The organism is Bacteroides neonati (assembly GCF_000499785.1).
Taxonomy (GTDB): Bacteria; Bacteroidota; Bacteroidia; order Bacteroidales; family Bacteroidaceae; genus Bacteroides; species Bacteroides neonati.
The window spans coordinates 64,717-180,059 of sequence record NZ_HG726021.1 but is presented as its reverse complement, the minus strand read 5'-3'; the positions used below and the strand labels follow the sequence as shown (position 1 = coordinate 180,059).

At 41.5% G+C, this 115,343-nt stretch carries 121 protein-coding genes and 2 tRNA genes; 51 read left to right on the top strand and 72 right to left on the bottom strand.

Annotated elements, in window-relative coordinates; all coding sequences use genetic code 11:
• Positions 1-181: 181 nt before the first annotated feature.
• Positions 182-1,243, top strand: coding sequence for a LacI family DNA-binding transcriptional regulator (locus TY03_RS09965; RefSeq protein ID WP_042369703.1), 1,062 nt, complete (start codon positions 182-184; stop codon positions 1,241-1,243).
• 281 nt (positions 1,244-1,524) lie between these two features.
• Here TY03_RS09965 and TY03_RS09960 read toward each other — a convergent pair whose 3' ends face one another.
• The 5 genes from TY03_RS09960 to TY03_RS09935 form a co-directional block, all read right to left on the bottom strand.
• Positions 1,525-2,688 (bottom strand): DUF4221 family protein, encoded by a 1,164-nt coding sequence (locus tag TY03_RS09960; protein WP_148335637.1) that lies wholly within the window; start codon positions 2,686-2,688, stop codon positions 1,525-1,527.
• Positions 2,689-3,211: 523 nt separating this feature from the next.
• Positions 3,212-3,490 (bottom strand): hypothetical protein, encoded by a 279-nt coding sequence (locus TY03_RS09945; RefSeq protein WP_042369693.1) that lies wholly within the window; start codon positions 3,488-3,490, stop codon positions 3,212-3,214.
• A 271-nt stretch (positions 3,491-3,761) separates the two neighbouring features.
• Positions 3,762-3,908, bottom strand: coding sequence for a hypothetical protein (locus TY03_RS22630; RefSeq protein ID WP_187373987.1), 147 nt, complete (start codon positions 3,906-3,908; stop codon positions 3,762-3,764).
• An 80-nt stretch (positions 3,909-3,988) separates the two neighbouring features.
• Positions 3,989-4,510, bottom strand: a complete 522-nt coding sequence (locus tag TY03_RS09940) for an FHA domain-containing protein (protein ID WP_042369691.1) — start codon at positions 4,508-4,510, stop codon at positions 3,989-3,991.
• Between the two features lie 6 nt (positions 4,511-4,516).
• Entirely contained in the window at positions 4,517-5,560 is a 1,044-nt protein-coding gene (locus TY03_RS09935; RefSeq protein WP_042369689.1) for an HU domain-containing protein, read from the bottom strand.
• 550 nt (positions 5,561-6,110) lie between these two features.
• On the opposite strand from TY03_RS09935, the gene rfbC reads away from it, so the two are divergent.
• From rfbC to TY03_RS09920, 3 genes are read left to right on the top strand one after another with little or no spacing between them, the layout of a single operon-like run.
• Positions 6,111-6,659 (top strand): dTDP-4-dehydrorhamnose 3,5-epimerase, encoded by a 549-nt coding sequence (gene rfbC / locus TY03_RS09930; protein ID WP_042369687.1) that lies wholly within the window; start codon positions 6,111-6,113, stop codon positions 6,657-6,659.
• Positions 6,660-6,681: 22 nt separating this feature from the next.
• Positions 6,682-7,995, top strand: coding sequence for a UDP-glucose dehydrogenase family protein (locus TY03_RS09925; protein ID WP_042369684.1), 1,314 nt, complete (start codon positions 6,682-6,684; stop codon positions 7,993-7,995).
• A gap of 36 nt (positions 7,996-8,031) precedes the next feature.
• Positions 8,032-8,826 (top strand): DUF4738 domain-containing protein, encoded by a 795-nt coding sequence (locus tag TY03_RS09920; RefSeq protein WP_042369682.1) that lies wholly within the window; start codon positions 8,032-8,034, stop codon positions 8,824-8,826.
• Between the two features lie 98 nt (positions 8,827-8,924).
• Here TY03_RS09920 and TY03_RS09915 read toward each other — a convergent pair whose 3' ends face one another.
• Positions 8,925-10,154 (bottom strand): DEAD/DEAH box helicase, encoded by a 1,230-nt coding sequence (locus tag TY03_RS09915; RefSeq protein WP_042369680.1) that lies wholly within the window; start codon positions 10,152-10,154, stop codon positions 8,925-8,927.
• A gap of 90 nt (positions 10,155-10,244) precedes the next feature.
• Positions 10,245-11,468, bottom strand: a complete 1,224-nt coding sequence (gene serB, locus TY03_RS09910; protein ID WP_042369678.1) for a phosphoserine phosphatase SerB — start codon at positions 11,466-11,468, stop codon at positions 10,245-10,247.
• 455 nt (positions 11,469-11,923) lie between these two features.
• On the opposite strand from serB, the gene TY03_RS09905 reads away from it, so the two are divergent.
• Positions 11,924-12,433: a thioredoxin family protein gene (locus TY03_RS09905; protein ID WP_042369676.1), complete on the top strand. Its 510-nt coding sequence runs from the start codon at positions 11,924-11,926 to the stop codon at positions 12,431-12,433.
• A gap of 159 nt (positions 12,434-12,592) precedes the next feature.
• On the opposite strand, the gene TY03_RS09900 is transcribed toward TY03_RS09905, so the two are convergent.
• The 3 genes from TY03_RS09900 to lon are packed head-to-tail and all read right to left on the bottom strand — an operon-like array spanning position 12,593 to position 17,292.
• The gene (locus tag TY03_RS09900; protein WP_042369674.1) at positions 12,593-13,690 is read right to left on the bottom strand and encodes an LptF/LptG family permease; all 1,098 of its coding nucleotides are present in this window, start codon (positions 13,688-13,690) and stop codon (positions 12,593-12,595) included.
• Positions 13,691-13,693: 3 nt separating this feature from the next.
• Entirely contained in the window at positions 13,694-14,824 is a 1,131-nt protein-coding gene (tgt, locus tag TY03_RS09895; RefSeq protein ID WP_042369672.1) for a tRNA guanosine(34) transglycosylase Tgt, read from the bottom strand.
• The gene (gene lon, locus TY03_RS09890; protein ID WP_187373991.1) at positions 14,821-17,292 is read right to left on the bottom strand and encodes an endopeptidase La; all 2,472 of its coding nucleotides are present in this window, start codon (positions 17,290-17,292) and stop codon (positions 14,821-14,823) included. The genes tgt and lon overlap by 4 nt, the downstream gene beginning before the upstream one ends.
• 186 nt (positions 17,293-17,478) lie before the next feature.
• Here lon and TY03_RS09885 point away from each other — a divergent pair, with 186 nt between their 5' ends.
• On the top strand, positions 17,479-18,183 hold the full coding sequence (locus TY03_RS09885; protein ID WP_042369669.1) for a tRNA1(Val) (adenine(37)-N6)-methyltransferase: 705 nt from the start codon (positions 17,479-17,481) through the stop codon (positions 18,181-18,183).
• Between the two features lie 609 nt (positions 18,184-18,792).
• On the opposite strand, the gene TY03_RS09875 is transcribed toward TY03_RS09885, so the two are convergent.
• Together TY03_RS09875 and TY03_RS21435 are read right to left on the bottom strand one after the other, a co-directional pair.
• Positions 18,793-19,602: a hypothetical protein gene (locus TY03_RS09875; protein ID WP_042369666.1), complete on the bottom strand. Its 810-nt coding sequence runs from the start codon at positions 19,600-19,602 to the stop codon at positions 18,793-18,795.
• A gap of 52 nt (positions 19,603-19,654) precedes the next feature.
• On the bottom strand, positions 19,655-20,005 hold the full coding sequence (locus TY03_RS21435) for a hypothetical protein (protein ID WP_052332458.1): 351 nt from the start codon (positions 20,003-20,005) through the stop codon (positions 19,655-19,657).
• A gap of 187 nt (positions 20,006-20,192) precedes the next feature.
• Between TY03_RS21435 and TY03_RS09865 the strand changes: the two genes are divergently transcribed.
• Both TY03_RS09865 and TY03_RS22370 read left to right on the top strand, forming a co-directional pair.
• A complete protein-coding gene (locus TY03_RS09865; protein WP_154663593.1) occupies positions 20,193-20,366 on the top strand; it encodes a hypothetical protein in 174 nt (57 codons plus the stop codon).
• 30 nt (positions 20,367-20,396) lie between these two features.
• Positions 20,397-20,939, top strand: coding sequence for a hypothetical protein (locus TY03_RS22370; protein ID WP_148335636.1), 543 nt, complete (start codon positions 20,397-20,399; stop codon positions 20,937-20,939).
• On the opposite strand, the gene TY03_RS09860 is transcribed toward TY03_RS22370, so the two are convergent.
• Positions 20,884-21,084, bottom strand: a complete 201-nt coding sequence (locus TY03_RS09860) for a hypothetical protein (RefSeq protein ID WP_042369661.1) — start codon at positions 21,082-21,084, stop codon at positions 20,884-20,886. The two genes, TY03_RS22370 and TY03_RS09860, sit on opposite strands and share 56 nt — an antisense overlap.
• A 105-nt stretch (positions 21,085-21,189) precedes the next feature.
• Between TY03_RS09860 and TY03_RS09855 the strand changes: the two genes are divergently transcribed.
• The 12 genes from TY03_RS09855 (at position 21,190) to TY03_RS09795 (ending at position 30,125) form a co-directional block, all read left to right on the top strand.
• On the top strand, positions 21,190-21,435 hold the full coding sequence (locus TY03_RS09855; RefSeq protein WP_042369659.1) for a hypothetical protein: 246 nt from the start codon (positions 21,190-21,192) through the stop codon (positions 21,433-21,435).
• A gap of 117 nt (positions 21,436-21,552) precedes the next feature.
• Positions 21,553-21,858: a hypothetical protein gene (locus TY03_RS09850; RefSeq protein ID WP_042369657.1), complete on the top strand. Its 306-nt coding sequence runs from the start codon at positions 21,553-21,555 to the stop codon at positions 21,856-21,858.
• On the top strand, positions 21,855-22,079 hold the full coding sequence (locus tag TY03_RS09845; protein WP_042369656.1) for a hypothetical protein: 225 nt from the start codon (positions 21,855-21,857) through the stop codon (positions 22,077-22,079). Before TY03_RS09850 ends, TY03_RS09845 begins: the two co-directional genes overlap by 4 nt.
• A 35-nt stretch (positions 22,080-22,114) precedes the next feature.
• On the top strand, positions 22,115-23,044 hold the full coding sequence (locus tag TY03_RS09840) for a recombinase RecT (protein ID WP_042369654.1): 930 nt from the start codon (positions 22,115-22,117) through the stop codon (positions 23,042-23,044).
• Positions 23,045-23,067: 23 nt separating this feature from the next.
• Positions 23,068-24,273 (top strand): hypothetical protein, encoded by a 1,206-nt coding sequence (locus TY03_RS09835; protein ID WP_042369653.1) that lies wholly within the window; start codon positions 23,068-23,070, stop codon positions 24,271-24,273.
• Positions 24,274-24,279: 6 nt separating this feature from the next.
• Complete coding sequence (locus tag TY03_RS09830; protein WP_042369652.1) at positions 24,280-24,939, top strand: PD-(D/E)XK nuclease-like domain-containing protein; 660 nt, start codon at positions 24,280-24,282, stop codon at positions 24,937-24,939.
• Between the two features lie 26 nt (positions 24,940-24,965).
• Positions 24,966-25,382: a hypothetical protein gene (locus TY03_RS09825; protein WP_042369650.1), complete on the top strand. Its 417-nt coding sequence runs from the start codon at positions 24,966-24,968 to the stop codon at positions 25,380-25,382.
• Positions 25,383-25,385: 3 nt separating this feature from the next.
• Positions 25,386-25,988, top strand: a complete 603-nt coding sequence (locus TY03_RS09820; RefSeq protein ID WP_042369648.1) for a hypothetical protein — start codon at positions 25,386-25,388, stop codon at positions 25,986-25,988.
• Positions 25,989-26,068: 80 nt separating this feature from the next.
• Complete coding sequence (locus TY03_RS09815; protein WP_042369647.1) at positions 26,069-27,733, top strand: DEAD/DEAH box helicase; 1,665 nt, start codon at positions 26,069-26,071, stop codon at positions 27,731-27,733.
• Between the two features lie 51 nt (positions 27,734-27,784).
• Complete coding sequence (locus TY03_RS09810) at positions 27,785-28,225, top strand: crAss001_48 related protein (RefSeq protein WP_042369645.1); 441 nt, start codon at positions 27,785-27,787, stop codon at positions 28,223-28,225.
• Between the two features lie 379 nt (positions 28,226-28,604).
• Positions 28,605-29,396: a hypothetical protein gene (locus tag TY03_RS09800; protein ID WP_042369642.1), complete on the top strand. Its 792-nt coding sequence runs from the start codon at positions 28,605-28,607 to the stop codon at positions 29,394-29,396.
• Positions 29,397-29,540: 144 nt separating this feature from the next.
• Complete coding sequence (locus TY03_RS09795) at positions 29,541-30,125, top strand: nucleoside triphosphate pyrophosphohydrolase family protein (protein ID WP_042369641.1); 585 nt, start codon at positions 29,541-29,543, stop codon at positions 30,123-30,125.
• 118 nt (positions 30,126-30,243) lie between these two features.
• On the opposite strand, the gene TY03_RS09790 is transcribed toward TY03_RS09795, so the two are convergent.
• Positions 30,244-30,654 carry a hypothetical protein gene (locus TY03_RS09790; protein ID WP_042369640.1) on the bottom strand — a complete coding sequence of 137 codons (411 nt, stop codon included), beginning with the start codon at positions 30,652-30,654 and terminating at the stop codon, positions 30,244-30,246.
• A gap of 119 nt (positions 30,655-30,773) precedes the next feature.
• On the opposite strand from TY03_RS09790, the gene TY03_RS09785 reads away from it, so the two are divergent.
• The 5 genes from TY03_RS09785 (at position 30,774) to TY03_RS09765 (ending at position 34,050) form a co-directional block, all read left to right on the top strand.
• Entirely contained in the window at positions 30,774-31,187 is a 414-nt protein-coding gene (locus TY03_RS09785; protein ID WP_042369639.1) for an ASCH domain-containing protein, read from the top strand.
• On the top strand, positions 31,184-31,495 hold the full coding sequence (locus TY03_RS09780; protein WP_042369638.1) for a hypothetical protein: 312 nt from the start codon (positions 31,184-31,186) through the stop codon (positions 31,493-31,495). The genes TY03_RS09785 and TY03_RS09780 overlap by 4 nt, the downstream gene beginning before the upstream one ends.
• Before the next feature lie 292 nt (positions 31,496-31,787).
• Positions 31,788-32,261 (top strand): VRR-NUC domain-containing protein, encoded by a 474-nt coding sequence (locus TY03_RS09775; protein WP_052332457.1) that lies wholly within the window; start codon positions 31,788-31,790, stop codon positions 32,259-32,261.
• Positions 32,262-32,345: 84 nt separating this feature from the next.
• Positions 32,346-32,786 (top strand): LexA family protein, encoded by a 441-nt coding sequence (locus tag TY03_RS09770; RefSeq protein WP_042369637.1) that lies wholly within the window; start codon positions 32,346-32,348, stop codon positions 32,784-32,786.
• A gap of 1 nt (position 32,787) precedes the next feature.
• Positions 32,788-34,050 (top strand): Y-family DNA polymerase, encoded by a 1,263-nt coding sequence (locus TY03_RS09765; RefSeq protein WP_042369636.1) that lies wholly within the window; start codon positions 32,788-32,790, stop codon positions 34,048-34,050.
• A 167-nt stretch (positions 34,051-34,217) separates the two neighbouring features.
• Here TY03_RS09765 and TY03_RS23225 read toward each other — a convergent pair whose 3' ends face one another.
• From TY03_RS23225 to TY03_RS09510, 52 genes are all read right to left on the bottom strand, one after another.
• Positions 34,218-34,598, bottom strand: coding sequence for a type II toxin-antitoxin system RnlB family antitoxin (locus TY03_RS23225; RefSeq protein ID WP_042369634.1), 381 nt, complete (start codon positions 34,596-34,598; stop codon positions 34,218-34,220).
• 1 nt (position 34,599) lies between these two features.
• A complete protein-coding gene (locus tag TY03_RS09755) occupies positions 34,600-35,634 on the bottom strand; it encodes a type II toxin-antitoxin system RnlA family toxin (protein ID WP_042369632.1) in 1,035 nt (344 codons plus the stop codon).
• A 212-nt stretch (positions 35,635-35,846) separates the two neighbouring features.
• Positions 35,847-36,242 carry a hypothetical protein gene (locus TY03_RS09750; protein WP_042369631.1) on the bottom strand — a complete coding sequence of 132 codons (396 nt, stop codon included), beginning with the start codon at positions 36,240-36,242 and terminating at the stop codon, positions 35,847-35,849.
• 123 nt (positions 36,243-36,365) lie between these two features.
• The gene (locus TY03_RS09745) at positions 36,366-36,581 is read right to left on the bottom strand and encodes a DUF2589 domain-containing protein (protein WP_042369629.1); all 216 of its coding nucleotides are present in this window, start codon (positions 36,579-36,581) and stop codon (positions 36,366-36,368) included.
• A 176-nt stretch (positions 36,582-36,757) separates the two neighbouring features.
• The gene (locus TY03_RS09740) at positions 36,758-37,366 is read right to left on the bottom strand and encodes a GIY-YIG nuclease family protein (RefSeq protein ID WP_042369627.1); all 609 of its coding nucleotides are present in this window, start codon (positions 37,364-37,366) and stop codon (positions 36,758-36,760) included.
• Between the two features lie 239 nt (positions 37,367-37,605).
• Complete coding sequence (locus tag TY03_RS09735; protein WP_042369624.1) at positions 37,606-37,785, bottom strand: hypothetical protein; 180 nt, start codon at positions 37,783-37,785, stop codon at positions 37,606-37,608.
• A 142-nt stretch (positions 37,786-37,927) separates the two neighbouring features.
• The gene (locus TY03_RS09730; RefSeq protein ID WP_074434160.1) at positions 37,928-38,965 is read right to left on the bottom strand and encodes a bacteriophage abortive infection AbiH family protein; all 1,038 of its coding nucleotides are present in this window, start codon (positions 38,963-38,965) and stop codon (positions 37,928-37,930) included.
• Between the two features lie 203 nt (positions 38,966-39,168).
• Positions 39,169-40,260: a putative phage abortive infection protein gene (locus TY03_RS09725; RefSeq protein WP_042369621.1), complete on the bottom strand. Its 1,092-nt coding sequence runs from the start codon at positions 40,258-40,260 to the stop codon at positions 39,169-39,171.
• 11 nt (positions 40,261-40,271) lie between these two features.
• A complete protein-coding gene (locus tag TY03_RS09720) occupies positions 40,272-40,586 on the bottom strand; it encodes a hypothetical protein (protein WP_042369619.1) in 315 nt (104 codons plus the stop codon).
• A gap of 204 nt (positions 40,587-40,790) precedes the next feature.
• Positions 40,791-41,444, bottom strand: coding sequence for a hypothetical protein (locus tag TY03_RS09715; protein ID WP_042369617.1), 654 nt, complete (start codon positions 41,442-41,444; stop codon positions 40,791-40,793).
• Positions 41,445-41,600: 156 nt separating this feature from the next.
• Positions 41,601-42,233, bottom strand: coding sequence for a hypothetical protein (locus tag TY03_RS09710; protein WP_187373985.1), 633 nt, complete (start codon positions 42,231-42,233; stop codon positions 41,601-41,603).
• Positions 42,234-42,350: 117 nt separating this feature from the next.
• The gene (locus TY03_RS09705; RefSeq protein ID WP_042369612.1) at positions 42,351-42,623 is read right to left on the bottom strand and encodes a hypothetical protein; all 273 of its coding nucleotides are present in this window, start codon (positions 42,621-42,623) and stop codon (positions 42,351-42,353) included.
• 53 nt (positions 42,624-42,676) lie between these two features.
• A complete protein-coding gene (locus tag TY03_RS09700; protein WP_042369610.1) occupies positions 42,677-43,738 on the bottom strand; it encodes a helix-turn-helix domain-containing protein in 1,062 nt (353 codons plus the stop codon).
• A 51-nt stretch (positions 43,739-43,789) separates the two neighbouring features.
• Positions 43,790-44,407, bottom strand: a complete 618-nt coding sequence (locus TY03_RS09695) for a hypothetical protein (protein WP_052332456.1) — start codon at positions 44,405-44,407, stop codon at positions 43,790-43,792.
• Positions 44,408-44,723: 316 nt separating this feature from the next.
• On the bottom strand, positions 44,724-45,119 hold the full coding sequence (locus TY03_RS09690) for a hypothetical protein (protein WP_042369609.1): 396 nt from the start codon (positions 45,117-45,119) through the stop codon (positions 44,724-44,726).
• Entirely contained in the window at positions 45,116-45,610 is a 495-nt protein-coding gene (locus TY03_RS09685) for an N-acetylmuramoyl-L-alanine amidase (RefSeq protein ID WP_042369607.1), read from the bottom strand. The genes TY03_RS09690 and TY03_RS09685 overlap by 4 nt, the downstream gene beginning before the upstream one ends.
• Complete coding sequence (locus TY03_RS09680) at positions 45,607-46,065, bottom strand: phage holin family protein (protein WP_042369605.1); 459 nt, start codon at positions 46,063-46,065, stop codon at positions 45,607-45,609. Before TY03_RS09680 ends, TY03_RS09685 begins: the two co-directional genes overlap by 4 nt.
• A 196-nt stretch (positions 46,066-46,261) precedes the next feature.
• Positions 46,262-46,567: a hypothetical protein gene (locus TY03_RS09675; RefSeq protein ID WP_042369604.1), complete on the bottom strand. Its 306-nt coding sequence runs from the start codon at positions 46,565-46,567 to the stop codon at positions 46,262-46,264.
• Positions 46,564-46,902: a hypothetical protein gene (locus tag TY03_RS09670; protein ID WP_074434159.1), complete on the bottom strand. Its 339-nt coding sequence runs from the start codon at positions 46,900-46,902 to the stop codon at positions 46,564-46,566. The genes TY03_RS09675 and TY03_RS09670 overlap by 4 nt, the downstream gene beginning before the upstream one ends.
• A 17-nt stretch (positions 46,903-46,919) precedes the next feature.
• The gene (locus TY03_RS09665) at positions 46,920-50,783 is read right to left on the bottom strand and encodes a collagen-like protein (protein ID WP_042369603.1); all 3,864 of its coding nucleotides are present in this window, start codon (positions 50,781-50,783) and stop codon (positions 46,920-46,922) included.
• 38 nt (positions 50,784-50,821) lie between these two features.
• Positions 50,822-52,801 carry a hypothetical protein gene (locus tag TY03_RS09660; RefSeq protein ID WP_148335634.1) on the bottom strand — a complete coding sequence of 660 codons (1,980 nt, stop codon included), beginning with the start codon at positions 52,799-52,801 and terminating at the stop codon, positions 50,822-50,824.
• A complete protein-coding gene (locus TY03_RS09655; RefSeq protein ID WP_042369602.1) occupies positions 52,791-53,366 on the bottom strand; it encodes a hypothetical protein in 576 nt (191 codons plus the stop codon). The genes TY03_RS09660 and TY03_RS09655 overlap by 11 nt, the downstream gene beginning before the upstream one ends.
• On the bottom strand, positions 53,363-57,232 hold the full coding sequence (locus TY03_RS09650) for a phage tail tape measure protein (RefSeq protein WP_042369601.1): 3,870 nt from the start codon (positions 57,230-57,232) through the stop codon (positions 53,363-53,365). Before TY03_RS09650 ends, TY03_RS09655 begins: the two co-directional genes overlap by 4 nt.
• 43 nt (positions 57,233-57,275) lie before the next feature.
• Positions 57,276-58,055: a hypothetical protein gene (locus tag TY03_RS09645; protein WP_042369600.1), complete on the bottom strand. Its 780-nt coding sequence runs from the start codon at positions 58,053-58,055 to the stop codon at positions 57,276-57,278.
• Positions 58,052-58,819, bottom strand: a complete 768-nt coding sequence (locus TY03_RS09640) for a hypothetical protein (protein WP_042369599.1) — start codon at positions 58,817-58,819, stop codon at positions 58,052-58,054. The genes TY03_RS09645 and TY03_RS09640 overlap by 4 nt, the downstream gene beginning before the upstream one ends.
• Before the next feature lie 15 nt (positions 58,820-58,834).
• On the bottom strand, positions 58,835-59,362 hold the full coding sequence (locus TY03_RS09635) for a hypothetical protein (protein ID WP_052332454.1): 528 nt from the start codon (positions 59,360-59,362) through the stop codon (positions 58,835-58,837).
• 55 nt (positions 59,363-59,417) lie between these two features.
• On the bottom strand, positions 59,418-59,576 hold the full coding sequence (locus TY03_RS09630) for a hypothetical protein (protein WP_154663592.1): 159 nt from the start codon (positions 59,574-59,576) through the stop codon (positions 59,418-59,420).
• Positions 59,577-59,617: 41 nt separating this feature from the next.
• Positions 59,618-60,460 (bottom strand): hypothetical protein, encoded by an 843-nt coding sequence (locus TY03_RS09625; protein WP_042369595.1) that lies wholly within the window; start codon positions 60,458-60,460, stop codon positions 59,618-59,620.
• A complete protein-coding gene (locus TY03_RS09620; protein ID WP_042369593.1) occupies positions 60,435-60,971 on the bottom strand; it encodes a hypothetical protein in 537 nt (178 codons plus the stop codon). Before TY03_RS09620 ends, TY03_RS09625 begins: the two co-directional genes overlap by 26 nt.
• Positions 60,968-61,597: a hypothetical protein gene (locus TY03_RS09615; RefSeq protein WP_042369591.1), complete on the bottom strand. Its 630-nt coding sequence runs from the start codon at positions 61,595-61,597 to the stop codon at positions 60,968-60,970. Before TY03_RS09615 ends, TY03_RS09620 begins: the two co-directional genes overlap by 4 nt.
• A complete protein-coding gene (locus tag TY03_RS09610; protein WP_148335633.1) occupies positions 61,597-61,929 on the bottom strand; it encodes a hypothetical protein in 333 nt (110 codons plus the stop codon). The genes TY03_RS09615 and TY03_RS09610 overlap by 1 nt, the downstream gene beginning before the upstream one ends.
• A 67-nt stretch (positions 61,930-61,996) precedes the next feature.
• Complete coding sequence (locus TY03_RS09605; RefSeq protein WP_042369588.1) at positions 61,997-63,685, bottom strand: phage major capsid family protein; 1,689 nt, start codon at positions 63,683-63,685, stop codon at positions 61,997-61,999.
• Between the two features lie 24 nt (positions 63,686-63,709).
• Positions 63,710-64,759, bottom strand: a complete 1,050-nt coding sequence (locus TY03_RS09600; protein WP_042369586.1) for a hypothetical protein — start codon at positions 64,757-64,759, stop codon at positions 63,710-63,712.
• Positions 64,713-66,134 carry a phage portal protein gene (locus tag TY03_RS09595; protein WP_052332453.1) on the bottom strand — a complete coding sequence of 474 codons (1,422 nt, stop codon included), beginning with the start codon at positions 66,132-66,134 and terminating at the stop codon, positions 64,713-64,715. Before TY03_RS09595 ends, TY03_RS09600 begins: the two co-directional genes overlap by 47 nt.
• Before the next feature lie 175 nt (positions 66,135-66,309).
• Positions 66,310-68,229: a phage terminase large subunit gene (terL, locus tag TY03_RS09590; protein WP_042369584.1), complete on the bottom strand. Its 1,920-nt coding sequence runs from the start codon at positions 68,227-68,229 to the stop codon at positions 66,310-66,312.
• Complete coding sequence (locus TY03_RS09585; RefSeq protein ID WP_052332452.1) at positions 68,216-68,728, bottom strand: phBC6A51 family helix-turn-helix protein; 513 nt, start codon at positions 68,726-68,728, stop codon at positions 68,216-68,218. The genes terL and TY03_RS09585 overlap by 14 nt, the downstream gene beginning before the upstream one ends.
• Positions 68,729-68,735: 7 nt before the next feature.
• Entirely contained in the window at positions 68,736-68,942 is a 207-nt protein-coding gene (locus TY03_RS09580) for a hypothetical protein (protein WP_148335632.1), read from the bottom strand.
• 72 nt (positions 68,943-69,014) lie between these two features.
• Entirely contained in the window at positions 69,015-70,406 is a 1,392-nt protein-coding gene (locus tag TY03_RS09575) for a ParB N-terminal domain-containing protein (RefSeq protein WP_042369579.1), read from the bottom strand.
• 14 nt (positions 70,407-70,420) lie between these two features.
• Entirely contained in the window at positions 70,421-70,987 is a 567-nt protein-coding gene (locus TY03_RS09570; protein ID WP_042369577.1) for a hypothetical protein, read from the bottom strand.
• Complete coding sequence (locus TY03_RS09565) at positions 70,974-71,723, bottom strand: hypothetical protein (RefSeq protein WP_230201959.1); 750 nt, start codon at positions 71,721-71,723, stop codon at positions 70,974-70,976. Before TY03_RS09565 ends, TY03_RS09570 begins: the two co-directional genes overlap by 14 nt.
• Complete coding sequence (locus TY03_RS09560; protein ID WP_230201958.1) at positions 71,680-72,486, bottom strand: helix-turn-helix domain-containing protein; 807 nt, start codon at positions 72,484-72,486, stop codon at positions 71,680-71,682. Before TY03_RS09560 ends, TY03_RS09565 begins: the two co-directional genes overlap by 44 nt.
• Positions 72,487-72,562: 76 nt before the next feature.
• Positions 72,563-73,498: a DNA-methyltransferase gene (locus TY03_RS21430; protein ID WP_052332451.1), complete on the bottom strand. Its 936-nt coding sequence runs from the start codon at positions 73,496-73,498 to the stop codon at positions 72,563-72,565.
• The gene (locus tag TY03_RS22365; protein WP_148335631.1) at positions 73,495-73,725 is read right to left on the bottom strand and encodes a hypothetical protein; all 231 of its coding nucleotides are present in this window, start codon (positions 73,723-73,725) and stop codon (positions 73,495-73,497) included. The genes TY03_RS21430 and TY03_RS22365 overlap by 4 nt, the downstream gene beginning before the upstream one ends.
• A gap of 19 nt (positions 73,726-73,744) precedes the next feature.
• Positions 73,745-73,972: a hypothetical protein gene (locus TY03_RS09550; RefSeq protein ID WP_042369574.1), complete on the bottom strand. Its 228-nt coding sequence runs from the start codon at positions 73,970-73,972 to the stop codon at positions 73,745-73,747.
• A gap of 101 nt (positions 73,973-74,073) precedes the next feature.
• Complete coding sequence (locus TY03_RS09545) at positions 74,074-75,369, bottom strand: PcfJ domain-containing protein (RefSeq protein ID WP_042369571.1); 1,296 nt, start codon at positions 75,367-75,369, stop codon at positions 74,074-74,076.
• A 2-nt stretch (positions 75,370-75,371) separates the two neighbouring features.
• Positions 75,372-75,782 carry a PcfK-like family protein gene (locus TY03_RS09540; RefSeq protein ID WP_042369569.1) on the bottom strand — a complete coding sequence of 137 codons (411 nt, stop codon included), beginning with the start codon at positions 75,780-75,782 and terminating at the stop codon, positions 75,372-75,374.
• Between the two features lie 133 nt (positions 75,783-75,915).
• Positions 75,916-77,052: a DNA polymerase III subunit beta gene (gene dnaN / locus TY03_RS09535; protein WP_042369567.1), complete on the bottom strand. Its 1,137-nt coding sequence runs from the start codon at positions 77,050-77,052 to the stop codon at positions 75,916-75,918.
• 166 nt (positions 77,053-77,218) lie between these two features.
• Positions 77,219-78,502: a tyrosine-type recombinase/integrase gene (locus TY03_RS09530; RefSeq protein ID WP_042369565.1), complete on the bottom strand. Its 1,284-nt coding sequence runs from the start codon at positions 78,500-78,502 to the stop codon at positions 77,219-77,221.
• 209 nt (positions 78,503-78,711) lie between these two features.
• Positions 78,712-78,786 (bottom strand) — tRNA-Pro (locus TY03_RS09525).
• Between the two features lie 33 nt (positions 78,787-78,819).
• A tRNA-Pro gene (locus tag TY03_RS09520) sits at positions 78,820-78,894 on the bottom strand.
• 155 nt (positions 78,895-79,049) lie between these two features.
• Entirely contained in the window at positions 79,050-80,330 is a 1,281-nt protein-coding gene (locus TY03_RS09515; RefSeq protein WP_042369563.1) for a sensor histidine kinase, read from the bottom strand.
• Positions 80,327-81,694, bottom strand: coding sequence for a sigma-54-dependent transcriptional regulator (locus TY03_RS09510; protein ID WP_042369561.1), 1,368 nt, complete (start codon positions 81,692-81,694; stop codon positions 80,327-80,329). Before TY03_RS09510 ends, TY03_RS09515 begins: the two co-directional genes overlap by 4 nt.
• Before the next feature lie 314 nt (positions 81,695-82,008).
• Between TY03_RS09510 and TY03_RS09505 the strand changes: the two genes are divergently transcribed.
• From TY03_RS09505 to TY03_RS09480, 8 genes are all read left to right on the top strand, one after another.
• The gene (locus TY03_RS09505) at positions 82,009-83,481 is read left to right on the top strand and encodes a TolC family protein (protein ID WP_042369559.1); all 1,473 of its coding nucleotides are present in this window, start codon (positions 82,009-82,011) and stop codon (positions 83,479-83,481) included.
• A 43-nt stretch (positions 83,482-83,524) separates the two neighbouring features.
• Positions 83,525-84,775 carry an efflux RND transporter periplasmic adaptor subunit gene (locus TY03_RS09500; RefSeq protein ID WP_042369557.1) on the top strand — a complete coding sequence of 417 codons (1,251 nt, stop codon included), beginning with the start codon at positions 83,525-83,527 and terminating at the stop codon, positions 84,773-84,775.
• Positions 84,776-84,862: 87 nt separating this feature from the next.
• Positions 84,863-85,537, top strand: coding sequence for an ABC transporter ATP-binding protein (locus tag TY03_RS09495; protein WP_042369555.1), 675 nt, complete (start codon positions 84,863-84,865; stop codon positions 85,535-85,537).
• A gap of 31 nt (positions 85,538-85,568) precedes the next feature.
• Positions 85,569-87,851: an ABC transporter permease gene (locus TY03_RS09490; RefSeq protein ID WP_042369550.1), complete on the top strand. Its 2,283-nt coding sequence runs from the start codon at positions 85,569-85,571 to the stop codon at positions 87,849-87,851.
• A gap of 5 nt (positions 87,852-87,856) precedes the next feature.
• Positions 87,857-87,991: a DUF4891 domain-containing protein gene (locus TY03_RS22860; protein WP_222860402.1), complete on the top strand. Its 135-nt coding sequence runs from the start codon at positions 87,857-87,859 to the stop codon at positions 87,989-87,991.
• Positions 87,992-88,010: 19 nt separating this feature from the next.
• A complete protein-coding gene (locus tag TY03_RS09485; protein WP_042370146.1) occupies positions 88,011-88,838 on the top strand; it encodes an ABC transporter permease in 828 nt (275 codons plus the stop codon).
• 94 nt (positions 88,839-88,932) lie between these two features.
• Entirely contained in the window at positions 88,933-89,067 is a 135-nt protein-coding gene (locus TY03_RS23010; protein ID WP_262482513.1) for a hypothetical protein, read from the top strand.
• 153 nt (positions 89,068-89,220) lie between these two features.
• Positions 89,221-90,393 carry an iron-containing alcohol dehydrogenase gene (locus TY03_RS09480; RefSeq protein ID WP_042370144.1) on the top strand — a complete coding sequence of 391 codons (1,173 nt, stop codon included), beginning with the start codon at positions 89,221-89,223 and terminating at the stop codon, positions 90,391-90,393.
• A gap of 433 nt (positions 90,394-90,826) precedes the next feature.
• On the opposite strand, the gene spt is transcribed toward TY03_RS09480, so the two are convergent.
• Positions 90,827-92,014 carry a serine palmitoyltransferase gene (spt, locus tag TY03_RS09475; RefSeq protein ID WP_042369549.1) on the bottom strand — a complete coding sequence of 396 codons (1,188 nt, stop codon included), beginning with the start codon at positions 92,012-92,014 and terminating at the stop codon, positions 90,827-90,829.
• A 237-nt stretch (positions 92,015-92,251) separates the two neighbouring features.
• On the opposite strand from spt, the gene TY03_RS09470 reads away from it, so the two are divergent.
• From TY03_RS09470 to TY03_RS09460, 3 genes are all read left to right on the top strand, one after another.
• Positions 92,252-93,280 (top strand): diacylglycerol/lipid kinase family protein, encoded by a 1,029-nt coding sequence (locus tag TY03_RS09470; RefSeq protein WP_042369547.1) that lies wholly within the window; start codon positions 92,252-92,254, stop codon positions 93,278-93,280.
• A 79-nt stretch (positions 93,281-93,359) separates the two neighbouring features.
• Positions 93,360-95,117: an aspartate--tRNA ligase gene (gene aspS / locus TY03_RS09465; protein ID WP_042369542.1), complete on the top strand. Its 1,758-nt coding sequence runs from the start codon at positions 93,360-93,362 to the stop codon at positions 95,115-95,117.
• Positions 95,118-95,120: 3 nt separating this feature from the next.
• A complete protein-coding gene (locus tag TY03_RS09460; protein WP_042369540.1) occupies positions 95,121-95,504 on the top strand; it encodes a GtrA family protein in 384 nt (127 codons plus the stop codon).
• 94 nt (positions 95,505-95,598) lie between these two features.
• On the opposite strand, the gene TY03_RS09455 is transcribed toward TY03_RS09460, so the two are convergent.
• From TY03_RS09455 to TY03_RS09445, 3 genes are read right to left on the bottom strand one after another with little or no spacing between them, the layout of a single operon-like run.
• Positions 95,599-96,489, bottom strand: a complete 891-nt coding sequence (locus TY03_RS09455) for a carbon-nitrogen hydrolase (protein ID WP_042369538.1) — start codon at positions 96,487-96,489, stop codon at positions 95,599-95,601.
• 16 nt (positions 96,490-96,505) lie between these two features.
• On the bottom strand, positions 96,506-97,624 hold the full coding sequence (locus tag TY03_RS09450) for an agmatine deiminase family protein (RefSeq protein ID WP_042369537.1): 1,119 nt from the start codon (positions 97,622-97,624) through the stop codon (positions 96,506-96,508).
• 26 nt (positions 97,625-97,650) lie between these two features.
• Complete coding sequence (locus TY03_RS09445) at positions 97,651-98,190, bottom strand: ferredoxin domain-containing protein (protein ID WP_042369535.1); 540 nt, start codon at positions 98,188-98,190, stop codon at positions 97,651-97,653.
• An 85-nt stretch (positions 98,191-98,275) separates the two neighbouring features.
• On the opposite strand from TY03_RS09445, the gene TY03_RS09440 reads away from it, so the two are divergent.
• The 13 genes from TY03_RS09440 to TY03_RS09380 all read left to right on the top strand — a co-directional run bounded on the left by TY03_RS09440 (position 98,276) and on the right by TY03_RS09380 (position 111,146).
• Positions 98,276-98,896, top strand: coding sequence for an ABC transporter ATP-binding protein (locus TY03_RS09440; protein ID WP_042369533.1), 621 nt, complete (start codon positions 98,276-98,278; stop codon positions 98,894-98,896).
• 36 nt (positions 98,897-98,932) lie between these two features.
• Complete coding sequence (locus TY03_RS09435; RefSeq protein WP_042369531.1) at positions 98,933-99,733, top strand: ABC transporter permease; 801 nt, start codon at positions 98,933-98,935, stop codon at positions 99,731-99,733.
• Complete coding sequence (locus TY03_RS09430) at positions 99,730-100,026, top strand: hypothetical protein (protein WP_042369529.1); 297 nt, start codon at positions 99,730-99,732, stop codon at positions 100,024-100,026. The genes TY03_RS09435 and TY03_RS09430 overlap by 4 nt, the downstream gene beginning before the upstream one ends.
• Positions 100,016-100,621 carry a nucleotidyltransferase family protein gene (locus TY03_RS09425; RefSeq protein ID WP_074434158.1) on the top strand — a complete coding sequence of 202 codons (606 nt, stop codon included), beginning with the start codon at positions 100,016-100,018 and terminating at the stop codon, positions 100,619-100,621. Before TY03_RS09430 ends, TY03_RS09425 begins: the two co-directional genes overlap by 11 nt.
• A gap of 449 nt (positions 100,622-101,070) precedes the next feature.
• Positions 101,071-101,400 (top strand): ArsR/SmtB family transcription factor, encoded by a 330-nt coding sequence (locus tag TY03_RS09420; protein WP_042369527.1) that lies wholly within the window; start codon positions 101,071-101,073, stop codon positions 101,398-101,400.
• Positions 101,401-101,466: 66 nt separating this feature from the next.
• The gene (locus TY03_RS09415; protein WP_042369525.1) at positions 101,467-101,700 is read left to right on the top strand and encodes a thioredoxin family protein; all 234 of its coding nucleotides are present in this window, start codon (positions 101,467-101,469) and stop codon (positions 101,698-101,700) included.
• A 12-nt stretch (positions 101,701-101,712) separates the two neighbouring features.
• On the top strand, positions 101,713-102,168 hold the full coding sequence (locus TY03_RS09410) for an arsenate reductase ArsC (RefSeq protein ID WP_042369523.1): 456 nt from the start codon (positions 101,713-101,715) through the stop codon (positions 102,166-102,168).
• Positions 102,169-102,274: 106 nt separating this feature from the next.
• Positions 102,275-103,243, top strand: a complete 969-nt coding sequence (locus TY03_RS09405) for a permease (protein WP_042369521.1) — start codon at positions 102,275-102,277, stop codon at positions 103,241-103,243.
• Between the two features lie 114 nt (positions 103,244-103,357).
• Positions 103,358-104,452 (top strand): Nif3-like dinuclear metal center hexameric protein, encoded by a 1,095-nt coding sequence (locus tag TY03_RS09400; protein ID WP_042369518.1) that lies wholly within the window; start codon positions 103,358-103,360, stop codon positions 104,450-104,452.
• Positions 104,453-104,457: 5 nt separating this feature from the next.
• On the top strand, positions 104,458-105,291 hold the full coding sequence (locus TY03_RS09395) for a zinc ribbon domain-containing protein (protein ID WP_042369516.1): 834 nt from the start codon (positions 104,458-104,460) through the stop codon (positions 105,289-105,291).
• A gap of 156 nt (positions 105,292-105,447) precedes the next feature.
• Positions 105,448-106,842 carry an efflux transporter outer membrane subunit gene (locus TY03_RS09390; RefSeq protein ID WP_042369513.1) on the top strand — a complete coding sequence of 465 codons (1,395 nt, stop codon included), beginning with the start codon at positions 105,448-105,450 and terminating at the stop codon, positions 106,840-106,842.
• 34 nt (positions 106,843-106,876) lie between these two features.
• Positions 106,877-107,980, top strand: a complete 1,104-nt coding sequence (locus tag TY03_RS09385; protein ID WP_042369511.1) for an efflux RND transporter periplasmic adaptor subunit — start codon at positions 106,877-106,879, stop codon at positions 107,978-107,980.
• Positions 107,981-108,020: 40 nt separating this feature from the next.
• Positions 108,021-111,146: an efflux RND transporter permease subunit gene (locus TY03_RS09380; RefSeq protein WP_042369509.1), complete on the top strand. Its 3,126-nt coding sequence runs from the start codon at positions 108,021-108,023 to the stop codon at positions 111,144-111,146.
• A 109-nt stretch (positions 111,147-111,255) separates the two neighbouring features.
• On the opposite strand, the gene nagA is transcribed toward TY03_RS09380, so the two are convergent.
• Together nagA and TY03_RS09370 are read right to left on the bottom strand one after the other, a co-directional pair.
• Positions 111,256-112,428 carry an N-acetylglucosamine-6-phosphate deacetylase gene (gene nagA / locus TY03_RS09375; protein ID WP_042369507.1) on the bottom strand — a complete coding sequence of 391 codons (1,173 nt, stop codon included), beginning with the start codon at positions 112,426-112,428 and terminating at the stop codon, positions 111,256-111,258.
• Positions 112,425-112,877, bottom strand: coding sequence for a type I restriction enzyme HsdR N-terminal domain-containing protein (locus tag TY03_RS09370; RefSeq protein WP_042369504.1), 453 nt, complete (start codon positions 112,875-112,877; stop codon positions 112,425-112,427). Before TY03_RS09370 ends, nagA begins: the two co-directional genes overlap by 4 nt.
• Positions 112,878-112,940: 63 nt before the next feature.
• Between TY03_RS09370 and TY03_RS09365 the strand changes: the two genes are divergently transcribed.
• The gene (locus tag TY03_RS09365; RefSeq protein ID WP_042369502.1) at positions 112,941-113,717 is read left to right on the top strand and encodes an AMP nucleosidase; all 777 of its coding nucleotides are present in this window, start codon (positions 112,941-112,943) and stop codon (positions 113,715-113,717) included.
• A gap of 9 nt (positions 113,718-113,726) precedes the next feature.
• The gene (gene holA / locus TY03_RS09360) at positions 113,727-114,746 is read left to right on the top strand and encodes a DNA polymerase III subunit delta (RefSeq protein ID WP_042369501.1); all 1,020 of its coding nucleotides are present in this window, start codon (positions 113,727-113,729) and stop codon (positions 114,744-114,746) included.
• Positions 114,747-115,343 lie beyond the last annotated feature (597 nt).

The following is a 115,343-nucleotide window of genomic DNA, read 5'->3' as shown; positions in this document are numbered from 1 at the left end:
TATATTAAAATATTACTTTTCGGTAAATTTAGATTATGTAACTGATTATAAGACTGGTAATTTAAAATATCCTTTTAAACTTATAAACCGTTATCGAACACAAAAGTAGAAGTATTACTTGGAGTAACAAAATAATTCGTATATTTGCGGCGAATATTTATAATATTTAAGTTTTAACACCATGGAGAAACCGAGTTATACTATCAAAGACATTGCACGTTTGGCAGGTGTTTCTGCCGGAACAGTAGATCGAGTATTGCACAATAGGGGAGACGTATCTCCCAAAAGTAGAGAAAAAGTACAAAAAGTGCTGAACGAAATTGATTATCAGCCCAATATATTCGCAATCGGGTTGGCTGCCAAGAAAAAATACACCCTCACGTGCGTGATACCCGATTATGTCGAACACGATTATTGGCACTCGGTTGTATTGGGTATTGAGCGCGCCCATAAAGAGCTGCATCCGTTCAATATCACCGTGAACTATTTGCATTACGAACAGGGAAAGGAAGCTTCGTACCGAGAGATTTTCGGTAAAGTACAAGAAAGTGGAGCAGACGGCATTTTGTTGGCTCCTAATTTTCGCGAGCAAACCCTCACGCTACTGGCATGGTTACAAGAGAAGCAGATACCTTATGCATTTATCGACTTCAACATGGAGCAGGCCGGAGCACTTACGTATAGCGGACAAGATTCGTATCAAAGCGGCTATTTAACAGCTAAGATATTGATGCGAAACTACTCTCCCGAACAGGAGCTTGTACTGTTTCTGAGCAACAACAAAGAGAACCCGGGCGAGATACAAATGCAACGTCGCATGAATGGTTTTATGCAGTACATTGCTGAGAATCACGACCGGATGACCATACATGATGTGATACTCAATAAGGTTAATTCCGATCAGAACAAACAAGTGCTTGAACATTTTTTCAGCACTCATCCCAAAGCAACTTTAGGAGTCGTATTTAACTCACGTGTATATCAGGTAGGTAATTTCCTCAAAGAAACAGGTCGGAGAATGAATGGATTGATTGGTTACGACTTGCTGAAAGATAACGTATCACTGCTCCAATCAGGTCATGTTCATTATCTGATCGGACAGCGTCCTGCTTTGCAAGGATATTGCGGTATTAAAGCCTTGTGCAATCATGTTGTTTTTAAAAAGACGGTTGCTCCGATCAAATACATGCCTATTGATATTCTAATGAAAGAAAATATCGAATATTACTTCGAATTTGAATAACATATCAACAGTATTGTCTATGTACTGAAACTTCTCATCTTTGCGTATTCTCTTTTGTGACAAATCAGATGGAAATATCGTATTTTGTGTAGAACTTACGATTTACAGTGGGAAACGAAAGTGACTAGGTACTACTTATTCCCTATATTCTCTAAAGTAAAAATAGCTTTCTGTTTTTTCTGCCAATTAAAGTTTCCTAAAAAAACATGTGTTTATAAAGACAACAATAGAAAACCATATTTCAACATAAACTTATATTTTTACATTAAAAAATCTTCGTCTTATTTTTTTTCGATATCTGCGAGATTAAACAACTCAAAAGACATATAATCTTCATTTCCCCCATAAAGCATTTGATAATCACGACTTATATACAATCCATCTTTTTGCACAAATGAGACATAAGAATTATATATTGATTCTGGGAACAATGTTTCTCCTATTATTTGATAGTCTTTATCCAATATTATAACCGAAAATTTCTTCCTACCATAAACAGCTTTTCCCCACCAGTTAATGTTATCTTCCAAAGTCGTTTTAGGGTATGCAAACCTATAGTAAACCTCTCTATAAGGATCGTATATCAAATCACCATAGCGAGCTAGTTCAAGATTCAGCTTAGGACCCTTTTCTGTATCTTCTTGCCTTGCAGTAGGAGAATCAATATATTTACTTTTAACTTTAATTTTCTTTATCTCAGAATGATCAATCGATGCAACAATTATATCTTCACTTACATAAAAAGAATAAATAAATTCTTTCCCATTATATGCACGACTAAACCTCGAATCATTCGCTTGCAACTCATCCGCAGTCAGAATATCATAAGTCAAAGAAAGACTTTCGCATTTCTTATAAACAGTATCAATTATCACACTAAGTGGTGTTTCGGCTATGGGATGAAAATGATTCACTGCATTTTGGGTTATATATATTTTATTATCAATAACAACAGGCGGTATATATGGATGTGATGACGGATTATATGAAGGAATAACCTTATATCCGGTACTCGTCATTCCATATGGAATTTTTTGAATAAGGTTGCATAATGTATCGACCTTCATCAATCCATTATAAGCATAAGAAGAAACATATATATTATCAAAATCTTTTATGTAAAAGCCAGTTGGTTGAACTACTCCATTAGGTCCTTCAGAATTTAATTTCAATTTAAAAAGAAACTTACTTGTGGCAAAGTCATAGAAAAGAATTTGGTTTGTACGATAGTTTAAAAAAGAAAGATACTCCTTGCCTTTACCATTATTAAATGTAAATAAATAGAAAGCATTATATCGTACATCCGAATCTAAAAAAAACTTTTTAATGCTTTCAGTAGCCTCCAATTTACAATGATATGAACTTGACATTTTCTCTTTCTTACACGAGGCAAGAAGACAAATGAGTAAAAAGAACAGTAATATTTTCATAAAATACTTTTTCATATCATTTTCTTTTAGGTTTTCCAATAATTAAAGCTCTGCATTTATCCTTTCAACGGAAAGCAATACAATTACTACCTTTGCCGAGCCCTCCTTTCTTTAGTAGGTTATGGGGCGGATGGTATACCATTGTCTCCGGAAAATCGGTATAAGTCAGCCTTTTTTCGTGTGTCGCAGTGGTACATGTTGCAAACAGGAGAAACAACAGCAATATATTGATCAAAGGTTTCATTCAAGACAAAACTAAAGTGATTAGGTACTACACCAGTTATACATAGCTAGGAAGAAGAATAATATCAAAAACATAGCTCGACGAAAAGCGCTTGTTTCTCCCGTTGTTTTATATATTCGAAAGTCTAGAAGATAAAGAGTGAAAATGAGTGTCATTAGCCAACAATCAGTATCCTTATTATTCACAAATATCAGATTTGTCAATCCGACTAAGGATCCTATAATTCCAATTATAACAACGGGAATACTATAAAAAAATCTTTTCGATATTACCATATTGATTGCATATTTGCATTTAATACTCTGAAAAATATAAGCTTGTGAGTAGGGATAACGCAGCTATATTAATTGGATTTTCTGGCTCAGACAAAACAGTTCTATTTTCCATTAGTGTTTTCTCGAATTCATCAAAAGAAATCTCTTTTTCTGCAATAATTTCTTTTCCATCTTCAAGAGAGTCGTCCATGTTTAATATCGTGTGTTGAGTACAAGCACTAAGGCTAACCATCATGAAAGCCAATAAAAAGGTAAAGCATGAGCTTACTTGTTTAATTTTAAAGAACGTTTTTTTCATATGTGTGTTTTTTGATTAACATGCGTAATTATAGTTAAATTATTGATATACAGTATTAAATCAATAGCAATATTAACTTTTATTAATTAGTTTAGATAAAATATGATGAATTTTAGTGTTTTAAGTATAGTAATTAAATAATGTATTCTTATTCAATAATTCGCTCTTTGATATTTTAGGAAGTTTGATAAAAGCTAGCCATTGATACCCTAAAATGATAAAAGAGCAATGACTTTGAAAGTACATTGCTCTTTTATTTTCCGTTTGCAGCTTAATCAAGGGTGAGATCTTCGATTACATCTTTTGATTGTTGCTGAACGTCATTTCTTACTTCCGGTGAAAAAAACACCCAATAACCTATCAATAATATAGCGATGATAATGGCTATAACAATCCAGGTTCTTTTTCTATCTCTCATAATTTGTCAAGGGTTTAGTTAATTATGCTTTAAGAACAAAAGTAAACAACGCTTTGTTCAGTGCATTTCCCCTTGAAAAATCACTCTGCAGCCCGAAGAATAAGGGTAGTGGCTCCAATGGTTATCACTGCTCCGTCTTCAATGCGGATGCGATCTTTGTCGCCCAGCAACTCGTTCATTAAAAAAGTACCGGTAAGGCTGGGAGCATCGCGCAGCGTATAAATAATCTTACCTTGCTTGTTGCGCTTGACGTTGATAATGCAGTGGCGGCGATCCATACTCATGTCGCTACTCTCAATCGGGGAGTTGATAACCGTACCTACGCAACGACGGCCGATGATGTTATCTCCTTCTTGCAAAGGAAGTATCTGCTTAAAACCGAAAATATTCTCAATAACCATTACGCAGCCAAACTCTTCGTTTTGAAGCTCTTCCTCCAAGTCCTCCTCTTTGCGAAGTGCCTTGACCTTACTCTTTCCCAGGCGAATACTGAATTGTTTGCTACAATGCTCACATACGAATACCAAGGATTGGCCTTCGCTATATTTGGTCTCATCAAAAGAAATGTAATTTTCACATTTCGGACATAAAATTCTCTTCATATTTCTTTATTTAGCTAACAGCCAGGCATTCTGGTATGCCTCGTTTTTTCTAAGCTGTAGCATTTGTTTGGTAGCTTCTTCATTGGTAGCGTAAGACATGATGCTTACACGAATTTTACCATCACTATGTAGCACGGCGGCATTCTCAAATCCCTCAGCCTTGAGTTTTGTGACCAATGTTTCTGCATTTTTGAGTGCAACACCTCCAGCCACAATGATATGAAAACGATTATCTTCCACACGCGACTTTTCGGTCGGTTCGGGCACGGATACCGATTCTACGGACGGGGTCTTGGCTACTTTAATTTCTTTTACGGCTATGGGCTTGGCAACAGTAGGCTGCTGCTTTTTATCTGTTTTAGTAACCGATTTTTTTGCCATGACTATAGGGGTGGTCGCCACCGATTGCTTTTCTATCTTCTCGAATAGATCGGAAGGCAGCAACTGCGCATAATTTTCTTTCTCCACATACGTATTTTCTATGGGGGTTGACAGAAAGAAGAAGAGAGCAATAGCCGCAACTATCGCAACAGCATTGCGCAGTAAGGCACGATTTATTTTGATTTCGTAGCTCTTTTTTTCTTCCAGCACCACCGGCGTCAACACTTTTTCTTTGGGTTGTCGCAGCACAGAGAGCTCTTTCATCTCAAAAGAATCGAGCCCATATAAATAAGGAGTAGTGATTTTATGGTCGTATGGAACAAATTCATACGTATCATGAATGGTATACCGTACTTCGCCCACATTGATCAAATCGATTTTACCATCTTCGTGGAGCGTAGCGATGAGTTCGCTTACTTCTTTTTCAATTCTTTTGGCAGCATCCGAAAAATTAGTATCATACACATTCATATAAGATTGCACCAATACGCCATCGTTCAGCCGCAATTGCGGATTAAACCCGATCGTACGCATAGGTGGAAGAAATAAGTTCTCATGCTCCACTCGTACGGCAGGGGCGTAGTGAGCAACAAACCCACCAAAACCGGGAACGATTACGCAATCATTCTCCAACAATAATATCTCTATATGCTGTGCTAATTCGATCATGTTTGCAAAAATAGTAAATTTATCGCAGAACTTGGCTTTTCTAGCCGTTTTTTTCTTGAGTAGAATTAATTTTTGATTACACTTCAAAACTATAATCCAATAAAAATGTTTATATAATATATTGTATTTCAGATCGATACAAGAGTACGTATTTTTGGTCTCAATGATTAGTATATTAACGGAGTGTTAAATACGTACTTTTGGTGTCATTCATATACTAATTATTGGTGGTAAGAGGTAGACTCTTCTTTGCTACATGAAAATAACTTAACAGACCAATGAGGTGACGATGAAACAGCAATTCTCTGCCATAAGCAGGAGTAGCACCAAATACATTAGTGATACTGTTTAAATATATAATCAAATTTAGAGAACTCCTTTCCATCCTATAGCTGGAATATTAGATTTTTTTTCTACTTTTGCAAAGTTTACGCATATCTCTTAAAAACAGGCAGGCAGCTTCTTTTACGAATCGTCTGTTTTGGGTATAAAAGGAATTTGGGAAGACAATTTAAGGACTCAATTAAAAAAGACAACGATTGTTTTGAATATGAATTATATACAAACTGAGATAGAAGGAGTTTGGCTGATAGAGCCTCACGTTTTTTCGGATGATAGAGGGTACTTTATGGAGGCTTTTAAGCAAGAAGAATTTGACTCTCATATCGGTGCAGTTAAGTTTATACAAGACAATGAATCAAAATCATCGTTCGGGGTATTGCGAGGACTGCACTATCAGAAAGGAGAGTACTGCCAGGCCAAGCTGGTGCGTGTGATTAAAGGCGAGGTACTAGACGTGGCGGTCGATCTGCGAAAGTCTTCACCCACCTTCGGAAAGCATATCAGTGTACTGCTGAGCGAAGAGAACAAGCGTCAGCTTTTCATTCCCCGTGGTTTTGCACATGGTTTTCTGGTAATGAGCGAAGAAGCCATTTTTACGTATAAAGTAGACAATGTCTATGCACCCGGTGCCGAAGCATCTATTTTATATAACGATGCCGATCTGGCAATCGACTGGCCCATACAAGAAGAGCAGCTCGTATTGTCGCAGAAAGACAAACAAGCCAGAACTTTTAACGGAGCTGAATGTTTTATGTAAAAACTAAACACAGTAGGATAATATGAAGATAGCAATTGTTGGAACAGGATATGTCGGTTTGGTAACAGGTACTTGTTTTGCCGAAATAGGAGTCGATGTGACCTGTGTCGATACAAACAGTGATAAGATAGAGGCTCTGAAGAAAGGTACTATTCCAATCTACGAAAATGGGCTCGAAGAGATGGTTGTACGCAATATGAAAGCCGAGCGACTGAAATTCACCACTTCACTGGTCAGTTGCCTGGATCGTGTCGAAGTTATTTTTAGTGCAGTAGGAACTCCGCCCGATGAGGATGGTAGTGCCGATCTGAGTTACGTACTCGCTGTGGCCCGCACCATTGGCATGCATATGAATGACTATAAGCTCATTGTAACGAAAAGCACCGTGCCGGTAGGTACAGCCAAGAAAGTGCGAAACGCCATTCAAGAAGAGTTGGACAAAAGAGGTGTATCGATTGAGTTTGATGTAGCTTCGAACCCCGAATTCTTGAAAGAAGGCAACGCAATCAGCGACTTTATGAGTCCGGATCGCGTGGTGGTTGGCGTAGAGTCGGAGCGTGCAGAGAAACTGATGTCCACCCTTTATAAACCGTTTTTATTAAACAACTTCCGTGTTCTCTTCATGGACATACCCTCGGCCGAGATGACCAAATACGCCGCAAACTCAATGCTGGCAACTCGTATCAGCTTTATGAACGATATAGCCAACCTTTGCGAAATAGTGGGGGCTGATGTCAATATGGTACGTAGCGGCATTGGCTCGGATACGCGCATAGGCCGAAAATTCCTCTATCCGGGTATCGGATATGGTGGTTCCTGCTTTCCGAAAGATGTCAAAGCACTCATTAAAACAGCCGAACAGAATGGATACGATATGCGCGTGTTACGAGCGGTAGAGGAGGTGAACGAATGGCAGAAAGGAACTTTATTTGATAAGCTCGAAAAATATTTCGATGGAGAGCTATCCGGAAAAACGATTGCTTTGTGGGGACTTGCCTTTAAGCCCGAAACAGATGATATGCGAGAGGCTCCGGCATTAGTGATTATTGATAAATTGCTCCGGGCAGGCTGCAAAGTACGGGTGTATGATCCGGCAGCGATTGCCGAGTGCAAGCGTCGTATAGGTAATACGGTATATTATGCCAACGATATGTACGATGCTGTTCTCGATGCAGATGCACTGTTGTTGATAACCGAATGGAATGAGTTCAGACTTCCATCTTGGGCTGTTATTAAAAAGACAATGAACATGCCCGTTGTACTGGACGGACGCAACATCTACGATAAAAAAGAGATGGAAGAAAAAGGGTTCGTATATCATTGTATTGGCAAGTAAGATAATTATTTTGTACTTGATGTGCAGAACAAACGAATGGATAAATACATAGCGATATTAGTATTGATTTTGCTGACGGCATGCGGAAGCAAGCAGAAGCAAAATTCGTCTCAATCCAATGAAGATCTTCATGCAAAATCTTCATTGCAGGGCATTTGGGTCGATAGCGAAACCGACTCTCCTTTGATGCGCATCAAGGGAGATACGATTTATTATTCCGACCCGCAGAATCTCCCTGTATATTTTAAAATTAGTAATGACTCTCTTTATACGTACGGAAACGACCTGAATCGGTATCGTATCGATAAACAAACAGAAAACGTGTTTTGGTTTCATTCATTTCCCGATCATATTGTGAAGTTATATAAGTCCGAAGAGCCGAATGATTCGCTGGCTTTTTCTATGCATACGATAGCAACGGCACCCGTATATAGCGAAAAAACAAAGAAAGACAGCGTGATCATGTACAACGGAACACGCTACCGGGCCTACGTCTATATCAATCCGTCCAAGATAAAAGTAATCAAAACAACGTACTCGGAAGAGGGTATGAGCATGGATAATGTATATTACGACAACGTAATGCATATTTGTATCTATGAAGGTAGAAAAAGCCTGTTTGCAAGCGATATTACGAAGCAAATGTTTGCCAACGTTATTCCGGAAGACTTCTTAAATCAATCGATCTTATCGGATATGAACTTCACCGGTATCGACAGTAATGGATATCATTATCAAGCAATGATTTGTATTCCCGAGAGTGCTGTTTGCAATATAGCCAACCTCACTGTCAGCTTTAAAGGAGAATTAAGTATAACAGCTGCCAAATAGAGATACAACGAAAAAATCTCACTACGTATATCGATTCCGTTTGGGATTATCGTTATATGTAGTGAGATTTTTTTTATCAGGATAAAACGTTGTTGTCTTTATCTCTTTCCTTTAAATCTTCCTTTGCGGTTACCGCCACCACGAAAGTTTCTTCCTTTTCCACCACCGTTGGTACGCGGGTTGTATTCGGGAACATCACCTAATTCTGCCGGAACAGGTATTTTGTATATATCCTTCTCCAGAAAATTTTCTATATTCTTAAAGTTCGTTTGTTCTTTCTCGCTTACGAAAGTAATGGCTACACCATCGTTATTAGCGCGGGCAGTACGTCCGATGCGGTGTACATAGTCTTCACTATCGTTAGGCACGTCGAAGTTAATCACCGAACGAATGTCGTCAATATCAATACCTCTTGATACAATATCCGTAGCAACAAGTATATTGATCCGTCCCGATTTGAATTCATGCATAATAAACTCTCGCTGCGATTGCTCCAAATCGGAGTGCATTTCGCCTACGTTGAGCTTCATCATCTTCAATGCCTTAGCTACTTCTTTTACCTTGATTTTGGAAGAGGCAAAGATGATAACGCGTTCGGGCATCTCTTCGGCACAAAGGCTGCGAACAATACCTAATTTCTGATTCTCGTAGCAAATGTAGGCTGCCTGTACAATCTTCTCGGCCGGTTTAGATACAGCTAGCTTTACTTCGGCAGGGTTGTGGAGAATGGTTTTTGCCAACTGTTGAATCTTTGTCGGCATGGTAGCCGAAAACATAATTGTCTGACGTTCTTTAGGCAAGTATTTTACAATCTGCATGATGTCGTCAGAGAATCCCATGTCGAGCATACGATCGGCTTCATCGAGTATAAAGTAAGAAACTTTAGAAAGATCGACATAACCCAAACTGAGATGAGACAAAAGACGTCCGGGGGTAGCGATAACCACATCGGCGCCTAACATTAAGCCACGTTTTTGTTGTTCGAAAAGCCCACCATCATTTCCACCATATACGGCAACACTCGATGCCGGCATGAAGTAAGAAAATCCTTCCATCTGTTGATCTATCTGTTGAGCCAGCTCACGGGTAGGAGACATTATGATACAATTAATGGCATCTTCCTGATGGCCACCTTCAGAAAGTTTATTCAGTATCGGAAGCAAATAGGCAGCTGTTTTACCAGTACCGGTTTGAGCGACTGCGATTAAATCTCGCCCTTCAAGGATAATAGGGATTGCCTGTTCTTGTATGGGGGTACATTCATCAAATCGCATGGCGTCAAGTGCTTCAAGCACATTGTCGTTTAATTTAAGTTCGGAAAACTTCATCGTTTCTTTTTATTTGCTGACAAAGATAAAATATTTCACTATGCAGTACAACTGTTTCGGTTTCTTTTCTTCGGCAGGCTTTTATATAATCTATATATTCAAGTATGAATCCTTGAATCCAAGGAAATACAACACTCCATCGAGCCCGATTGTATTGATTGCTTGTTTAGCATTAGCAACTACTTTGGGTTTGGCATGAAAAGCAATACCAAGCCCGGCAATACCCAACATCGGCAGATCATTGGCTCCATCACCTACGGCAATGGTTTGGGCAATATCGACTCTTTCTACCTGCGCTATCAGGCGAAGAAGCTCGGCTTTGCGTTTGCCGTCTACAACGTCGCCCAGATAGTGACCGGTCAGTTTGCCGTCTATAATCTCTAGTTCGTTGGCATATACATAATCGATACCGTATTTCTGTTGCAGATAGTTGCCAAAATAGGTAAATCCCCCCGAGAGGATGGCAATCTTATATCCGTACTTCTTCAATACATACATCAAGCGTTCAACCCCTTCGGTGATAGGCAGACTCTCGGCAATCTCCTGCATCACCGATTCGTCTAAGCCTTTGAGCAGTGCTACCCGTTCGCGAAAGCTTTCGGTAAAGTCTATCTCTCCACGCATGGCACGTTCGGTTATTGCCTTAACCTGGTCGCCGACACCGGCACGTATGGCCAATTCGTCAATAACCTCTGTTTCGATCAGGGTAGAGTCCATGTCAAAGCAAATCAAGCGACGCATTCGGCGATACATATTATCGAGTTGGAAAGAGAAATCCATCTCCAGTTCACTGGCCAGACACATGAGTTGCTCCTGCATGTCGATGCGGTCTTTGGGAGTACCTCGCACCGAGAACTCAATACAGGCGCGTGTATGTTCATCGCACTCGCTCAAAGGAATTCGACCGGTAAGACGCTTAATAGCATCGATATTCATGCCTTGCTCGGATAGAATGCGCGTAACTGCCGAAATTTGTCGGGCAGTTAGTTTGCGTCCTAAAAGGGTGAGTATATAACGGTTTTTGCCTTGCATCTGCACCCAGCTTTCGTACTCTTCGACCGAGACGGGATGAAAGCGAATGCTAACACCCAAAGAGGAAGCCTTAAAAAGTAACTCCTTCATTATGAAGCCCGAATGATGCTCCTCAGTCATGCAAAGAATACCCAGCGAAAGGGTATTGTGAATATCGGCCTGACCAATATCTAAAATGGTAGCATCATACTTAGCTAGTATTTCAGTCACGGAAGCTGTTAGTCCGGGACGATCCTCTCCGGTGATACGGATAAGAATCAGTTCAGTTTTGGATGGTTGCATAGTTGAATAGTACTTATTACAGGATACAAAAGTAACGAAAAAACTTAATTTTTATGCTAAATAACATAAGAAATAACACTTTAGTATCAAGAGGGCACTTCTTTTAAGCGCTTATTGCAATACGATTGAAGTTTCTTATGATTTTTTGAGTTAAAAGAAAAGTCAAATCTTAACAGATAAGCCATAATCATACGTCGTAAAAGCCCTAAAACACGAGTAAATATGCCTGTTTTGCATACCAATATAAGCACTAATCTATACAGTTTGATATGTTATATAACATGAAAAAAAATCTATTCTATTGATTTATAAGATAAAAGCATTATCTTTGCAACCGCTCAGAATAAAGCGCTATTCTGAATCAATCAAAGTTGTTTTACAATTGTTGTATAATAGGCTATAAACAAGCTTACAAAACATTGTGAATCAGCCAGTATTAACTAAAACCGCATTACATGAAGTATGTAAAATGGATTTTTGTTGTATTACTAATAAGTTCCTTAACCGCTTTCGTAGAGAAAGATAAACCTACCGGAGGTTTAAATGTGGGCGACGTAGCCCCTGATTTTAAAATCGAATCTGCGTCGAACGGGCAGCACGTTCCCGACTTAAACAGCTTGAAAGGTCGATATGTGTTACTTAGTTTTTGGGCAAGTTACGATGCGCAATCCCGGATGCAAAACGCAAGTTTGAATAATGCGCTTCGATCGACTACCCACAATAATGTAGAAATGGTTTCAGTGTCATTTGACGAATATCAATCGATATTTAAAGAGACTATTCGTAAGGATCAAATAGTTACGCCTACTTGTTTCGTGGAGACGAGAGGCGAAGGTTCCGGGATATTTAAAAAATATCGATTAAGCCGAGGATTTACTAACTATTTACTAGATGGAAATGGTGTTATTATTGCCAAAAACATCTCTGCTGCAGAACTTTCTGCTCATGTTAAGCAACTCGGATAATCCAAGAGCTGAGCATCAGGAGAAAGGGGGAATCTGACAAACAAGTCACTTGTTCGTCGGATAGACAAAAGAGGAAATGTATACAACAAAAAAATACCGTCCGGACATTTGCTTACTGCAAATCCGGACGGTATTTTACGTTTAACGTGTCTCTTCCCGTTATTTGGGTGCTTTCTTATAAAGATAGAATGCAATAAACGAGTATAGTATATTCGGAATCCATACCGCCACCACAGGGGGCATATTACCACTTACGGCGAAAGTGGCCGCAATGGTTTGGAACAGGATATAGGAGAAACTCAAAGCAAGCCCAATACCCAAATGAAGCCCCATACCTCCTTTTGTTTTCTTGGAAGAAAGCGACACGCCGATAATGGTCAGGATAAATGAAGCGAACGACATGGCAATACGCTTATGGTATTCGATCTCAAACTCCTTGATATTGGCAAAACCACGACGCTTTTGCTTATCAATGTATTCGCTCAATTGCGGGCTGGTAAGCATCTCTTGCTGGTTCTTCATAATGAGGAAGTCGGACGGGTCCATATTGATAATCGAATCTACCCGGTCGCCTTTCGTGATCGTTTCCTTCAAGCCGTCGAGGTTTCGAATCATATAATCGTGGATGGTCCATTTATTAACTGTTGTCGTATCGTAAGTGATGCGTCGAGCCGTCAGATGCGAAACAAGCTTCTTGTCGACAAACTTATCCAATGAGAAGCGATTGCCCGTTTTGTTATAGTCAGAATAGTTATCGATATAAGCTATCACTCCGCTATCTACTTCGAGCTGAACATTGCTCACAGCACTTGTTTTTTTCTTCTTCACATACCGATCTTCGAAATTCAAACGCGTAACGCTACCCTTCGGGATGATATAAGATCCCAAAGCAAAGGTCGTTAACGCAATGATAGCCGCCGATATCATATAAGGGCGCATCATTCGTTTAAAGCTCATGCCGGTGGAGAACATGGCTATAATTTCAGAATTCTCGGCAAGCTTGGAAGTGAAGAAAATAACGGCAATGAAAACAAACAGCGGACTAAACAGGTTGGCGAAATAGGGGATGAAGTTCATGTAATACTGAAAAACAATGGCCGTCCAAGGAGCTTGATGCTCCATGAACTTATCCATCTTTTCATTAAAGTCGAATACTACTGCAATGGAGATAATCAGTGCAATAGCAAACACGTACGTCCCCAAGAATTTCTTGATGATATACCAGTCCAGTTGTTTGATGAATCGATTACTTCTCATGCTTTATAGTCTTGTTGAGACCCTTTTTACCATCATAGGTTTCCAGGTAGAGAAATCACCGGCAATAATGTGCTTGCGTGCTTCGCCCACTAACCAGAGATAAAATGCCAAGTTATGTATAGAGGCTATCTGCATAGCCAACAACTCCTGTGCATGAAATAAATGCCGCAAATAAGCCTTGCTATACAGTGTATCGACAGACGAAGCCCCATCGATCTCGATAGGAGAGAAGTCCATTTCCCACTTTTTATTTCGCATATTCATGATACCGTCTTTGGTAAAGATCATTCCGTTTCGTCCGTTACGGGTAGGCATCACACAGTCGAACATGTCTACACCGCGTTCAATACCTTCGAGAATATTGACCGGAGTACCCACACCCATCAAATAACGGGGCTTATCTTTAGGCAAAATCTCATTTACCAACTCAATCATCTCGTACATCTTATCGACAGGTTCGCCTACTGCCAATCCGCCAATTGCATTGCCATCAGCTCCTTTCGAAGCAATAAATTCGGCTGATTCTTTACGTAAATCGGGGTAAACACAGCCCTGCACGATAGGGAAAAGAGACTGTTGATAACCGTATTTCGGTTCGGTTTCATTGAAACGCTGAATACATCTGTCGAGCCAACGATGTGTCAGTCCTAGTGACTTTTTGGCATACGCGTAGTCAGAATCTCCCGGAGGACACTCATCAAAAGCCATCATGATATCGGCACCGATGATACGCTCAATATCCATCACCCGTTCGGGGGTAAAGATGTGTTTGCTGCCGTCGATATGCGATCTAAATTCAGCTCCTTCCTCTCTCAACTTTCTGATACCGGCCAACGAGAATACCTGAAAGCCACCACTGTCTGTTAACATCGGACGGTCGAAGCTATTGAACTTATGTAGTCCACCCGCCTTCTCGAGCACTTCCAATCCCGGGCGGAGATAGAGGTGATACGTATTTCCCAGAATAATTTGAGCTTGAATATCCTCTTTTAGTTCTGTTTGATGTACACCTTTTACCGTACCTATGGTACCTACGGGCATAAATATGGGCGTCTGAATCTGCCCGTGGTCTGTTGTAATCAAACCTGCCCGGGCATTGCTTTTAGCGTCTGTATGTTGTAGTTCAAATGTCATTCTTTGTTGGCTTTCTTTGCAGTTAAGTCAATAGCATCGGCTACCTTTTCGTTCGTAAGCGCAATGTTAAATACCTCTTTTATATCACTCACATAATGAAATGTCAGGCCTTTGAGATAGATTTCCTGAATTTCATCAATGTTCTTTTTATTCTCAACACTCATTATAATCTCCTTGATACCGGCACGTTTGGCAGCCAGAATCTTTTCTTTGATACCCCCAACCGGAAGCACTTTGCCGCGAAGCGTAATCTCGCCCGTCATAGCCAGATTTGCTTTTACCTTGCGTTGTGTAAGTGCCGAAGCAAGTGAAGTTGCCATGGTAATACCTGCCGAAGGACCATCCTTGGGAATAGCCCCTTCAGGCACGTGTACATGGATATTCCAGTTGTCGAAAATATCTTCGTCCAAATCGAGTACGGAAGCATGAGATTTAATGTATTCCAGTGCGAGCATGGCCGACTCTTTCATGACGTCTCCCAAGTTTCCGGTCAAGGTAAGACGTCCGCCTTTGCCACGACTCAAACTCGTTTCTACAAATAAGATTTCGCCTCCTACGGCTGTCCAAGCAAGCCCGGTTACCACACCGGCATACTCATTGCCTTGATATTTATCACGACTATATTCGGGAGCTCCGAGGAAGTCATACAAATCGGCCGGTTTAATCTCAGACTTAAGGAAATAACCATCTGTCGCATATTGACGAGCCGATTTACGGAGAATCTTACCAATCTTTTTCTCCAACTCACGTACTCCACTTTCGCGTGTGTACGATTCGATGATGGCTTCTAACGTCTCTTTAGGTATCTTGATATCATTCTTACTCATTCCGGCTGCTTCAAGTGCCTTCGGAACAAGGTGTTTACGAGCAATTTCGACTTTCTCCTCGGTAATGTATCCGCTTACTTCAATCAGCTCCATGCGGTCGAGCAATGGACCGGGAATGGAGTTCAAATTGTTGGCAGTGGCAATAAACATCACTTTCGACAAATCATAATCCACATCCAAGAAGTTATCATGGAATGTTGTGTTTTGTTCGGGGTCAAGTACCTCGAGCAAAGCCGATGAAGGATCGCCTTGACGATCGGCCGTTACTTTATCAATCTCATCGAGAATGAAGACAGGGTTCGAGGAACCGGCTTTGATCAAGCTCTTGATCACTCTACCCGGCATGGCACCGATATAGGTTTTGCGATGTCCGCGTATCTCGGCTTCATCATGCACACCACCCAACGACATACGAATGTATTTGCGTTTCAATGCCGAAGCAATTGATTTTCCCAAAGAGGTTTTACCAACTCCCGGAGGGCCGTACAGACAGATAATAGGCGATTTCATATCACCCTTCAACTTCAATACCGCTAAGTGCTCCAAGATGCGCTCTTTCACCTTCTCCAAACCATAATGATCTTTATTCAATGTCTTCTCGGCATTCTTCAAGTTCAAGTTGTCGTTAGAGTAAATACCCCATGGCAAACTCAGCATAGTTTGAATATAATTCAACTGAATGCTATAATCAGGCGATTGAGGATGGGTACGTTCAAGCTTAGCCAGTTCTTTAAGAAAAACGGCCATTACTTCTTCGTTCCACTTCATTTTCATTGCTTTGGCACGTAGCTCTTCAATTTCCTGCTCCTGACCGCCGCCACCCAATTCATCTTGTATGGTTTTAATCTGCTGTTGCAAGAAATATTCGCGCTGTTGTTGATCAATATCTTCGCGTGCACGCATTTGAATCGACGCCTTTATCTCGGATAGCTGAACTTCGCGGTTCAATATCTCTAATAAACGATACGCCCGCTCTCTGAGTGAGTCGATGCGAAGCAGCTCTATCTTCTCATCTTTTTTCAAAGGAAGGTTTGTACAAATGAAATCGACCAAAAACATATTGCTTTCGATGTTCTTAATGGCAAAGGCCGAGTCCTGATGCAATAAATCCGATGATTTGATATAGCGAATCGTCAGATCCTTGCAGCTGTCTACAAGTGCCTGAAATTCTTTATCCTTTTTCGAAGGAATGTCTTCTTCGAGTAGTTGTACTTCGCCTCGTAGGTAAGGATGGGTTTCTGTTATGTTTTGAAGTTCGAAACGTTTGAGCCCCTGTAAGATGACCGTAGTTGTCTGATCGGGCATTTCGAGAATGCGTATGATTTTACCAATGGTACCAATAGTATGCAAGTCTTCAAACCCCGGTTCGTCCACCTGAGCTACCTTTTGACAAACAACAGCAATATTTAGATTCTTCTTTTCTGCCTCACGAATCAGTTTGAGTGATGACTTTCGTCCTACCGAAACAGGCATAAATACTCCAGGGAACAACACCATATTGCGAAGAGGAAGAACAGGAAGCGTTTCGCCAGACTTTATTTTTACGTCAATCATCTGTTCATCATTGCCACCGAAATCGGCTATTAATGAAAATGCATTGTTGTCCGTATCTTCCATTTCTCTTAAGTATCTTTCTTTCATCATTTCGTATAAATTAGTTTATGTCATAGTGATAGGCATAAATCGCCCGCAAAGTTAATTGATTCTTCATTAATAACGAAGAATGCATTCAATAAAATCACAAAAACAATGCCAAATAATGATACAGATGCGTGACTATCTCGCTATTATTATTTATTTTTGACGATTCTCTTAAAATATTAGCAAATGGCCAATTCATATTTCCAATTTAAACAATTTACAGTATGGCATGACAAGTGCGCTATGAAGGTAGGAACCGATGGCGTGTTATTAGGCGCATGGGCACCCGCCAAAGATGCGCTTCGGATACTCGACATCGGCACCGGTACCGGTCTGGTTGCACTCATGCTTGCACAGCGAAGTCAAGCTACCATTGCAGCACTTGAAATAGATAAAGATGCTTCCATACAAGCTATTGAAAACATAGAACGCTCTCCTTGGCAGAGTAGGATAGAGGTAGTTCGAGCCGATTTTAAATCTTATCGCCCCGCACTTGCGTTCGACTTGATTGTCTCCAACCCTCCTTATTTTATCGATTCAATGAAGTGTCCCGACGGACAAAGAAGTACCGCCCGGCATACCAACGAACTGAGTTACGAAGATTTAATCGAAGGAGTTAGTGCCTTACTCGGTCATAATGGCACATTCTGTATTGTTATCCCAACCGATGTATCCGAAAAGGTGAAGAGTATCGCCCTTGAATACCATCTGTATCCGGAGCGACAACTATTTGTTATCACTAAACCTGGTGCAGCCCCCAAGCGCACTTTAATCAATTTTACATTCAAAGAACAGGATTGTTATACAGAAGAGTTGCTAACCGAAATTTCGAGACATCAATATAGTCAGGAATACATCGCTTTAACCAAAGATTATTACATGAAGCTATAAAAAAAGAGAAAAGCAATTACATAGATTATGTAATTGCTTTTCTCTTTTGTCGGGGTAGCGGGATTCGAACCCACGACCCCCTGCTCCCAAAGCGATATTTCGATGTTTTCAATCGATTTATTTTCAGTTACTTATAACGGTTGAGCCAATTGGTTATAAGATAGTTCAAAGAGCGATTCTATTTATTGAAATTGATGCTATATGTCAATGCACAAGATATTACTTTTAAATTCTTTTACTTTCTCCGCATTGTTAGAGTTGAATCCCGATATCTTCCAGAGTGTATTGGAGTCATTTATATCTTCATGATTATCTGGAAGCCACTTGCATAAATACAGATCAATATCTCTACATGACACCCATAACACAACATAGAACCCATTTATCAGCTGCTTGTAATATAGGTCGCCAATTTTATTGGAGATGCCATAATCAATGAGATATTTGAAGCTCGAATCCTTATTATATGTATCATTCCTGTTCATCTTAAAACTTGATGTTTATTGTTGTTTTCTTAATAAAAGATACTTTTTCGTTCTTCATAGAATGCTTGGCCAATACTATATTGCACTTGGTTCCGCAAAAGCGACATTGTGAGTTGTTTTCATTTTACAATTCACTATCTTTCTTAGAATCAAGCTCCCAATAGGTTCTGTCATCCCCATCAAATGCTTTAAATCCAATAGTCTTGAATCTAAGATTAGTCAATTCATTCTTTACTTCGAGATATGTATCCTTTTTTACCATATTATCTACAAACATATATCCTGTAAACGTTATATCGCGTCCAGACATTGATACCTGAATATTTTTCTCCCATAATTTGTCCCTTACACTGTTGAAATACACTCTACGAGCCACATTAAAGTATTTCTTTTGAAATAACAACAATGCCCTGTCGAGCTCATCGTTTGATATGCGTGCAACCTTTCTCTCTGCCTTTTCCGCTTTAATTAGAAATTTGCGTACGTCTTCTATATCATTGAGATCGGCAGGCTGGTTTAACTCAAAGATGAGATCAGCTACACTTTGCTCTTCTACTAGCTGGTTATTGGCTTCCTCATTTGAACCATAAAATGACTGCCTTGGGTTTCCTTGGAAAAAATTCGAATACGATGCATAATAATGGCCTACATCAAGTGTGCTATCACTATACAGATAGATGACTTTATCGGGATTTAATTGCAGCTCAGTTCTCATAATGTTCACTTCATCTCCTGTCTTTATCTCTTCAAGAGTCCATATATGACACTCTTTGGTAGTCGATTTAAAAACAGATGCTGCAAGCATCTTGTATTTTATTATCTGTTTTTTCTCTTGCTTTACATCGCTACTTTCGTTTAGACTATTAGAGCGATTTCCACATGACGAAAGCATTACTAGGATAATGATGGGAATGTATTTTAATGCTTTGTTCATATTACTTGTGATTTTGGCTATCTTACTCTCTTTCGTGTTTCAAAGTCAATTATTATGCAGTCTTGGTATTAGATTCTTTTTTCTCTCCGAGACCTACTATCTCTCGAAGCACTTTATTTTCTGCCTTAAGAGAAATTATTTCATTTTTAAGTTCTTCAATTTCAGCAGAATCAGACGAATCATGTTTGGTCATATTTCCTTTTCCTACAAGAAGCCATTCTGCCGAGATAGACGGATTACCGTTTAAAATCGAATTTAATAAAGAATATCTTGGCTCAGCCCCTTTAATACATTCGTTCAATGTCGTTGGAGCAACTCCTATTTTTATAGCATAACTTCTTATACTTCTTTCACCACTATTTTTGAATAGTATATTAACTCTTTCATTTATAGTTGATTCCATTGTTTTTTTATTTATAATTTGTCTAAATTGCAATATTCCGTTCACTTCATCTTGTTTATGAACGGAATACCGTTTATATTTGCATTCAATATTAGTACCGATACTACTAATACAGGGTACAAAATTTAATAATCCTCAAAAGTAAGATAAAGTTATGACAGAAGCAAAAATTAAAACCAAAATTTCAGTGAAAGACACTCTGTTAGCCATTCCAGTCGGAGAGGGTAGAGTTATCAAGAATCGTGTCATTAAGTCCTCCGTTATCAGATCGGCTATTCAAAAAATGAAACCGGAAGGTTATTCTTTCACCGTTTCCGAAGCTGGTCGTATCGATGATGTATTAGTCACCCGAAATAACTAACTAAAAATAACCGATTAAATGAACAGCATTATGGAACATTTAGTACCTATTTTTTTCTTTGCCTTATTGTGTGTAGCTACGTTCGCTATTTTAGTGAGAACAGTCAATAAAGCTTTTGGTATTCGCAAAAATAGCTCTATTCAAACATCTGCTTCCGAAACAAAATTCATCACCACATGTGGTATAGAGCACCCTTTGTTTGCACCATACACTCGTTCGCGTATTCTTCATCAAGAAGAATCATCTAAGCATGTATATAAAAGAAATGGTGAAGAATCTATCTGCACCATCTCCAAATCATATACAATGCAGCTGAAACTCTTCGGGATGAACATTTTTCGGAAAACAATCATAGATGGTATTGTCACTTATAATCTACTACGCGTATTTAAGTTAACAAACTATTCTTCGAGTGTTATTGAGTCCACTAGTTCTACCCAAGACAAGAAAATCGTTTCACGTTATAGTCTACGCTCGAAAACCATTCTTTCTATTCCTTCTTTCTCGTCTGTGATCATCAATGAACACGAGGAGCTGAAACCAATCGAAGAAAATCGGCATATCCCACCTTAATCTTCATCGAAGATCCATCTACAAAGTATGCATGTATCTCCGAACCATTATCAATCACTTTTACAATGGTATCAATATTTATGCAATAATCTCGGTACAATACGCTGCCTGCTTCCATAGCGGCAACCTCAATAAATTTACTCATAATTCTTAGTTTTTAAAAGTTAGCATTACAAAGTTAAGAATTCCGAGGAAACGACGAAGACCAAACCCGGAATCGTTTCCTCGATTAGAACAAAAGAATAACATTATGGAAACAATCAACATCAACCGATTCAGTCAAAGGCTACTTACAGCCATTGTTTCAATCATCGTTCTTTTTGGATGCATCTATGCCGGACGCACCGAACTCAATGACCAAGTTCTATCCGGAATGAGTGATGCCAAATTTGAGTTTATACAACAGTCTATTGGCGGCGGAAGTCCTTCGGATGTGGTCAAAGAATACCTAAGTCGCCAATCCTATTATGACACGGTACATATAACATCTAAGTAATCTTCGAAATTCAATAACAATCAGGCGGCACTGTATAGAGATACGAGTGTGTTTCAGTAGAAAAAACAGCTCAACACCATTTAGAATAACAGTAATAACGAAACAGCCTTATTTATCATGACCGGAGAAAGATACTTAGAACTAATCATTGCCAGAGGCATAAAGATAGGAACTATTCAAACGCTTAAAGCTCTCGGACTTTTGCCCGAGGTAGTAACAATCTCCCAAGCGGAGAACATATATGGAAAACGCCTCATTCGTGAGTGGCGCGAAAAAGGTTGGATAAAATTCTATCCGGCAAAGAATAAAGAACGGGGTAAGCACTACGTCAAGATGTCTGAACTGGAGACGGCCAGCTCTATGATGGACATTAATAATAAGGTGCCCGATAATATCATTAAGCAACTAATGCAAATCGTATGAGAACAATACCACCAGTATCAGCCAAATTGAAAGCATTGCAAGATACCATAGCACTACAGGAAGAACGTCGTGCTCGCGCTATTGAGAAGATGGCACGGAATAAAGAAGAGGCATCTTCGATTCCCAAGCAGCAACCGGTTGAAGTCGTTAAGCGAGAACCAACCGTAGAAGATAAATACCTCATGTCGCTTTTTGAGAGCGGCCGCCAATGCGGTGATTGATTTATATACAGCTAAACCCAAATAATCAAAAAACAATGAGTAATCAAATCCAAATCAAGGTCGAAGAACTAAATGCTCTTAAGACTACACAAATCGTCGACAATGAAAATGTCGAAAAGAAGTTCATCTATATGTATAACGCTATCTGGGGCAGTGAAACCGGTGAGCAGATATACAATAGAGAGAAATTCAATTTCAACAAGCTCTTAACGGAAACACCGGCCCTTCAAGAATGTACCAAGATATCTCTGTTAGGCTGCTTCTTGGATATAGCGGTCAACGGGCTTTCGCTCGATAACTCCGGCCGGCCGCAGTGCTACCTTATTCCTCGCAATGTAAAAGTAAAGACAAGCAATGGCGATATGTGGGAGAAACGTGCCGGGCTCACTATCTCGGCCTACGGCGAAGTCTATATGCGCCAACGTGCCGGACAAATAAGATATGCAGACAATCCCGTCATTGTCTATGAAGGAGATCATTTTCGCCCGATATTGAATGCAAATGGAGCAAAAGCAGTTGAATATCAAGGGGCATTTCCCCGTAAGTCAGAAAAGCCTGTGGCAGCGTTCATTCGAATTGTACGCAATGATGGTTCGGTGGATTATTCTTGGATGATGGAGTCAGACTGGAAACGTTTATCTACGTTCTCGGCCAAACAAAACAAAGGCAATGCCAACGCCTTGTATACGTCCAACAATGGTTTGATCGATCCCGGCTTTCTTGAGAACAAGATGATAAAGCATGCTTTCGATGCATATCCCAAAGTGCGCACAGGGAATTACACCCTTATGGAAACCATTCAGGAAGAACCTGTAATTGATTACGGTCTTGTGTCTACCGATGAGAACACAATTAACGAGCCTGTCCAACAGATTGCACCGGCTCCATTCGAGGAAGAACCCGATGTTCAACCCGAAGCAACCGTTATCATTGAACCATCCGTTAACGAAGACCCATTATTTTAACCCATTAATACCTATGTACAACCATGTCAACAGAATTAATTAAAACGGAAGAAGTAGCCAACATCGTCACTTCATTTCCTGCCATTATGGCAAAAAACAGCAAATCGCTCGAATCTTGTACAAATGCAGGAAAAACGCTTCTTGATACCATCGAAGCAGAAGGTATGAACGAACAAATCGATCAATCCGTAGCTGAGTACCTCGGTAAGGTTTCAACACTCATTTCGAATATGCAGGCTCGACGTCAGCCCATCACTCAGCTATTCGACCGCATACGTTCTTTTTTCACCTCTCAGGAAAAGAGTATCGATTCCAAAATACAAGGAACCATCCCTGCTATGTTAGTGGCAAAGCGTAACGAGTACGCTGCACTCAAGCACCGACAGGAACAAGAGCGCAAACGTGAAGCCGAGCGCCTGGCCAATATTGAAAGAGAACGTGTATACTATCAAAGTCAGATAGAAGAAGCCGTTTCTCGATCATTCAACACATATCTTACCTCTCGTTTATCTGAGTTGGCTTCCATATTCACCTCCATGAGCCTTGCTACCTATGGAAGAGATACAAACCGTATCCTTCTATTCTCAACCGAATATCCCAAGTCACAATTTGATGCACTTTCCTCTGTACAGACATCGCCAACATATTATCTTACCCCCGAAGCTAAGCGAACTATCTCGACGTCTGTTCTTTCGGGGAAATATGAACAGCTTGCTGCAACTTTTACTTCTCGTGTCAAGGAAGCCAAGCAAAACTACTCAGATCAGTTTGTGTCAAAACAGCGGGAGCTGGAAGAAATAGAAGAGCTTCGCAAAACGAATGAGCAAGCCGCTCTGCAAGCGGAACAAGATCGAATCAAGCGCGAACAAGAGCAAGCTGCTGCATCTGCTGCCGAAGTTCAACGGAATCAAGAGGTTGAACGTCAACGTATCGCCACACAAGAGCAAACACAAACGATGCAGTCTCTCTTTGCAACTGCTGCTGCTACAGTCTCCGCACCACCGGCCAATGCTAAGATCAAGGAAAAGATCAAAGTACTGCATACCGCAGGGTTTCTAGAAGTATACCAAATGTGGTGGACCGGTGAAGGACAGTCATTAACGATTGAGGAACTAGAGAAAATACACAAGAAGATGATAACCTACTGCGAGAAACAAGCCAACTCGAAAGATCCGCAGCACATATCATCTACCTTCATTCGCTATGACGAAGAAATAAAAGCGAAATAACTCATTATGGCAAACCCTGATTCATATTTCAACCGTAGCGAGGTTAGCAACTCCGACCTTACAGAACTGAAAAACTACCTTTATCCCCGGATGCAGTTCGGGGATAAAGAAAAGGCATTCAAGTTTGGCACATTGGTCGATGCACTGATTACTGAGAATGAACGCGTCCGTTATGATAAACGAATGGTTGATGATACCACGTACTCACGTGAAGACTTCGAACTAGGTCTTGAAATGCGTCGAGCTCTCCGTAAAGAGGCCGAAAAAGATCAATTCTTGGCAATGGTCTTAGAGAAATCAGATACTCAACGCTTCATGGTCAACAAAAATCAGGTATTCCACTACGGAAACTTCACATATCACCTTGATACTCGGTGCAAGTGGGATTGGTGGTTGCCGGACTTTGGATTCGGTGGAGACCTTAAAACAACCTTTGCCGAATCACAAAGACAGTTTGACGAAGCCATAGACTTTTTCGATTGGGATCGCTCACGTGCCTGGTATATGGATATTGCCGGAAGTCAACAGGACTTTATTTATGCCATTAGCAAAAAGAATTGCAAGATATTCAAGCACTTCATCACCGGAAGAGATCATCCAAGTTACAAAAACGGTCGCGAAAAATATGAGGAATTGGCTTTCAAATGGTGGACGCTGTTTTCCTGATTATATTTTAAACAAAAGACATTCAAATGAATCTCAATATCACACCACTTGAACATATTTTATCTGAACTCAACGAGATAGACGCTTTTCTTTCCATCACGATGAGCGAACAAGCAGAGGAGGCCCTGCAGCGGGGCAACGATCTTGCCGTATACGTTGCCCGCTCTGGAAAGCTTTGGGCAGATGCAAAGTATTGGCTCAATGAATCCATGCGGTCCGAGGTACTTGATACGCTGCGTAATGCAGCCCATGACACTAAGGCAACATCCAAAGCCATCAACTCTCTCATTGACTCCCTGTGCCGGGAGCAACGCTATCTTGTCGATTGGGCCGAAAGGTGCAATCGTACTGCTACGCACCAGCTGTCATGGTGTGTTACGGTCATTAGTAAAGCAAAAGAAGAAATGAAACTGGGGCGCTATGTCCCACAAAACAATAAATAGATTATGGAAAAAGTAAAAAATGAAGTTAAGAAAGCAGTCCTTCGCAAAGATCGACTGACAGTTGTGTACACCGAACACCTACCCGAGGCGAACTACACTAACACCATCAACAAGAGTTGCGATCAGATCGTCCATAGCGATCTAAAAGAAGCGATGAGCAAGCTAAAGGCACATCTTGTCTTTCTATGCGAGCAACCCGAAGCCGTGCGCATCACTGCGGAAAGTATCAAAAGCCCGGGCTTTGCCGAAACATTCCCGAATTACGTGATCACCGGCTTTTCGCACGACTCTACTGATGGCGTCCCCGGTGTAACTATTTTCGGGCAAAAAATGCTTCAGTCCGGCAAAGTAGTCGATCTAAAGATTTTCGTACCTCTATGTGACGAATCCTATCCGTTCTCACAGGAATTATCCATTGATACCCAAGCCATCAATTGGGAGGTGGAAGAGTATTTATTCTCCGAAAAATGGGGCATTCGCCAAGAACGGCTTGATTTTGAGTCTGATGAACCGATAGAGGCCGATCTTGGTGATAAGCCACGCAAGCGAGGACGTCGTAAAAAAGAAATAGCAGAAGATGTTGCCATATTCGACGCCACAGCATAATTGTAGCAATCAATCCATAGTAGGGTAGTGGGTATCGTGTTTTTCAATATCCACTACCATACAGAAAAAACAGCAGAAGTATGAATATCGAATTAAAAGCAGGATTCTACGAACTATCCTTTGCCTATCGCCCGTCGATTGTAAATTACATCAAAGACATTCCCGGTAAGCGCTATGATGGTCAACGGAAAATATGGACCGTTCCGGCATCCGAGCGTGTACATCTTGAGCGTATTGCCTACAAAATACGTCAATTTGAACCGGTAACATGGGGAAACTCAGCCACAGAAGAAGATAAAACATTCGCCATTCCCAAACTACCAACCCTGCAGTGTGATCATGGACTCAAGATAAATCCATACCCCTATCAATTGCAAGGTATCGCACGCGGACTGGAGTTAAAACGGTTCATGAATTGCGACGAACCCGGCTTGGGCAAGACAATTCAAAGCATTGCCACTATCAACATTGCCGGAGCATTTCCCTGCCTTGTTATCTGTCCCTCATCTCTCAAAATTAATTGGGAGCGGGAATGGTCTAAGTTTACTAACAAAAAAGCAATGGTACTTAGCGATAAGGTACGTGACACATGGCCGTTCTTTTGGCAGACAGGTATGTATCAAGTATTCATCGTCAACTATGAGTCGTTGAAAAAGTACTTTGTTCAACGAATAAGGAAGTCCGAAGGATGGAGGTTAAGTGATGTTGAGTTTCGCAACACCATAGAGTTATTCAAATCAGTCATTATCGATGAAAGCCATCGGTGTAAATCGGCCTCTACTCAACAAGCCAAGTTTTGCAAAGGAATTTGCAGCGGTAAGGAGTATGTAATTGAACTTACCGGAACTCCTGTCGTTAATCGTCCGAAGGATTTAATCCCTCAACTAGCCATACTCAATCGCCTGGACGACTTTGGAGGATATAAGCATTTTGTCTCCCGTTACTGTGCCGGACAATCAGAAGCTTCAAACTTGAAAGAGCTTAACTTTATGTTGTGGGATAAATCGATGTTCCGACGCGAGAAGTCACTCGTATTAACCGATCTACCTGATAAAATACGGCAAGTTAATACCTGCGAAATCACTAACCGAAAAGAGTATCAAGATGCCGAACGTGATCTCATCACCTATCTACAACGCTATAAAGATGCCGACGATGAAAAGATACAACGTGCTTTGCGCGGTGAAGTTCTTTTTAAAATCAACGCCTTACGTAATATAACAGCCAGAGGGAAAGTGCGCGATGTTGTTGAGTTCGTCAAGGATTTCCGCGAGAACGGACAAAAAATCATTCTCTTCTGCTCCCTCCACGAGGTTGTTGACCAATTAAAACATCATTTCCCCACAGCCGTGTCCGTAACAGGGCGCGACTCGCAAGATGAAAAGCAACGAGCTGTAGATTCTTTCCAGAACAATCCTAAAACCGATATTATCATCTGCTCCATCAAAGCAGCCGGGGTAGGTCTTACTCTTACAGCAAGTTCTAACGTCGCATTCGTGGAATTCCCTTGGACCTATGCCGACTGTTGTCAATGCGAGGATCGCGCACACCGTATCGGCCAAAAGAGTTCTGTTACTTGCTATTACTTTCTTGGCCGACAAACCATCGACAGTAAGGTGTATGATATTATACAAACCAAAAAGAAGATAGCGAACTCTGTCACCGGTAACTCTGATGATATTGAAGAGAATATCGTAGATATGGTTGCTAATCTTTTCAATGAAGATCATAATAACAGTAATTAAACAAAAGAAATGAGCCTTGGGCGGGCTTTGTAAAACCCAATCAATAAACAAATGAGAAAATTTAATTTATTCGACAAAGTAGAATTTATAGAAAAGAACACTGGAGAAAAGAATGTAGGATGTATCGTTGGCTTCACTACTGAAGAAGATGAAGATGGTTGCATCATTGATAAGGATAGTGGTACTTGTGTTGAACCAGATGAACACGCTTATATTTTGCTTATAGGCGAGATGTCAGAAACGGAAAGCCGCTTTGAGGAGTTTATGGAAACAGAACTTTGTATTCCCGTTCCGTCTATTGACTTCATTGGTAGAATAGTGAACGAAAAGAGCGAACTTGACGAACGTGCTAATAAACTTTGTGACTTCGTAAAGTCAGAAAAGTTCAACTCGCTAAGCATGGATATGAGAAGATTGATGGTAGACCAATATAATACGATGGTTGAGTATTCAAGCATTTTAAACAAACGCCTTGAATTACTTAATTCTTAACATTATTCGAGGGATACTTCGGTTTCCCTCATAACAAAATAGAAATGAATCTATTTCCAGTTGTAAAATTAAGAGGATGTTATTTTTCAAACATCCTCAAAAATCGCAAAAGAGGATCGCTACTCAAATTTAAGGTTGCACCTAATAACTGTATGCGTGGATTTAGTATCAAAGTCATATTGCTCTTTATACAATTTCACAAATTGCTTAATATTGCCTTGTACTATACTGTTGTCATAATTATCGCTTTCATAAAGTTCTTTGCTTGGATAAGACGATTCTCCTGTACAACTATGAATTCTACCATTCATAGAAAAAATGATACTGTAAATAGCCATAATATTTTATTTTAAAGTTAAGTTACAAAGATAATGAAAATATGATAATAGCATGGTTTTCTTGCGGTGTAACATCCGCAGTCGCTTGCAAAATAGCGTTGAGCCTATATAAAGATGTGCAGCTCTACTATATAGAGACTGGCTCTTGCCACCCCGATAATGCTCGCTTTCTTTCTGATTGCGAAAAGTGGTACGGTCAACCTATTCACACTATCCGAAGCGACAAATACACCTGTGTGGCTGATGTATTGCGGAAAGGATGGATTAACGGTCCACATGGCGCCGCTTGTACCCTAAAGCCAAAGAAGGAAGTCCGGTACAAGCTAGAACGTGAACTTCAGCACTGGGATGGGCAGGTATGGGGATTTGATTTAGACCCAAAGGAAATAAACCGAGCCATCCGATTCAAACAACAATACCCGGATGCCAAGCCGCTGTTTCCACTCATTGAACGACAGATTACGAAGCCCGATGCAATGGGTATGCTTTGGAAAGCTGGTATCAAACAGCCTGTAATGTACTCAATGGGTTACAATAACAACAACTGTATTGGATGTCCGAAAGGAGGTATGGGCTATTGGAATAAGATACGCAAGGACTTTCCCGATGTATTTAACGAGGTGGCTCAGATAGAACGTGATGTTGGCGCAACGTGTCTGAAAGATAAAGACGGACGCATCTTCTTGGATGAACTACCACCATGGAGAGGTGATCCAGTGGAAGAGATTATACCGGACTGCTCTCTTATCTGCCAGATAGAATTCCAAGAGATAATAGACCGGCAGGTAGAGCGAGTGTTGAAAGGAGAAATTAGTATTAACGATGTAGCCTAATTAGGCTCAAACCAAACAAGTAATGAATCAAATGAGCATAAGAGCCTTTAAATACTGGCTCCGAATCCACGGCTTTCATCTTAATCAATTTGGTACAGGTGAGAAGTGGAATCCAATCAAAGTAAAATCTAAAAAAACAAAGCAATGAATTTAAACAACCTACGTGACCAAATTCACGCAAATGCAGCAGCAAAGGGCTTCTGGGATAATAACCCGAGTGATCAACACTTCCTTATGCTCGTTATAACAGAGCTTTCCGAAGCGGTAGAAGCAGATCGGAAAGGACAGAGATTTGATAAAGAAAAATATGAATATAACGAAATAACAGAATGCCAAGGGTGGCTCACTTCAAAAGAAAAGTTCAACAATGTTTTTAATCGATGTATCAAGGATACCGTTGAAGATGAACTTGCCGATGCCTTCATCCGCCTGCTTGACTTATTCGGAGCACGAGAGGTATATCTTAACGAAGATACTTTTGACCTTGAAACGATTGAAGAATATGCCGTTACCTATCAAGGCAAGTCTTTCACTGAGTCAGTCTATCACATAACCAAGTTTATTTGCTCCTGTATTGCTCCGATTGGGCGTTCTGCGATTGCACCGGAGATGATATTGCTTGATATACTCGGCTTTGCCAAGCATCTGAATATCGACCTAATGTGGCATGTGGAGCAGAAAATGAAGTATAACCAATACCGTATGCGAATGCACGGGAAAAAGTATTAAAAGGAAGTGAAGAATGAAGAAGTATTGGATATATATCATTGAAGATAAAATCAAAAAAGCGATTTGATAAGTAGCCACGTGGAATTATAATCCACGGGCTTGCCTATAAAATCGCTATTTACAAAGATTCTAATTTCAACTCTATTTGTGTTACTGAACCTGAACGGATGGTGCGTCCCGAAGACCATATTTCATAATTTTCTGTACCACTTCCATATTGAACAGCGAAAGTGAAGAATCTGTCTTTGCTTGATCCGAACCACTCATCATGAGTGAAAATGAAAGTGGCTACTCCTTTAGAGTTGGTCAGTACATACGCCGTCGGGGTTATTCGATTATCCTTTTTGAATTCTTCATATGTTTTTTCATCAAACATTTGGACGATTTCATTAGATAGAGGTTTGTTATCGGAACTGACTACAGTAACCAATACCTGAGCGTCACCTTTATCGTCATCATCATTACTACAGGATGTAAACATTAAAATCGTAAGCGTTAATAGGTAGAAAACGTTTTTTCGTAGATTCATAATTTTGTTTTTTAGTTATAAAAATATCAGAGAATATTTACAGAATGGTCGTTATAGGCTATAGAAACCATTCAAAACTCTAATTTGTACAATGCAAAAATAGAAATAATTAATTAAAAATGAAAGCAATCACCATCAAACAGCCTTGGGCGTCTTTAATCGTCCACGGCATCAAAGACATCGAGAACCGAACTTGGGCGTGTCCTAAGAAGTATATCGGGCAAAGAGTACTGATCCATGCAAGTGGTTTCCGTGGAAAGAAATTTAAAGTCAATTTGACTGATGAACAAGCTAAAGACGCATTTGCTACGATTGCAAAGGAGTGCATGTTTGGTAGTCTCCCTTTCGGCTCTATCATTGGCAGCGTCGAGATAGTAGACTGCGTACAAAATCATCCGTCTGTATGGGCAGAGAAAGGAGTTTATAACTGGGTACTCGCCAACCCGATACTATTTGCCAACCCTATACCGGCAAAAGGTAAGTTGAGCTTCTGGGACTATTCCGGTGTAATTGAGGAAGGAGGTAAGACATGAGTGAATTAGAAAAAGCAGCAAGAGAATTTCGTGATAGGTGTTACGAGTCAAACATCAAAGGAGGTCTTGATTATCCTTTCGACGGAACGGATATGACTAATGCATTCGTAGCCGGTGCAGAGTGGCAAGTCAAGCAATCCCCATGGATCAGTGTAGAAGAACGCTTGCCTGATACTGACAACGGACAATCTCTTTATGAAGTCCTCGTAAAGATGAACGATGGCAGATGTTACGTTGCTGCTAATATCGACGTGGAGCGTTTGGCAGAGATAGGCGAAGTTACTCACTGGATACTAATACTCGAATGATAAAGGACGGGGCTATCTTCCATATGGGCATAAAAAAAGCCCATCTTCCCAGACGAGCAATCTTTGTTAACCTTAAATCTAATACTATGAAAAACACAGTACAAATGTACGGATTTTCTGGAAACTTCCAAATTTCTAAACCAAATCAGCGTGTCTTATAACATGGTTTAATAGATATAATAAACTCGTTAACAGTTAACGTAATTAATTTCACTTTTAACAAACAAATATTCATAACACACTCTTTCGTTCACCGACTAAGGTGTACATCGAGTATAATACTCAATAGGAAATGAAAGAAGAAATCTGCATTATATGCCAAAGATCAACAGTATCCGTGATTAAAACAGAATCCGGATACTGCTGTTACAACTGTTATGCCGAACAGCGTAACCCATCGCGTAAGAAGAAATCACACGACAATGAAGAAGCTCGCATACAAACAGAATTCTTCAAGCAAGTGTCAGATCTATTTCCCGAAATCCCAGAGAAGTTACTGTTTGCCGTTCCCAATGGTGGTAGCCGGCACAAAATAGAAGCTGCAAATATGAAGCGTCAAGGGGTTAGGAGAGGGGTTGCCGATGTGATACTGCTGATTCCTAAAAAGGGATACGCTTCTCTTCTATTAGAATTTAAGACATCCATCGGCCGACAGTCAGATGAACAAAAAGAATTTCAACGGCAAGCTGAATCTTGTAGAAGTAAATACGTGATTGTCAGATCAGCTTCTGAAGCAATCGAAGAATTAACCAAATACCTATACTAATCATATACCTATAATGCATTTCATTTAACTCAAAAATTCATAAGAAAAGTAATCTGTGTTCAGAACAAGCATTACCTTTGTGCTATGAAAAATCTCGAGCTTTATTCATCCGACACATCAACCACGCTCCCTCTTCCATATGCCGAAGAAGGGATACGTGCAGGCTTTCCATCGCCCGCTCAGGATTACATGGAACTATCCATCGATTTGAATAAAGAACTCGTTCCGCACCCATCATCAACATTCTATGGACGGGTCAAAGGAGATTCCATGAAAGAAGAGGGAATAGAAGATGGAGATATCCTCGTGATCGATAAGTCCCTCGAATTAATGAACGATGATCTCGCCGTGTGCTTCGTCGATGGAGAGTTTACATTAAAGCGCGTGCGGATAGATGCAGCGATTATATGGCTTGTACCCTCAAACAAAGCCTATCCGGAGATACCCATCACATCAGAAAACGATTTCATCGTCTGGGGAATCGTCACCTATACCATCAAGAAGAATCGACGCAGAAGAAAGTAATATGTACGGATTGGTAGATTGCAATAACTTCTTCGTATCGTGTGAACGTGTTTTTAACCCGGCGCTCCGATCATTCCCCGTCGTGGTACTTAGCAATAACGACGGATGCGTCATATCCCGATCAGAAGAGGCAAAGAGGCTCGGCATCCCAATGGGGCAGCCGGCATTCAAGATCAAGCCGCTGCTTTCCTCAAATAAGTTAGTAGCTTTCTCTTCTAACTATTCACTCTACGGCGATATGTCACACCGCGTTATGTCAACTCTTAGCACCTTCGTTGAAGACATGGAGGTTTATTCCATCGATGAAGCCTTTCTAAACCTCAATGGCTTTGAGAAATACGACCTACACGAGTACGGACAGATGATCGTAAGGACAACAACAAAAAGCACAGGAATCCCGGTAAGCATGGGAATTGCCCCAACGAAAACCCTTGCAAAAGTAGCCAGTAAATTTGCAAAGAAATACCCTCGTTATAAAGGGGCTTGCATCATCGACAGTGACGAGAAGCGAGAGAAAGCATTGAAGCTGTTTGATGTTGGCGACGTATGGGGCATTGGCCGCCGACTGGTAAAGATGCTCAATTACCACGGTGTAAACACCGCCTACGACTTAACTCAAAAAAGCGAGTCATGGGTGCGCTCCAAAATGACTGTTACTGGTGTACGCACATGGAAAGAATTACGAGGTATTCCTTGTATTGAAATGGAAACCGTTTCTCAGAAGCAAACAATCTGCACCAGCAGATCGTTCGGCGAAATGATTTCATCATTCGATACGCTGATGGAAGCTGTGGCTAACTTCACTTCTGCCTGTGCCAAGAAGCTCAGGGAACAGAAGTGTTGTGCAAAGGTAATCATGGTGTTTATATACACCAATCGACACCGGGAGGACTTGATGCAATATTCACAGAACAAAGTAATCACACTACCCTTTGCCACCAACGATACAGTAGAGCTTATTGCTTACGCACGCATGGCACTAACAAGTATCTACCGCGAAGGCTACCAATTTAAAAAGGCCGGTGTAATAGTCTCCGATATCGGCAATGAGCAGACGATTATTCGTGACTTGTTCGATCCGCGCGACACAGACAAGCAGAAACGGCTTCTATCTGTTGTAGACGAGATAAACCGGAAGAACGGAAGTAACCGTATTCAGCTAGCAATACAGGCAGGAAACCATAATTGGAAGCTAAAACGAGAGTTCATATCTCATAACTATACGACCAATCTGGACGATCTTATTCAGATATCGTGTGAATAAAAGACTAAGACTTCTCTAAAGATCATACAACCGATATACTTGATCTAAACGCTTTAGTAAGAAAATGGATGCTTTATCGGGGGCTTACAGAACTACCGACCGGCTACTTTCCATGATCATATGCGGAGAAGAAAGTGGCAAAGAAACCAATATGTTAATCAAAATAATTAGAGTAATTCAATTAGTTTTTTTCTTAAATCCACCTTAAAGTCATTTGTAAAAAAAAGACTATCAAATAAATCCATGTTCTTTACATAGAAACATGAACTCGTTCTGATTATTTTTATATTTATCTCTTTGGAATCAATCTTTGTAAGTTTATTTATCTCAAATCGTTTTCCATTAAAAAAACATTGGTAGAATCTATCTTGAATATTATTATTGAGTAATAAATCAAAAATGATAAATCCCTCAGATACTTTTTTAGACAACAATTCAATCTCAACATCATAGATATAATCATCAAGTCGAGACATACTAGTCGTCAATAATAAATACGAATATTTATTATCAGCAGTCTTTTTTAATATGTAATCACTTGTCCTCATGTCAATTTAAACAAATCATTGAATCTTCAATTAATTCCAATGTTTTTTTAATAATATCATCAGATTCTTGTTTTAAAATTATTTTCGTTGTTCCCACTCCTCCATCTACATGAAACAAGGCGTGTCGATGAATATTATAGTACTTATACAAATTGCAGATTTTGCTCTGAATTGCAACTTTTGAGATTTTTTCTTTACCATCATCTGTAAAAATATAACTACTTCTATCTTTCACTATGTATTCACCAAAACCTTCTTTGGTAATTATAATGCCGTTCTTTTTGAATATTTGTTTTAACACTCCTTCAAGTGCTCTCAAAGCAGGAAATGCATATGCAGAATAATCCTGAAGTTCTATTCCTATCTTTGATAACGCCAAACTAGGTGTTAAAATTACTTTTATCTTATCTTCAATCAACTCATGTGTACTAGGTAATTTATTTTTTAATTCACCTAAAATATCACTTGTAGTTAAATTAGTTTCATAAAAAGCTAATTGTTGCTCAATAACATCTTTAAACGGCATTAGTTCTGATAACAATTCTATCACTTCATTAAATAATAAAATTGGTTTTCCTTGAACTTGGAATGCATTATTTGAATGCTTTATAATAGCGATTGAATCACCTTGTTTCCCTTTTACATTAACAATTCTTTTCCCTTTTTGTTCTGTGTTATCACTATCAATAGTATTACCTCCATCAACCAAAAAGGACAACATCGTTTCAAAATCTTCATCTCTAATACTTTTTATATAAAAGCTATTAGACTTAAATTCTTTTATCTGACAGATGCCTACTAACTGTTCTGCAATCTCTTTAGATAAGTCTTGATTTGCACCAACTTTATAGTTAAGAGTCGTTGTTCCATCATGATTCTCGTAGATATTTAACATTGCTATGGGAGAGCCTGTAACTATAAACTTAAATATTGTTAGACTATTAGGTTTTATGTCTTTAGTTACTTGGAAAGTTTTAGAAAGCTCTGTATCTATATGATTATGTAATTTCTCTCTATTTAATTTAAGACCTTTCATTCAATTTTTGTGCAAAGATACACATTAAAAAACACCCAACAATAAAATATTGAGTATTTTTTCAACATATTCATACAAAAAAACATTTCCGGGAGCCGCCAAATTTGGCGACACCGATCAGAGAGCGTACAAGATGGGGTATATGGCGCTTGATAGGCTATGTGTCCAGGAGCACGGAATGAATAAAGGCAGCTTATTGGGCTGCCTATAAATTATTGAGATACTCGCAATTTAGTATACATTTGCTTTGTTTGAAATCCATTTGTTATTTCCGCATCAGAATTAACTTCTTTGGATAAAACCCAAATAATAATTGGGCTATCGTCGATTTTGTCGTAACGATTATATACTTGTTCTAATCTCCATCCCAACTTAGACATAAAGTTCGCAGCAGAAACCATCGTCCTAAACTTGATTTCTTTCCCATTTTCATCGACAAACTTATTGTCCTTCAAGTCCTCTTGCCCATAGTCAATGCTCACGCTTACGATTCCTTTCTTTAGAGAGTTCTCATCGCCAATAAGATTACAATATGCTTTATATGGTGTTTGAGCAAGTAATGCAATCGCGATAAAAGAAAAGAGAAAAGCTAATAAAATTCTATTCATGTGTTTGTATATTAAGTTCAACTTTACTACAAACATACAAATAAGCATTGAATAATCAAAATGGGGAACTCACTTCCAAAGAGGCATAACAAAAGCAAATAGCATATTATCAACACAAAGTATCTATTGATCTTTCTTTTCTTCAGCTGCCATTTTTCCCAAGAATTCTTTTGTGCTATTTGCCAATTCTTGCTGTGCTTCAGCAGCTGCTCTTAAAGGGCCTCCGATTAAACCATCTATTGGGAGGCCTGTAAAACTATCAGGAACACAGTTATCTGGACGCTTAGAAGATTGTTCTTCTTGGCTTTGGTCAGGAGATAGATTGCTTTGCTCTTCCATGGTATAAATTCTTTAGTTCTTACGCAAAGGTAAGAAAAAGACAATACACTACATTTCGTTACTGAAGGATTTTATTGAAAGCGTTATAGATTTTCAGGAAGGCAGTATTTATTTCCAAGGTAGATATGATTCTGTGTAAATATTATATTTGAAGCAACGAAAAAAGGTTATCTATACTACTTAGGACTTGTCATGTGTGTCAGACCATGGTTTTTCCTCTTCTTCTCTGAATTTTGTAAATTAGCAAAAGGAATAATCATCGTCCCGTCTCTCAATCTTAGCGTTTTAGAAAAAGAGGCAGAAGCGTTAAATGCGTCTAATAATTCTCGTTCCTTACTCTCTGAATCCTCGCATTCAATGTAGTAAACATACAAATCACTCAAATTGCTTAGCATTTTCAGCCAATGCCCACCAGCGTGCGGCTTTTTCTCGCCAATTTTTGTTGTATAGAACTGCCTAACTCTTGTATTCAGGTTAGTAGCTTTCCCAATATACAGAATATTCTCATCAGATAGCCAATATATAGAGATACGATTAATAATTGCTTTTAAATCAAATGTAAATTCTTTATCCAATTTGAACCCACTTAATTTATCGATCCATGATTGTAGTATATTCATGGAAATAGGAAGTCGCTCCATGGTTGTATTTACAGATGGGTCGTTAGACATAGAAATAATATAAACGCCAGACTCCTTAGAAGATATAGCTTGTCCCCATTTTACCTTATGTAAATCTTGGAATAACTGTGTTCTTTTTAGTATTTCATTTATAGTTATTGGCATATCATGTCGTTTTTAAAAAGCAGATTTTAGTATTCATTACAATAATGCTAAAGTGAAGTAGTATTTTTTGTAGTTAGCCACTCTTTATATACAATCATGAAAGCGGAATTAGTGGCTTCTGAATTATCATTATATAGTTCAATTAAACCTAATATTAACTCGATTTTATCATCACGCGTGATTACCCCTGAAATACGATCTATAATATAAACCGTACGTAGCAAATTATATATATTTACCTAATCACCTTCAGAGAGTAACGATATGTCTTTATTTAAATCAATAAGCTCTTCACATCCAACATACTCACCTTCTTCAAATATAAGGTTTCCAATATTCGATCTATGAGCATGCGTAACTCTGATATGTTCTGGTTTAGTTAAAGCAATCAAAAATGATTGTAACGTTTTTGCTTCCATTGTATTTAATTGTATGATAATAATTAGCAAACGCACGAAATCGAGAGAGAAATTTTGACATTTTGAAGAAAAAAGAAAGCCCCACTCCCAGAGGAGTAGGAATAACTGAGCTTTTAACAAACTACTGCGATGAAATATATTGTCACTTAGCGGTATTATGGATACCGGCATGACTCTCATACTCATCCCAAGTTAACAATCTATACCGTTCTTCATCAATTCCCATTACCTTCATTGCAGATATTGCAGCATTCCTATTCCGATCTTTATCATCTGCATAATACACAATATTCCATAAGCATTCCGATGAAACAGATTCATTTAGTTCATGAAAATACGGCATATCTACCTCTGAAAGAGAGTGACCTAATACGTAGATCTCTTTAATTTTAAGATTTTCCAATTTATTAAAAAAATTAGACGATTCTATGATGTCAGAGCAATTTTTCTGAAGTGGTGATATAATTTTATGACGGAATTCGTTGAAAATTCTTTTATTCGATTCAGATGAATCGTACTGCTGTATTATTTGTTTTGCTTCTGATTTTTCAATTATTACTTCTTCTAAAGTATCTAAAACTTCACCATCGGGCGTCTCGATAAATCGTCCTTCGATTGAATCTACAGTTACATTATAATCCCATGAATGACCAATTATTAGTTCTTTATCGCCCACCTTTCCATGTATATGGTGGACTTTACTTTCGCTAATACCGTATAATATTTCAAGAGTGAGAGTATAATTGAAGTTTAGAAAAATAGAATTATCGGCAAATTTATAAATAGGTGTACTATTCTCTATCATCACGTCGGTTATCCAATCTCTAAACTTTTGGCGTAAAATCACAATCGTGTCATTGTATTTTTTCAGATGGGCGTCAATAAAAGTTGGAACTAATTCATAATCATCAAAGCCTTCGTCGTAATATTCTAAAGTTTTTAGATCATCTTTTATTCCATCATTTATGTCAGAATCAACTATAAAATTGGATAATTGAGCTTCAAAGTGATGCCAATTCTCCTTGTTATCATCTAATTCTGGGAATATATCATTAAGATTAGATATAAACATATTATTATGATGACCTTTAAGATAGTTGTAAAAACAAATATAACTTGTTGGTAGGTTGTGTGCCCTATCAAAGCCATTACCGATAATATACAAAGTAGTTTTTCCCATAATATTATTAATGTTAAAAAATAGTCTCCCATGACATTATTTTATGTGCAATTTGATTTGAGACGTGCAAATGTACAAAATAACAAAAGACATTTTACATTTTTTGCATAAAAACGAAAGCCCCACCATTGAAAGAGAAGTAAAGTGAAAAACACCGTTTATCAAGCAGTATTTAAATCTATCTAAAAATTATTTATTACATTCTATACGTTTTTTACCTGAATCGAATCGTATAGCTTTTTAAGAAAATCATGTGATACATATTCAAGCTTACCCACCATTTGAAACAAAGTGGATGGAAATTGCATATATTCCATTCGAGATACAAGCTCGTCATTTACTCCCTCTTTCAACCGCACATCCTTTAACTCAAGATTATTGAATAAGTCGGCGTTCAGGTACAATTCTCGTGTCTTGGGAGTTGATAACGAACTGAATGAATTGAAAAATAGAAGTACAAGTTCGTCTTTTGACAGTTGCGCCCGGAATATCTTCGAATAGCTCTTTGGCGAATTAAATTCCGAAGCCATATCCAAGATATAGTAAGCGTTCCTGAAATATGCGCCAAGTTGATTTTTATATGGGGCAAAGCAGTGGTCAGCAGCTTTGGTACAGGCTTCAGTTATGGGGTTGAAGTTACCTTGCTCAATATACAGATTTATTACTCTGAGACAAATATAGTCGTAAACATTCAAATTTATTGGGACCGTCTTAACACTTGCTTTTCTCCCTGCGCCCCAATCGTCTTCCAAATAAATATCTTCAATAGCCTGTGTCACATAGTCCCAATTCATAAACCGTTCTATTTCAGTCGCATTTTCAGGAATAACTTTCTTTCCCAACTCCTTCTGAGTGAAGTTCTTGGGAATTGACCTTTTTATTTCTAAATAAAATGTGTGGTATAATTCAAGATATATCTGTCTGTAAGTTTTTTCTGGAGTACAAAACTCATCGTATGGAGTTATTATCCATTTAGATTGTTTTTCATTGTATATCCAATCAACTCTTTTTACCCGCAAAGCATCCCGGTATGAAATGAAAATTTTAAGCAATTCAAAAAAGACAGACCTTTCCTCGCTGTCAAGGGATTGCTGTTTATTTTGTCTCAATGTAAAAAGAACTCCAGCAAATGTTATCAATCCCGCAATCGCCCCTAATAAACTTCCAAATTCGTCCCAGTCGATCTTCCCACAATTTTGAATATAATAAGGGACCAGAATGACTATTATAATTAACACTAAGATAGCAGTTACCCAAAAGAGCCAATCCTTTACATATTTCTTTATCTTTGACATAATATATGAATCTATGATTTTTTTTTCCACAAAGCGTTGTCGGACTCGTAACCTTTGACATTCATACTATGGCTTATATCTACTTTATTAATTTTAAGGATTGCTTGGTGCTCACTAAGATACACGCCTATATGTCGGTGAAATTCTCTAAAAACACCACTATCACAACCTATAAATTCAAACAATGTTTTTATATATTCTTTTTCTTGCTGCTCCATCAACTTAAATATGAACTTATGTGAATCAAACTTATCAGGCAGGGATTTTATAACTATTTCAGCGTAATCATCTAATAGCTTTTCTACCGAAAAATGTATAGTTGCCATATTTATTAGTTTTATTGAGATAAAATACTTTGAGTGAAAAATTTTAATTTAGCTAATTATTTTTCATTAGGTAAAAATAGGAAGAAACAATAAACTCTTAACATTGTATGTTGCATAACATAACAAAAAAATGAAAGGCAAAAGAAAGGCCCGTTGGTAGACGGGGCGAGGGTGGATATGGGTTTATAAAGAAAATACTATTATTTATTTCAAATTCAAAATAGCATTTATATCATTCCTTATTTCCAAATCTCTTTCAGTCTGATTCAAATAATATACTGCATTCAAGACAGAAAATATTGCTTCGTTCTTTCTATAATCCATTTTTTCATAAATCTTCTCGGATCTCCCGTCTATATATCTGTTTATGAGCAGATTTATTTGGACTGGACAATCTTTTGATATGTATTTTTCACTCCTTTCAAAACTATATTTAATATCATCAATATAGACAATAAATACATTTTCTGTCAGCCTTAGTATTTGAGTACATCTTTCAATTAACTGAATGTAGTTTTTAAAGTATCGAGCTATTTTTTCATTATCAAAAATTTTATGTTTGATATATTGTATTTCTATGCAATCAAAAAGTCCTTTGAATTTTTTCTTCTCTGAGTTTGAATATTGCGGAGATATGAACACAGTCTCATCCATAGAGCTTATATTAATTCCCCGTGCCAATTTTACATAGAACCTATACCCATAACTACATTCTTGGCATTTTATATTATACCAATAGTTGCCAATTAAAAAAGTATAATTTTCTTTTTTATTCTCGACTATTTCATCAACTCCGTTTTTTATAAGCTCCTCCATATAATTGGTGAACTCAACTGATCCAATTGTCTTTGATTCCATAATCTAAAATTAAAGTTATGATGCAAACTTACAAATAAGCGGTGAATAATCAAAATTGGGAACCCACTTCCGAGGAGGCGGAGCAAAAGTAAGCGGTTGGCTAAAATTGAGGCCGATAAATGCTATAAAACGAATGTGTAAATTCTAATATATGCCTCAAATGAGTGTATATAAGTTATCAAAATTCCGTCTATATTCATTATTTTCTTCACGTCTTAGCTTATCCAAATAATTATCAAAATCACTTTTTATCTCCTCGAAAAGTCGCCTTGGATTTATTTTTATAGAGTCGTCTGTAAATTCAATTGACTGATTAAGGTCATTATCAAGAATCATCCGCTTTCTTGTCATTCCATCATGGAACAACCCGCACCGAGCTTCATCGTAAAGCTCCTCTAATTTAGAATTGCGGAATCTACCTTGAGTTATCCTTTTCATTCCAGTAGTAAAAAACAGTTTACTAGAACCACGGCTCCGTTCTCCTCTTACATATTGCTCAACACCCTCAATATAAGATAGACAAATCATTAAAGCGGCAAAATTTCCATTATATCCTTCTCCGTTAAGCATTTTCTCCGCGGGAAGCAAAAACCATTCTTTGACTTGCCTTTCATATATTTCAATTTTGTCACAAATATTAGATACATTCAATATCCTGTTTTCATTTCTTTCATCCTTGACAATAGCTGAGCTATTTTCATCAAGATAGCCAATTATATCCGGAGCGATATAAATTGGTGTAGTACGTAGTTTTTTCGGCATTATTAGTGTTATCTTAATTAATTCCACAAATATATACATTTCTCTCAAATGCATTGTTTAGAAAAGCAATAAATGTAAAAAATACTCTTTATTGAGCAAAAGAAAGCCCCGTTGGTAAACGGGGCGAAAGGACAAGCCACTTTATTATTTCATATTATAGTATTCGTTAGGCTCAACAACCTTTGAGCGTCTCATTGTCTTTATATAGGAGTTCAACAACCTCTCAGCCTCTCCAATGGTGGAAGCCGTTTTTGAAGCATAATAAAGACGAATATTTTCATTATCTTGCATTTTTGTTAGATGACTTACAGACCAATAATACAAACCACCATCCTTTTCAATTCTCGCTGAAACATGGATCATATCCCCATGTTTATCTTCTATTTCATAATCAAAATTCTCAATAATTTTAGCCATTTTATTCTTTATTATTACATGAAAACCAAAGTAAATAAATATCTAAAGAATGATTATATACTTAATTTCAGTTTTAAATTAGCCTTTGTCGGACAGCAGAACTTAGTAAGAACATCAATAGGCAAATTAAATGCTGATGCCATCTCTTGGTTCGAGTACTCTAGTTCATCTTTATGAAGTCTATATGCTTCATAATAAAGATTTGGAACATCTATATATACGCTTACAGGTTCGTTCTTTCTATATCCTCTTCTACTCAATTCTATACTAAAGTATTTGTATTTATCATTAGTAATACACTTTAAATCTTTTGCTCTACGTACAATCGAAGCCATAGATGTTAACCAATATCTTTTTAATTCAACTAAATACTGAAGTTTTAACCCCCGTAACGAGTTAGTAATAACATCAGACGGCATAAGAAACTCTGAAGCAAACCTATTTGCTTCTTCTTCTTTGTCTCTATAATCAGGTATTAAAAAATCATTTGATGTATGCATAATTAAGTGCCCTAGTTCATGTGCCAGAGTAAATCGTTTATGGTCATTACTGAAATTTTTATTGACTACTATTATATAGTACCCATTATCTGTCATGAAAGAAACACCATCAAATAAATCAACATCTAGATCTAATTCAATAATTATAACTCCATTCCTTTCTAATAGTGTTATTATATCTCTCACCGGATCATCCTTTAAGCCAAGATATTTACGTGTGTGCTGAGCCACATATTCAGGTGTAAATCCCTCCTCGATATCGATCATTCTAATAGACATATCAGGAAATTCAATAGACTCGGACATTCGATCAACAATATAACCTATAAGCTTATTTGAATACTCAACGTCTGAGCGTTCTCTTTTTGTCATTCCAGATTTTCTGCGATAATGAGCATTTTCTGCTTTATTTGATATACTCCTCTCGTAGAATCCTTCTGGAAATCCTAGGAAGTCAATCACCTTACTCATTACATCAGAAGATAAGGGACCAAGTCCCTTCTCGAATTTAGACAAATTAGATTGGGACAATCCAGCTATTTTGGAGGCTAATTCAGTTTGCGAATATCCTCTATATTCACGAACAAAAGTTAATTGCTTGTAATTGATCGTCATAATCGTAGTATGTTATTTAAAATATAAAAACGGTGATGCCTGCGTATTTAATTAGTTATTAGTACCATCTTTCTTTTTTGTGTTTTGGCGAACAGAAAGAGTGGCAACTGCTGGTTGAACATCTAATACTTTCTTGGTAGTAGAAATATCGTGTTCTGAAATTATCCATTTAACTTTGTTCTCATCGATATAAACCAGTTTAGGATTAATTATATCTCCAAGTTTACTCTTATTGTAGCCAAAGAACAAAATTGGCTCTGTGCCATTATCATACATATCAAACAAATTCCCCGGTTCTTGGTTTTGTATAGATGACGAAAAACGTGTTGTAATATTCATTGGCATATTCTTACTATTCAATTTTTTAAAAAGCACAATATAACCATTTATTCTAAGCATGAATCTTTTATATTTTCCAAACGTCCAACCATCCTTGAAATGAGACTGAACACTCTGAAGCATTTTCGAATTGAAATAAGACGCCTCAAACCCCCTGCATCTTGCAGAAAATGGGGTTAAAACTATTTCGGTTTCATAGTTACGCACAGCATCATAAAAAGCTTCAAATAGCCGATGTAGATACTCTCGAAGATCATTTTCACATTCTTTTGCGTTTATTATACGCAATCGTTTGGCTGGATCAGCCACATTCATTAAATTTGTGCCCATTAAAATTTTATTAAGTTAAACGCTCGGCATCACCGAGTTTTAAATAAACCTCTGCGCCAACAGAGGTATTATTTTCCCGCAAAGATATATAATATCTTTGAAATATTGTATTTTAAACCATATAATTTTTTCGAAATATTGTATTTTTAGTTATTCTTATTTTATAATCCTGATTATCAATGGAAATCGTTGACAAATTTGAGTGTGATTAACTGATCTATTTTACACAGTTTCACTCCATCCAATCTCCGATTTCGGATTAAAGTTCACACCTCCTGCCGAACAACCTCTACACAAAAGCCAGTGTTTATAGGTGCTATTTCTTTCTCCACCTATACACCAACCATCCAACAATAATCATGGCCATAGCGATAATCACACCAAACGCCCACCCACCTAGCTCCATCTTCATGGACTCCCACCGGTTGAGCTGTCGTTCGACCGGGTAAGGTACTTGTATCGAGTCTGTCTTAACGAAGGAATCGACCTTATTTATAAACAGGTACTTGTATAGGTACTTATACTTGTTTACAAACACCGTGTCACCGTCTCGATAGATCATCGTACTATCATGCTTATAGATGCTATCGTACTGTACTCTGTCAACGTACTTGTATTCCGTCTTGATTTTCTCTACTGGGATGTATTGAGGACTTCGACAAGATGAAAACAATGCGATGAATGCTATCGCAATAATCAGATACTTCTTCATGGCCTTATCACTACGTTTTTCATAAAGTTACTAAACTCTGACCGCACATCGAAGCATGGGCACGACTTGATGAATTCGAATGATTCCACCTCTCCGCTACCGTTTGCATCAGGTGATGTATCACGGTGCCCAAGCAGTTCAATAATAGGGTACTCCTTACAGAGTTTTGCCACCAAGTCACGAAGAGCATTCTTCTGTGCATCCGTGCGAGTGTCTGCCGGCTTACCGTTAGCATCAAGTCCGCCGATGTAGCAAATACCGACACTGTGTTTGTTGTACGAAACATCGGAGAACCCTTTGGTATTACAGTGTGCTCCGTCGATGGAGAGCGGACGGCCATTCTCGACTGTACCATCAAGGTCAATCACGAAGTTATAGCCGATCTGGTTAAAGCCACGAGCAAGGTGCATCTTTGCAATATCCATGGCTCTCAAATCTTGCCCGGCACGTGTGGCCGAGCAATGAATAATAATTGAATCGATTGTTTTCATTTGGCATCTCCTTTCTGTAAATAGGCGGCTAAGTATGGAATCTTTTTCACGAACTCAACGCTTACCACATCATAGAGAAACGAGAATACTTTGTACCCGTTACTTCCAACAGGTAGCAAGTTTCGGATGTTACGTAGGATATTCACTCCGTAAAAGTAAAGCACGGTGTACGTAACGAATGAGACGCACTGCAAAGCGCCTTCCGGATTACCTTTCTTTTCGCCGATGAAATAGATACAACAGATCAGTAGGAAGAATATCGTAGCTTCGACAATACATTTCCACGCCTTTCTAAATGAGAAATCTTCGTGATTGATTAATAGGGCCGTAAGAAGCCCGAACACAAAGTTAAGAACAAACACACCTATGAGCGACTGAATCTCGCCACTAATAGGGTTCAAGTAGGCTACAATACCAGTGACCAAGCCTACAACTAAATTTTTAAAGTACTCCATTTATTATACTATTTACGTTTATACCTTGTTATAATTACACTAACTTAAACTATACCTACATAAAGCGATTGTGCGCAGATAATCAATGCCCTATCTTTGCAAAGAATTAATTAGTCATAAATTCATTACGTAGCTATATTTAAGTTAGTGGAAACTCCGCCCGGTCTGTGATAGGTCGGGCGGTTTTTCGTTTGGTTTATAACTCCCCTCCGGCTACAATGTAGTCAACTAACGCAGATTCAAGCTGTGCTCTTTCTTCTCCTTGTAGGATAGAGACACATTCTCCCTCTTCGTTATACTCGTGATCGACAAGTAGCTTCTGAATATAATAGGCCTTTTCTTGATCGACATTAGTAGTTAACTCTTCGATGATGGGAGCAACGATTTTGGCTCTATTCTCACCTCTGATTACTCTGAGTTGTCTTACCTCGCCTGAAGATACTTTGATGAATGAGAGACTATCCAATAAGGATAATCGTCTCGCTAATGCTTCTTGATTCATAATTTTGATTGATTTTGATTAATAATATTGTCTAACATGGGGCAAACAGTCTCTTGAATGAAGGCTACAAGACCCATACGAATGTACTTATTCAGCACAACTGCCTGTTGTGCATCTATATCGACCTCACCATTCCTATAGATTTCGCGTCCAAGTTCCATTTCGCCAAGATCGGGTGTGTTATTGTAAATCACATTGCCCAAATCCTTAGAAATGTCATAAACTTCGGGGACGCCTTCCAAAGGGTGAAGTTCTCCATTTTCATCTTTCACCTTCTTCCATCGAGGACCGCCATCAATGTCTTTCACCTCAATTTTTCTAAAATCGATTTTCATAATTTGTTATTTTATTGTTAAAACTTATTTCTACCTACGATAAACACCTCGAACGCGCAATTTTTAAGGCCTTGACCAGCATCAACAAGAGCGATGTCGAAACTACTTAAGCCCTTTGCTCCAATCATGCCAATCATATACCTCCATCCATCTGTCGCATACGGTGTACATTGTATTATGGCATAGTATTGATTGTGTCCAAGGTTATGGCTGATGGTATAGTTACCATCGCTTGTACGGCGTGTAGATGCCGTGCATCCATTTCCCCAACTATTTTCAAGTGTTCCCCATGCGTTCACTCGTCCTGCCCATAAAACACCGGGCGCGTTCCAAATCTCTCCATTTCGTTGGCCAAACACATGTGACCCGAATGAGCGTATAGAATATGCACTTCCAGCGTTAGCAATTAGGCTTAAACATACATTATTGGTACCGTATGACTGAATTGATAACCCCTCATTCCCATACCCGTCTAATGCCGCGTCTAGCCGCATTGCCATCATGGTACTAGATTTTCCACCAATTCGAAGGTATCTGTTATTGGATGCCGTTATTTCAATTTTTGCACTCAGGTCATTATTGATTAATGAGTAGCCTGAGATATCTTTTGAGATCGTAAAACCGCCAACAACTGCACCTTCGGTAAGCACCATGCTGCCTCCTTTGAGCATATTATTTTCTATAACCATACCACCGATGCGCGCCCCATCCTTTACCGTCAACCGCCCGGTTGTTATATCCAACGATTCTATTGCTTTAGCTGTGACCAAAGCAGCCTGTACGTTAGCAGCATTCAGCTTATCAGCAGTAATAGTACCGCCGGCGATTTTATCGGCAGTGATTGATAGGGCTTCAATACGAGCCGCATTCAGAAACCCGGTATTGATCTTACCGGCATCCAAATTGGCAATCTTGGCATTGGTGATGGTACCGTCTCCTATATTAGCCGTTCCAAATACGACATTGGTAGCGGTTATTTGCTGTGCAACGAGTGTACCAGTATACACTCCGTTCGAATCAATGTAGGTAGTACGATCATTGGCCATCGTATCAAATACGGTGGCATAGGCTACTTCGACGTTAAATGCAACGTCAGGTCCACCGAAATAGAAGAACATACCACTAGAGAATGTACCTGTGCCGGAACATTTGACACGGTAAACGTATTCGGTATAAGTGCCCGTGCCGATGTTGGGTGTCAACCACTCCGAAATAGGACTGTCACCTGCTGCATTGGTCGCATAATTAATGGTATACCCCTTGGGGATATTGGCTATAATACGAGCAATAAACTCACAATGCCTATAAGTCTGCGTGCCGAAATAGAACCCACCGAGCCCGGGTGAAGTTGATCCACCACCTAAATACCGATATCTCATATAATAGTCACTTGGACCCGGTACGCCATCGGGCTTTACTAACCGTTCCCAAATGCTGGTGCTGCCACCGGAGTTATTATATCGGTTCGTGGAGTTTGCACTTGTCCGAAAAAACGGATCGGCATACTTCATGACTCCATTCATGTAAGAGGATGCAATGGCGTCACCTTTGTCGCCTTTATCACCCTTACCACCTGTGGGTCCGATTGGTCCAACGGGACCAACTTGACCTGCTACACCGGTAGCTCCTGTTGCACCGATGGGACCGATAGGACCCGTTGGACCAACTGCACCCGTATCACCCTTTACCTTCGTCCACGTATAAGCCGAAAAAGTCATGCTGTCGGCTTGAGTAAAATCGACATACTGACCAATGTACTGCCCGGGTGTTTCACCATTGTTTGCAGTGAAAGTCGTACCATTGTCCGAGTACTTGATATGTAGGAAGCTTGTTCTTCCATCTACACCTGCTGGACCTGCAATACCGTTTGTTCCGGCTGGACCTTGTGAACCCTTGAACTGTGCCCATGTATATGAGGTGTAGGCAGTAGGTGCTGTCGAACTTCCTGTGACAGCTATACCGATATAAGTGTTGGGAGTGGTCACCATCGGATTACCGTTGGCATTGGCAGAGTAACGAACGTGCAGGAACTGCGATGTGCCGGGGATACCCTGCGAACCCGTAGGGTCTGTGGCTCCTGTTGCTCCCGTGGCACCCGTTGGGCCAACTGCACCGGTTGCTCCTGTATCACCCTTTACCTTCGTCCAAGTATACGCTCCAAATACAGTACTATCTACCCGCTCGAAGTCCGCATACTGACCGATCCATGCACCCGGAGTCTCACCATTGTTTGCGGTAAAGGTAGTACCATTGTCCGAGTACTTGATATGTAGGAAGCTTGTTCTTCCATCTACACCTGCAGGACCTGCAATACCGTTTGTACCTGCTGGACCTTGCGAGCCTTTGAATTGCGCCCAAACGTATGAGGTATACGATGTGGGAGCGGTTGAACTAGAGGTTACAGCGGTGCCGATGTAGGTGCTTGGTGTGGTAAGCATTGGGTTACCGTTGGCAGCAGTAGAATAGCGTACATGAAAGAATTGAGATGTACCCGGTATACCTTGTGATCCTGTAGGACCCGTTGCCCCTGTTGGGCCTACCGCTCCGGTGGCACCTGTTGCGCCAGTATCGCCCTTTGATATAGATTTGAGCCAGTCCGTAGCATTGTCGCCCGGCACTTGCGTAGTAAAGCTTTCGGCGATACAAATCCATGTACTGCCATTATGAGTTACTTCGTCGTAATAATAGTATTTTCCGGCTATCCAATCACCCTTAAATACAGGAACGGGCACTTCGGTGGTACCATCGGCAGAAAGTACACGAATAGACCCGGTAGCATAGATGTTACGCAAATAGGCACTATGCCCGGTCATATCGATACCGAATAGCTTCAAATTGGATAAATCCCCCAATTGCATCATCACCATATCTTTGGTAATCTCCCAGTTATTCACCCCGGACAAATAACGCTGATAGGTACGTGTGGTATATGCCGATGTTTGACGCTCTTTGTCTGTAAAGTTACCATACGCCACAAAGTGCATCGCTTTCTGTGGATGAAAATCGTAATCGGTGCGAAGGGTATATTTATACTTTCCTTCTTCAATCTTTTCAACGATGCGGAAGTAGGCAGTCTGAAAGCCTGTGTTGTTATTGAACTTTGCTTTGCAAATGTCGTCTATCGCAATAGCCGCCAGCTCTCCCGGTTCAAGTTTCATCGTAATGATGCGATTAGCTGTATCTACCTCGGCGATAATACCGCCACCCGGAGCACTCCATTGTTCACCGGAAACAACGGTTACTCGATTGTATCGTAACTCAGGTACTTCAAGAAAGTCACGTAAACGAAGTGATCCGGCATCAATATCTCCTTTTTTGTTGATAGCCCATCCGATTAGTTTTTCGACGTAATCGAATGAAGAGAGGTCACCGGAAAAGGTTGCATCTTTCGCAATGATCCTTTCTAATGCTTCAAGTAGATTGAACTCACCCTTTGCGCCTTTGACCTTATCAGTGGCGGTTACATTCGTAGCATTCACCTGTACCGCATCAACTAACTTTGCAGAGACTGTTTCAAGAACATGCAAGTAGTCAATATCCGCACCACCTGTGACGTTTAACCCCTTCTTTAACCTGGCTAGCTCTTCGGCAATGAGGCTATCAACGGTTAAACCGTTCCTGATTTCGGCACCACCCAATAGCTTTAATAGAAAATCGGTTTGCTCAGGGCCGGCCTTGGATAGGAAGAGTGTCTTTAGCTCTTCAATTGTAGAAACATCTTTCAATAAGTCACCAATACGAATCCTCTTTCCTCCGCTCACTTCAATAAGATCATCAGCAGCAACCTCTGTTATTGAAGTAAGGTTCTCAATCGTCTTACCGTACTGATTCAGTACAGCAAATACCTCTTTGATTATTTCATTTTTCTCCGATTCAGTCACAGCAGTATATGTTTTATATTAAAATATAATATATACCGTCACTTTTCCTCAACTATCTCATTCACCAGCAATTTATATCCATTGCTTTTTGATTTCCCATGAAATGTTTCTGCCTCCTCAATATATCCACTATATACATATCCATCATTCTTAACTCTCACCAACCCTTTTCTATTGCTCGGAAAATCCTGTATATTGGTTTCAATGGTTACTTCAAATGGCATAAATAATGCTTTGTTCTTCTCAATAACGAAAGCGTCCTTTTCGCTGACACCATCTATCACTACCTCCGAATTTCCGTCAGATGATGCATAGCTCAACTTATTAGTGGAAACCCCAATAAAGCATTTATTGGCAATTAAAAAGCTTCTTGGAGAATACATCACATTGAACATAGTATCTGGAGACAACACACCAACTATGCCGATACTTCTATCCAGTTCATAGCGAGATGATCTAATAACTATCCCCTCGGGAGTCGTATTCGTTTCACTTACATATTGCGTACAAATAAAGAACACATCATTATCACTATTGCTATCCGTTGTATCTTTTCCTCGTCTCTGAACCAGAAATTCCACACCATACACATCAGCTCTGTATGGGCTAATCAAATCCAATTTATTGTCCGTCAGAGTCGTTTCCGTACTATACTCGGTCGTAAATCGAAACTCATCACGCCCGTTCACACTATCATAATCCTGTTTGTCATATCCCGATCTCACCCGAGAATAAATCAATGAAGACACTATACTACCATTAAACTCACTCACATCTCCACCAAGATCAATTGCTACCTCCTTTTCATAGAAGGCAGTGCGATGCTTGAATCGGATAGTCTTTCCGTCAACCTCATACACATAACCAAACACTGCACTCATCCAATTACAGAACTTCGTGAATGATGTGTACATCTTTGCCGAACTAATGCCCCTGATACTCTCCGCAGCTACCAACTTACATCCGTTCATTCTATCTGACCCATCAAACACAATCTCTCCAATCAATCCTTCTTTTCCACCATTCATGCTTTGCACAAGCCTATTAAGTAGTTTAACGGGAGATACTACGTCAATATTAACTGGCTTAACTCTCGAATACCATTTAGCCGTAAAAATAGTGTTACTAGGTATTCGGATAGTAAAATTATGAGTCGAAAGGAACGCAACAATCAAATAAGAGCCATCTTCCATGTAAAGGCCTCCATTAAAACTCAATCTCACCTCTCGATTCACGTCCCCTGTTTCTATACCTGATCTAGCTAAAACATCGTGTTTATCGGTATCATTATAATACCTCCTCAGGCTAATAGAAAAATATTTCCCTGCAGGAATCTGTACGGTCATATCTACATGCATTTCCATTCCACCAGAGGATATACTTTTTATCAAGTAAGAATTTGGGTTATCCAAAATGAATCCCGGGGGAGTATCTCCAATCAAAAAGCGGTTACCAACATTCTGCTCGCTTGATCCGACATACAATGGAAATAACTGTTCTCCAAGTTTCGCAGAAATAGGAACATCAACATCTGTAGACCCATCAATACTATTCCCAGATACTTGCCAATTCACCGATTCAGACATTTCTATGCCATCATACAAAAGGTTATTGACTTCCTTAATAATATCCACCGAATACTCATACTGTGTGCCTTTATTAGCTTTGATAATACTCTCCACGCTATCATCAATCGCACTAATCGATAAAACACCACCATCATCACTATATGATGAAATATCCAACACATAATTAAAGACCTCTTCCCATGCCCATTCATCATTTCGCTCCTCCCATATCAGTTTAGGTGCCGATCCGATTCCTTTTTTCAAAAAATCATTGCGTATCACGTCACGGGCTGCCCTCGTAAACTCAAACTTTCCGGCAAAGCTTCTCATCACTCCGCCATAGTCAATTCGTTTTAGCTTCGAGTATATCTCATCCCAATTCAACAGATCACCGGTCACATCATACATTGACTGATCGATATAAATTCTACATCGTATTCTATTCTGCATCTCTATTCTTTAAATTATAGTAATCAATCATATCCTTCACCCAATAAGCATACATCGCCGCCGTTACTTCCTGCGGGTTAAATGTGAACTTATTATGCTTCATCACCATTGCCATTTCGCGAGTGAAATAGGCGCGGTCTATTTTATCTCTTTCGGTTTGCTCATTGTTAATTGTATTCTCCAATGCATCTAACCGAAACTCCAATCCTCCAAGCACTCGCTTGGCCTTATCTACCGATAACGTCAGATCATTAACAGAGTACCCTAGTAATTTAAGAGCATCGTTAGCCGCTTGGCCGGAACCATTAACCTCGGAAAGGCTGATGCTCATTCTCAATAAATACACTTTAGCACGTAAGTTAAGCACATCATCTTTTTCCTGTAACTCCAACAACTGTCTTTGTCCTTTAACGATGCCGGCATATTCATAAATCAACTCGGTGGCTTTGTTCTTTAACTCATCCATATCGTGTGTTGTACCGCCTGTTGTCAATGCCTTAAAATCTCCCAGATACACATCGATAAATCTACCGATAGGTATCTCATCCAGCGATTTATAGATCATAGTTTACTATTTACGTAATTATTAAACACCTGTCTGTTATTCAACCTTCTGCCTCTTTTGTCCATAGCAGATAATATCCTGTTGGTCGATTGCACCTCTTTCTTTAAATCCGTGTAGTCATTATTCACTACCACGCGGTTTGACTTTTCAGATTTCGGTTTGTACATCGCCATCATAGCATCCGATTTCACCGCAATACCCATTAGACTCTCTATTTCCTTATCGATATCCGGCAACACTTTTGCCCCACGAGGCAGATCGAGTAGGGTAGAAGTGTTAGGCGTAATGAAATAGCTTGATCCTACTACTACAGCTTCATGCTTCCCACCATCACCTACGATGGCAGGTCCACCAGGATGATTATCCGTACCTTTAGCGTACTTCGGTATCGGTTGAGCGATAACAGAAGCCAATTGAATAGCACCCAAAGCCGCGATCATCGCAACCATTGGTGCACCTAATGGAAGAGGAGTGGCAGCTAACTGCTTCATTACGGCAAGTGCCGTGGTCATTACAATTTGCGCGATGTTATTCGCTTTCTCCATTTTTGCCTGCCTTGTTTGCAACTCAGCCTTCTTCTTCGCCAATTCTGCATCTTTAGCGGCTGTTCTATCGGCAGCAGCACGCTTTCTGGCTTCAGCCTCTTCTTTTTTGATTGCACCACTTTGTTCAAGCTTATCAATCCGCTCAATTTCGGCCTCACCGGCCTCCGTATTAGCGTCTTGTTCGCCCTCAATCTCATTTATTTTTCGATCAAACAGGGCACTACCCAAATCAGCAAATGAATTTAGCAGATCACCAACCATCTGAATCGTGTTGGCTACTTTCTCCATTTTCTCCTTATGAGCATCCGCTGTTTTCTCAGCATTGGCAATCTCTACATCCCGAACAGCATTTGAAAGGGCAATCTCAGCTTCAGCTAATTTCTTAGCAAGATCCTCCTGATCTTCTGCAGATAATCCGGAAATTGACAATTGCTGCTTCGCTAATTCCAGAGCTGTTTCAGCTTGTTTGATACCGTATTTGGCCGCTATTTCTGACTTTTTTCTCTCGAATTCCTCCTTATCAATGATTCCAGTAGTATATGAATTCGTCAATACATCCAATTCGCCCTGCAACTGCTGATTAAGTATGATGGATTGCACCGCGGCATCATTCTGCATTCGTTTAATTCGTTCGCTAGCATATTTATTAATCAATTCCATTTGTTTTGCCTTGTACTTTTCATCAATGGCAAACACATCCTGCCCAGTTTTTTCAGCTTCATTTATTTCTGCCTCTCGATTGAGTTCAAGCTGCTGTAGTTTTAAGTTCAATTCTTCCTCAGATCCCTTTTTAGCTGCTTCAACACGATTGGCGATATCTGTTTTCTCACGATCCAGATTGTATGATTCAGTTTTAGCGTCAACCTCCCGCTTCATCTCCTCTGCCAAGTTCTTTCGAGTAGCAATCTCTTCTTTACTTTGCCCCCGTATCTCGGCCATTCTTTTTACGTACCCGGCAGAAATCTTTGCCAACTCCTTTTCAAGCCCCTCATCCATCAATGCAAGTTCAGACTGGCGATAGTTATCCTCTATTTTCAAACGCTCTTTCGCTGCTTTCTCGGCAGCTGCTTTTTCCTTATCAGTTAATATTTGTTGACTGTTCTTGCCATCCTCCTCTATCTGATACTTGTTAGCAATGCCTTTAACCTGCTCCATTTTCGCCTTAAGCCCGGCGATATACCCAGTCTGTTGCTCAATGAGCGCGAACGACTCATTGATATCCTTGTTCATAGCGGAGGTAGCCTTCTGCAAACCAATGCCTTGTTTTAAAAAACTTCGGTCGTTATATTCAGCCCATTGCTTTTGATTTCTTTTTGTATATAGCTCTAACCGTGCCTCCTCCTGAGCGAGTGATCGTTCCAGCACCTTCAATTGTTGCTCTCTTGCTTTTTCAAAAGCCTCAGTTCCTTCCGCTCCTTGATTCCTTAATAATTTTGCAACGGTGAATATGCTTTCTGTCTTTGATTTCACCCACTCTTTGTCTTGCTTCGACGCTTCTTCTCCAGATCGTTTAGCGGCTGCTAGTCTCTCTTCACCAAGTTCCTCAGCCGTAGCCACCGATTCTCTCATCCAATGTACCAAATCCGTTAACTCCCGAATCATACCAGCTATTGCGCCGGTATTTTTGCCAAGCGTTATCATAAAACCCTCCCACGCAGATGATAACCCCTTTGTTGCGCCCTCCACGTTATCGCCCATTGTATCAGCCATCGCTTTAAGCTCGGCATCTACACCGGTTATTTGCTCCCTGAGTGGAACAATCTTATCAGCAGCAGTCAAAAACGCATTAAAAGCAGCAACACTTCTCTTATCAGTCATTTCAAGAGTACTATTCAAATCAACACCTTGCTCTTTAAGCCTAATCAGTCCATCAACTAATTCTGGTAGTGTTTTTACAGGACCTCCCAATGCTGTTGCCAATTTCCCCGACCCGTCAGCCAAATTAAGAAGAATATTTCTCGTAGCAGTTGCAGCCATTGAAGCATCAAATCCGGCGTCCGACAGCTTTCCAAGCAAAGCCAAAGTGTCTTCTATTTGGAAATTAAACGCTTTGGCTACCGGCCCAACTATTGGCATCGCTGTTTGTAAATATGAGAAAGAAAGTGCCGTTCTAGCAGTAGAAACAGCCATCGCTGATACATAACGTTCAGTTTCTTTTGTACTAGCCCCGAACATACGTATAGCAGCACCTGCTAAAGCTGCTGCTTCAGGAAGATCCGCACCAGTCGCTTGTGCGAATTTTAGTATTGATTCTGTTGATTCAAGGATTTCTTTCTTTGAAAATCCAAGCTTCGCTAGTTCAATTTGTAGGTTAGTTACTTCAGATGCAGTGTATTTAGTTGTCATACCCAGCCTTTCGGAATCAGATATTAGATCGTTTATGTTTTTCTTCGTAGTTCCTAATACCGCAGCCAACCTACTATTTGCAGCTTCAAAACTTATCATTGCTCTAAATCCTTCTCTAATTTCGGTGTAAAGCCTTTGGATGCCAGCAATAATACCTTGAGCTCCTATCATTCCCTTGATCATTGAACCAATCCCAATACTTACCTCATTCAAGCTCGATGAAACTTGAGTGCGAAGAATCCCACTAAACCCTTTAGCAACGATTCCAAAGTTCTTCATAGATCGATCCCCATTCTGAATCGAGATAATAGCTGCCTTTACCTGTTCCTTGTAGTCACCGATAGTCATCTTCTGCTTAACCATTGCATCAGCATTTCGCCGACAGGTCTCCGTATTCCTATCAATTACGGCATTCATTTGCATGATAAGCTTTCTACCTTCTTCTGTAGTATGGTCAACATCCTTTTTTGCAGCGCGGAGTAATCTGCTTTGCTCTATCGCTTCTCGATCAGTCTTTATCTGCTGCTTCATGATTACGACAGCTTCTTCAATGGTCACACGCTGCTGCTTTTTTTCCTGATTCATCAACCGCTGTTGCTTCAACCGCTCAGTTTCAACCTTTGCCGCTGCCAAGGCTGCCTGTTCAGCTACTTTATCCGCCTTTACCTTTTCAAGAGCATCTTTTACATTCTCTTTGGTCTGGTCAGATATCCTTTTTAATAAAGCTTCCTGTTCCTTTTTTGCATCCTTGAGTGCCTTATCCGCAACAATTCCTTTTTCAATCGCCGTCGTCAGCTTTTGAAATTTTTCGGAGTAATCTTGAATACCATTCACCTTTATACTGATACCGGAACCAATTTCCGCTACAGTCTTTTTATACGACTCGGCAATCGTATTAATCCTCAGATTAAGTAAACTAAGGTCATCAAGTGCCTTCTTATCTACTAATTCGGAAATCTTTGTTTCATTAGCCATATCTTAAGTCTTTTCACTTAAAATATAACTGAGAACAGATTTTCTACACCATTCTAAGTAATTTGCTCGATATCAATCTATATAAATTATCATCTATCATTCTTAACACCGGGATATTCTCAATTTCCATGTTAAAATGAACGATATACCGTTCCACCTCCACCGTGTATTGGAACAGTGTATACCGTTCGCCACCAATCTTTACTTGCTCCGGGACGCTTGACTCGCTACGTACATACGGAATACCATCAATTAGCACATCCTCACAGCAGAGAATCGCATTCAACAATATTCCAACCCACCCGGGAACACCCATGGCACTACCAACCGTTAACCTACTCTTAACGTAAGGGAACTGATAGAGCTGCTTTAATTCGGCACGCTCATTGCGGAAGAATTCATTGTCAATACCATTCGTGTCACTACCTGAAAGAAAACCGCCCTCTAGACGAAAACGAAAGCGTTCATTTTCATTCTGTCCGTAATCTACAACAATATACCGACTCAGCTCTTCCTCGTCATCTGCCACCCGAAACACCCCCGAATACAACCTATAATCTCCGCATCTAGCCATCACTCTATAACATCCCGATAGCGGCTGCACCATTGCCTCGTACACGCCATTCCTAGCCTCTGACACCGTTAAGCGATCCACAATACCACCGCTTACCGTATCAATCAGTTCTACGACAACCTCACTCCTTGATGCGGCATTAAATCTCACACGAATCGTATCACCCTGTGTAAACCGCTGTACATATCCGTCAGTTATTCCAATTTCCGTAGAAAACCTCAACGGACACAGCACATCGGGCACCATCATGGCAATAGCACATTATCGTTCAACTTCCGCTCCACATCCACCGTGTATTGGAACAGTGTATACCGTTCGCCGCCAATCTTCACTCTCTCCGGGACGCTTGACTCGCTACGTACATACGGAACACCATCAATTAGCACATCCTCACAGCAGAGAATCGCATTCAACAATGTTCCAACCCACCCGGGAACACCAGTGGCACTACCAACCGTTAACCTACTCTTAACGTAAGGGAACTGGTAGAGCTGCTCAGGTTCCTGTATCTGATTACGAAAGAATTCATTACTCAATCCATAGGTATCACTATCTGCTAGAAAACCGCCCTCTACACGAAAACAGAAACGATATAGCCCTCCACCGTCTTCCACGAACCGGGTATTGAATAAGTTCCCATTTTTACTAAAGCCATATTCTACCTTCATCAAATGTCTCAGCATACGCTTATCATCTGTTATCTCGACGAATCCCGATTGCAGACATACCTCTCTACACTTGACATTCATTCGGTAAATCCCGGCAATGGGCTTCAACACGCATTCATATACAGACCCTCCCGAAGCCATGGCATACTCTCTGGCCCGATGAGATGCCGTTGCATTGGATTTACACTCCACCACCTCTACATCAATCACCTCACCAGCATCACCATGAAGTTGAATATAAATTGAATCACTACTCGCAAATCGCTGTATATACTCTCTATTGATACCTGTACTATAATCAGGCATACCGAAGACAATCGGGCACAAAGCAGACAATTTTATCATACTATCACTTATTATTTATTTCAAAATCAAACCATACTTTTTAAAATAAGCATTTACAGCCGGTTTTAGTCTATGCTCCGCCAAGTACCGCTTTGCCTGAGGAGATAAACCGTAAATTACCTGTCCGTATTTTTGTTCTATATCGCCACTTTGAGAAAATCCCTCAGACCCAACATTTATTCCATCTGCCGTCTTTATGGCAAATATTGAGTCATGGAAATTACCCTTGATAATTAAGTTCGGGGTTTCGGCCGACCTTGGGGCAAAGCCTAAAAAAGAACCGATCTTTGGAGGCTGTACTTTCATCTTCCAGTTATTGTATGCCTGAGCTCGATTTCTCCATGGACCGGCTTCTGCAGTCTTGAAAAATGGATCGTTATCATACGTTGGTCTCAAATTCTTTCCTCGACCATTCTTTCCGGCGTATAGTTGTTCACGTATAATCTCTGGTACGTCAGCACGCAACACCTCGTTTAGTACCATATTACCGAATCCGCTTGAAATCTGATTTAAACTCTTCTGTACATCGAATATAGTTCCCATCCTTAAAATAGAAGAGGGGAGGGCTTTTCAACCAACCCCTCTTAGCTAAAGGTTATTACTCGTCAGCACTTACATTGTCGCTGATCTTTTTCACACTCTTTTTACTTGGTGGAGATATCTTATCGTAAGTGTCTGAAAGAACTTTATTCCGATCCTCATCATTCATTCCTTCAAAGTGTCCGCTGTGCTTTTTAATGAATTCCTCTCTTGACATCCCTCTGCATAGCTCTACACTAAACGATACTCCATTTATTCTTAAGCCCATTGCTCAATTCCAGTTACTCCATTTTCCTGCAACACAGAAGGTGCTGCCAACATAGGAGAAGCGGATTCTTTCGGCGTGAGCTTAAATGTTCCGGATCCTTGAACATATTCAACTGCCGTTACCCCTTTCCAACAAGCAACTTCCGCCAAACCGGTACTAAAGTACTTTCCCACATTTAGTTTGTCGTAATGATCGAGCACGCAATACTCATTCTCCGAACCCGTCTTTTTCACCACATCTACAAAGCGGAGCCCATCAGCCACAGATAGCACATCAAAAGATGTCACAACCTGCATCGGATTCATCCAAGCTTTCTCAACGTCATTATACATCAGGTTAATCACGTTGTTGGCCTTGGTGCCACTCGCAGGGAAATCTTGCCCGGAGATATACAGTCCGGAAAGATCAATACCCTTGCAGGTGCCATCTGCTGCACGCTCTCCCCAAATAATGCCATTCTTGTCTACATACCAAGCCTGCATGTGAACGTCCTTTAGACGCATGATATTGGCGCGAAATCCCGCATCAAACTTCATCAAGGTTAATGCCGCTGTGTATGCAGCATAGCCGGTTACCTCATTTGGGCCATATCCCGTGGCTGATGTTTGCGCATCACCTCCATTGGGGGCATACTCTACGATCTCCTTGATGCCATACATACGGTTAGGTCTATCGGCATGGAAAGCCTTTTCCATATTTTCCAATGTCATTTCAACAGGAAGCTTTACACCGACTTCTGCCAATATAATAGCTTTGATGTACTCCGGCACCAACGGGCACTTGGAAATACCCGTGTTTACCTTATTGCTACCACACTCTCTCACTTGTTCCATAACACATCGATTTTAATTTTACTTTCATATTCTTTATCTCAATGGCATCAATGAGTTCAGGTAAATCTCGTTTTTCCGAGTCCATCACTCCGCGGCTGCCATACGCGTAGTTCTCTTTATAGATATGCTCTATTTCTCCAGCATTACCGAAATCCAGCTCTGTACATTGCTTCAATTGCCTCATAAACTCATCATAGATGATTCGTAGAAAGCCGTTGAACGATATATCATGGCGCTGCCAATTATCATAACCTCCTACGGTTTGACAAGCGATAATTAGATCCAGTTCCGCTTCACATTTAATTCCAGAAATGCCTATATGCTCTTCAAATGGAAACAGTCCAATGAGAGGAAATCGATTCATTTGTATCTGCGCCATCTCAATAAGCTTCGTATTTATATACACGCTGTCTCCAAACTGGAAGTTAATTTCATCAACTTTCAAATTCGACAGCTCTTTAGCTGTAGATTTGCATACATCACGTATTACCTCCTGCAAACTTCGTTTCATAACCCAAGCATATTAATCGTTTTAAGCATATTCGCATTTGGCTCATACTCCTGGTACAACCTACTGTTTTCTAGTAAGTATCTATGCAAGGTGATATTCATCTCTGCCATTGCATTCCAAGCAAGACATAACTTGTAATTAGGAGACACAGACTTACCATCGCCACTAGCCACCGTACTACCAAGCGAAGATATAGTTACGTGTCTCTGTCTTACCGCCTGAAAATAAATATAGTTGGCAACCGGCGAATGCGTCTTATCGAATAAATAAGAGCAGAGGACATCAAACTTACGATCCATTACATGGTGGCTATTACCAATTTCTCGAAGCCATTCTGTAAACTCCTCTTCCTGTGTGGGAGCAATGCCGTTTGTTGCTACTATTAATTTATGCTTCCACCCGGAGACTGATCCTCTTTGATCTATTTCGCAATAAGCGGCCAAATCTACGAACAAGCTGCACCCTAGCATCTTCAGAAGATAATCAGGCTCGTGCCTTTCAATGTATCCATCAAACTGTGCATCGAGTATATTACCAGTCATAGCAGGAGAACAACCTACATTTAGACCTTCAATATTCAAATCGCCAATAAAATAACTCTTATCTATTTTCATAGCAAACAGCATTAAAAATCAGGATCACTATCTAAATCAGAATTATCTCCCTCTTTTTTATCATCCGAACTTCCCACCTTGGCTTCTTCAGTAACTGTAGTAGCATTGCCATCTTTCTTTTCTCCTTGCTCTCCTACATCGTTAAGCTTCGGCTCTATTTTGAGAGGTTGTTCAGGTCCCACTTTTGGGTCACCTTCTGTAGTCGATTCCGAAAGCGGTTCCGGAATCACCTCAGGAGTATTTTCCACTTCGTGCCATGATAGCTCCATTCTCGAAAAACGAATTCTATTTTCCTTGATGAGTCTTTCTACAAACTTTCGATCTCCTTTAATGATTATTTCCATGACTGATATTTTTTAAGAGTAGGTGAGGAGAAGGCTCTTTCATCTCCTACACACTACTCAGTAAATACTATGCCTTTTTGATGGCCTTTAGAACGTCATCCAAATCACCGTAAGCAAATGCCCATGGCATATATACCGGCATCATTACTTCCTCTTGAATAATGACTGTTGTCATATTCTTGAGCTTCGTCTGTACATCATCGGCAAATTCGATGTTAACTGTAGTGTAATCGATCAGAGAACACCCGTTAATCATATCGCCGGCAAAGTACTTACCGATGCCCATGGCATTACATTCTACCACTGGAATACTACCAATGTATTTTCGGCCATTCATCTCGGTAACAAGGTTCAAATCTCTTCCTGTTGTATCTTTAGCAGTCGAAATGGTGAACACTGTAGAAGGATGAAGTGTAAGCGAGTTCGGAGAGTACTGGCCGAAGTTGAGAACCGCGTAAATCGCGTTGATGGCATCTTTGTAGTTCGGATCTTCCACAGAACCAAACATACCACTCTTGATAGCTCCGGTCATTGCTTTAATGGACGTTTCCGTACCTTTATAATCGAAATCAATGGCGAAGGAACGATCACTCATCTTGTGGATATCAAACGTTGCATTGAGGCCTGTCTCTACGGTTGCACCGGCAAGAGTAATTTTCATCTTATCGACTATCTTATCATTAGCTGCAGCAAGAGTGACAATGGTTTGTCCGGTTTCAGTCTTCTCCAATGATGAAATAGCACCTGCCGTCAGCGTCAGATAAGTGCCCGAAATAAATTTAGATACACACTCCACGCCTTCGTATGTAGTAATACCCTTCAAGTTATCACCGGAGCCATCACCAAACAGAATCTGATAATTCTCGGCAGTTTTTACCCACAAAGGCAAGCGGTTCAGGATGAAAGACACAACATAGCTCTTTGCTTTCAATAAGCGCTTTGACAGATTCATGTGTGTACCGATACGCTTCACATTGGTATACTCTTCCTTGAACTTCAACGAAGACTCAGCCAACATTCCGTTTTCAGAAACAACTGTTACGTTTCGGTCAAAATCATAAACCTGTTCGTAAGAAATCGACAATGCCGAAGGATCTCCGCGCTCAACCATCATCAAGTCACGCAGATTCAATCGCTGTTCATTGACAGCCGTCACTACACGGCCAGTCGACCGGTTGTTTGCTCTTGGTGTTTCCACACTATCTGTAATAGATACCAGCCCCTTAAGGTCTAAACTAAGAGTTCCGGATGATTTCTCTCTATTGCTGAAATATCCCTGGCATGCAGGCGTATCAAGGAAATCACTTACCGCTTTCTCCACCGCATTTACAGACGTCAGAACACCGCCATTCTCCTTAATTCTATCGAATGCTTCAGCAAGTGCAGTAACTTTCTCCGATTGCTCCTCGTAGGACTTCTTGATTTCTTCGAAGTTCGATAATCCTTTCAGAGATTCTGTAATACTATCAGAAATATCCTTTAGTTTTAGCTCAATGTCATGCTTCGACATCAACCCTTTGGCAAACTCTTCACAAACATCCTTGCACTTCTTCTGAATCGTACCGAACAAGGCCTTTTCTTCATCAGTCAAGTCCTTCTCTTCTTTAGCAAACCCAATCAATGGAATAGGAGCTGCCATCGCAAGCCCGAGTACCGCATCACCGCCACAATAGTAACTCACTGCACAAAGTAGCGCAATAAAACCAAACATCACTAGGGATTTATACTTCCCTACACTTTGAATCAAATTCTTCATTCTCAAAACGTTTTTAATTAATAATTATAATATTGAGCTTATCTTTGCAGCGAGCGAGAGATCCGTTTCGTGCTTCTCTTTTTCCTTTTCTCCTTTTTGCTGTTGGGTGTCATTCGACGGCGCAACAGGTTCATTCGAATTGGTATCTGCAACCTTAGCTATCATTGTTCTATATACGCGGCTCCAGCAATGAGGACAGCGCACGTAGCTAACAATGTCCTCTATACTCTTAACCTGTAAATCACTCTCCATGCCCTTGTGTGAATCAAGAACCGCAAGCACCTGCTCACGTATTTCAGGCTTTAGCTTATCCATTTCCTCACGTACAACACCTTCGATAATCCATCGTTGATACATAGCAGCAAGATCAAGTACCTGATTACTAAATGTCGTCTCTGCTTCTTTATCATAATCGAAACTATGTCCACAGCCTGGGCAAGTTACCATACTAGATTCACCCGTTAAGGCTTTCGTTATAAAATCCAACTTCATATCTAAATCATTTAGTCTTTCATTCGAGTACTTCATATTCAATGCTTTCTGTATCAATCCAATCGACTCTTTCAGCTTCTGTCTTTGAGTATTAAGGCTATCACTACTCTTTATACCCACAAGGAATGTTTGCGGATTCGCCCCCCATGCCTGCAATGTAGACACTTCACCTAAAAACCACTCTAATACCAGCCCGGGAGTATTAGCATCCTTTCTGATCGCCTTTACTCCGATTGAGTGTTCAAGTGTCTTTCCACACTCTGCATACAATTTGTAATCTTCAAAGGTCTCTTTACCAATCTGTTTGTTCAGATTTATCTTGGAGACAACGATTAAGTTCGAGTTCTCTTCTCTGGCTTCTGTTGGACACCCGATCAACTTCGTTTTATCGTGATCCAGAAGATGCTTTCCGCGTTTCAAAAAGAACTCATTGATGGTCTTGTCAAACGAACCACTTGCGGAAGTCTCTCCTTGGTCGTCCTTGACACCAATGCCGTTTACCGCAATCGTAACAATACCCTTTGCTTCGTCAACATCATTTGCCTTTGTCTTCAGCTGCAGCGTTTTCAGTTCCTTTTCCATTATTACTCTCTTTTTTATTGATATCTACAATCGTTTTAACTAACTCTATTTCTTCCGGGACCATTTCATACAGAATTTTATCAAACAGTGGAATATCGACCTTGCTTTCCCCTATTCTTGCCCTATAGTCATTCAGCGTTATAATGCCATTCATAAACTCACTCATAGCGCGTTCAGATACAATCTTACTAACTTCTTCTTTCTCTTTTTGTCCCTCTTGCAGACAGTCAACATGGCTGAAATCTGCTTCGATATAATACCCATCTTTGTCAAACCCCAACATCTTAGTCAGTTCCGCACAAAATCTATTTGCTGCCGGTATAACTTTCGATGTGTATACCGTTTTTTCGGCCGTCTTCTGATTGCTGAATGTGGATTGATCTTTACGTGGTACCAATACGGATGGAATACCAAATGCGCTGGCAATCATAATTGCATCATTAAGCGTTTCTTCAAACGGCTGCAACTCCTGTATACTCATTGATGTTCTAATGAAATCAACTGGAGTCTGACTGATAGAAAGAGGGAATTGGTCATCACCAACACCGTATGTATGGGTATACTCTTTAATAAGATCCGTCTTTTCTTCCGGAGTCATAGCTATTGGCCCAGCATCATCTCGTTTCGCAGAAACAAGTAGTCCGATAGCCCCTCGCTTTACGAAAATCGCATTTCTAGCCTTATATACTGGAATTAGATTGTCTATCGCCATCTTCACCGAACACAACACCGATTGACTCTTAAGAAAGTCATGGCTCTTGAAATCAGCGTTACCATCTTGATCGTGAAAGATGAAATCTGGTAAGATTTTCTCTTGTGTATTAAGCCCATACTGAAGATAATAGTAGTCTATGATATCACTCTTCTCGGCATTGCCAAATAACGGTATGTAGTTCTTCAGCATGATGTTGACATTATCAGGTGGCAATACCCAATAGTTTCGGCATCTTTTGTAGATGGGAGTTTTAATTCCAATAAATGCTTCGGGGACAACGCACTTTATATAACTATTGCCGGTTGCGAGCTTATACACAAAGTGCATATATACCATTCGTTGAAAGGAGTATAAGCAATTTGGACGATTTATTAGGGTATTAAATAAAGCATTATCCCAAACGACCGAATCGTCTGCGTATTTTTTGAGAATAAATTTGCCTCCTGCTATGCGACTAGCAATGTAATCAATCGGGAAAAAAACCTCTCCAACGCTACCAAATAAGGTCAGACAGTTAGCGTCAGCAACATAAGGACTAAAATAATCACCAGCGACCCGGTATCTCACTCCTTGGGTTGAAAACAACTTTCCAACCTCATGGGCAACGATACCGGGTATGTCAGTATTCTTTTTCTTAAATAATCTGTCGATCAAATTCATCTGATTGCTATATTTTCTATTAAAATATAATTCTAATCAGATTTTTCTAAGAAAAACATCAATGTGCTTATATATTAAACATGAAGATTAATTTATAAACTAAAGCTGTTTTTTTGAATGTTGTTAATGGGTGTTAGTTTTTAACGGTGTAATCCGGGTGCGTGATGTATCCGGATTACTTTTTTAAGAAATTTCGTATAATCAACCTAGACGCAAACGATAGTAAATTTATGGCAGAATAGCTGTATTTAGCTTCATAGTCAGCCAAATTCTCCATGAAGTTACGATAATCTATGCTATGTTCATAATCAGTCCTAAATCGGAACAATCTTTTTATATTGGCATACTCGGCTGTTATTCGTTGTTCTTTATTGCCACTGTCAAGCATACAGCGAAGATCAGGCAACGACTCTCTAACCTCACGAAATAATGGGAAGAAGGCTTTTCCACTCTCTACATAGCAGTGCTTTATATCCCACTCCTTGAGTACTAATGATATTTCTGAGCTCAATAATACCTCACTAGAGAACACAACATCAGTTACATATACCAGATTACCTATAGCAACCTTGCAGATGACAAACATTCCGTCACAGTCTGGTACAATAAATACGACTGTTTTACTATTCGGTTCGATCTCTTCGTATAGCTTGAAGTCCTTGAGATTCTTTCCTCGCATTTCAACAGTCCCGGTTAACGCATCCTCGGCATCGTCATGCTCGCTTACGCCATCTTTCCGGTATGATTTTATGTGTTTCGCCCATTCCGGCCAACGAGCCTCCCAATCCTCCGGTAGATAAGTCAAGTTCATGACTTCGGCCGACCGAGTAAATATTCGCACCTTTTTATTATCCGATTGATGGAAAGTATTCACCTTGATGGAGTTATTACCCATCAAGCGAAGCTGAGATTCTACATTTCTAGCAAACCCTCGGCCACCATTGTTGCTCTCGATGTTGCTGATGGCTACACCATTCTTCGACATCATTTGAGCAGTTGCCGGCTCCGTGTATTCCATCGCCTTAGGAGTATATAAAACATCAAGAAAGAAATTACCGATTTCTGTTTCTACATAGTCTATAGAACACAGGTAATCTTTTCCGGTGTCAGCGGTATCGGTATAATTCTTCTTGATCGCACGCTTAGTCGCAGGAATTATACCATAGGTCTTAAACTTCCCGTACATTAATCCTTCTTTCGGTTGAGGATTTTGCAAATACTGCGTTTGAAAGATATACGGATCTATTCGCTCCAATTTATGTAGCTCCTCTACCGTATGTTTAAATGGCCATAGAGCACACTCTTTACCATCTTCATCATAATACAATACCGGTAGGGAGATAACAGTCCATTCTCCGGGCTCTATCTCCATCAAGTGACCACAAAGATCACGCTCATGGAGACGCTGCATAATCACCACTATAGGAGTTCTACGAGAATTCACGCGATTTCGTATTGTGCTCTCGAATCGGTTATTTACAAATTCTCTTTTGGTTTCAGACTGAGCATCATCCGGCTTTATCGGGTCATCTATTAATATTGCCCCTCCGAATTTAACTTCATCGCACATTGAGTCGAGCGCATCTACCTGCTCTCTCAAATCATTTTCTTCCTCATCAACAGAACCGGCACCAAATCCGGTCACCTGACCACCCGATGCAACGGCATAAACACCGCCGCCCTCTGTTGTATTCCACTTTTTCTTTGAGTCCGTCGTATTGCTCACCCGAACCCATGGGAACATCTGCTGATACTCCGCACTCTTCACTAACTCCCGGACTTCGTTTGAATTGTCCTTAGCTAAATCATCGGAATAGGAGAGGTGTATAAATTTAGCCGAAGGATTCAGAGCAAATCCCTCGGCCATAAAATTCTTAATCGCTAGCTCCGTCTTCGAGTATCGCGGCGCTATGTTAATGATAAGGCGCGTTATCTTTCCCTCAAGCACTAAGTCTAAGGCATCACTAATAATCTCATGATGCTGGTTGACAACAAACTTGCGCTTATTCCTTTGTCGGAAGAAATACTTCGTAAAGTTTATACTCTTTGACAGTAAAGCCGCGCGTAACAGATCCAATCCATTATCCGATGCCATTTTCTTTCATTATTTTTAGTGCCTCTTTCCGCGTCATGGGTTTAATATCGACGCTCGCTTCAACCTTTGCATTAACGTCGCTATTTTGCCTGTTCTTCCAATTATCAGGGTCACCATTGGTTAGTGTAAAGATGATTGCAGCCGTATCGGGTTGGACGTGCTTCTTAATGACCGTCTGCTCCTTTACTTTCAACTTCTTTTTTCCACTATCATCCACTGCATCATCCTTACCGGGCTTCAAATACACAGTCTTGGTTTCTTCTATCTCATAACCCTGTATTTTTCTCAATAAGGACTTCTTAGCTTCAGTTACCATGAAGTGCAATCGGGCTTCTTCGGCCTTTTTTATAGACTCAAAAAACTCTACTTTTTCTTTTTTCCATTTGAAGTAAATAGCCTCTGAGATACCCACCTGAGCGCAGATTTCAGCAATAGTATAGCTATCCCCTCTAATGAGGGAACATATTTTATCGACTAAGATTTTGCTATACTTTGCCATTTTTCTACTATTTATCTTCTTCTTTATCAAATTTAAACATCGAATCTGCAATATCAATGCAATTTTCGAGCTCTAAAACCACAGCTTTCAGCTCTATATACTTGCGCTTGTCAACTGAAGATGCAACGCCTTCACTATTAATAACTCTTTCGATTTCTACAAGCTGCTGACGCTTTCTATCCAATCTCTTTATAAGCACATTCTTGTAAATCATACACAATTTTGTTTGCATGGCACCAATAATTTAAGTTTGCTGCCAAAGTTAATATTTTATTTTAAAGTGGGCTTAAATCTCACAATCAGATAAATCCAGTTTAGGATAATTCGAACCAATAGCATTCGTATCTCCCTTATAGAATACCAATACGTTTTGATGGTGCTTACCTATTTTCCGGCTATGATTAAACTGGTTACTCGCACGCATGGCAAGGCTTCCTATCTGATTGACAAGAATCATTTCGTTATAGTAAACCATCCCGGCTTCAATAAAGGCGCTGATCGTATCAGAAACGAAATTACGGTAAACGCCTTGTTTGCTTCTTACTTCACCGACTACAAAGACTGCAAATCGATCATCCTTAAGCATGGAGCAACTCTTTTTTATGATTTCGAAATAAGCCTGTTTGAAATCATCATATTTCATTGTCGATAAATCTTTCGGATCATCTGAATACACCTCAAGGTCTGCATATGGAGGACAACTAAAGATAAAGTCTACCTGCATGCCCGAATAAAGCGTATCTATGTGGCAGCTATCACCGCATACCCATGTCGGATAACTAGGCATTGTGTTTTCTCCAATGACTTCTAACGCATTCTTGTAATTGGATTCGATCTGTTCATTTCGCAAATCCACTCCAAAATAAGGCATTCCCAATTTACTCGCTACAATTCCTCTAACAGAACCTCCGGCAAATGGATCAAGAACACTTCCTCCATTGAGATTAAACCATCTGTATGACAATTCACAAAGTACTGGATCAAAGATTGAAGTTCCACTCATAACAGGGATATTATTTTTCTGACAATAATCCATAACCTCATCCCATGATGGTTCTATACCCGTCTTCGCACGGAGCATATTCTTAGCTTCATATACTCTAGGAGGTTGAGCAGATCTATTGAAGGTGATATTACCATCACGTCCATCGTCACTCTTGATGCCTAAATCTAGCCAAGCACGCTTTCTCTCTTGCCAATTACCTGACTTCGCATCCAGTACCGAAAACGGAGGTATTATGAAACGTTCTTTCAACACACCAGTTCGCCCTTTCACAGAATCTACCTCATCAAGCTCGATATCGCCTATCTCTAGTTCCCAATCGTCCAAAATATCCCTCTCAAAATCCTCTTCAATTAAAGCTAAATCAAATTCAGACTTATCACTTGTTTGATTATCCGCAAATGCTAGCAGCTTTCGCTTCTCGTCGGTCGAAGCAATATCCGTTCGCTTTACTACAACTAATTCCTGACCATCGGATTCGACAATACGCACATTTAGCCCTAACTGCTTAGCCTGCTCGAACACACCGTTGCCGGCAATAATGACATTATCCCGGTCGACGAGTATAGAGCGACCGGCACCACATTCATCAAGGCTCTTATTGATCAGCCTCTTGTTAGCATCATCGTGTAGCCTGTAATTACGTGGGTCAAACTTTATATCTTCAGCATTCATATACCTTTTTTATCTTAAAATATATACTCTCCCGATATTTTCCTTTTAATCATATCCAATACGGCATTATAAATCTCATACAACTGCTTTAATGTCTCCGGACCGGGCCAATCGGAGAAATTTTGGTCTTGAAAAAAACGAAAATCAAAAACCTTCCTGGCCATTGGAGATAGCTCCAGATCTTCTACTGCATCCCTGATAAGTCTGAATTTGTCAATTAAGTAGCCATCGTCCGAGTCTTCATCTTCATCGGGCAATGTATCGAGGATAGAACAATCAACATTTTCATCGACTAAAGCAGACTTGTACTTATTCTGGTAGGGTGAGGTAGGAGAGTATATGTTCAACTTAATCATTCTAAGAACAAAGAAATCAAGTTCCGAGTATCCATTCCTTTTCGTGTTTACCAATCGCTCTAATCTCCATAACTCTTTCTGCCACAACGAACACATTACCTCATTCAGTACGTCTGTTGCTTCACCACGCATTCCGGATAGCTCACAGTGATACCGAGAATAATCAAGCCACTTACTGTAACGCCTCTCAATAAATCTTGCAATTTCAAGTCTACCTCTCAGCATACGTTCTCTTTTTACAATAAATGTTATACTCGCAGAGGTACATTCCCACCTGAGTAGATGCGTCCCAGACATCATCGATAGACTTACAGTTGAACACCTTGCATAGACTCTCAAATTCCCCTTTCCATGCCATCCACCATGTCTTTGCATCATGCCTTACAGGTAGCTCCGGATAGAGTTTGCAAAATGACTCTAAGCTTCCTTTTGCGTCACTAGCCAAATGGCGAATGTTATCAATTCCTACAGAAACAGATGCTCCATAAGTTTCAATCTTCGTAAATCCACTATTTATCATCTCATTCCGCTTTGCTGTCTCTTTTCTCACAATTTCTGACCGCCTATCCTTGCAAAAGTCAGAAAGCGCTACCATAATGGCCTGATTGTTTATCTTCGATCCCCAGACGAATTGCCCTCGACTGCCGTTTTTCAGTTGGCAGAAGAAAATACATAGTTCGGCCAGATTTAAATACCAATAACTAGATAGAACGGAAAGAGCGGTTTCCGCCAATTGTGTATCCGTTAATTCAACCCCGGAGTATCTAAGAACCGACTGTAGGTGTTTCGTTATAATTTCAACGCTGGTAGCATTACTGAAACTTCTTCCGATATCGGCCAAAGTCGGTATGTTATCGGCGGCTACAACCTCAGATAGCGTAACGTTGCAATTCAACTGAGCAATCGTACCCGACCAGTCATTGACCAATTGGGAGGCCGTTGATCCATTCCTTAAGGCCATCTGCTTGGCTGTCAGAGGCACTTCCTGATGCGTTGCTACCTTGGTTAACTGCACCGGGGATAGAATTACCTCTAGCTCCGCTTTTATTAGTTCTCCTTTCATCCTTTTCGTTTTTTAGTTTAAGTTCTAACCATCTAGAAAAATAAGACATAGCATCCTTGGGTGCCTTAGCCGTTTCCCCCTCATTTTGCAATTTCATAAAGAAACGCTCCAAATACTCATAAAAGCTTTCTAGGGTAAATTCATGATATCCCGCAGAGCGAGTATTCATCGTTAGAGTTTCTGCCCAATGCTGATTCTTCTTAAGTTCCATGTAGCAATCATCAAGACTTTTATCAAAGAAACTATTCTCTGAAAATAAATCTCCTACGCATACGCGTAAAGAATTTATAGTCTTATTCTCTTTAGTCTTTATATTTAGGTTACCCGTTTTACTTACCTTTTTACTTACCGTTTTGCTTACCTTTTTACTTCCCGTTTTACTTACGTCAAGTAAGTAATAAATAGGGGATTTTGCATTACGTTTTCCTGCCTCGAAATTAATCAAACCTTTTTGCTGTAATCTATTCCTAACTTCAATCACGGTCTTTTCTGATATACCGGTTGCGAGGACGATTATCTTGTTGGGATGTTCAAACGGATTCTGCCAACCCCGAATATTGCACTCATTCAATAAGTAGAAGTACAAAAAAACTTCGTTCGAGCTGAATTCTACACTTCGATTCATCTGCCAAAATTGGTTCATATAATCTATATAAGTCATTCTTTTATAATTGGTTTTATTAGGGTAGGGGTAAACTACCCCTCACTTTTATCGAAATAATTGCTATAGGAAATCTTCATTTGAATATCCCCAACTCTTTTTCTATTCTCTTCTTTGCGATACTGATATAACTAGGATTTAACTCATAGCCGACATAATTACGATTTAGCTTCCTTGCGACAATGGCAGTTGTTCCAGAGCCCATAAATGGATCGAGAACAATTCCGTCTTCGGGGCATCCCGCTTTGATACAGTCTACGATCAGCTTCTCGGGAAAGGTAGCAAAGTGAGCTTCTCTTAAAGGCTGGGTAGGAACCGACCATACGGAACGTTTATTCCTTGTTTTATAATCATTACGGATTAATCCTTTCATCTTTGTTCTTCCAGGAGTGTTATTCATTTTAGTGGTATTCCTTTCTCTGATTATAGTATCGTAAGACACTGCTTCCTCCGCTATGGCATCACAATCGAAGTAATACTTTTTGCTTTTGCTAAATAAAAGGATATATTCATGCGATTTTGTAGTGCGGTCCCTAACGCTTTCGGGCATACAGGATGGCTTGCTCCAAATAATGGTATCTCGCCAATACCAGCCGTCTGCACGTAGGGCAAAGGCAAACATCCAAGGGATGCCTATCATATCTTTAGGCTTACAACCAGTACATTGCCTGACTAATGTAGCTTTTCCAAGCGTACCTCGGTTTGTTCCCTGCTTATAATTCATAGCATTGTTCGGGTATCCCGCAGCTCCTTTCATTGACCCGGCATAAGAATCGCTGATATTTACCCACAAAGTGCCATCTTCAGTCAATACCCGAAAGACTTCACGGAATACTCGAACCAACTTCTGAATATATTCTTCCGGAGTAGACTCCAAGCCGATTTGTGCATCAGTGCCATAATCTCGCAACCCATAATAGGGAGGGGATGTTACACAGCAATGAATGCTATTACCTGGTAATTCTTTTAGTCCAGATGAGCATTCTGAATTATGGATGTGATTTATATTCATTTCTTCTTGTGTTTTACATTATTCTTATCTTCAAATTTTTCGCAGCAATTCACTTCAACCACCAATGCATCCCTAAGCTCACATCTTTTTCGCCAATATCCGTTAGGCAATCTTTTTCCGTTGCCTGCAAATACCTGCTTATTGTTAATAAAACGATATCCGGTCCAATACACACAGTCCCGGCAGTGGCAGCCGCCAATAATTCCAGATTCCAATGTCCAGTCCATAATAATTCTTTCTTTATTGTTAGGATTGTTCTTTCTTCTCTTTTATAGTCACATTATCATCTTCATCAATCTCGAAGCAATCCGGACAATAGCATTTCCCGTCTTCGATCAACCAATGGTCGTCCTGCGCTTCTTCCTTTGGTGAGTTTTCATCAGTCCAAAGTGTGAAGCCAGAATATTCGTTCATATACACCTTGCCGCATACATCGCACTGAACTCCGTATGCTTTTTCTTCAAATATTGCCATAATGTTTCTTTCTACTATTTATGCCGTCAACTTACGACGAATAAGGTTAATATTCTTGTTTACAAGGCTGATAATACAGTCATGGAATTCTGTATTTTTTTTCATGCAACTTGCTTTATAAGATTAATATTTCCTTTTACTACCTTGAGTATCTTATCATGATACTCACTGTTTTTGTTACAAATTGATCTTGACTGTACTATCTCGAATGTTCTTAAGTTTAGCTCGATTGTTTCAGTTCGTTTTCCATCGACCGAAGCAGACAAGATAAGAGAATCTTTTTTCTTGAAATAGTTGCACGCATACACGCAATGATGCATTGTTGCCCCTTCTTCGGCAAACTCCTGTACACTCTGAAGTACATGTATCACAATATTTCCCTCTTGTATTATTATTCCTAAGTACTTTGCTTTATCTTTAAGATACTGCTCTTCATACTTCATGGCTTCTTTGATATTTTTTTCAAGACGCAATTTCTCATCCTGTTTTGTTTTGAGTTTTACTACCTCTAGGTGTGCTTTATGCAGATCATCCGGAACAAGATATTTCGGTGAGCGCATATCACGTCCAATCGCTCTCGACATATCCAAATAATCTATATATGTGCCCACGTGTCCTTTAGTAAACTTATACCCATGTTTTAAAGCTATACGTATTGATGGCCATAACTTACCAACCTTATCGATATTGTCTTTCATGTATCGCAATAGCTCCATTTGCTTCTGCTTAATAAGAGTTTCAACGAAAGGATATTTAAGTATCATTTTAAAAAGCAAATCAGGAGTAATACCGAAGTAATTGCTATCAATCTTCGCATACTTCAACTGTGGTAATAGCTTCTCCCTTTTGATCACATTAGAGAATATATGATACTTTTCAGTTATGTAAGCATCATTTCTTATCTCCATCATAGAGCCTAAGCACCAAGCGTCATAAACTCCGCACATACCAAATGTATTAGTTGGTTTGGCCATGATTGTTGTAGTACCCTTTACGTTTATCCATAACTGTACAACCTCTATGCAATCTATTGTTGCAGCTTCACCCTTACGGCATTTTTTCATTAAGATAAAGTGACGCAATAGCTGATATCCTTTGAAAGTAGTTATTACAGTGTAGTACTCATTTCGGGGACTGTATGTCCTGCAATTACTTGAATTTACTTCAAGATGTTTACCACAATTTGGACAATCTACTCCAAAAAGAGATACTGATAACTGCGAATCGTCTCTTTTAAACTCACAGCCACACTCTGCACACCATATCTTTTTACTGGTTGCAAACCCTTTTGGCTTGAAGCATTTGTTCTTGCCATAATCAACTTGATTTACAGTTATCGGAGGAAGTTCACTATGTAGATTATAAACCTCCCATTGTAGATTTGTTTTTGGTTTCATAGCTAAAACAATGACATTTGTTGAACTTCTGAATCCACTTTTTTTGCCTTTGTAGGCTTCTTCTTCAGCAAAGCGTGTTGTTCCTCGGCTAACCGTTGAATAGCTGCTTCACGGGCTTTCTCTTTATCCTCTTCGGTAAGCGTCACAGGCTTGTTAGCAGCAGAAGAAGATACCTTAACGTTGGCTGGCATTTTAGCCACTTTGATGTTATCCTCGTCGTAGTAATGAACCGCCATCCCGTAGACTTCTTCATCGGATATAGCAACCGCATTACCACGTTTACGAGCTTCGCCTAAAATATAGGTACAGCACTCTTTAATACTCTTGCCTGGTTTGGCAAATGATACAGCGAATAAGCTATCTTCTTTAGCACGCTGCTCAAGGTAGGCTTGGATTGTTTTTTCAAATTCCATAATAGTGTGATTTTCTTTGATTAATTACTTGCAGTACAAAAAATGATTAGCGACCACATAGACAATGTACCAAAACATTGTAATTATGGCAATCATAGACAGTAGAGTGAGGGCCTGCTTCATAATTCCTTAATCAACAATTGATAACCAATGGCATAATTAAGTAAGTAAGTTCACATTCACCTCCTTCTGCCGGTCTAATTAAAGAAGCCTTACTGTGCTCCAACATTGAGATTGACACTTCATTCGATGGAATGCTCTCCAAAATCTCAATCAAAGCAGTATACTTAAATCCGATTTTAATGTCAGCACCTAGATATGAACTTACCGACACAAGTTCTTCAGCAGAAGTCGACAAATCCGTGTTCTTGCCAGTCAGAGTTAGTGTTCCTCTTTTGTATTCCATCACAACCAATGATGTACTCGCAGCACAGAACACAGATACTCTTTTCAGAGCAGACACCAATTCTACTTTATTGATTATTGCTGTCTTATTATTGTTCGAAGGTATCACAGCCCGATAATTGGGATATCTTCCCTCAATTATTCTACAAGTTATTATGTAGCAATCAAATTCAAAATCTATGGTAGATACTCCAACAGTGACTTTCACCTCTTCACATGCAGGTGGTATAATAGCTGATAATATCTTTGCAAATTTTGAAGGAAGTATAAACGATGATCTACCTTTTTCATTCTCTATTTTTGAAACAGCCATCCCTAGCATAACTCCATCACTTGCCACATAAGTAACAGTGTTGCTGTCTTTCTCAACATAAACACCATTCATGACAGGGCGTAGTTCATCATTAGCACAACATATTTGAACTTGTCTCATGCAATAAATAAAATCATCAACCTTTAGGGTAAATGGTTCGTCAGAACTCTCTTTGCTTATCTGAGGATATCCATTACCATGATCTCCAACCAGGTTAAACTTACCGTTTGAGTATCTAACGCAGACTTCAACATATTTTTCAGACGGTATCACATCAAACACGAGTGGTTGCTCCGGGATTTCCTTCAAACCTTCTAGAAGAGTTTTTGCATTGATAAAAAAAGATGGAACAACCTCTCCAAGAGTAATGCTGCATTTTACAATAGTGGTAATTCTACCACCTTCTTCTCCTGCGGTAATTAATACGCCTCCTCCTTCCTGTGGTTCGAACAGAAAATTATCATACGCTGGCAATGAATTTTTAGGTTGAATAACCCTGATAATTGATTTTAGCTTACTATATAGCTCGCTTTTTAAGAATGTTATTTTCATACGTCACTGAATTATGTGGCGCACAATAAAGAGGGGAGAGGTGTTTCAGTAGAGGATATAATATGAATAGTATATAAACAGCAAAAGCCAGATAAAACCTAGTTTTATCCAGCTCAGCACCATTTATGTGGCAAATATAGGGAGTCTTTTTATATCTACAAACTTTTCAGCTGTTTTTTTCTTGATTTTTTTGAAGTAAATCTAAAACACTACGATTAGCCTTGTCGTAAATTGAATAGTCTATATCAATATAGATATCAGCCATTTTATATTCATGATTTACATGTCCTAGGCAAAAGTCAATATCAGCCTTATTAATTCCTGCCTTATTCCTCGCTATGCTGGCCCATGAGTGGCGAGCCCAGTTCGTGGATAGTGGAACACCCAGATTTAATTCTTCTGATATAGTCTTAAGCCCTATATTGACAGCTCTCAGGAAGTTGTTAAGGCAGCAATACTTGTTCTTAAACGCAGATAATAATACTCCATTGCTGTATTTATCTAATAACAGCCTCAACTCAGGCTCTACTTTGATCGATAAGGTAAACCGACCGATATTGTCAGGGGTATTCGTTTTAGAACGTTCATATTCGACACGACCCGCCCTTTCACTGTTTAATAGATATAAGTCATTTATGTTTATTCCCATTAGATAAAACATCATCATAAACACATCCCTTGCCATATTAGACCGGCTGGTCGTAAAATTTCCATCACGAATACGGATGATGTCTTCTATGGAAAGGTTTTTTCTTTTTCTACGATACTGTGGTATTGAAATCTTTACAAAAGGATTAGATGGTATTCTTATTATATCTAGTTCTTCGTTATTATACTGCTTCTTAGCCTTGTTGTAAATCGCGCGCAATCCTCGAATGTAGTTGTTAATTGTGCCAGGTTCCATATTTCGCTCGATCATAGTCATGTTTTTCTTCCTTACGACGATTTTTGTGTTCATAAGATGCTCAATGTATAGTTCTAGATTCTTGACAGTGATATCTTTTGTGTCAATTCGCTGTTTTTTAAAGAAATTCATAAATGAATTGAGAGAATTATCATACCATTCGGCAGTCTTTACTTTAACCGTTTTTGAGATTAATTCTTTTGCAAACTTCACGAAATCAATTGATTGAGAATCACAATTTACACTTAAAAGTATCTCCTCTTTTAACTCCGAACAGGTCATTCGCTTGGTTCTTTCACTACCTAGCTTAATACAAACCTCTCTATAGGACTGAATATTCTTTGTAAGCTCGTAATTTAGTATTTCGGCTTGGTCGGATACCGAGGCAATAGTGCCGTCATCGCCCATTAAATCGGGCTTTATGAAGTATTCGGTAGCTATATATATAGAGCTACTATTGTGGTAAATACGAATTTTTATGTTAGCAGTACCGTCCTGCTTAATATGCTTTCCGCCGGTAAAAACAATTGCTTTAAATGTTGCCATAATTATATTCTTATTGTTAATAATACAATTTGATATAATTTATGCGGCTATAATCGAAAAGTTAAAAGATAGTTCAAAGAAAATCCTTTCTTAATTTGCATTTAAACAGTGTTATATAACATGATATATGCGAAAAAGCGAAAAGCCGACACAAATTGTATCAGCTCAACACCATTATAAATAACTGCTTGTCAATCACTTGACTTTTGTCGGGGTAGCGGGATTCGAACCCACGACCCCCTGCTCCCAAAGCAGGTGCGCTAACCGGACTGCGCTACACCCCGAAAACTTTAAAGAAATGCCCTCTCTGCTGATCGTCGGGGTAGCGGGATTCGAACCCACGACCCCCTGCTCCCAAAGCAGGTGCGCTAACCGGACTGCGCTACACCCCGAATGTGTGGGGGCTTTTTCCTTTAAAGCGATGCAAAGATAGAGAGTATTTTTTAATTAACAATACCCTGACAGAACTTTTTTTCTATTTAATTTTCAATACACTGATCGTCACACATTTGCAGCAGGCATTTTTTTTAGGTATAATGCTGCATTTCTATGCATGATGCGGAAAAGTCAGCGTAAAGCAGCTTCCTTTTCCTTTTTCCGAGCAAGCCGTTATGGTGCCACCATGTAGATTCATGAGTTGTTTGCATAGGCTAAGGCCAATTCCCGATCCGGTAGTCTTGGTGGTAAAGAACGGAACAAAGATTTTATCCATAACCTCGGGCAGTATGCCTTCTCCATTGTCTCGAACCGTTAATACAATACTTCCAAATGCATCTTTAGCAAGGTTCACCGTTATTTCGGGATGAGAGATGCGTATACATGCTTCTCGTGCATTCTTTATTAGGTTGATGACGATTTGTTCTATTTGCGCGCGATCAATATACAAGGTAAGTTCTTCTTCCGGTAGTTGAAAGCGAATATCGGCCTCCATAAAAAGCTTCTGTAAATCGGATAAGAGCTCATTTCCATTCACATACGTGCATACCGGTCGGGGAATACGCGTTAGCCTGCGGTAGTTCTCGACAAAATCCAATAGCCCTTTGCTTCTCCGGTGGATGGTTTGCATGGCCTGCAACATGATCCGATATTCATTCTCATTCATGGATTGAGAAGCAGATCGCTCGGTAAGCGTATCCGATAAAGAGATGATAGGGGTGATGGAGTTCATGATCTCATGGGTCAGCACGCGTATCAACTTCTGCCAAGCCTCCATTTCATTGCGTTCGAGTACCGAGTGAATGTTTTTTAGGTTGATTAGCAATTGCTCTTTGCCTTGTGCTACGAAAAGAGTAGAAGAAATAGCCATCTCCTGCAATACTCCATTTCGGTGAATACCGATCACTTGTGCCTCGCGGATGGGAACTTTCAATAGCTCTGCCGGAAGCTGTGGTTCCTGCCCCAATTGCGTCGTTGCAGCCTGATTCATCCATAACACACAGCCATTTCTATCTGCTACCAGCACCGCGGTGTCAACCTTATTAAGCAGATTCTCGTAGAATTGATGCTTCACCTCCTCGTCGAGCAATTGGCTGCGAAAGCTCTTTATGACTTGCGACAGTTCTTCGGCAAGCTCCCGCATCGAGCGATCCCTAAACGGAGGCTGAAAGGTCTGGGTCAGGTCATTGAAGCGAATACTATCTACCAAACGATGCATCATCGCCGTCTGCTTCATTTGCATCAGGTATAAATCTATGCCGGTAGCAATCAACAAGACGATGGCGAGTAGAGAGCTAAACCACAATTGCTTTTCACACAAAACATAGGCTGTGATGGAAAAGGTGGTTATCAGTATAATATGAATCGTTACCAGTACTGCATATCGTTTCATAAGCCTAATTTTTCGAGTTTACGATACAGGGCAAAGCGGGTAATCCCTAAGAATTCGGCAGCCTGTGTCATGTTTCCACGACTCAATCGCAACGCTTTTTCGATCGCTTTACGCTCCAGTTGTTCAAGGTTTAAGGGCTCGTCGTCGTCTTTCCGCATACGCTGAGCAGCATGAAACTGAAAGTTCTCTGGTTTCAGTAGCGATCCATCTCCCAGAATAACCGCTCTTTCCATGGCGTGTTGTAGTTCCCGTACATTGCCCGGCCAGGCATATTTTAGTAATTTACTTTTCGCTTCGCGTGTCAGACCGCTCATCTCCTTCTTATATTTACGTGCATAACGTTTTAGGAAGAAGTCGGCCAATAGTAGAATATCGTTTCCTCTTTCGCGCAAGGCGGGAATATGTATTTCGATGGTATTGACGCGGTACAGCAGGTCTTGCCGGAAACTGCCGTCGCTCACCATTTGGCGTATATCGGCATTGGTGGCACAAATAAGCCGCACATCAATCGGTACGGATTGTGTAGCACCCAGCCGGTTGATCTGTTGTTTTTCAATAGCGGTCAGCAGTTTGGCTTGCATCGGAAGCGACAGGTTACCTATCTCATCCAGAAACAAGGTGCCTCCTGTGGCCACCTCCATACGTCCCGCCTTTGCTTTGCGGGCATCGGTGAAGGCTCCTTTCTCATAACCAAAAAGCTCACTTTCAAAAAGTTGTTCGGGGATGCTACCCAGATCGATGGTAACAAACGGCCGGCCGTGCCGGGATGAGTTACGATAAAGCAGGCGAGCGATGACATCCTTTCCGGTTCCGTTTTCGCCCAATATCAGGATGTTGGCATCGGTTTCAGTCAGTTTACGAACCGTATCGAAGACCTCTCTCATGGCAGGCGATTCTCCAATGATCTCATCATCGGCCATACCTTGCAGGCTGAGTGCCTCGACTTGTTCTTTGAGCAGATTGACCTCGCGGTTGGATTGTCGCAGCCGCATGCCCGAGATAAGGGTTGCCAGCAGCTTTTCTTTCTCCCAAGGCTTCGAGATAAAGTCAATCGCTCCGGCTTTGATGGCGCGCACAGCCTTTTCGGTATCGGCATAAGCGGTCATGAAAATAACGATGGCTTGAGGGTCTATTTTCAATATCTGTTCTAAACTTTCAAAGCCCTCTTGTCCGCTGATGGCGTCGCGACTAAAATTCATATCGAGCAACACGATATCCGGTTCGAAGGTAGTCATAAAGTGTTCTACCCGGTCGGGCGAAGTGCTTACTTTGATCTTCTCGGCCAATGGCTCGAGCAGTAAGTTAAGGGCGAAGAGCACATCTTCGTTATCATCTACAATGAGTATTTTTCCCAGTTGTTTCATTCTCTTTATCTGTTTTTCTTATTAGAATCGAGCTATCATACAGGCAAAGGGTCGGATGATTTGCCTATGATGGTCGGACGATAAGGAGCAAAGGTCCCGACCATCCGCCCCATATCGTCCGACCCTTTTATTGTATCCGTTCCGCCCTGCGACAAAGATAGGTATTATATTCATGTGTTGAGTGTGCACTTTCGCACTATTTTTGTGCGAAAGTGCACACTGTTTACTGCTCTAAAAACAATCATACGGTTTCATATTCAATCAGTTATAATCTTGGCACGCCTTTTGAAACTATATTTACAAAAGAAACACACATGAATGTAAAAATACTATTTCTGTCGATCTATGCCGGTTGGGCTATCGGACTATCGGCGCAACCTGCACCCATGGAGCTGACGCTCGAGCAGACCATCGCACTCGCCAAGCATCAATCGCCCGATGCACAAACGGCGCGACACAGCTTCCGATCGGAATACTGGAACTATAAATACTATAAAGCCAACTACCTGCCTACGCTGTCTCTAACCTCGAACCCTTATTTGGATCGTGCCATTAACAAGATAACAATGAGCGACGGATCGGTCAATTTCGTTGAACAAAACCTGCTTAATACCGACCTTACCCTGAGCCTCACCCAAAACGTATCATGGACGGGAGGGACGTTCTTTCTCGAAACCTCGGCTCAACGGATGGATTTGTTCAGCAAGCGCACCACCTCGTGGCAAACATCGCCTGTCAACCTTGGCTATCGCCAGTCGCTCTTCGGCTACAATAGTCTGAAGTGGAACCGCCGCATAGAACCGATTCGCTACCTGGAGGCACGTAAAACGTATGTCGAAACCCTCGAGCTGGTCGCTGTGAAAGCTACCAAAAGATTCTTCGACCTTGCCAACGCACAGAGTAACTACCAAACAGCCACCATCAATTATGCCCACGCCGATACCCTTTATCACTATGCACAGGGGCGATACAACATAGGTACCATCACCGAAAACGAGATGCTGCAACTGGAGCTGAACAAACTCACCGAAGAAACCAACTGCATGAATGCCGGTATCGAAGTAGATAATTGCATGCAAGCATTGCGCTCGTACCTCGGCATTCAAGACGATGCGGAACTAACGGTGAAGGTGAACGATTGCGTGCCACACTTCCAAGTGGTGCTGACCGAAGCCTTGTTGCTAGCCAACGAGAACAGTCCGGAGATACAGAACATGAAGCGTCGCAAGCTGGAGAGCGAAAGCTCCGTAGCACAGGCTCGTGCCAATGCCGGGTTAAAAGCCGATGTATACCTACGCTTCGGGCTCACGCAGACGGCCGGAAAGCTAAGCGATGCCTATCAACGTCCGCTCGATCAGCAATACATCCGTCTGGGTATTTCGCTACCGATACTCGACTGGGGACGTGGAAAAGGGCAGGTACGGGTGGCACGTTCCAAGCGCGATCTGGTTTATACGCAGGTAGAACAGAACCGAACGGACTTTGAGTTAAATATCCGCAAACTCGTGAAACAGTTCAACCTGCAAGCACAGCGTGTACGCATAGCTGCCCGTACCGACGAAACGGCACTGCGACGCAACGATGTAGCCCGCCGCCTTTACCTGTTGGGGAAGTCGACCATTCTCGACCTGAATGCCTCTATCAGCGAGAAAGATGCTGCTAGGCATGCCTATCTGGCTACCTTATATAACTATTGGAGCCTGTACTATACGCTACGCAGCCTGACGCTCTTTGACTTTGAAACAAACACGGCGCTCACCGAAAACGAGCAGTTACTAATCGACTGACATACGATTTATTGATACATTATATATATAGCAACCTATACTCATGGATATAAAAATTAAAAAGAAACCTTGGTACTTCCGCTACAAATACTATCTGTCCGGAGGTATCCTCTTTACCGCTTTTCTGGTGTACCTGCTCATTCTATCGACAGGGCCGCGCAAACTGCGTATCGACTCGGCTCATGTGCAGATAGCCGAAGTACGCAACGACAAGTTTATGGAGTATGTCGATGTAGAAGGGCTGGTGCAGCCTATTCTCACGATCAAAATAAACACCCGTGAGGAGGGTAGTGTAGAGCATATCATCGCCGAGGAGGGAAGCCTGCTTCAAAAGGGCGATACCATTCTGGTGCTCACCAACCCGGACTTGCTGCGCAGTATCGACGATCAGCGTGATGATTGGGAAAAGCAACTCATCACGTACCGCGAAAAGGAGATAGAGATGGAACAGAAGAGCCTGAATCTGCAACAACAGACCCTACAAACCAGCTACGAATTGGCGCGGCTAAAGAAAAGTTTCGATCTCGACAAAGAGGAGTTTCGCATGGGTATCAAGAGCAAAGCACAACTCGAGGTATCGGCCGACGAGTACGGCTATAAACAGCGAAATGCCGTGTTGCAACGCGAAAGTCTACGCCACGATTCGGCCGTTACTGTTATTCGCAAAAACCTGATAATCAACGACCGCCTACGCGAGCAAAAGAAGTACGAACGAGCCAAAGAGCGTCTGAGCAACCTTATCGTACAAGCTCCCGTGACGGGACAGCTTAGCTTTGTTAAGGTAACTCCGGGGCAGCAAGTCTCTTCGGGCGAAAGCATTGCCGAAATAAAGGTGCTCGATCAATACAAGATTCACACCTCGCTTAGCGAATACTACATCGACCGCATCACCACGGGGCTACCGGCCACGATTCACTATCAGGGCAAAAAGTATCCGTTGCGCATTACCAAGGTAGTGCCGGAAGTAAAAGAACGCATGTTCGACGTAGACCTCGTGTTCACAGCCGAAATGCCCGACAACGTTCGTGTGGGCAAGAGCTTCCGCGTGCAGATCGAATTGGGGCAGCCCGAACAAGCCACCGTTGTTGCACGGGGCAACTTCTATCAGCATACCGGTGGGCAGTGGATTTACAAACTCAATGCCGCCAAGAGCAAAGCCACCCGAGTACCATTGACCATCGGTCGTCAAAATCCACAGCAATATGAAATTGCCGAAGGTTTGCAACCCGGAGATTGGGTAGTTACGACAGGATATGATACCTTTGGCGAGGCAGAAGAATTATTATTGAAATAATACGACGAAAACCACTAATTATGCATACCTTAAAATACACTTTCTGGTACTTGATATGTGCCAAATTATATTCAAAAACATACTACCATGATTAAAACTATTCATTTACAAAAGATTTTCAAAACAGAGGAAGTAGAAACATACGCACTCAACCAAGTTAGCGTAGAGGTGAAAGAAGGCGAGTTTGTAGCCATCATGGGGCCATCGGGCTGTGGCAAGTCTACTTTGCTCAATATCTTGGGGCTGCTCGACAATCCGACCCAAGGCGAGTATTACCTCAATGGGAAAGAGGTGTCGAAGTACACCGAATCGCAACGTACCAATCTACGCAAAGGTGTAATTGGCTTTGTGTTTCAGAGTTTCAATCTGATCGACGAGCTCAACGTTTATGAGAACATCGAACTACCACTGCTCTACATGGGTATTTCTGCTTCCAAACGCAAACGCAGGGTAGAGATAGCAATGGAGCGCATGGCCATCAGTCACCGCAGCAAGCATTTCCCACAACAACTTTCGGGCGGACAGCAGCAACGGGTAGCCATTGCCCGTGCCGTGGTAGCCAACCCCAAACTCATACTGGCTGATGAGCCTACGGGAAACCTCGACTCGAAGAATGGTAAAGAGGTGATGGGACTGTTGAGTGAACTCAACAAAGAGGGAACAACCATCATCATGGTGACGCACTCACAACACGATGCCGGATATGCCGAACGGGTGATTAACCTCTTCGACGGACACGTGGTGACCGAAGTAAGTTTATAAAAAGATCTATCAAGTTTACAAAAAGAGAATTATGCTCAAACATTATCTAAAAGTCTCCTTACGCAGTCTATTGAAGTACAAAGTACGAACAGTTATCAGCATCATCGGTGTATCACTGGGTGTTATCTGTTTTTCGACCTGTACTTATTTTCTTCGCACCATGTATCGGGGCGATGCTTGCTTTCCCGAATTTAATAAAATGGTAAAGCTATACAAACAAGATGGAAACCGAGAGTTTGAACTCCGAGGAAAGACAACCATAGAGTTTTGTAAACACTTCTCAAATGCCATAGAGCGGGTTGCATTGTATGGCTATCGTACACATAGCACCATTTCATTAGCACGAGAGGGCAAAGCGAGTAATGTGCGCGCTTATAGTATCGATGTAAACGGCGAATTTATGATAGTATATCCACCCGAATTGGTAGAAGGGTCCGTACAGTCCTTTATTGACCAGCCCAATGCTGTCATAGTGAGTGAGGAGTTTGCTAAGCGCATGTTCGGAAATAAATCTGCAGTAGGTAGTACTTTCTCGATAAACGGAAAAGAAAACTCGTTTTACACGATTGTTGGGGTTATTAAACCTTATCTGCCTATGACTAGCTTTAGCAATAAGCCGGTGGACTTCTTCAGACGAATGAGTGAGGAAGAAATCGAATCGAATCGTTCGCAATGCAGCATGACTTGCTTGTTGCATCCGAATATGGATATAACAAAGCTTAACGAACGACTGAGAACAACCAATTTGGGCAATGAATCGACCATCATTCATAGTCGGTTATACTATCTCTCTGAAAAGACAACCATAGAACCGATGGCAATCGTTTTCTCCGTCATTGGATTTCTGGTTATGCTCACAGGGTTACTTAATTTTATGAATTTCTCGATAGGTGGGTTCTTTTCCAAAGATCGCGAGTTGCATTTGCGCGAAACAATGGGAGCTAACCGGAAGCATCTCTTCTGTTTGCTTTTCTGCGAATTGGCATATGTATTGGTAGCTGTGCTTCTGCTAACAATGGTATTTGTAGAACTGGCATTGCCTATGTTACATGGTAGTTTACCGGCCAATATCCGTCAAGCACTTAGCATGAACTACCGTGATATTAGTTGGCAGATGAGTGAATATTTTCTGTATATAACTCTTCTCTGCATGTTATTGGCAGCAACCAGTGTTTGGCGTATTAAATGCCAAACAGCTTCGGGCATGGCTTTCCGTTCGCACGGCAAGGGCAAACATCGGTTGCGAAATACGATGCTGGGTATTCAGTTGTTTATCTGTATCGCTTTCTTGTTCGCAACTGGTGCTACCTATCTTTCTAAGCAAGTAGCAAAGGCTAACTTATCTAACAGCTTTCTGGATAAAGAAGAAAGAGATCGAGTTCTATATTTCAGCATAGGACGTGAGCAATTGATACAACAGCAATGGCCTACAATTAAGCAGTTTATTCTGACAAGTCCTTATTACGACAACTATGCACAGAGCAGTTATTATACAAGTCACTATACCAATAACAAACAACAAGAAATAGACTATACGATCAGAATTGTATCATCTGCCTATTTGGATATGATGGGCTTCCCTATTAAAAAGTTGCCTAAAACAGGAAAGCCAATCTGTATTGTCAATCGCGAAATGGAACAATATCTACAACAGGATTCAATGAATTATGTGCCCTTCAACGGAATAGATCACCTCGTGCACAGCGTTATCAATCTTGCCGAATACCAGTCGCATTTACCACAAACAGTTTATCTTGTGGAAGAGAAAGAAAACCCGTCTTGGTTTTATGTGCGTGTGAGCGAAGGAGTCGATGTAAAACAAGCCTATGATGCCTTGCAAGCGAAGCTCAATCTCTATTTGCCCGAATATAGTGATAACAAAGTGATGACACTTAACGATAACAATATGATCGACGCTTATGTAATTATGGAAAAATTATTTATGACTTGTGCATTTATCAGTATTTGTATCAGTATTATGGGATTGTTGGGAGCCATTTCCATGGACACTCGTAGCCGACAAAAAGAGGTCGCTATTCGCAAAATTAATGGTGCCGGCATGCGGAATATTTACTGGCTGTTTGGTAAACTATACTTGATTCTTTTTAGTATAACTTCGCTAGTAACCACCCTGTTGGCCTTGTTAATCTTTACGATTATATCGCAGGAAACCGATAACTTCTTTGACTATTCCAATCCTTGGTACTGGTTGGGTACGTTGTTCATAGCTGCGACGTTGATTATGCTAACGGTTAGTTGGCAAATCTATCGCATCTCGCGACTAAACCCCGCAGAGATTATTAAAAGTGAATAATAACAATGAAGAATAGAAATGAGATGACGTTATACGCTAAAGATCACATTCCGAAACTGATACCGGACAGCGGCTTTGTAAAACCGGGTGAACAGTATGTACAGCTTCGCTACTTTCTGAAAAAAACGGAAGGATTTTAATACACTAACGCCCCCCGACATGATACAGCACTACTTAAAAGTTGCTTTACGCAATCTACAAAGACATCAAGCCCAAAGCATCATCAGCATACTGGGCATTGCCATAGGCTTTACAGCCTTTCTGCTCGGTGGCTATTGGTATTATTGGGAGAACAATTTCGATACGTTTCATCCCCGTCACACACAAACCTACGCCGTCACCACCAGCGGTTTATTGAAAGGCAATGGAGAACTCAACCAACTGCACGAATCGATGGAGGAGGAGATGGCGGCATTTCCCGAGATAAAAACAATCTGCCGGGTGAGCGAATTGTCCTATCGGTCGGATGGAAAAGAGAAGTCATGGATCGGCATGCGTGTAGACTCGCTCTTCTTTACGATCTTTCAGTGCAATCTCATCCAAGGAGGCTATCTGGGAGTGCCCTTCGACGGGCATTCGGTCATTCTGACACAGAAGATGGCGGAATATCTGTTTGGCAAGAGTAGTTGCGTGGGCAAAACCGTAAGAATGAACAAAGAGGTATCATTCGCGGTGATAGGAGTGATGAAAGATTATCCTCAGAACAGTGACTTTAAGTTCGACTACCTTTGCCTATCCACTCCGGTGAGTAATAGCCAGAAACGCAGCACAACCTATGTGCAGGTATACCCTCATGCCGATGTAGCGGCGTTGAAACAAAAAATCGCTGCTTCCAGAATGAAAGAGAACGACACGAAGTGGGCTACATACTCGCAATGGCGGTTTCACCTTCGCTCATTGTCGGAGGTGCACATCGCGTGCTCGCCCGAGTTGGATGCCCGCTTTCGCAACATAAGGATTCTGGCAGCAGCGGGGTTGTCGAGCTAACTGAACTGATGAATCTCTTCAACCGCCCCGAGAAAACCATGTTCGGCATTTTTCTACTGCTGGCATCCCTCTGTATCCTCATCTCTTCTATGGTATGTACGCACTGGTATCCTACGGATGGTTGCTGCCACTCGTCTTTTTGCTTACGTGTAGCATAGTTATGCTTGCGGTTGCCCGGCAAGTGTGGGTTGCCATCCGCCAAAGTCCGGTCAACGCCATCAAAGAGTAAAATCGTCGAAAACGGACGTACACTCATCCTCTCTACAATTAACATACTTCTATGATCGTTTAGACGATTAAAGAAGTATGTTTGTCGCTATATCAGTATTTATGCCTACTTTTGTTTCGTAAATCAAAGGAAAAAAACTCTAATTCATTCATTATGAAACAATCGATTTTTAATCAGTTCATTCCCACCAATCTACTGTTTGGCTGCGGAAGTATCAAGAAGTTGGCTACCGAGCAGTTGCCCGGTAAGAAGGCGCTCATCGTTATCTCTTCGGGCACTTCGATGCACAAATACGGCTATCTCGATCAAGTGATCGAACTACTGGCCAAGAACGGAGCTACCGCAGTCGTTTATGATAAAATTCTACCGAATCCTATCCGTTCTCATGTCATGGAAGCTGCTGCGCTTTGCAAACAAGAGCAGTGCGACTTTGTGATAGGTCTGGGCGGTGGAAGCTCCATCGACTCTGCCAAGTCGATTGCCGTAATGGCCTGCAATCCGGGTGATTACTGGGATTATATTCATGGCGGAACAGGTAAGGGACAGCCCACATCGGGAGGTGCACTACCCGTCGTTGCCATTCCTACAACGGCCGGAACAGGCACTGAGGCCGATCCGTGGACGGTTATTACCCACGAAGAACGCAACGAGAAGATCGGCTTTGGCAATGCATCTACCTTTCCGGTGCTCTCCATTGTCGACCCGGAGTTGATGGTTTCGGTACCCGCCCACCTCACAGCCTATCAGGGTTTCGATGCTTTCTTTCATGCTGCCGAAGGGTATATCGCCCGTATCGCATCGCCCATCAGTGATTTGTATGCACTGAAAAGTATCCGTCTGCTCAATCAGTATTTACCGACTGCCGTAACCGACGGAGCGAATATGGAAGCACGAAGCAATGTGGCGCTGGCCAGTACCTTGTCGGGCATGGTAGAGTCTACCTCTAGCTGTACGTCGGAGCATTCGCTCGAACACGCCATGAGTGCCTATTACCCCGCTTTGCCTCACGGTGCAGGGCTGATTATGCTATCGGTTGCCTACTTCACTGCTTTCGCACAGGTGGTTCCCGAACGCTTTATGCAGATGGCCGAAGCCATGACCGGGCAGAGAAGCCAGGATCCTATGGACTTTGTCCATGCGCTGGCTCATATGCAGAAAGCCTGCGGCGTAAGCGAGTTGAAGATGAGTGAGTGGGGTATTACAGAAGCCGATCTGCCACGCTTTGTACAAAACGCTCGCGAAAATATGGGCGCACTCTTTGGACTCGACCCAGTGGCACTGACCAATGAGAAGTTTTTGCAGATTTATAAAGATTCCTTTCGATAAAAAGGAATGTATCTCTTGACTTTGCCCGTTTTGTGTTGTATACTTAGAAGAAACTAGCATACAATATATGGAATAAAGATTATCAAACATTTGAAAATATAGATTATTCCATGCGGAAGTTGATTACATATCAGCTTGCCTGAACGCTTAAACGGAGATATAGCACACCATGCTATATCTCCGTTTAAGCGTAATTATTCGCCATCTACTTAAAGTATCAAAAACAGTACTTTACTAAATCATAAGGCGCTTTTTTGAATAGATTTGTAACTATATAGTATAAACTATTAAGGAAGGGGTTCGCTTTATATAAGAATAAAGGATACCATTAAAACAAAGAGAAGACTCTCGCTACCTATCAAGTAGCGAGAGTCTTCTCTTATAAAATTATTCCAACAAAATAATTTTATTTCTTAGGGGGTATATGCGGAGCTTACTTCAACAAGTCCAATGCCTTGAAGCATTTTACCAATTTGTCGATAGCGATATCAATCTGTTCGATGCTGTGTGTAGCCATGAGCGAGAAGCGAATCAACGTATCATTGGGAGAGCAAGCAGGAGGCACAACGGGGTTGATAAATACGCCTTCGTCAAAAAGCATTTTAGTTACCAAGAACGTTTTCTCCATATCGCGCACATAAAGCGGAATGATCGGGGTTTCGGTATGGCCAATCTCAAAGCCTAACTCGCGGAAGCGCTTCAAGGCATAATTGGTGATGGTCCACAGATGTTCAATACGCTCGGGTTCGCTCTTCATAATATCGAGTGCGGCACGTGCAGCAGCAGTGGCGGCAGGCGTGTTGCTGGCACTAAATATGTACGAGCGAGAGTTGTGACGCAGGTAGTTGATCACTTCCTCATCGGCAGCAATGAATCCACCAATGGCAGCAAGCGATTTACTGAAGGTACCCATAATCAAATCCACATCTTTGGTTACACCGAAATGATCACATGTACCGCGGCCATGATTACCTAACACACCCAAGCCGTGAGCCTCATCGACCATAATGTTAGCGTCGTATTTCTTAGACAGACGAACAATTTCTGGCAGGTTGGCTATGTCGCCCTCCATGCTGAATACGCCATCTACTACAATTAATTTGACTGCTTCGGGGCGGCACTTCTGCAATTCTTTCTCCAAAGACTCCATGTCGTTGTGTTTGAATTTCAACACGGTAGAAAATGATAAACGGCGACCCTCTACGATAGAAGCATGATCCAGTTCATCACAAATAATATAATCTTCGCGACCTGTAACACACGAAACAACTCCTAAGTTTACTTGAAATCCGGTAGAATAGATAATAGCATCTTCTTTGCCTACAAACTCAGCTAATTCTTTTTCCAATGCCAGGTGAAGATCCAATGTACCGTTCAAAAAACGGGAACCGGCACACCCCGTACCATATTTACGAGTAGCCTCGACAGATGCTTCAATCACTTTCGGGTGATTCGTCAGACCCAAGTAAGAGTTCGAACCGAACATCAATACCTTTTTTCCACTCATAATCACCTCTGTGTTCTGCTCGCTTTCGATACAACGAAAATACGGATATACGCCTTGCGCCTTAATCTGCTGAGGGAGGTCGTATTTAGCTAACTTCTCTTGTAATAATCCCATGATTGTTCTTTATATAATCTCTCGTTTGAATATGGTTAATAAATGAATAACCATTCTCGTTTTATTAAATTCCTTAACAAGTGTTTAAAACAGTGGGCAAAGATAACAAAATATGTCTTTCACTGTTCTTTTTCTAAGAAAAAATATATTCATCGGACTATTAGAGGCTTCAAAAAGGATAAAAATTAAGATATTTGTATTACTTTTGTAGTCTACAAAATAGTGTAAAAAAATAGCATGAACGAATATAAGAAGAAAATAATATTCATTGTCAATCCTGTTTCGGGTACTCAAAGCAAAGAATTGATTCTTAGCTTATTGGACGATAGGATAGATAAGGAAAAATACTCATGGAACGTAGTATATACCGAAAGAGCCGGTCATGCGATAGAGATTGCTTCGCAAGCAGCAGCAGATAAAACAGATATCGTAGTAGCTATTGGCGGCGATGGCACGATTAACGAAATAGCCCGCTCGCTGGTACATACCGATACGGCACTGGGAATCATTCCCTGCGGATCGGGAAACGGGTTGGCACGCCATCTGCATATCCCCATGGAACCTAAGAAAGCACTTGATATTTTAAATAAAGGAATCATCGACGTAATTGACTACGGCAAGATAAACGGAACAGCCTTTTTTTGCACATGTGGTGTCGGGTTCGATGCCTTTGTCAGTTTGAAGTTTGCCAATGCCGGTAAACGAGGGTTATTGACGTACCTGGAAAAGACCTTACTCGAAAGTCTTAAATACGAACCCGAAACCTATGAGTTGGAAACAGAAGACGGAACATCGAAATACAAAGCTTTTTTGATTGCTTGCGGCAACGCATCGCAGTATGGAAACAATGCTTATATTACCCCTCAGGCAACACTCACCGACGGGTTGCTGGATGTAACCATCCTCGAACCCTTCACTGTGCTCGACGTGCCTTCACTCTCTTTTCAGCTATTCAACAAAAATATCGACCAGAACAGCCGCATCAAAACCTTCCGCTGTAAGAAACTAACGATTCACCGCACCAAGCCGGGCGTGGTACACTTCGATGGAGATCCGCTTCACGAAAAGGAAATGCTGAATATCGAAATCATTAAAAAAGGATTGCACGTGGTTATTCCTCAACATCCCGGAAAGGACAATAGTAATGTGCTGCAAAAGGCACAGGAGTATGTCAATGGCATCCGATTAATGAACGAAGCCATCGTACAAGACATCACGCACCGGAATAAAAAGATTTTAGAGAAGCTGACAAAGAAAGGCAATTAATTTACAAATTACAAAATATTGTGTATTTTTGCAAGCTGCTAATTAAAGAATATAAAGATTATCATAAAATACAAAACAGATGTTTAGAACGTATACGTGCGGAGAATTAAGAATCTCCGATGTGAACAAGCAAGTCACACTAACAGGATGGGTGCAACGTAGTCGCAAGATGGGTGGAATGACCTTTATCGACCTTCGCGACCGTTACGGCATTACTCAATTGGTCTTTAATGAAGAATCCAATGCAGAGCTGTGCGAACGTGCCAATAAATTAGGACGCGAATTTGTGATTCAAGTAACGGGAACTGTAAACGAGCGTTTTAGCAAAAATGCTAATATCTCTACAGGCGAAATCGAAATCATCGTATCCGAGCTAAATGTACTCAACGCATCCGCTACACCTCCTTTCACCATCGAAGACAATACTGATGGAGGTGATGATATCCGTATGAAATACCGCTATCTGGATTTGCGACGTAATGCCGTACGCTCGAACCTTGAGTTGCGCCATAAAATGACAATCGAAGTACGTAAATATCTAGATGAGTTAGGTTTCCTCGAGGTAGAAACTCCGATCCTGATCGGCTCTACTCCCGAAGGTGCACGCGACTTCGTAGTACCTTCTCGCATGAATCCGGGACAGTTCTATGCCCTTCCACAATCGCCGCAGTTGTTCAAACAGCTGCTTATGGTATCGGGATTCGACCGTTACTTCCAGATTGCCAAATGCTTCCGTGATGAAGACTTACGTGCCGACCGTCAGCCCGAGTTTACACAAATTGACTGCGAAATGAGTTTCGTTGAGCAGGAAGATGTAATCAGTACATTCGAAGGAATGGCCAAGCACCTGTTCAGAACTATTCGTGGCATTGAGCTCACCGAGCCGTTCAAGCGTATGCCTTGGAGCGAAGCAATGAGACTGTACGGTAGCGATAAGCCCGATATCCGTTTCGGTATGGAGTTTGTCGAACTGATGGATATCCTCAAAGGACATGGATTCCCTGTGTTTGACGAAGCGGCTTACGTAGGTGGTATCTGTGCCGAAGGCGCTGCAAGCTACACCCGCAAGCAACTGGATGCACTGACCGAGTTTGTCAAGAAGCCTCAGATCGGAGCTAAAGGTATGGTCTACGCACGTGTCGAAGCAGACGGTTCGGTGAAGTCGAGCGTCGATAAATTCTACACACAAGAGGTATTGCAGCAAATGAAAGAAGCATTTGGAGCTAAGCCCGGCGACTTGATCTTGATTCTATCGGGTCCCGATGCTATGAAAACCCGCAAGCAGCTCAATGAGCTTCGTTTGGAGATGGGTAGCCAGTTGGGCTTGCGCGACAAGAATACATTCGCTTGCCTGTGGGTGGTAGACTTCCCGCTATTCGAGTGGGACGAAGAGAAACAACGCTTCATGGCCATGCACCATCCGTTTACCTCACCCAAACCCGAAGATATTCATTTGTTGGATAGCGATACGGGAGCTGTACGTGCCAATGCTTACGATATGGTTATTAACGGTGTCGAAGTAGGTGGTGGTTCTATCCGTATACACGACAGTCAGTTGCAGAACAAAATGTTCGAGCTGTTGGGCTTCACACCCGAACGTGCACAAGAGCAGTTTGGTTTCTTGATGGATGCTTTCAAGTATGGTGCACCTCCTCACGGTGGTTTGGCTTACGGATTAGACCGTTGGGTATCGCTCTTTGCCGGATTAGACTCTATCCGCGACTGCATTGCGTTCCCTAAAAACAATTCGGGTCGTGATGTAATGAGCGATGCTCCTGCAGCACTCGATCCTTCACAACTGGAAGAGTTGAACCTGATTGTCGATATCAAAGAATAATAGGTGAAGGAATCGGTACGTATTTTTCGTTTTGCTGTTATCGGCACACTGAATGCAATCATTACAGTAGCTATCATTTGGCTGATGATGGATGTATTATCATACGATTACATTCCGGCCAACATCACGGCATACGTTATCGCCCAAACCAACAACTTTATCTGGAGTAAATACTGGATATTCCCGACCGAAAAGCAGAAGAACAACATCTGGCAACAGGTGCTGTTCTTTGGTTCGGCCTTTGCTCTGGCCTATGTTGCTCAGTTTCTTTTTCTGATTACGTTGGTCGAAGCGGGAGATGTGAACGAATATTTAGCTCAATTCATGGGGCTGTTTATTTACGGAGCGATGAACTTCATTATCAATAAAAAACTAACTTTTAGATAAAAGCTTCAAGAGATTAAAAAGAAAGGGCAGCGCAAAACAATGCGCCGCCCTTTCTTTTATCTATAAGCGTTGTTATTCTTGTCTGCTAAAAAGCTCATTGCTCATCTAAAAAGCGTTTGGTCAGTCCGGCATAAGCATCAATTCTGCGGTCGCGCAAGAATGGCCACCAACGACGCACGTTCTCCGAACGCTCCATGTCTACTTCGACCACCTTTATCTCATTGGTCTCACTGCCTGCTTGTGCCAAGAACTCGCCTTGCGGTCCGGCAACAAAGCTGTTTCCCCAGAACTGAATACCATTGGTTTGCCCCGACGGATCGGGTTCATGCCCTACACGGTTCACCGAGACAACTGGTAAGCCGTTGGCCACCGCATGCGCACGCTGCGAAATGATCCATGCGTTGAGTTGGCGTGCTTTCTCCTCCTCGGTATCACTGCTTTCCCAACCAATGGCAGTAGGGTAGATCAATAGCTCAGCCCCTTTCAGAGCCATTAAGCGAGCGGCTTCGGGATACCATTGATCCCAGCACACCGATACGCCCAACTTACCGAGTGATGTTTGAATCGGTTCGAAGCCGATGTCTCCCGGTGTAAAGTAGAACTTTTCGTAATAAGCCGGATCGTCGGGGATGTGCATCTTGCGGTACTTGCCTGCCAAACGACCATCGGTATCAAAGACTACGGCTGTATTGTGGTACAGCCCCGGCGCACGCTTCTCGAAAAGAGACGTCACTAAAACGACTTGATACGCCGCCGCCAATTCGGCATAGAATCCGGTAGAAGGGCCGGGTATCGGTTCGGCCAGGTTAAATAAATCGGTATTCTCTGTCTGGCAAAAATAGAGTGAGTTATGCAACTCCTGCAATACGATGAGTTGAGCACCTTGCGCGGCACAGGCTTCGATGCCTTTGGCCAGATTCATCATATTGGTGCGCGTATCTGCACTGTTGGATTGCTGTATAATGCCTATTTGTATCTTCTTCATGCTAAATCGGTTGTTGTTACGCAATAACACCCGAGGGGTATTGCATCGTTACACAATGCAGTGATCCGTGCTGCTTGATCAGCGCACAGCAATCAATGCCAATAATCTCGTAAGTAGGGAAGGCTTCCTGCAATACCTCTTTGGCCTTTCTGTCATTCGCAGGCTGGCGGTAAGTAGGGTAGAGCACGGCATCATTTAAGATCAGGAAGTTGGCATAAGTAGCAGGCAACCGCTCACCGTCTTCTTCTATCTTATCGGCCATGGGCAAGGGCAACAATCGATAAGGCTCACCAGCGAGTGTACGGAATGTCTTCAGCTGCTCTTCCATAGCCAGCAAAGCTTCGTAATGCTCGTCGCTTGGGTCGGTACACTGCACATAGGCAATGACAGACGGAGAGCAGAAGCGTGCCAACGTATCGATGTGGCTGTCGGTATCGTCGCCTGCCAGGTAACCATGATCGAGCCACAACACCCGTTGCAGGTGAAAAGAGCGGCGCAGGTATTCTTCAATATCAATGCGGTTCATGGGCTGGTTGCGGTGAGGTGCGAGCAAACAATGCGATGTGGTAAGCACCGTGCCCATCCCGTCGCTCTCAATGGAACCACCTTCGAGCACAAAGTCGAGTCGGTCGATATACGTACCTTTCAGCATACCTGCATCGACGGCACAACGGGTAATCCGGTTATCGCGTTCGGCAGCAAACTTATTGCCCCAGCCATTGAAGGCGAAATCGACCAACGAAGGGCCACACGTATCCATCAGCGTAATAGCACCATGATCGCGCGCCCAGGTATCATCGGTCGGGCAGATCAGGAAACGAACATTCGATACGTTGATCTGATTGGCAACGAGCTGTTCTCTAACCTCATCGGGTTGGGGGGTAACGATCAATAGCAGCTCACGCTTGGCTATCTCGCGGGCAATCTGAACGAAGCAGGCTTCCACTTCGGGCAACATATACGCCCAATCGGTTGCAGCGTGCGGCCACGTAAGCTGTACGCCACTTTGGGTAAACCATTCGCCCGGCAAGAACGGAGCTCTCATCTCTACCTGTTCGGTGACTACTACACCGAAATTCAACTGTAAATCTTTCTCTGAACCTCCTGTACGGGGTAGGCCAACAATAATTCCCATCTATTTATCATTTAAAATATGTACATTTATAGCGTTTCCTGCTTGGGCTTCCGATCGAAAAACGGATTTTTAGACGAAGCACTCAACGGAATGGCAAACACCGTTTGGCACCCGGGCAACCAATCAAGCTGCTGAGCCGCCAGTCCGGCGGAGAACATAACGCGCGTATCGACCCGGTTGTCGGCAGCCGTAGCACAAGCCGACCCAATGGCAATACCCACATCGATGCTGTTGAGTGCACACGGAACACCTTCGGTACGGCCTGCACACGTGGCAAAACCGCAGTGACCGCAGTTTAACCCTTGCGCCTGCTCGCGCGTACCTATTAATATAACACATTCGGCACTAAGAATGTTATCGGCATCGCGCAAGAAGAATTTCATTCCATTCTCCTCGGCAAGAGCTATCATCTTGTCCGACAACACCTTCATGTCATCGCCTCCGACCATTGCTATTTCAATAATATCAACGCCTTTGCCTTTGGGGGCGGTACGCGCTGCAACCATCATTTGCCTGCCTACGCTCAATACCTGCTCGTGGCGGGTGTCTCGTTCGTTCAGTATCATATTCTTTTTTTAATTAATTGACTAGGCAAAGATAAGGTTTTTCAAGAAAATAGTACCTTTGCCGAAAAGAAAGATTTAGAACAAAATGCTACACATACAGAATGCCTGCATTGTATTCGGAGACGAAGTGCTCTTTTCGGAGTTTAACATGCAATTACTAAGAGGCGAGATCGCCTGTATCTCCGGACAGTCGGGGAGAGGAAAAACCTCGCTTCTCAATGCCGTCATGGGCTTTGTTCCGCTACACCGGGGAACCATCAGCGTAGCCGGTATTGAGCTGAAGCAAACGACCATCGACAGCATTCGCAAGCAGATCGCTTGGATTCCGCAAGAGCTGGCACTCCCCACCGAGTGGGTGGCAGAGATGGTGAAGCTTCCTTTTGAGCTGAAAGCCAACCGGAGCATCCCCTTCTCGACAGAACGCCTGTTTGCTTGTTTCGACGCATTGGGACTGGAAGAGGAACTGTACCACAAGCGGGTAACCGAGATTTCGGGCGGACAACGGCAGCGTATCATGCTCGCCATAGCCGCCCTGCTGGAGAAACCGTTGATCATAGTCGATGAACCCACTTCGGCACTCGACCCCGAATCGACAGATAGAGTCGTAGCGTTTTTGAACCAACAATCGAACAAAGGTACGTCTGTACTGGCCGTATCGCACGATAAAAGATTTGCAGCCGGGTGTCATCACCTCATCGAGCTGTAAAGGTCATTTCAATCACCAATCTTGTAAATTGAACTCATGGGCACTATTGATATTTCTTATTCCAACTTACTGATCGGACTGCTGCTGCTGGGCATTCCGTTCTTCTACCTGCATAAATTTAAAACAGGACTGGTACAAGCTACCGCCATCGGCTCGGCACGGATGATCGTGCAACTGTTTCTCATCGGCATGTACCTGAAGTACCTGTTTTTATGGAACAGTCCGTGGATAAACTTCCTGTGGGTTATCATCATGGTGCTGGTAGCGGGGCAAACGGCACTGGTACGCACCCAACTAAAGCGCAAAATACTGTTGATACCCATCTCGGTGGGCTTTCTATCGAGTGTGGTGCTCGTAGGCATGTATTTCATCGGCATTGTTTTACGGCTCGACAATGTGTTCAGCGCGCAATACTTCATTCCCATCTTCGGTATTCTGATGGGCAATATGCTTTCGAGCAACGTTATCGCCCTGAACACGTATTACAGCGGACTCAAACGCGAGCAGCAGCTCTATTGCTACCTGTTGGGCAACGGAGCCACCCGGCAGGAAGCCCAAGCACCCTTCATACGCGAAGCCCTCATCAAGGCTTTCAGTCCGCTCATTGCCAACATTGCCGTGATGGGCTTGGTAGCATTGCCGGGCACAATGATCGGACAAATATTGGGAGGAAGCACGCCAAACGTAGCCATTAAGTATCAGATGATGATTATGGTCATTACCTTCGCCGCCTCAATGCTATCGCTCATGATTACCATCTCGCTGGCCTCCCGAAAGTCGTTCGATGCCTATGGAAAGCTACTGCAAGTAACCGTTGAGAAGAAAGAGAAAAAATGACCGAAAAGATCTTAGTAACGATAAGCGCATGCGAAAGCCCCGGATTCTTTATCACCGCAGAGTTCTCGCGCACAGGCGAGGGAATGCCTGACGGAATAGCTGATTTTATCGCTGCCAAACTAACACTGATCCGTGAGGGAAGCACTGTGCGGAAATTTGTTTTTCAGAAAGGGGAGTGGCGAATCATCTTCACGTTTTTCCCCACCGACCGTGTGGTCGAAGAGCGATATGCATTGAAGAATAAAGTCATGAAAAGACGATCACAAAAAAACGATATAGACGATGCTCAATAAAGCAATTGAAATAGCCCTTAAAGCACACGCAGAGCAGGTAGATAAGGCAGGACAGCCCTACATCGAACACCCGCTTCGTGTGATGAATATGGGAACCACCGACAACGAAAAAATTGTTGGCGTGCTACACGATGTCGTAGAAGATAGCGACTGGACTTTTGAACAGCTACAATGCGAAGGGTTCTCTCCTGAGGTAATTGAGGCTCTTCGTTCGATAACCAAACAATCGAAAGACGAACCATACGATAAGTTTATACAGCGAATCAAGAAAAACCCGTTGGCTGTGAAGGTGAAACTCAATGACTTGACGGATAATATGGATATTCGTCGTTTAGCCTATATTTCGGATAAGGATGTAAAGCGGCTGAAGAAGTACCTCAAGGCATACAAACAGCTTTCCAACCTTCCGGTATATTCCATCGATGCGTGCCGCGTTGAACACCCCAATGCGTATAACCCTTGGTTACAAGCGGATGACGACAGGTTAAAGCAGTTGCTCGGCGAAGGTAAAACGATAAAAGAGCTGGCCGATATTTTTGAGCGTAAAGAGGGTGGGATACAGTCGAGAATTAAAAAGTTAGGCTTACAAAGTTGACGATGAAGATTTAACACTGTTATCGTTATAACAATTCTTCTGTTTCTTACCACGCAAAAGTACGTATTGTTGGCATGAATGATTACGTACTCTTTGATAGCAAGAGTACATAATTAACACCGTGTTAATATACTACTCTTGCAAACAAAGAAAAACAAGGTGTTAGACTCTGAAAAAATATAAATCAACCGTTTGTTATACAGGTATTTACAATAGAATAAAACATTGTTTTCGACTTGAAATTTTCTTTTCTTCAGTCTCTCTTCATTGCTGATAAATCAACTATTACTCCATTCAAATTGCTTAATGAGCAACTCCATATTCTACTTCAATATGACTGATATTTGGGTATTGTAAAATAAAGAAATACTCATTATTCGTAATTTACCGAACAATTATTTGGCAGTCATAAAACTTGTTCGTAGATTTGCGAACAAACAAAAGCAGCCATGAAAAAAAATAGGGATTATACAGCAGATAATGAGCAATTAGCTCGTTTTGCAAAAGCATTAGGACATCCTGCGAGAATCACAATTATCGAGTTTCTAGCCAGCCAAGACAGTTGCTTCTTTGGAGATATCCACGATGAGCTTCCGATTGCCAAAGCGACTGTGTCTCAACACTTAAAAGAACTAAAAGATGCAGGGCTGATACAAGGCGATATAGAACCGCCAAAGGTTCGGTATTGCATTAACCGAGCGAATTGGAATAGAGCTAAGCAATTATTTGACTGCTTATTCTCTAATTGTTGTACTGACAAAAAAATATGCTGTGAATAACCGCATATTTTTTTAAAAACAATGTTCGTAGTTTTACGATTAACTAACATTAAAAATTTAGATAAAATGGAAATTAAGGTTTTAGGCACAGGGTGTGCCAGTTGCAAGACACTGTACGAAACAGTAAAGCAAGCAGTAGCCGAATTGGGTATCGAAGCTACAGTTATCAAAGAAGAAGACCTGATGCAGATTATGAATTACAATGTCATGTCAATGCCGGGTTTAGTAATCAACGAAAAGGTTGTTTCAGCAGGGAAAAAACTATCTGTTGCCGATGTAAAAGCGCTTTTAACGAAATAACTTACCGACAAAATGAACGTATTGATTCTTTGTACAGGCAATAGTTGCCGTAGCCAGATGGCACATGGCTTTTTACAGTCGTTTGACAAAAATATAACAGTTCGCTCGGCTGGTACACAGGCGGCAGGTAAATTAAATGCAGGAGCTGTTAAGGCGATGGCAGAGGTTGGGATAGATATTTCGCACCATACCTCCGATTCTGTTGACATGTATCTTGGTGAGGAGTGGGATTATGTAATAACCGTATGCGGTGGAGCGAACGAAGCTTGCCCTATGTTTACAGGAAAAGTAGCGCAGCGTTTGCACATTGGCTTTGATGACCCATCGCACGCCGAAGGAACGCTTCCATTTATCGAAAGCGAGTTTCGCCGTGTAAGAGACGAGATTAAAAACCGTTTCTACGAATTTTACATCAAAGAGATTAAAAAACAAGAATTACCCAAATGTTCTTGTGGTGGTAGCTGCTAATTACTATCTGCAATGGAAAAGAAACAAGGCATAGGCCTGAGCGATACCCGACTGTTTGAGTCGCGTTGTGCATCGTTATAGGCATAAAAATATTGATTTATAAATTATGATACAAAAATTTGCCGATTGGCTGGTATATGGGATTTTTGGAATGGGTGCCCATACGCACATGGGGGCTGCCGTTAACTTTTTCTTCTACGACACCATCAAAATTCTCATTCTGTTATTCCTTATCAGCGGATTGATGGGCATTGTAAATGCATACTTTCCCATAGATAGGCTCAGAACATTCTTAACCACACGTAGACTATACGGTTTTCAATACTTTTTTGCCTCCTTATTCGGGGCAATCACGCCGTTTTGCAGCTGTTCTTCCATTCCGCTTTTCATCGGATTTGTAAAAGGCGGTATTCCGTTGGGCGTAACTTTTGCATTTTTAATAACATCTCCGCTGGTAAACGAAGTGGCAGTAGCTATGTTTCTTGGAGCATTCGGCCTGAAAGCCACATTGATTTATACTATATCGGGTGTTTTACTTGGAACCGTTGGAGGGTTTGTTCTCGAAAAGTTCAAATTAGAGAAGTTTTTAAGCCCGTGGGTAAAACAGATTCAAGCTCAATCCGAGGTTGAAACAGCCCAGTGGGAAGCAGAACATATTTCATTTGCAAAACGCCTGCCTACAATAATAAAAGACGCTTGGGGTATTGTTCGTGGGGTGCTTATCTATGTAATTATCGGTATAGGTATAGGTGCTGCCATGCACGGCTTTGTGCCCGAAGGGTTCTTTGCAGAGTATTTATCTGCCGACAAATGGTATTCTGTTCCTTTGGCGGTTATTCTTGCTGTACCGATGTATGCCAATGCAGCAGGTATTGTTCCCGTCATTCAAGTATTTGTAGCCAAAGGCGTACCATTGGGAACGGCCATCGCCTTTATGATGGGAGTAGTCGGATTGTCACTGCCGGAGGCAACATTGCTCAAAAAGGTAATGACATGGCGCTTAATCGGAATATTCTTCGGAACCGTAGCACTGTTTATTATCCTATCGGGCTATCTGTTTAACATAGTGTTGTGATAGCAATAGAACCCTTCAGTATGACCTGAACCAGCAGATTGATTTATAAAAAACGATAAAAAGGGTACATCTTCCCTTTTTTTACTATCTTTGCACTCAAATTTTCTAATCACAATGAAAATTAAAGAAATAGTAAGCGCCCTTGAACGGTTCGCGCCTCTGCCATTGCAAGACGGATTTGATAATGCCGGCCTGCAAATCGGACTGACAGAAGCGGAAGCAACAGGGGCTTTGTTGTGTCTTGACGTTACCGAACCAGTGATCGATGAAGCGATCGCACACGGGTGTAACCTGATCATCTCACATCATCCTCTTATTTTTAAAGGGTATAAATCGATCACCGGAAAAGATTATGTAGAACGTTGCATACTCAAAGCCATCCGAAACGATATCGTGATCTATTCGGCTCATACCAATCTGGACAATGCAGCCGGTGGGGTGAACTTTAAAATAGCTGAGAAAATAGGATTGAAGAATGTGCAGATATTGGAACCCAAAGAGAATAGCTTGCTGAAGTTGGTTACGTTTGTTCCTTCGGCACAAGCAGATACGGTGCGCAAAGCCCTGTTCAATGCCGGGTGCGGAACGATTGGCAACTACGATTCGTGCAGCTATAATACAAAAGGCGAAGGTACGTTTCGGGCAGGAGAAGGAACAAATCCCTTTTGCGGCAGCATTGGTGAACTGCATCACGAGGAAGAGGTACGCATAGAAACCATCGTACCCGCTTTTCGAAAAGCAGAAGCCACCCGTGCACTATTGGCCGCACATCCTTATGAAGAGCCGGCGTTCGATCTGTATCCTCTTCAAAACACGTGGGCACAAGTAGGATCCGGAGTGGTGGGAGAGTTGGATAGTTGCGAAAGCGAACTTGAGTTTCTGAAACGAATCAAGAAAACGTTCGAGGTAGGTTGTTTGAAACACAACAAACTATCGGGACGCGAAATAAAGAAAGTAGCCCTTTGTGGCGGTGCAGGATCGTTCTTGCTGCCACAGGCCATCCGCAGCGGAGCCGATGTGTTTATAACGGGCGAAATAAAGTATCATGACTATTTTGGACACGAAGAAGAGATTCTGATGGCCGAGATAGGACATTACGAAAGCGAACAATATACGAAAGAAATTTTTTATTCTATAATCCGGGAGGTATGTCCGAATCTCGTGCTCCAACAGAGTAAGGTAAATACGAATCCCATCAAATATTTATAAATAAAATGGCTAAAGAAGCAAAAAACGAACCGAAAGAGTTGACAGTAGAACAAAAGCTGAAAACATTGTTCCAACTGCAAACCATGGTATCAGAAATCGACAAGATTAAGACACTTAGAGGCGAACTTCCACTGGAAGTACAAGATCTTGAAGACGAAATCATAGGTTTGAGTACGCGTATTGACAAGATCAAAGCGGAAGTAAGCGGGTTGAAATCTGCCATTGCCGGCAAGCGGGTAGAGATAGAGGCAGCCAAAGCGGCCGTCGATAAATACAAGTCGCAACAAGATAACGTACGCAACAACCGTGAGTATGACTTCTTGACCAAGGAGATCGAGTTCCAGACATTGGAAATCGAACTTTGCGAAAAGAGAATCAAAGAATTCTCAGCCGAAGAGCAAGAAAAATCGGCCGAAGTAGCTACGAGCACAGCTGCTTTGGAAGAAAGACAAAAGGATCTTGACCAAAAGAAGGGCGAACTGGACGAGATTATCTCTGAAACCAAGCAGGAAGAAGAGAGACTCAGAGAGAAAGCAAAAGACTTGGAAACAAAGATCGAGCCACGTTTGCTTCAGTCATTCAAGCGTATTCGTAAGAACTCACGCAACGGACTGGGTATCGTATACGTACAACGCGATGCTTGTGGTGGCTGTTTCAACAAAATTCCACCTCAGAGACAACTGGACATCCGTTCGCGTAAGAAAGTAATCGTTTGCGAATATTGCGGACGTATCATGATCGACCCCGAATTGGCAGGCGTACAACTGGAGGTGAAAATAGAGGAGACCGTTGCTGCACCAGCAAAAAGAGCGATCAAAAGAAAAATGACAGATGCATAAGGCTTAATTAAAATAAGTCGACAAGATAAGACCAAGGAGTTTGCAACTAACTCTTTGGTCTTTTTTTTTGATAATACCTTGCCTCCGCTCGGACAAAAGCAGAGAACAATATAATGATTTAGTTGTTCTCATTTCATTTCTATAAAACCTGAACTTATGAATATACGAGCCTGGAGCATTCCGCTTCTACTGTTTCTATCGTCTGCCGGATACGCACAGACAACCAAGCGTTACTTAAATGCCCCCTTGCCACAAACATGGGAGGAGAGTGGAGATGTATTTCAACAAGTACTTCCTGTCGACGACCAATGGTGGAAAGCCTTTGGCGATAAGTCGCTCGACTCACTAATTACAGTAGCCGTTGATCGAAATTATTCGGTACTGACAGCCATCGACCGCATGAATGCAGCCAAAGCCAACTTGCGTATCGAACGCGGAAACTTCTTTCCCAGCATCGGCTTCAATGGAGGATGGACGCGTCAGCAAAGCAGTGGACTGACCAGTGAGCTCCCCCAATCGACCCAGCATTATTATGATGCTTCGCTCAATATGAGTTGGGAGGTCGATGTATTCGGGAGTATCCGCCAACGGGTGAAAGCGCAGAAGGAGACTTTCGCGGCAAGCAAAGAGGAGTATACGGCAGTGATGGTTTCGCTCTCGGCACAGGTGGCATCGGCCTATATTAACTTGCGGCAATTGCAGCAGGAACTCAAAGTAGTACAGGAGAACAGCGAATCGCAAGAGGTAGTACTTAAAATTACCGAAGTCAGATACAACACCGGATTGGTGTCTAAACTGGATGTCGCCCAAGCCAAATCGGTATATTACAGTACCAAAGCGGCTATTCCGCAGCTCGAATCGAGCATCAATCAATACATCACTACCTTAGCGGTATTGTTGGGCACTTACCCGCAAGAGATACGCCCCATGCTCGAACGGGTAGGGACACTGCCCGATTATATGGAGCCCATCGGCGTAGGATTGCCTGCCGACCTGCTGTTAAGGCGTCCCGATATTCGTGTTGCCGAACGTCAGGTCAATGCACAGGCTGCCTTGGTGGGAGCTTCGAAAGCTGATTGGCTGCCCAAGGTATTCCTGAAAGGATCGGTGGGCTATGCTGCACGCGACTTTAAAGACCTGACCAATAGCAAAGCCCTGACCTATGAGATTGCTCCGGCACTGAGCTGGACACTCTTCAGCGGCGGACAACTGTTTAATGCCACCAAACTGGCACGCGCACAATTGGACGAAGCCATCAACCAGTTCAACCAAACCGTATTAACGGCTGTGCAAGAAACCGACAATGCCATGAATGCATATCGCAATTCGATTAAGCAGATTGTAGCACTGCGCGAGGTATGCAACCAAGGACTGGAAACACTGACCCTCTCACTGAATCTGTACAAACAGGGGTTAAGCCCGTTTCAAAATGTACTCGACGCACAACGCTCTCTGCTAACTTATGAGAGTCAGTTGGTCGAAGCACGAGGCAATTCGTTGTTGCAGCTCATTGCCATGTATCAGGCCTTAGGTGGCGGATGGGGCAATTAATAAGAATCATATAATCATAAAACCTACCCTAACAATGAAAAGAATGCTGTATATCCTTCTCGCTCTGCCATTACTGACAGGTTGCAAGGAGAAAAAAGAGATGTCGAGAGCTATGCCTACTCCGGAAATCAGTGTAGCGAAACCGCTGGTGAAAGACATTACGCTAACGAAGGATTATCCGGGGTATTTAACTTCGCAACAGACCGTTAATCTGGTAGCACGGGTAAACGGAACCTTGCAATCGGCCTCGTTTACTCCCGGTAGTCGGGTCAAGAAAGGACAAATCCTTTTTGTCATCGAACCGACGATTTACAAAGACAATGTATCGCAAGCCGAAGCTGCACTGCGAACAGCCAAGGTACAGCTGGAGTATGCCCGCAACAACTATTCGCGCATGACCGAAGCACTGAAAAGCGATGCCGTAAGCCGGATACAGGTACTACAAGCCGAATCGACTATGAATGAAGGCATAGCGGCAGTCAAAAATGCCGAAGCGGTACTAAACAGTGCGCAAACCAACCTGACTTATTGCTACATCAGAGCACCGTTTGACGGAACGGTGAGCAACAAAACCGTCGATGTAGGCAATTACATCAGCGGAGCCGCACAACCAGTTACACTGGCTACGATCTATCAAGACAACCGGATGTATACCTATTTTAATGTAGCCGACAACCAATGGCTATCCATGCTGATGAGCAATGAAAACAAAGATGGACTGCCCAGAGATGTAATCGTTCGCTTGGGAAAAGACGGCCTGCAAACCTATCCGGCGCAACTCGATTATTTATCGCCCAACGTAGACATGAGTACCGGAACGCTCAACGTTCGTGCCAATTTAGACAATCCGAAAGGGATACTTAAAAGCGGTTTGTACGTAAGCATCACCCTGCCTTATGCCCAACAACCCAACGCACTGCTGGTACAAGATGCATCCATCGGTACCGATCAATTGGGCAAATATGTATACTTGGTGAACGACTCTAATAGAGTAGATTATCGCCACATCATCACCGGACAACTGATTAGTGACACCTTAAGACAGGTTATAAGCGGACTTTCGCCAAACGACAAGTACGTAACCAAGGCGCTTATGAAAGTACGGGAGGGAATGCAGGTAAAGCCTGTGCTTGAATAAGAAAGACTTGCATGAATGATCATTAAAAAAAACAATTATTATGTTCTCAAAATTCTTCATCGACCGTCCTATATTCGCCACTGTGCTTGCACTACTCATCGTGGTAGCCGGACTGGTGACTCTCAATATACTACCCGTGGCACAATTTCCGGATATTACACCGCCTACGGTGCAAGTATCGGCGTATTATCCGGGAGCGAATGCGCAAACAGTAGCGCAAACCGTAGGTATCCCCATTGAGCAACAAGTCAATGGAGTCGACGGTATGTTGTACATGTCATCCAACTCTTCATCCTCGGGTGCATACTCGCTAACTATTACCTTCGCTGTTGGAACAGATATCGACATGGCTACCGTACAGGTACAAAACCGGGTGAGTATAGCCCAATCGTCGCTACCCGCTCCGGTAGTAGTGCAGGGAGTAACCGTGCAGAAGCAATCGTCGAACGTGGTTATGTTCCTGACCATGACTTCCAAAGACTCTATTTATGACGGGCTATACTTAAGCAACTATGCCAAATTAAACATGGTAGACCAATTGACGCGTGTGCCCGGCGTAGGCGTGGTCAACGTGATGGGAGCGGGCAACTACTCCATGCGTATCTGGCTCGATCCCGAAGCCATGCGCATTCGCAACTTATCTCCGGTCGACGTATACCAAGCCATTCAGTCGCAAAACGTAGAGGTATCAGCCGGATATGTGGGGCAACCCATTGGCAAGGACAATAAAAACGCCTATCAATACACCCTCAATGTAGAGGGACGCCTTACCTCGCCCGAGCAGTTCGGCGATATCGTGATTCGTTCCGATGCAGGTGGAAAGATGCTCAGGCTCAAAGACATTGCCCGTATTGACCTGGGTTCGGCATCCTACAACGTGGTTTCTCAAATCAACGGAAAACCCACAGCTGCCATCGCCATCTATCAGCAACCCGGTTCAAACTCGCTCGAAGTATCTAAAGGAGTGAAAGAGCGAATGAACCAGTTGGCAGAGAATTTTCCCTCGGGCATCACCTACAATGTAACACTCGATACGACGGATGTAATCAATGCTTCCATCGACGAGGTTTTGGTTACCTTCCTTGAAACAACACTACTCGTTGTGCTCGTCATTTTCCTTTTCTTGCAGAACTGGCGGGCGGTGATTATTCCGTGTATCACCATTCCGGTATCGCTTATCGGTACATTGGCGGTCATGGCAGCATTAGGATTCTCAATCAACACATTGACCTTGTTCGGTTTAATTTTAGCAGTCGCGATTGTGGTCGATGATGCCATCGTGGTGGTCGAGAACTCATCACGACTACTCGAAACCGGACAATATACACCTCGTGATGCTGTAACAAAGGCGATGGGAGAGATTACCGGTCCGATTGTGGGAGTCGTATTGGTTCTCTTGGCCGTATTTATTCCGACTACATTAATCAGCGGTATATCCGGGCAGCTCTACAAGCAGTTTGCACTCACTATTGCAGCTTCGACTGTGCTCAGTGGCATTAACTCACTGACTTTGACACCTGCACTTTGTGCACTTTTTCTGGAAAAAAGCAAACCTTCAAAATTCTTTATTTACAGAGGTTTCAATGTCGGATTCGATAAGACACAAGGATTGTATGACCGCATTGTGAAGGCTCTGCTCGTTCGTCCGTGGATGGCTTTGTTTTCTTACTTGATTATTTCAATTATTGCCATCATGTTGTTTATGAAATGGCCGTCTACGTTCATTCCCTCGGAAGATGACGGTTATTTCATTGCTGTGGTTCAACTGCCCCCGGCAGCTAGTTTGGAGCGAACACAGGCAGTAAACAAACAGATCAACAAAATACTCTCCGGTTACCCCGAGGTAGAGAACTACATCGGTATAGCAGGCTTCTCGATTATGGGAGGCGGCGAGCAGAGCAACTCTGCCACCTACTTTGTGGTCTTAAAACCATGGGACGAACGAAGCGGAAAGCAACATACGGCATCGGCCGTAGTGAACCGCTTCAATGAAATGGCCTACGGTATACAGGAGGGGCAGGTATTTGCCATGGTGCCACCTGCCATTCCCGGGTTGGGAGCCAGTGGTGGCTTGCAATTACAGCTCGAAGACCGCAATAATCTGGGGCCTACCGAGATGCAACAAGCCATCGGTACACTCTTGGCGACTTATCATTCCAAGCCGGCACTGTTGTCGGTATCGAGCCAATATCAAGCCAATGTGCCTCAATACTTCCTGAATATCGACCGCGATAAGGTTCAGTTTATGGGTATCTCCATCGATCAGGTCTTTTCAACGCTCGGATACTATATGGGCGCGGCTTATGTAAATGATTACGTGCAGTTTGGGCATATCTATCAAGTAAAAATTGAGGCAAACGATCAAGCCCAAAAGGTGATAGATGATGTGCTGAAGCTGAGCGTACCCAACGCGAAAGGAGAGATGGTTCCGTTCTCTTCCTTCACTAAGGTTGAAGAGCAGTTGGGAGAAGACCAGGTGAACCGCTACAATATGTATCCTACGGCTGCTCTGACCTGCAACGTAGCTCCCGGAAGCAGTACGAGCGAGGGCATAGCACAGATGGAAAGTCTGTTTAAAGAACAGTTGGGTAATAACTTCGGCTACGAATGGACCTCAGTGGCTTATCAGGAAACACAGGCCGGAAGCACCACCACAGTTGTACTGATTATGGCGATGCTGGTAGCCTTCTTGGTACTTGCCGCTCAATACGAAAGCTGGACAAGCCCCGTAGCAGCTGTTATCGGTCTGCCGGTAGCACTCTTGGGAGCAATGATTGGTTGCTACGTTATGGGTACACCGGTAAGTATATATACGCAGATCGGTATCATTCTATTGGTGGCCTTATCGACCAAAAACGGTATTCTGATTGTAGAGTTTGCACGCGACTTCCGCAAGGAGGGCAACTCCATACGAGATGCTGCTTACGAGGCCGGTCATGTTCGGTTACGCCCCATCTTGATGACTTCGTTTGCATTCGTATTGGGTGTGATGCCGTTGCTTTTCGCAACAGGTGCAGGAGCCGAAAGCCGTGTGGCATTGGGAGCAGCCGTTGTTTTTGGTATGGCATTAAATACCTTATTGGCAACTGTATACATACCCAATTTCTATGAACTGATGCAGACATTGCAAGAAAAGTTGAGCCGGAAGAAACAAAATCCTTCTTAAATTCTCTACATCCAATCGTACTAAGTAAAAAGCGAATCTCCCCCTCTTTTATTACTATTATATAGTTAACTAAAAGAGGGGGAGATTCGCTTTTTGAGTGTTTTATTTTCTATTTATTACCTCCCACTATTCGCCCTTCAACAAAGACTTTCTGAACGTGCAGATCCTTATTATAGAGTACGATATCGGCATCTTTTCCAACCTCCAGTGTTCCTTTTCTGTCGGCTATACGAAGAATGCGGGCAGGAGTTTCCGAAGTCATGCGTATAGCATCCTCCAATGGAGTCTCGGCGTCTTGTACCATGGTTCGAATCAACCGATCAGCCGTAGCAATACTACCTGCCAGGGCAGAGCGATCGGCGAGTTTGCATACACCATCTTCAATGATAACACGTTTATCATCAATCTCTGTTCCGGCTGCACAGGCAGCAGCAGCCATCGCATCGGTTACCAGTACGGTACGTTCCACCCCTTTTATTTTATAGATTAACCGAAGAATGGCCTCAGGTACATGAATACCATCGGCAATTACCTCAACGGTCATATCATCCATCAAGAAAATACTCTCTACAGTGCCTTCCCGTTTGTAAATACCCTCTTTGTGCATTCCTGTCATGGCATTATAAAAGTGGGTCGCATGTGTAAAACCTGCTTCATAAGCCTCTTTTACCTCCGGATAAGTGGCTACGGTATGAGCCAACGCAACAAGTACGCCCCTGCTCGATACATATTGGCCGAAGGCTAATGCACCCGGCAATTCGGGCGATGCACTCCAACGCTTGATACAGGAAGTAGAGGCCAGTAATGCCTTGTATTCATCGGGGTCAGGATTCGAAATATACTCGGGTGGCTGTGCACCTTTCATCGTCTCATTCAAGTAGTTTCCTTCGAGATGCAATCCCAGAATACGGGCACCTTTCTGAGAAGAGTTTTGCATACTTTCGCAAACCTCGATGGCTCGATGGATAGTATCGGGTGAAGAAACGGCCAAGGTAGCCAGCAAGGCAGTTGTTCCATGCTGGGCGTGAGCCTCAATAATAGTCTCAAAGGCCTCGGGAGTGGCTTCCATAAAGTCTCGTCCGCCACCTCCGTGTATATGCATGTCAATGCATCCCGGAACAACGTATTGTCCTTCTGCATCAATACGTATGGCATTATCTATTTTCTGATTGTGAGCACTTATTTTAGCTATTTTACCCTCTTTAATGAGCACAGAGGCATCTTTCAACCACCCGGCAGGAGTGAGCACCTGTCCGTTGGTAATCTGATAAATTTCGTTCATAATAATAAGGAGTAGTCCGGAATATCTTCCAGAAATGTATAACGTTGGTTTTTATAATCTATCTGGCAACAATAATGCTGAATACCATTGCTTACAATCAGGTAATCGACCTTCAAAACCATATTGTAGCGCGTAATCTGGTCAAACACGGCTTGTGTAATCTCTATGTGGGGAGCTTTGTATTCTACAATCATCCGAGCCGAAAGATCACGTCGGTAGAGCACCGTATCACATCGTTTTTGAGTACCGTTGAGGTGCAGTAATACTTCATTTGCCATCAGTGCCAACGGATAGCCTTTGTGTGCAATAAGAAAGTGAACAAAGTGCTGACGAACCCATTCTTCGGGTGTCAGAGCTACATATCGCTTGCGAATCACGTCGAAAATAACATTTTTTCCATTCCGTGTCGTTATTTTAGTGTCGAATACTGGCAGATTTAACGATAACATTTACTATTTTTGTAAGTTAAATAATGGTTCCCTACATTGGGCACACAAATTTAATGGATTATTATGAAAACAAAGCAAGAAATCGTAGCTAATTGGTTACCTCGTTACACGAAACGTAATCTGGAAGATTTTGGAGAATATATTCTACTGACCAACTTCAATAAGTATGTCGAAATATTCGCTGAAAAGTTCAATGTACCTATTCTCGGAAAAGACGCCAATATGACTTCAGCCACTGCCGAAGGAATGACGATCATCAACTTCGGTATGGGTAGTCCCAATGCTGCCATTATCATGGATTTACTGAGTGCAATCATGCCCAAAGCTTGTTTGTTTTTAGGAAAATGTGGCGGTATCGACAAGAAAAATAAAATAGGCGACCTGATTCTGCCCATTGCGGCCATTCGTGGCGAAGGAACTTCGAATGATTATTTTCCGCCCGAAGTGCCTTCATTGCCTGCATTTATGCTCCAACGTGCTGTTTCATCGTCGATTCGCGACTATGCACGTGACTACTGGACAGGAACGGTATATACCACCAATCGACGCATTTGGGAACACGATGAGAAGTTCAAAGAATACCTCACTACAACTCGTGCCATGGCAGTAGATATGGAAACTGCAACGCTATTTAGCTGTGGTTTTGCCAATCACATCCCTACAGGGGCATTGTTATTGGTTTCCGACCAACCAATGATTCCCGAAGGTGTGAAAACCGATAAAAGTGACAGTATCGTCACCAAGAACTATGTCGATGAGCATGTAGAAATAGGTATCGCTTCCTTGCGCATGATTATTGATGAAAAGAAAACAGTAAAACACCTGAAATTCGACTGGTAAAAAGAGAATATGGCTAAACAAGAACTGACCTGTGAAGACGTCCTCAAAGAGCTAAGGGCCAAACAATACCGCCCGATATACTATTTGATGGGCGAGGAATCTTATTATATAGACCTCATTGCCGATTATATCGCCGAAAACGTATTGAACGAAACCGAAAAAGAGTTCAACCAAACCGTAGTATATGGTGCCGATGTAGATGTATCGACCATTATCAATGCCGCCAAACGCTATCCGATGATGTGCGAACATCAGGTTGTAATCGTCAAAGAGGCACAAGCTATACGCAACATAGAGGAGCTAGCATTCTACTTGCAAAAGCCGCTTACTTCCACCATTCTTGTGATATGCCACAAACATGGCACCCTCGACCGAAGAAAGAAATTGGCTGCCGAGATAGAGAAGAGAGGCGTTCTTTTCGAATCGAAAAAGATAAAGGAAGCTCAGCTTCCTGCCTTTATCAGCTCATACATGAAGCGAAAAGGCATCGATATGGAACCGAAAGCCACTGCCATGCTATCCGATTTCGTAGGCTCTGATTTAAGTCGTCTTACCGGAGAACTCGAAAAGTTAATCATTACCTTACCCTCCAATCAGAAGCGTATAACTCCCGAACAAATCGAAAAAAATATCGGTATCAGTAAGGATTATAATAACTTCGAATTGCGTAGCGCATTGGTGGAAAAGGATATTCTTAAAGCAAATAAGATAATAAAATATTTTGAGGAAAATCCTAAAACCAACCCGATTCAGATGACACTATCGCTACTATTTAACTTCTACGCTAACTTAATGCTTGCCTATTACGCACCCGACAAATCAGAGCAGGGTATAGCAGGTATGTTAGGCCTTAAAACCCCTTGGCAGGCTCGGGATTATATGGCAGCTATGCGTAAATATAGCGGAGTAAAGACCATGCAGATCGTAGGTGCAATACGATATGCCGATGCAAAATCGAAAGGAGTAAATAACCCTTCGACCAGTGATGGCGATATTTTACGCGAATTAGTGTTCAATATTCTTCATTAACCAAGACTTTTCTAAGCCCCTCCATTAGACAGCTGTTATTGCATCTATCAATATCGTCCTATGGAGGGTAAATTACCTCTCTTTTCTTATTATTTATTCGTTATTTAGGCTCGATTTTTCTCTCTTTATTGCCTAACCATAGCTCTTTCATCTTTACATCTTCATATCCAAATTCCGTCATTTATTTATAAGAGAATGCACGAGATTCTTCTACCTTCATTAGTATATATAGGATAATAATGAAGCCATAATAGTAGCATAATGTCAAATTGAGCTTCAAACTCTTCTATTTTCTAGAATACAGCTTGTTTAATGCAGAAAATAAGCATATAATTACCTATATATCAATAGCTTGAATCAATAAAAGCCCTCCTGTAATCGAAAAAAAATAACTATACGGTATTTTATACGGAAATAACGCCGAGAATTGCTAATAGAAGCATAAATGTAAATACTAAGTATCAGTTTTAAATAAGACGTCTCATTTTACATCCGTATAATTCAAAAGAATAAAGACAAGTAGTTGTATCTATAACCAACAAATTATACGTTTGTAATATATATCATTCATATATTAAATATACACATTTGTAATTC

Coding starts and splice junctions, on each gene's coding strand:
- TY03_RS22630 (WP_187373987.1), bottom strand. CDS start 3,908: ATGAGAGATAGAAAAAGAACCTGGATTGTTATAGCCATTATCATCGCT.
- TY03_RS09595 (WP_052332453.1), bottom strand. CDS start 66,134: ATGAATTTGATCGACAGATTATTTAAGAAAAAGAATACTGACATACCC.
- TY03_RS09855 (WP_042369659.1), top strand. CDS start 21,190: ATGGAAACAATCAACATCAACCGATTCAGTCAAAGGCTACTTACAGCC.
- TY03_RS09695 (WP_052332456.1), bottom strand. CDS start 44,407: ATGGGCACAAATTTAATGAATGTGGCTGATCCAGCCAAACGATTGCGT.
- TY03_RS09820 (WP_042369648.1), top strand. CDS start 25,386: ATGGAAAAAGTAAAAAATGAAGTTAAGAAAGCAGTCCTTCGCAAAGAT.
- TY03_RS09905 (WP_042369676.1), top strand. CDS start 11,924: ATGAAGTATGTAAAATGGATTTTTGTTGTATTACTAATAAGTTCCTTA.
- TY03_RS09825 (WP_042369650.1), top strand. CDS start 24,966: ATGAATCTCAATATCACACCACTTGAACATATTTTATCTGAACTCAAC.
- TY03_RS09620 (WP_042369593.1), bottom strand. CDS start 60,971: ATGAAACGAAGTTTGCAGGAGGTAATACGTGATGTATGCAAATCTACA.
- TY03_RS22370 (WP_148335636.1), top strand. CDS start 20,397: ATGGAACATTTAGTACCTATTTTTTTCTTTGCCTTATTGTGTGTAGCT.
- tgt (WP_042369672.1), bottom strand. CDS start 14,824: ATGACATTTGAACTACAACATACAGACGCTAAAAGCAATGCCCGGGCA.
- TY03_RS09420 (WP_042369527.1), top strand. CDS start 101,071: ATGAAAAAAAATAGGGATTATACAGCAGATAATGAGCAATTAGCTCGT.
- TY03_RS09780 (WP_042369638.1), top strand. CDS start 31,184: ATGAGTGAATTAGAAAAAGCAGCAAGAGAATTTCGTGATAGGTGTTAC.
- TY03_RS21435 (WP_052332458.1), bottom strand. CDS start 20,005: ATGGAATCAACTATAAATGAAAGAGTTAATATACTATTCAAAAATAGT.
- TY03_RS09405 (WP_042369521.1), top strand. CDS start 102,275: ATGATACAAAAATTTGCCGATTGGCTGGTATATGGGATTTTTGGAATG.
- TY03_RS09630 (WP_154663592.1), bottom strand. CDS start 59,576: ATGTCAAGAGAGGAATTCATTAAAAAGCACAGCGGACACTTTGAAGGA.
- TY03_RS09690 (WP_042369609.1), bottom strand. CDS start 45,119: ATGAAGAAGTATCTGATTATTGCGATAGCATTCATCGCATTGTTTTCA.
- TY03_RS09720 (WP_042369619.1), bottom strand. CDS start 40,586: ATGGCAACTATACATTTTTCGGTAGAAAAGCTATTAGATGATTACGCT.
- TY03_RS09920 (WP_042369682.1), top strand. CDS start 8,032: ATGGATAAATACATAGCGATATTAGTATTGATTTTGCTGACGGCATGC.
- terL (WP_042369584.1), bottom strand. CDS start 68,229: ATGGCATCGGATAATGGATTGGATCTGTTACGCGCGGCTTTACTGTCA.
- TY03_RS09560 (WP_230201958.1), bottom strand. CDS start 72,486: ATGACTTATATAGATTATATGAACCAATTTTGGCAGATGAATCGAAGT.
- TY03_RS21430 (WP_052332451.1), bottom strand. CDS start 73,498: ATGAATATAAATCACATCCATAATTCAGAATGCTCATCTGGACTAAAA.
- TY03_RS09965 (WP_042369703.1), top strand. CDS start 182: ATGGAGAAACCGAGTTATACTATCAAAGACATTGCACGTTTGGCAGGT.
- TY03_RS09385 (WP_042369511.1), top strand. CDS start 106,877: ATGAAAAGAATGCTGTATATCCTTCTCGCTCTGCCATTACTGACAGGT.
- TY03_RS09790 (WP_042369640.1), bottom strand. CDS start 30,654: ATGAATCTACGAAAAAACGTTTTCTACCTATTAACGCTTACGATTTTA.
- TY03_RS23225 (WP_042369634.1), bottom strand. CDS start 34,598: ATGAGGACAAGTGATTACATATTAAAAAAGACTGCTGATAATAAATAT.
- TY03_RS09380 (WP_042369509.1), top strand. CDS start 108,021: ATGTTCTCAAAATTCTTCATCGACCGTCCTATATTCGCCACTGTGCTT.
- TY03_RS09400 (WP_042369518.1), top strand. CDS start 103,358: ATGAAAATTAAAGAAATAGTAAGCGCCCTTGAACGGTTCGCGCCTCTG.
- TY03_RS09675 (WP_042369604.1), bottom strand. CDS start 46,567: ATGAATCAAGAAGCATTAGCGAGACGATTATCCTTATTGGATAGTCTC.
- TY03_RS09435 (WP_042369531.1), top strand. CDS start 98,933: ATGGGCACTATTGATATTTCTTATTCCAACTTACTGATCGGACTGCTG.
- serB (WP_042369678.1), bottom strand. CDS start 11,468: ATGCAACCATCCAAAACTGAACTGATTCTTATCCGTATCACCGGAGAG.
- TY03_RS09550 (WP_042369574.1), bottom strand. CDS start 73,972: ATGGCAATATTTGAAGAAAAAGCATACGGAGTTCAGTGCGATGTATGC.
- TY03_RS09485 (WP_042370146.1), top strand. CDS start 88,011: ATGATACAGCACTACTTAAAAGTTGCTTTACGCAATCTACAAAGACAT.
- TY03_RS09480 (WP_042370144.1), top strand. CDS start 89,221: ATGAAACAATCGATTTTTAATCAGTTCATTCCCACCAATCTACTGTTT.
- TY03_RS09655 (WP_042369602.1), bottom strand. CDS start 53,366: ATGATCTATAAATCGCTGGATGAGATACCTATCGGTAGATTTATCGAT.
- TY03_RS09450 (WP_042369537.1), bottom strand. CDS start 97,624: ATGGGAATTATTGTTGGCCTACCCCGTACAGGAGGTTCAGAGAAAGAT.
- aspS (WP_042369542.1), top strand. CDS start 93,360: ATGTTTAGAACGTATACGTGCGGAGAATTAAGAATCTCCGATGTGAAC.
- TY03_RS09785 (WP_042369639.1), top strand. CDS start 30,774: ATGAAAGCAATCACCATCAAACAGCCTTGGGCGTCTTTAATCGTCCAC.
- TY03_RS09795 (WP_042369641.1), top strand. CDS start 29,541: ATGAATTTAAACAACCTACGTGACCAAATTCACGCAAATGCAGCAGCA.
- TY03_RS09715 (WP_042369617.1), bottom strand. CDS start 41,444: ATGGAATCAAAGACAATTGGATCAGTTGAGTTCACCAATTATATGGAG.
- TY03_RS09570 (WP_042369577.1), bottom strand. CDS start 70,987: ATGCTGAGAGGTAGACTTGAAATTGCAAGATTTATTGAGAGGCGTTAC.
- TY03_RS09430 (WP_042369529.1), top strand. CDS start 99,730: ATGACCGAAAAGATCTTAGTAACGATAAGCGCATGCGAAAGCCCCGGA.
- TY03_RS09745 (WP_042369629.1), bottom strand. CDS start 36,581: ATGGAAGAGCAAAGCAATCTATCTCCTGACCAAAGCCAAGAAGAACAA.
- TY03_RS09425 (WP_074434158.1), top strand. CDS start 100,016: ATGCTCAATAAAGCAATTGAAATAGCCCTTAAAGCACACGCAGAGCAG.
- TY03_RS09565 (WP_230201959.1), bottom strand. CDS start 71,723: ATGGCCTTAAGGAATGGATCAACGGCCTCCCAATTGGTCAATGACTGG.
- TY03_RS09860 (WP_042369661.1), bottom strand. CDS start 21,084: ATGAGTAAATTTATTGAGGTTGCCGCTATGGAAGCAGGCAGCGTATTG.
- TY03_RS09390 (WP_042369513.1), top strand. CDS start 105,448: ATGAATATACGAGCCTGGAGCATTCCGCTTCTACTGTTTCTATCGTCT.
- TY03_RS09815 (WP_042369647.1), top strand. CDS start 26,069: ATGAATATCGAATTAAAAGCAGGATTCTACGAACTATCCTTTGCCTAT.
- TY03_RS09445 (WP_042369535.1), bottom strand. CDS start 98,190: ATGATACTGAACGAACGAGACACCCGCCACGAGCAGGTATTGAGCGTA.
- TY03_RS09735 (WP_042369624.1), bottom strand. CDS start 37,785: ATGGAAGCAAAAACGTTACAATCATTTTTGATTGCTTTAACTAAACCA.
- TY03_RS09800 (WP_042369642.1), top strand. CDS start 28,605: ATGATAATAGCATGGTTTTCTTGCGGTGTAACATCCGCAGTCGCTTGC.
- TY03_RS09685 (WP_042369607.1), bottom strand. CDS start 45,610: ATGAAAACAATCGATTCAATTATTATTCATTGCTCGGCCACACGTGCC.
- TY03_RS09500 (WP_042369557.1), top strand. CDS start 83,525: ATGGATATAAAAATTAAAAAGAAACCTTGGTACTTCCGCTACAAATAC.
- TY03_RS09635 (WP_052332454.1), bottom strand. CDS start 59,362: ATGGGAACTATATTCGATGTACAGAAGAGTTTAAATCAGATTTCAAGC.
- TY03_RS09915 (WP_042369680.1), bottom strand. CDS start 10,154: ATGAAGTTTTCCGAACTTAAATTAAACGACAATGTGCTTGAAGCACTT.
- lon (WP_187373991.1), bottom strand. CDS start 17,292: ATGAAAGAAAGATACTTAAGAGAAATGGAAGATACGGACAACAATGCA.
- TY03_RS22860 (WP_222860402.1), top strand. CDS start 87,857: ATGAAGAATAGAAATGAGATGACGTTATACGCTAAAGATCACATTCCG.
- TY03_RS09455 (WP_042369538.1), bottom strand. CDS start 96,489: ATGAAGAAGATACAAATAGGCATTATACAGCAATCCAACAGTGCAGAT.
- rfbC (WP_042369687.1), top strand. CDS start 6,111: ATGAATTATATACAAACTGAGATAGAAGGAGTTTGGCTGATAGAGCCT.
- TY03_RS09730 (WP_074434160.1), bottom strand. CDS start 38,965: ATGGGAAAAACTACTTTGTATATTATCGGTAATGGCTTTGATAGGGCA.
- TY03_RS09540 (WP_042369569.1), bottom strand. CDS start 75,782: ATGGAATTTGAAAAAACAATCCAAGCCTACCTTGAGCAGCGTGCTAAA.
- TY03_RS09680 (WP_042369605.1), bottom strand. CDS start 46,065: ATGGAGTACTTTAAAAATTTAGTTGTAGGCTTGGTCACTGGTATTGTA.
- TY03_RS09755 (WP_042369632.1), bottom strand. CDS start 35,634: ATGAAAGGTCTTAAATTAAATAGAGAGAAATTACATAATCATATAGAT.
- TY03_RS09660 (WP_148335634.1), bottom strand. CDS start 52,801: ATGCAGAATAGAATACGATGTAGAATTTATATCGATCAGTCAATGTAT.
- TY03_RS09365 (WP_042369502.1), top strand. CDS start 112,941: ATGAAAACAAAGCAAGAAATCGTAGCTAATTGGTTACCTCGTTACACG.
- TY03_RS09765 (WP_042369636.1), top strand. CDS start 32,788: ATGTACGGATTGGTAGATTGCAATAACTTCTTCGTATCGTGTGAACGT.
- TY03_RS09415 (WP_042369525.1), top strand. CDS start 101,467: ATGGAAATTAAGGTTTTAGGCACAGGGTGTGCCAGTTGCAAGACACTG.
- TY03_RS09960 (WP_148335637.1), bottom strand. CDS start 2,688: ATGAAAAAGTATTTTATGAAAATATTACTGTTCTTTTTACTCATTTGT.
- TY03_RS23010 (WP_262482513.1), top strand. CDS start 88,933: ATGTACGCACTGGTATCCTACGGATGGTTGCTGCCACTCGTCTTTTTG.
- spt (WP_042369549.1), bottom strand. CDS start 92,014: ATGGGATTATTACAAGAGAAGTTAGCTAAATACGACCTCCCTCAGCAG.
- TY03_RS09580 (WP_148335632.1), bottom strand. CDS start 68,942: ATGATTTACAAGAATGTGCTTATAAAGAGATTGGATAGAAAGCGTCAG.
- TY03_RS09845 (WP_042369656.1), top strand. CDS start 21,855: ATGAGAACAATACCACCAGTATCAGCCAAATTGAAAGCATTGCAAGAT.
- TY03_RS09900 (WP_042369674.1), bottom strand. CDS start 13,690: ATGAGAAGTAATCGATTCATCAAACAACTGGACTGGTATATCATCAAG.
- nagA (WP_042369507.1), bottom strand. CDS start 112,428: ATGAACGAAATTTATCAGATTACCAACGGACAGGTGCTCACTCCTGCC.
- TY03_RS09700 (WP_042369610.1), bottom strand. CDS start 43,738: ATGACGATCAATTACAAGCAATTAACTTTTGTTCGTGAATATAGAGGA.
- TY03_RS09410 (WP_042369523.1), top strand. CDS start 101,713: ATGAACGTATTGATTCTTTGTACAGGCAATAGTTGCCGTAGCCAGATG.
- TY03_RS09515 (WP_042369563.1), bottom strand. CDS start 80,330: ATGAAACGATATGCAGTACTGGTAACGATTCATATTATACTGATAACC.
- TY03_RS22365 (WP_148335631.1), bottom strand. CDS start 73,725: ATGGACTGGACATTGGAATCTGGAATTATTGGCGGCTGCCACTGCCGG.
- holA (WP_042369501.1), top strand. CDS start 113,727: ATGGCTAAACAAGAACTGACCTGTGAAGACGTCCTCAAAGAGCTAAGG.
- TY03_RS09370 (WP_042369504.1), bottom strand. CDS start 112,877: ATGTTATCGTTAAATCTGCCAGTATTCGACACTAAAATAACGACACGG.
- TY03_RS09395 (WP_042369516.1), top strand. CDS start 104,458: ATGGCTAAAGAAGCAAAAAACGAACCGAAAGAGTTGACAGTAGAACAA.
- TY03_RS09645 (WP_042369600.1), bottom strand. CDS start 58,055: ATGATGGTGCCCGATGTGCTGTGTCCGTTGAGGTTTTCTACGGAAATT.
- TY03_RS09505 (WP_042369559.1), top strand. CDS start 82,009: ATGAATGTAAAAATACTATTTCTGTCGATCTATGCCGGTTGGGCTATC.
- TY03_RS09545 (WP_042369571.1), bottom strand. CDS start 75,369: ATGAAACCAAAAACAAATCTACAATGGGAGGTTTATAATCTACATAGT.
- TY03_RS09885 (WP_042369669.1), top strand. CDS start 17,479: ATGGCCAATTCATATTTCCAATTTAAACAATTTACAGTATGGCATGAC.
- TY03_RS09775 (WP_052332457.1), top strand. CDS start 31,788: ATGAAAGAAGAAATCTGCATTATATGCCAAAGATCAACAGTATCCGTG.
- TY03_RS09750 (WP_042369631.1), bottom strand. CDS start 36,242: ATGAATAGAATTTTATTAGCTTTTCTCTTTTCTTTTATCGCGATTGCA.
- TY03_RS09835 (WP_042369653.1), top strand. CDS start 23,068: ATGTCAACAGAATTAATTAAAACGGAAGAAGTAGCCAACATCGTCACT.
- TY03_RS09640 (WP_042369599.1), bottom strand. CDS start 58,819: ATGATAAAATTGTCTGCTTTGTGCCCGATTGTCTTCGGTATGCCTGAT.
- TY03_RS09940 (WP_042369691.1), bottom strand. CDS start 4,510: ATGAAGAGAATTTTATGTCCGAAATGTGAAAATTACATTTCTTTTGAT.
- dnaN (WP_042369567.1), bottom strand. CDS start 77,052: ATGAAAATAACATTCTTAAAAAGCGAGCTATATAGTAAGCTAAAATCA.
- TY03_RS09770 (WP_042369637.1), top strand. CDS start 32,346: ATGAAAAATCTCGAGCTTTATTCATCCGACACATCAACCACGCTCCCT.
- TY03_RS09830 (WP_042369652.1), top strand. CDS start 24,280: ATGGCAAACCCTGATTCATATTTCAACCGTAGCGAGGTTAGCAACTCC.
- TY03_RS09725 (WP_042369621.1), bottom strand. CDS start 40,260: ATGTCAAAGATAAAGAAATATGTAAAGGATTGGCTCTTTTGGGTAACT.
- TY03_RS09740 (WP_042369627.1), bottom strand. CDS start 37,366: ATGCCAATAACTATAAATGAAATACTAAAAAGAACACAGTTATTCCAA.
- TY03_RS09600 (WP_042369586.1), bottom strand. CDS start 64,759: ATGGAAAAGGAACTGAAAACGCTGCAGCTGAAGACAAAGGCAAATGAT.
- TY03_RS09605 (WP_042369588.1), bottom strand. CDS start 63,685: ATGAAGAATTTGATTCAAAGTGTAGGGAAGTATAAATCCCTAGTGATG.
- TY03_RS09850 (WP_042369657.1), top strand. CDS start 21,553: ATGACCGGAGAAAGATACTTAGAACTAATCATTGCCAGAGGCATAAAG.
- TY03_RS09810 (WP_042369645.1), top strand. CDS start 27,785: ATGAGAAAATTTAATTTATTCGACAAAGTAGAATTTATAGAAAAGAAC.
- TY03_RS09705 (WP_042369612.1), bottom strand. CDS start 42,623: ATGGCTAAAATTATTGAGAATTTTGATTATGAAATAGAAGATAAACAT.
- TY03_RS09440 (WP_042369533.1), top strand. CDS start 98,276: ATGCTACACATACAGAATGCCTGCATTGTATTCGGAGACGAAGTGCTC.
- TY03_RS09490 (WP_042369550.1), top strand. CDS start 85,569: ATGCTCAAACATTATCTAAAAGTCTCCTTACGCAGTCTATTGAAGTAC.
- TY03_RS09670 (WP_074434159.1), bottom strand. CDS start 46,902: ATGAAAATCGATTTTAGAAAAATTGAGGTGAAAGACATTGATGGCGGT.
- TY03_RS09840 (WP_042369654.1), top strand. CDS start 22,115: ATGAGTAATCAAATCCAAATCAAGGTCGAAGAACTAAATGCTCTTAAG.
- TY03_RS09625 (WP_042369595.1), bottom strand. CDS start 60,460: ATGGAACAAGTGAGAGAGTGTGGTAGCAATAAGGTAAACACGGGTATT.
- TY03_RS09530 (WP_042369565.1), bottom strand. CDS start 78,502: ATGGCAACATTTAAAGCAATTGTTTTTACCGGCGGAAAGCATATTAAG.
- TY03_RS09935 (WP_042369689.1), bottom strand. CDS start 5,560: ATGATCGAATTAGCACAGCATATAGAGATATTATTGTTGGAGAATGAT.
- TY03_RS09585 (WP_052332452.1), bottom strand. CDS start 68,728: ATGGCAAAGTATAGCAAAATCTTAGTCGATAAAATATGTTCCCTCATT.
- TY03_RS09875 (WP_042369666.1), bottom strand. CDS start 19,602: ATGAACAAAGCATTAAAATACATTCCCATCATTATCCTAGTAATGCTT.
- TY03_RS09945 (WP_042369693.1), bottom strand. CDS start 3,490: ATGAAAAAAACGTTCTTTAAAATTAAACAAGTAAGCTCATGCTTTACC.
- TY03_RS09925 (WP_042369684.1), top strand. CDS start 6,682: ATGAAGATAGCAATTGTTGGAACAGGATATGTCGGTTTGGTAACAGGT.
- TY03_RS09510 (WP_042369561.1), bottom strand. CDS start 81,694: ATGAAACAACTGGGAAAAATACTCATTGTAGATGATAACGAAGATGTG.
- TY03_RS09615 (WP_042369591.1), bottom strand. CDS start 61,597: ATGCTGTTTGCTATGAAAATAGATAAGAGTTATTTTATTGGCGATTTG.
- TY03_RS09650 (WP_042369601.1), bottom strand. CDS start 57,232: ATGGCTAATGAAACAAAGATTTCCGAATTAGTAGATAAGAAGGCACTT.
- TY03_RS09495 (WP_042369555.1), top strand. CDS start 84,863: ATGATTAAAACTATTCATTTACAAAAGATTTTCAAAACAGAGGAAGTA.
- TY03_RS09575 (WP_042369579.1), bottom strand. CDS start 70,406: ATGAATGCTGAAGATATAAAGTTTGACCCACGTAATTACAGGCTACAC.
- TY03_RS09470 (WP_042369547.1), top strand. CDS start 92,252: ATGAACGAATATAAGAAGAAAATAATATTCATTGTCAATCCTGTTTCG.
- TY03_RS09610 (WP_148335633.1), bottom strand. CDS start 61,929: ATGGAAATAATCATTAAAGGAGATCGAAAGTTTGTAGAAAGACTCATC.